This is a genomic window from Bradyrhizobium sp. USDA 4504, from assembly GCF_054063995.1.
In genome coordinates this window covers 3,007,122-3,119,491 of the sequence record NZ_JBSSGV010000001.1, presented here as the reverse complement: position 1 = coordinate 3,119,491, position 112,370 = coordinate 3,007,122, and the positions used below count along the sequence as shown (strand labels likewise).

Annotated in this window: 107 protein-coding genes, 3 pseudogenes and 1 riboswitch; of the genes and pseudogenes, 68 read left to right on the top strand and 42 right to left on the bottom strand. The window is 64.8% G+C overall.

Annotated features, from left to right (window positions below; translation table 11 throughout):
- The first annotated feature begins 34 nt into the window (after positions 1-34).
- The 3 genes from mce to mtnK all read left to right on the top strand — a co-directional run bounded on the left by mce (position 35) and on the right by mtnK (position 2,238).
- Positions 35-439 carry a methylmalonyl-CoA epimerase gene (mce, locus tag ACVMB1_RS14305; RefSeq protein WP_057016476.1) on the top strand — a complete coding sequence of 135 codons (405 nt, stop codon included), beginning with the start codon at positions 35-37 and terminating at the stop codon, positions 437-439.
- 6 nt (positions 440-445) lie between these two features.
- Complete coding sequence (locus ACVMB1_RS14300) at positions 446-721, top strand: DUF1467 family protein (protein WP_057016477.1); 276 nt, start codon at positions 446-448, stop codon at positions 719-721.
- 212 nt (positions 722-933) lie between these two features.
- Complete coding sequence (gene mtnK / locus ACVMB1_RS14295; protein ID WP_141340990.1) at positions 934-2,238, top strand: S-methyl-5-thioribose kinase; 1,305 nt, start codon at positions 934-936, stop codon at positions 2,236-2,238.
- 365 nt (positions 2,239-2,603) lie between these two features.
- Here mtnK and ACVMB1_RS14290 read toward each other — a convergent pair whose 3' ends face one another.
- The 4 genes from ACVMB1_RS14290 to ACVMB1_RS14275 all read right to left on the bottom strand — a co-directional run bounded on the left by ACVMB1_RS14290 (position 2,604) and on the right by ACVMB1_RS14275 (position 6,796).
- Positions 2,604-3,638: an ABC transporter permease gene (locus ACVMB1_RS14290; RefSeq protein WP_057016587.1), complete on the bottom strand. Its 1,035-nt coding sequence runs from the start codon at positions 3,636-3,638 to the stop codon at positions 2,604-2,606.
- Positions 3,639-3,732: 94 nt separating this feature from the next.
- Positions 3,733-5,235 (bottom strand): sugar ABC transporter ATP-binding protein, encoded by a 1,503-nt coding sequence (locus ACVMB1_RS14285; RefSeq protein ID WP_057016479.1) that lies wholly within the window; start codon positions 5,233-5,235, stop codon positions 3,733-3,735.
- Between the two features lie 9 nt (positions 5,236-5,244).
- Positions 5,245-6,282 carry a sugar ABC transporter substrate-binding protein gene (locus ACVMB1_RS14280; protein ID WP_141340989.1) on the bottom strand — a complete coding sequence of 346 codons (1,038 nt, stop codon included), beginning with the start codon at positions 6,280-6,282 and terminating at the stop codon, positions 5,245-5,247.
- A gap of 88 nt (positions 6,283-6,370) precedes the next feature.
- On the bottom strand, positions 6,371-6,796 hold the full coding sequence (locus ACVMB1_RS14275) for a globin (protein ID WP_057016481.1): 426 nt from the start codon (positions 6,794-6,796) through the stop codon (positions 6,371-6,373).
- Between the two features lie 457 nt (positions 6,797-7,253).
- Here ACVMB1_RS14275 and ACVMB1_RS14270 point away from each other — a divergent pair, with 457 nt between their 5' ends.
- The 10 genes from ACVMB1_RS14270 (at position 7,254) to ACVMB1_RS14225 (ending at position 18,060) form a co-directional block, all read left to right on the top strand.
- A complete protein-coding gene (locus tag ACVMB1_RS14270; protein ID WP_076825366.1) occupies positions 7,254-7,625 on the top strand; it encodes a DUF2946 domain-containing protein in 372 nt (123 codons plus the stop codon).
- 82 nt (positions 7,626-7,707) lie between these two features.
- The gene (locus ACVMB1_RS14265; RefSeq protein ID WP_456816218.1) at positions 7,708-10,116 is read left to right on the top strand and encodes a TonB-dependent receptor family protein; all 2,409 of its coding nucleotides are present in this window, start codon (positions 7,708-7,710) and stop codon (positions 10,114-10,116) included.
- Positions 10,117-10,127: 11 nt separating this feature from the next.
- Complete coding sequence (locus ACVMB1_RS14260; protein WP_246786910.1) at positions 10,128-11,360, top strand: sialidase family protein; 1,233 nt, start codon at positions 10,128-10,130, stop codon at positions 11,358-11,360.
- Positions 11,357-11,854 carry a TlpA family protein disulfide reductase gene (locus tag ACVMB1_RS14255; RefSeq protein ID WP_141342131.1) on the top strand — a complete coding sequence of 166 codons (498 nt, stop codon included), beginning with the start codon at positions 11,357-11,359 and terminating at the stop codon, positions 11,852-11,854. Before ACVMB1_RS14260 ends, ACVMB1_RS14255 begins: the two co-directional genes overlap by 4 nt.
- A gap of 35 nt (positions 11,855-11,889) precedes the next feature.
- Positions 11,890-12,414, top strand: coding sequence for a copper chaperone PCu(A)C (locus tag ACVMB1_RS14250; protein ID WP_057016486.1), 525 nt, complete (start codon positions 11,890-11,892; stop codon positions 12,412-12,414).
- 7 nt (positions 12,415-12,421) lie between these two features.
- A complete protein-coding gene (locus ACVMB1_RS14245; protein WP_141342133.1) occupies positions 12,422-12,949 on the top strand; it encodes a YcnI family protein in 528 nt (175 codons plus the stop codon).
- A 3-nt stretch (positions 12,950-12,952) separates the two neighbouring features.
- Positions 12,953-14,515, top strand: a complete 1,563-nt coding sequence (locus ACVMB1_RS14240; protein WP_141342135.1) for a copper resistance CopC/CopD family protein — start codon at positions 12,953-12,955, stop codon at positions 14,513-14,515.
- 164 nt (positions 14,516-14,679) lie between these two features.
- Entirely contained in the window at positions 14,680-15,999 is a 1,320-nt protein-coding gene (proS, locus tag ACVMB1_RS14235) for a proline--tRNA ligase (RefSeq protein WP_038380332.1), read from the top strand.
- 72 nt (positions 16,000-16,071) lie between these two features.
- On the top strand, positions 16,072-17,352 hold the full coding sequence (locus ACVMB1_RS14230; protein ID WP_028339647.1) for a lipoprotein-releasing ABC transporter permease subunit: 1,281 nt from the start codon (positions 16,072-16,074) through the stop codon (positions 17,350-17,352).
- A gap of 9 nt (positions 17,353-17,361) precedes the next feature.
- The gene (locus ACVMB1_RS14225; RefSeq protein ID WP_016840545.1) at positions 17,362-18,060 is read left to right on the top strand and encodes an ABC transporter ATP-binding protein; all 699 of its coding nucleotides are present in this window, start codon (positions 17,362-17,364) and stop codon (positions 18,058-18,060) included.
- Between the two features lie 111 nt (positions 18,061-18,171).
- On the opposite strand, the gene ACVMB1_RS14220 is transcribed toward ACVMB1_RS14225, so the two are convergent.
- Together ACVMB1_RS14220 and ACVMB1_RS14215 are read right to left on the bottom strand one after the other, a co-directional pair.
- Positions 18,172-18,444: a DUF3551 domain-containing protein gene (locus tag ACVMB1_RS14220; RefSeq protein WP_057016489.1), complete on the bottom strand. Its 273-nt coding sequence runs from the start codon at positions 18,442-18,444 to the stop codon at positions 18,172-18,174.
- A 115-nt stretch (positions 18,445-18,559) separates the two neighbouring features.
- Positions 18,560-18,856, bottom strand: a complete 297-nt coding sequence (locus ACVMB1_RS14215; RefSeq protein WP_245311361.1) for a DUF3551 domain-containing protein — start codon at positions 18,854-18,856, stop codon at positions 18,560-18,562.
- 291 nt (positions 18,857-19,147) lie between these two features.
- On the opposite strand from ACVMB1_RS14215, the gene ACVMB1_RS14210 reads away from it, so the two are divergent.
- The 14 genes from ACVMB1_RS14210 to fabZ all read left to right on the top strand — a co-directional run bounded on the left by ACVMB1_RS14210 (position 19,148) and on the right by fabZ (position 36,289).
- Entirely contained in the window at positions 19,148-19,882 is a 735-nt protein-coding gene (locus tag ACVMB1_RS14210; protein WP_028333998.1) for an outer membrane protein, read from the top strand.
- Positions 19,883-20,075: 193 nt separating this feature from the next.
- Positions 20,076-20,279: a GDCCVxC domain-containing (seleno)protein gene (locus tag ACVMB1_RS14205; protein WP_456815249.1), complete on the top strand. Its 204-nt coding sequence runs from the start codon at positions 20,076-20,078 to the stop codon at positions 20,277-20,279.
- Between the two features lie 477 nt (positions 20,280-20,756).
- The gene (gene dnaE, locus ACVMB1_RS14200; protein WP_057016492.1) at positions 20,757-24,281 is read left to right on the top strand and encodes a DNA polymerase III subunit alpha; all 3,525 of its coding nucleotides are present in this window, start codon (positions 20,757-20,759) and stop codon (positions 24,279-24,281) included.
- Positions 24,282-24,499: 218 nt separating this feature from the next.
- Positions 24,500-25,492, top strand: coding sequence for a 30S ribosomal protein S2 (locus tag ACVMB1_RS14195; protein ID WP_057016493.1), 993 nt, complete (start codon positions 24,500-24,502; stop codon positions 25,490-25,492).
- Between the two features lie 127 nt (positions 25,493-25,619).
- Positions 25,620-26,543: a translation elongation factor Ts gene (tsf, locus tag ACVMB1_RS14190; protein WP_456814435.1), complete on the top strand. Its 924-nt coding sequence runs from the start codon at positions 25,620-25,622 to the stop codon at positions 26,541-26,543.
- Between the two features lie 71 nt (positions 26,544-26,614).
- Entirely contained in the window at positions 26,615-27,331 is a 717-nt protein-coding gene (pyrH, locus tag ACVMB1_RS14185; RefSeq protein ID WP_028334006.1) for a UMP kinase, read from the top strand.
- A gap of 74 nt (positions 27,332-27,405) precedes the next feature.
- Positions 27,406-27,969: a ribosome recycling factor gene (gene frr, locus ACVMB1_RS14180; RefSeq protein ID WP_028334007.1), complete on the top strand. Its 564-nt coding sequence runs from the start codon at positions 27,406-27,408 to the stop codon at positions 27,967-27,969.
- Positions 27,970-27,990: 21 nt separating this feature from the next.
- Positions 27,991-28,749 carry an isoprenyl transferase gene (locus tag ACVMB1_RS14175; protein WP_057016496.1) on the top strand — a complete coding sequence of 253 codons (759 nt, stop codon included), beginning with the start codon at positions 27,991-27,993 and terminating at the stop codon, positions 28,747-28,749.
- Entirely contained in the window at positions 28,746-29,594 is an 849-nt protein-coding gene (locus ACVMB1_RS14170; protein ID WP_456814434.1) for a phosphatidate cytidylyltransferase, read from the top strand. The genes ACVMB1_RS14175 and ACVMB1_RS14170 overlap by 4 nt, the downstream gene beginning before the upstream one ends.
- Before the next feature lie 4 nt (positions 29,595-29,598).
- Positions 29,599-30,825, top strand: coding sequence for a 1-deoxy-D-xylulose-5-phosphate reductoisomerase (gene dxr / locus ACVMB1_RS14165; RefSeq protein ID WP_225159012.1), 1,227 nt, complete (start codon positions 29,599-29,601; stop codon positions 30,823-30,825).
- Positions 30,826-30,869: 44 nt separating this feature from the next.
- A complete protein-coding gene (gene rseP, locus ACVMB1_RS14160; RefSeq protein ID WP_028339659.1) occupies positions 30,870-32,021 on the top strand; it encodes an RIP metalloprotease RseP in 1,152 nt (383 codons plus the stop codon).
- 175 nt (positions 32,022-32,196) lie between these two features.
- The gene (gene bamA, locus ACVMB1_RS14155; RefSeq protein WP_057016498.1) at positions 32,197-34,737 is read left to right on the top strand and encodes an outer membrane protein assembly factor BamA; all 2,541 of its coding nucleotides are present in this window, start codon (positions 32,197-32,199) and stop codon (positions 34,735-34,737) included.
- 32 nt (positions 34,738-34,769) lie between these two features.
- Positions 34,770-35,831, top strand: a complete 1,062-nt coding sequence (gene lpxD / locus ACVMB1_RS14150) for a UDP-3-O-(3-hydroxymyristoyl)glucosamine N-acyltransferase (RefSeq protein ID WP_076825386.1) — start codon at positions 34,770-34,772, stop codon at positions 35,829-35,831.
- Entirely contained in the window at positions 35,831-36,289 is a 459-nt protein-coding gene (gene fabZ, locus ACVMB1_RS14145; RefSeq protein WP_016841580.1) for a 3-hydroxyacyl-ACP dehydratase FabZ, read from the top strand. Before lpxD ends, fabZ begins: the two co-directional genes overlap by 1 nt.
- 12 nt (positions 36,290-36,301) lie before the next feature.
- Here fabZ and ACVMB1_RS14140 read toward each other — a convergent pair whose 3' ends face one another.
- A complete protein-coding gene (locus ACVMB1_RS14140; RefSeq protein WP_141342145.1) occupies positions 36,302-36,625 on the bottom strand; it encodes a KTSC domain-containing protein in 324 nt (107 codons plus the stop codon).
- Between the two features lie 147 nt (positions 36,626-36,772).
- Between ACVMB1_RS14140 and lpxA the strand changes: the two genes are divergently transcribed.
- The 5 genes from lpxA (at position 36,773) to ACVMB1_RS14115 (ending at position 40,863) form a co-directional block, all read left to right on the top strand.
- Positions 36,773-37,567 (top strand): acyl-ACP--UDP-N-acetylglucosamine O-acyltransferase, encoded by a 795-nt coding sequence (gene lpxA / locus ACVMB1_RS14135; protein ID WP_028334015.1) that lies wholly within the window; start codon positions 36,773-36,775, stop codon positions 37,565-37,567.
- Positions 37,568-37,586: 19 nt separating this feature from the next.
- Positions 37,587-38,444 carry an LpxI family protein gene (locus tag ACVMB1_RS14130; RefSeq protein WP_456848679.1) on the top strand — a complete coding sequence of 286 codons (858 nt, stop codon included), beginning with the start codon at positions 37,587-37,589 and terminating at the stop codon, positions 38,442-38,444.
- Positions 38,444-39,622, top strand: coding sequence for a lipid-A-disaccharide synthase (lpxB, locus tag ACVMB1_RS14125; protein WP_456848677.1), 1,179 nt, complete (start codon positions 38,444-38,446; stop codon positions 39,620-39,622). Before ACVMB1_RS14130 ends, lpxB begins: the two co-directional genes overlap by 1 nt.
- 119 nt (positions 39,623-39,741) lie before the next feature.
- Positions 39,742-40,401: an SRPBCC family protein gene (locus ACVMB1_RS14120; RefSeq protein ID WP_076825392.1), complete on the top strand. Its 660-nt coding sequence runs from the start codon at positions 39,742-39,744 to the stop codon at positions 40,399-40,401.
- Between the two features lie 93 nt (positions 40,402-40,494).
- Positions 40,495-40,863 carry an ArsR/SmtB family transcription factor gene (locus tag ACVMB1_RS14115; RefSeq protein WP_246786912.1) on the top strand — a complete coding sequence of 123 codons (369 nt, stop codon included), beginning with the start codon at positions 40,495-40,497 and terminating at the stop codon, positions 40,861-40,863.
- A 34-nt stretch (positions 40,864-40,897) separates the two neighbouring features.
- On the opposite strand, the gene gltA is transcribed toward ACVMB1_RS14115, so the two are convergent.
- On the bottom strand, positions 40,898-42,199 hold the full coding sequence (gltA, locus tag ACVMB1_RS14110; RefSeq protein WP_028339667.1) for a citrate synthase: 1,302 nt from the start codon (positions 42,197-42,199) through the stop codon (positions 40,898-40,900).
- Positions 42,200-42,359: 160 nt separating this feature from the next.
- Positions 42,360-43,781, bottom strand: a complete 1,422-nt coding sequence (gene gltX / locus ACVMB1_RS14105; RefSeq protein WP_057016504.1) for a glutamate--tRNA ligase — start codon at positions 43,779-43,781, stop codon at positions 42,360-42,362.
- 189 nt (positions 43,782-43,970) lie between these two features.
- On the opposite strand from gltX, the gene ACVMB1_RS14100 reads away from it, so the two are divergent.
- The 3 genes from ACVMB1_RS14100 (at position 43,971) to ACVMB1_RS14090 (ending at position 46,723) form a co-directional block, all read left to right on the top strand.
- A complete protein-coding gene (locus ACVMB1_RS14100; protein ID WP_456814431.1) occupies positions 43,971-45,650 on the top strand; it encodes a glutamine--tRNA ligase/YqeY domain fusion protein in 1,680 nt (559 codons plus the stop codon).
- 44 nt (positions 45,651-45,694) lie between these two features.
- On the top strand, positions 45,695-46,081 hold the full coding sequence (locus tag ACVMB1_RS14095) for a YybH family protein (RefSeq protein ID WP_141342153.1): 387 nt from the start codon (positions 45,695-45,697) through the stop codon (positions 46,079-46,081).
- A gap of 279 nt (positions 46,082-46,360) precedes the next feature.
- Positions 46,361-46,723 carry an SPW repeat domain-containing protein gene (locus ACVMB1_RS14090; protein ID WP_057016506.1) on the top strand — a complete coding sequence of 121 codons (363 nt, stop codon included), beginning with the start codon at positions 46,361-46,363 and terminating at the stop codon, positions 46,721-46,723.
- 319 nt (positions 46,724-47,042) lie between these two features.
- On the opposite strand, the gene ACVMB1_RS14085 is transcribed toward ACVMB1_RS14090, so the two are convergent.
- A complete protein-coding gene (locus tag ACVMB1_RS14085) occupies positions 47,043-48,371 on the bottom strand; it encodes an MFS transporter (RefSeq protein ID WP_057016507.1) in 1,329 nt (442 codons plus the stop codon).
- 638 nt (positions 48,372-49,009) lie between these two features.
- On the opposite strand from ACVMB1_RS14085, the gene ACVMB1_RS14080 reads away from it, so the two are divergent.
- Entirely contained in the window at positions 49,010-49,657 is a 648-nt protein-coding gene (locus ACVMB1_RS14080) for a HEPN domain-containing protein (RefSeq protein WP_456814430.1), read from the top strand.
- Here the strand turns inward: ACVMB1_RS14080 and ACVMB1_RS14075 are convergent.
- Positions 49,654-49,824: a hypothetical protein gene (locus ACVMB1_RS14075; protein WP_456814429.1), complete on the bottom strand. Its 171-nt coding sequence runs from the start codon at positions 49,822-49,824 to the stop codon at positions 49,654-49,656. The genes ACVMB1_RS14080 and ACVMB1_RS14075 overlap by 4 nt on opposite strands.
- A gap of 11 nt (positions 49,825-49,835) precedes the next feature.
- On the bottom strand, positions 49,836-50,777 hold the full coding sequence (locus ACVMB1_RS14070) for an IS1595 family transposase (protein WP_456814428.1): 942 nt from the start codon (positions 50,775-50,777) through the stop codon (positions 49,836-49,838).
- Positions 50,778-50,908: 131 nt separating this feature from the next.
- Between ACVMB1_RS14070 and ACVMB1_RS14065 the strand changes: the two are divergent.
- The 4 genes and pseudogenes from ACVMB1_RS14065 to ACVMB1_RS14050 all read left to right on the top strand — a co-directional run.
- A pseudogene (locus ACVMB1_RS14065) lies at positions 50,909-51,223 on the top strand (IS1 family transposase); the annotation flags it as partial.
- A gap of 24 nt (positions 51,224-51,247) precedes the next feature.
- Complete coding sequence (locus tag ACVMB1_RS14060; RefSeq protein WP_456814427.1) at positions 51,248-51,466, top strand: hypothetical protein; 219 nt, start codon at positions 51,248-51,250, stop codon at positions 51,464-51,466.
- A gap of 185 nt (positions 51,467-51,651) precedes the next feature.
- Positions 51,652-51,924, top strand: a complete 273-nt coding sequence (locus tag ACVMB1_RS14055; RefSeq protein WP_456814426.1) for a hypothetical protein — start codon at positions 51,652-51,654, stop codon at positions 51,922-51,924.
- 389 nt (positions 51,925-52,313) lie between these two features.
- Positions 52,314-54,592, top strand: a pseudogene (locus ACVMB1_RS14050) (ComEC/Rec2 family competence protein).
- Here the strand turns inward: ACVMB1_RS14050 and ACVMB1_RS14045 are convergent.
- From ACVMB1_RS14045 to ACVMB1_RS13995, 11 genes are all read right to left on the bottom strand, one after another.
- Positions 54,589-54,816 (bottom strand): hypothetical protein, encoded by a 228-nt coding sequence (locus tag ACVMB1_RS14045; RefSeq protein WP_076825420.1) that lies wholly within the window; start codon positions 54,814-54,816, stop codon positions 54,589-54,591. The pseudogene ACVMB1_RS14050 and the gene ACVMB1_RS14045 sit on opposite strands and share 4 nt — an antisense overlap.
- Before the next feature lie 145 nt (positions 54,817-54,961).
- On the bottom strand, positions 54,962-55,390 hold the full coding sequence (locus ACVMB1_RS14040; protein ID WP_050384855.1) for a hypothetical protein: 429 nt from the start codon (positions 55,388-55,390) through the stop codon (positions 54,962-54,964).
- A 256-nt stretch (positions 55,391-55,646) separates the two neighbouring features.
- On the bottom strand, positions 55,647-56,351 hold the full coding sequence (gene lexA / locus ACVMB1_RS14035; RefSeq protein WP_016841600.1) for a transcriptional repressor LexA: 705 nt from the start codon (positions 56,349-56,351) through the stop codon (positions 55,647-55,649).
- Between the two features lie 243 nt (positions 56,352-56,594).
- Positions 56,595-57,806 (bottom strand): molybdopterin molybdotransferase MoeA, encoded by a 1,212-nt coding sequence (locus ACVMB1_RS14030; RefSeq protein WP_168855883.1) that lies wholly within the window; start codon positions 57,804-57,806, stop codon positions 56,595-56,597.
- A gap of 26 nt (positions 57,807-57,832) precedes the next feature.
- A complete protein-coding gene (locus ACVMB1_RS14025; protein ID WP_057016509.1) occupies positions 57,833-58,459 on the bottom strand; it encodes an HAD family hydrolase in 627 nt (208 codons plus the stop codon).
- A 438-nt stretch (positions 58,460-58,897) separates the two neighbouring features.
- Positions 58,898-59,053: a hypothetical protein gene (locus ACVMB1_RS14020; RefSeq protein ID WP_200844552.1), complete on the bottom strand. Its 156-nt coding sequence runs from the start codon at positions 59,051-59,053 to the stop codon at positions 58,898-58,900.
- An 87-nt stretch (positions 59,054-59,140) separates the two neighbouring features.
- Complete coding sequence (locus ACVMB1_RS14015; protein WP_456814425.1) at positions 59,141-60,412, bottom strand: serine hydroxymethyltransferase; 1,272 nt, start codon at positions 60,410-60,412, stop codon at positions 59,141-59,143.
- Positions 60,413-60,448: 36 nt separating this feature from the next.
- Positions 60,449-60,534: riboswitch (ZMP/ZTP riboswitch) on the bottom strand.
- Positions 60,535-60,823: 289 nt separating this feature from the next.
- Positions 60,824-61,270 carry a YybH family protein gene (locus tag ACVMB1_RS14010; RefSeq protein ID WP_168855880.1) on the bottom strand — a complete coding sequence of 149 codons (447 nt, stop codon included), beginning with the start codon at positions 61,268-61,270 and terminating at the stop codon, positions 60,824-60,826.
- A gap of 101 nt (positions 61,271-61,371) precedes the next feature.
- On the bottom strand, positions 61,372-62,064 hold the full coding sequence (locus tag ACVMB1_RS14005; protein WP_168855879.1) for a winged helix-turn-helix transcriptional regulator: 693 nt from the start codon (positions 62,062-62,064) through the stop codon (positions 61,372-61,374).
- 210 nt (positions 62,065-62,274) lie between these two features.
- On the bottom strand, positions 62,275-62,937 hold the full coding sequence (locus ACVMB1_RS14000; protein ID WP_253623837.1) for a response regulator: 663 nt from the start codon (positions 62,935-62,937) through the stop codon (positions 62,275-62,277).
- A complete protein-coding gene (locus ACVMB1_RS13995; RefSeq protein ID WP_168855877.1) occupies positions 62,934-64,355 on the bottom strand; it encodes a sensor histidine kinase in 1,422 nt (473 codons plus the stop codon). Before ACVMB1_RS13995 ends, ACVMB1_RS14000 begins: the two co-directional genes overlap by 4 nt.
- Positions 64,356-64,592: 237 nt before the next feature.
- Between ACVMB1_RS13995 and ACVMB1_RS13990 the strand changes: the two genes are divergently transcribed.
- The 3 genes from ACVMB1_RS13990 (at position 64,593) to ACVMB1_RS13980 (ending at position 67,137) form a co-directional block, all read left to right on the top strand.
- On the top strand, positions 64,593-65,528 hold the full coding sequence (locus ACVMB1_RS13990; protein ID WP_456814424.1) for a DUF2380 domain-containing protein: 936 nt from the start codon (positions 64,593-64,595) through the stop codon (positions 65,526-65,528).
- Between the two features lie 137 nt (positions 65,529-65,665).
- Positions 65,666-66,577, top strand: coding sequence for an amino acid ABC transporter substrate-binding protein (locus ACVMB1_RS13985; RefSeq protein WP_168855875.1), 912 nt, complete (start codon positions 65,666-65,668; stop codon positions 66,575-66,577).
- A 425-nt stretch (positions 66,578-67,002) separates the two neighbouring features.
- A complete protein-coding gene (locus tag ACVMB1_RS13980) occupies positions 67,003-67,137 on the top strand; it encodes a hypothetical protein (protein WP_016843810.1) in 135 nt (44 codons plus the stop codon).
- A gap of 110 nt (positions 67,138-67,247) precedes the next feature.
- On the opposite strand, the gene ACVMB1_RS13975 is transcribed toward ACVMB1_RS13980, so the two are convergent.
- Positions 67,248-67,652 carry a hypothetical protein gene (locus tag ACVMB1_RS13975; RefSeq protein WP_168855874.1) on the bottom strand — a complete coding sequence of 135 codons (405 nt, stop codon included), beginning with the start codon at positions 67,650-67,652 and terminating at the stop codon, positions 67,248-67,250.
- Positions 67,653-67,908: 256 nt separating this feature from the next.
- Here ACVMB1_RS13975 and ACVMB1_RS13970 point away from each other — a divergent pair, with 256 nt between their 5' ends.
- Both ACVMB1_RS13970 and ACVMB1_RS13965 read left to right on the top strand, forming a co-directional pair.
- On the top strand, positions 67,909-69,102 hold the full coding sequence (locus ACVMB1_RS13970; RefSeq protein ID WP_141343141.1) for an NADH:flavin oxidoreductase/NADH oxidase: 1,194 nt from the start codon (positions 67,909-67,911) through the stop codon (positions 69,100-69,102).
- A gap of 153 nt (positions 69,103-69,255) precedes the next feature.
- Positions 69,256-70,614 (top strand): S41 family peptidase, encoded by a 1,359-nt coding sequence (locus ACVMB1_RS13965; RefSeq protein WP_076825437.1) that lies wholly within the window; start codon positions 69,256-69,258, stop codon positions 70,612-70,614.
- 181 nt (positions 70,615-70,795) lie between these two features.
- Here ACVMB1_RS13965 and ACVMB1_RS13960 read toward each other — a convergent pair whose 3' ends face one another.
- The 5 genes and pseudogenes from ACVMB1_RS13960 to ACVMB1_RS13940 form a co-directional block, all read right to left on the bottom strand.
- Positions 70,796-73,525: a bifunctional diguanylate cyclase/phosphodiesterase gene (locus ACVMB1_RS13960; protein ID WP_456848675.1), complete on the bottom strand. Its 2,730-nt coding sequence runs from the start codon at positions 73,523-73,525 to the stop codon at positions 70,796-70,798.
- Between the two features lie 157 nt (positions 73,526-73,682).
- On the bottom strand, positions 73,683-74,210 hold the full coding sequence (moaC, locus tag ACVMB1_RS13955) for a cyclic pyranopterin monophosphate synthase MoaC (protein WP_050384518.1): 528 nt from the start codon (positions 74,208-74,210) through the stop codon (positions 73,683-73,685).
- A gap of 4 nt (positions 74,211-74,214) precedes the next feature.
- The gene (gene trpC / locus ACVMB1_RS13950) at positions 74,215-75,036 is read right to left on the bottom strand and encodes an indole-3-glycerol phosphate synthase TrpC (protein WP_141342673.1); all 822 of its coding nucleotides are present in this window, start codon (positions 75,034-75,036) and stop codon (positions 74,215-74,217) included.
- Positions 75,037-75,047: 11 nt separating this feature from the next.
- A pseudogene (gene trpD / locus ACVMB1_RS13945) lies at positions 75,048-76,062 on the bottom strand (anthranilate phosphoribosyltransferase).
- A gap of 70 nt (positions 76,063-76,132) precedes the next feature.
- A complete protein-coding gene (locus ACVMB1_RS13940; protein ID WP_200844501.1) occupies positions 76,133-78,034 on the bottom strand; it encodes a peptidylprolyl isomerase in 1,902 nt (633 codons plus the stop codon).
- A 241-nt stretch (positions 78,035-78,275) separates the two neighbouring features.
- Between ACVMB1_RS13940 and tpiA the strand changes: the two genes are divergently transcribed.
- The gene (gene tpiA / locus ACVMB1_RS13935) at positions 78,276-79,028 is read left to right on the top strand and encodes a triose-phosphate isomerase (protein ID WP_141342675.1); all 753 of its coding nucleotides are present in this window, start codon (positions 78,276-78,278) and stop codon (positions 79,026-79,028) included.
- Between the two features lie 223 nt (positions 79,029-79,251).
- Here the strand turns inward: tpiA and ACVMB1_RS13930 are convergent, their stop codons facing one another.
- Positions 79,252-79,782 (bottom strand): GNAT family N-acetyltransferase, encoded by a 531-nt coding sequence (locus ACVMB1_RS13930; protein WP_141342676.1) that lies wholly within the window; start codon positions 79,780-79,782, stop codon positions 79,252-79,254.
- Between the two features lie 3 nt (positions 79,783-79,785).
- The gene (locus ACVMB1_RS13925; protein ID WP_141342677.1) at positions 79,786-80,352 is read right to left on the bottom strand and encodes a helix-turn-helix domain-containing protein; all 567 of its coding nucleotides are present in this window, start codon (positions 80,350-80,352) and stop codon (positions 79,786-79,788) included.
- Between the two features lie 203 nt (positions 80,353-80,555).
- Here ACVMB1_RS13925 and secG point away from each other — a divergent pair, with 203 nt between their 5' ends.
- Positions 80,556-80,945 carry a preprotein translocase subunit SecG gene (gene secG / locus ACVMB1_RS13920; RefSeq protein WP_028334048.1) on the top strand — a complete coding sequence of 130 codons (390 nt, stop codon included), beginning with the start codon at positions 80,556-80,558 and terminating at the stop codon, positions 80,943-80,945.
- 167 nt (positions 80,946-81,112) lie between these two features.
- On the top strand, positions 81,113-82,744 hold the full coding sequence (locus ACVMB1_RS13915) for a CTP synthase (protein WP_141342678.1): 1,632 nt from the start codon (positions 81,113-81,115) through the stop codon (positions 82,742-82,744).
- 23 nt (positions 82,745-82,767) lie between these two features.
- Here ACVMB1_RS13915 and ACVMB1_RS13910 read toward each other — a convergent pair whose 3' ends face one another.
- The 3 genes from ACVMB1_RS13910 to ACVMB1_RS13900 form a co-directional block, all read right to left on the bottom strand.
- On the bottom strand, positions 82,768-83,430 hold the full coding sequence (locus ACVMB1_RS13910) for a class I SAM-dependent methyltransferase (protein WP_057016525.1): 663 nt from the start codon (positions 83,428-83,430) through the stop codon (positions 82,768-82,770).
- Positions 83,431-83,647: 217 nt separating this feature from the next.
- Entirely contained in the window at positions 83,648-85,027 is a 1,380-nt protein-coding gene (locus tag ACVMB1_RS13905; protein ID WP_141342679.1) for a sensor histidine kinase, read from the bottom strand.
- On the bottom strand, positions 85,024-85,698 hold the full coding sequence (locus tag ACVMB1_RS13900; protein WP_141342680.1) for a response regulator: 675 nt from the start codon (positions 85,696-85,698) through the stop codon (positions 85,024-85,026). The genes ACVMB1_RS13905 and ACVMB1_RS13900 overlap by 4 nt, the downstream gene beginning before the upstream one ends.
- 168 nt (positions 85,699-85,866) lie before the next feature.
- On the opposite strand from ACVMB1_RS13900, the gene ACVMB1_RS13895 reads away from it, so the two are divergent.
- On the top strand, positions 85,867-86,193 hold the full coding sequence (locus ACVMB1_RS13895; RefSeq protein ID WP_018271819.1) for an NIPSNAP family protein: 327 nt from the start codon (positions 85,867-85,869) through the stop codon (positions 86,191-86,193).
- 182 nt (positions 86,194-86,375) lie between these two features.
- Here ACVMB1_RS13895 and ACVMB1_RS13890 read toward each other — a convergent pair whose 3' ends face one another.
- Positions 86,376-86,711: a PAAR domain-containing protein gene (locus tag ACVMB1_RS13890; RefSeq protein ID WP_141342681.1), complete on the bottom strand. Its 336-nt coding sequence runs from the start codon at positions 86,709-86,711 to the stop codon at positions 86,376-86,378.
- A gap of 165 nt (positions 86,712-86,876) precedes the next feature.
- Between ACVMB1_RS13890 and kdsA the strand changes: the two genes are divergently transcribed.
- The 3 genes from kdsA to glsA all read left to right on the top strand — a co-directional run bounded on the left by kdsA (position 86,877) and on the right by glsA (position 90,959).
- Positions 86,877-87,734 (top strand): 3-deoxy-8-phosphooctulonate synthase, encoded by an 858-nt coding sequence (kdsA, locus tag ACVMB1_RS13885; RefSeq protein ID WP_141342682.1) that lies wholly within the window; start codon positions 86,877-86,879, stop codon positions 87,732-87,734.
- A gap of 15 nt (positions 87,735-87,749) precedes the next feature.
- Entirely contained in the window at positions 87,750-88,943 is a 1,194-nt protein-coding gene (locus tag ACVMB1_RS13880; protein WP_141342683.1) for an MFS transporter, read from the top strand.
- A gap of 165 nt (positions 88,944-89,108) precedes the next feature.
- The gene (gene glsA, locus ACVMB1_RS13875; RefSeq protein WP_200844502.1) at positions 89,109-90,959 is read left to right on the top strand and encodes a glutaminase A; all 1,851 of its coding nucleotides are present in this window, start codon (positions 89,109-89,111) and stop codon (positions 90,957-90,959) included.
- Positions 90,960-90,968: 9 nt separating this feature from the next.
- Here glsA and queF read toward each other — a convergent pair whose 3' ends face one another.
- Both queF and ACVMB1_RS13865 read right to left on the bottom strand, forming a co-directional pair.
- Positions 90,969-91,430, bottom strand: coding sequence for a preQ(1) synthase (gene queF, locus ACVMB1_RS13870; protein ID WP_141342685.1), 462 nt, complete (start codon positions 91,428-91,430; stop codon positions 90,969-90,971).
- A gap of 69 nt (positions 91,431-91,499) precedes the next feature.
- Positions 91,500-92,483, bottom strand: a complete 984-nt coding sequence (locus ACVMB1_RS13865) for a Vgb family protein (RefSeq protein ID WP_141342686.1) — start codon at positions 92,481-92,483, stop codon at positions 91,500-91,502.
- 174 nt (positions 92,484-92,657) lie between these two features.
- On the opposite strand from ACVMB1_RS13865, the gene eno reads away from it, so the two are divergent.
- The 13 genes from eno (at position 92,658) to ACVMB1_RS13800 (ending at position 104,924) form a co-directional block, all read left to right on the top strand.
- On the top strand, positions 92,658-93,941 hold the full coding sequence (gene eno, locus ACVMB1_RS13860) for a phosphopyruvate hydratase (RefSeq protein WP_076825508.1): 1,284 nt from the start codon (positions 92,658-92,660) through the stop codon (positions 93,939-93,941).
- Between the two features lie 47 nt (positions 93,942-93,988).
- A complete protein-coding gene (locus ACVMB1_RS13855; RefSeq protein WP_050384529.1) occupies positions 93,989-95,125 on the top strand; it encodes a zinc-binding dehydrogenase in 1,137 nt (378 codons plus the stop codon).
- A 169-nt stretch (positions 95,126-95,294) separates the two neighbouring features.
- Positions 95,295-95,846 carry an NADPH-dependent FMN reductase gene (locus tag ACVMB1_RS13850; RefSeq protein ID WP_141342687.1) on the top strand — a complete coding sequence of 184 codons (552 nt, stop codon included), beginning with the start codon at positions 95,295-95,297 and terminating at the stop codon, positions 95,844-95,846.
- A 139-nt stretch (positions 95,847-95,985) separates the two neighbouring features.
- Positions 95,986-96,297 (top strand): FtsB family cell division protein, encoded by a 312-nt coding sequence (locus ACVMB1_RS13845; protein ID WP_028334062.1) that lies wholly within the window; start codon positions 95,986-95,988, stop codon positions 96,295-96,297.
- A gap of 166 nt (positions 96,298-96,463) precedes the next feature.
- Positions 96,464-97,483, top strand: coding sequence for a pyruvate dehydrogenase (acetyl-transferring) E1 component subunit alpha (gene pdhA, locus ACVMB1_RS13840; protein ID WP_057016533.1), 1,020 nt, complete (start codon positions 96,464-96,466; stop codon positions 97,481-97,483).
- A gap of 45 nt (positions 97,484-97,528) precedes the next feature.
- The gene (locus ACVMB1_RS13835; protein ID WP_057016534.1) at positions 97,529-98,923 is read left to right on the top strand and encodes a pyruvate dehydrogenase complex E1 component subunit beta; all 1,395 of its coding nucleotides are present in this window, start codon (positions 97,529-97,531) and stop codon (positions 98,921-98,923) included.
- A 5-nt stretch (positions 98,924-98,928) separates the two neighbouring features.
- Entirely contained in the window at positions 98,929-99,234 is a 306-nt protein-coding gene (locus tag ACVMB1_RS13830) for a DUF5076 domain-containing protein (protein WP_018271806.1), read from the top strand.
- Positions 99,235-99,236: 2 nt separating this feature from the next.
- Positions 99,237-100,592 carry a pyruvate dehydrogenase complex dihydrolipoamide acetyltransferase gene (locus tag ACVMB1_RS13825; RefSeq protein WP_456814420.1) on the top strand — a complete coding sequence of 452 codons (1,356 nt, stop codon included), beginning with the start codon at positions 99,237-99,239 and terminating at the stop codon, positions 100,590-100,592.
- A 12-nt stretch (positions 100,593-100,604) separates the two neighbouring features.
- Positions 100,605-100,781, top strand: a complete 177-nt coding sequence (locus ACVMB1_RS13820; protein WP_168858567.1) for a hypothetical protein — start codon at positions 100,605-100,607, stop codon at positions 100,779-100,781.
- Positions 100,782-101,024 (top strand): hypothetical protein, encoded by a 243-nt coding sequence (locus ACVMB1_RS13815; protein WP_057016535.1) that lies wholly within the window; start codon positions 100,782-100,784, stop codon positions 101,022-101,024. It begins immediately after the preceding gene.
- 17 nt (positions 101,025-101,041) lie between these two features.
- Positions 101,042-102,463 (top strand): dihydrolipoyl dehydrogenase, encoded by a 1,422-nt coding sequence (gene lpdA / locus ACVMB1_RS13810; protein ID WP_076825475.1) that lies wholly within the window; start codon positions 101,042-101,044, stop codon positions 102,461-102,463.
- A gap of 171 nt (positions 102,464-102,634) precedes the next feature.
- Entirely contained in the window at positions 102,635-103,876 is a 1,242-nt protein-coding gene (locus ACVMB1_RS13805) for a threonine synthase (RefSeq protein ID WP_141340616.1), read from the top strand.
- Positions 103,877-103,955: 79 nt separating this feature from the next.
- On the top strand, positions 103,956-104,924 hold the full coding sequence (locus ACVMB1_RS13800) for a tripartite tricarboxylate transporter substrate binding protein BugD (protein WP_141340615.1): 969 nt from the start codon (positions 103,956-103,958) through the stop codon (positions 104,922-104,924).
- A 48-nt stretch (positions 104,925-104,972) separates the two neighbouring features.
- Here the strand turns inward: ACVMB1_RS13800 and ACVMB1_RS13795 are convergent, their stop codons facing one another.
- Positions 104,973-107,192, bottom strand: a complete 2,220-nt coding sequence (locus tag ACVMB1_RS13795; RefSeq protein ID WP_141340614.1) for a lytic transglycosylase domain-containing protein — start codon at positions 107,190-107,192, stop codon at positions 104,973-104,975.
- Positions 107,193-107,491: 299 nt separating this feature from the next.
- Here ACVMB1_RS13795 and ACVMB1_RS13790 point away from each other — a divergent pair, with 299 nt between their 5' ends.
- Positions 107,492-108,340 (top strand): SMP-30/gluconolactonase/LRE family protein, encoded by an 849-nt coding sequence (locus ACVMB1_RS13790; RefSeq protein WP_456848673.1) that lies wholly within the window; start codon positions 107,492-107,494, stop codon positions 108,338-108,340.
- A gap of 20 nt (positions 108,341-108,360) precedes the next feature.
- On the opposite strand, the gene ACVMB1_RS13785 is transcribed toward ACVMB1_RS13790, so the two are convergent.
- Positions 108,361-108,522, bottom strand: a complete 162-nt coding sequence (locus ACVMB1_RS13785; RefSeq protein ID WP_156436144.1) for a hypothetical protein — start codon at positions 108,520-108,522, stop codon at positions 108,361-108,363.
- Positions 108,523-108,646: 124 nt separating this feature from the next.
- Between ACVMB1_RS13785 and ACVMB1_RS13780 the strand changes: the two genes are divergently transcribed.
- The gene (locus ACVMB1_RS13780; RefSeq protein ID WP_156436145.1) at positions 108,647-108,784 is read left to right on the top strand and encodes a hypothetical protein; all 138 of its coding nucleotides are present in this window, start codon (positions 108,647-108,649) and stop codon (positions 108,782-108,784) included.
- 38 nt (positions 108,785-108,822) lie between these two features.
- Here the strand turns inward: ACVMB1_RS13780 and ACVMB1_RS13775 are convergent, their stop codons facing one another.
- From ACVMB1_RS13775 to dctP, 3 genes are read right to left on the bottom strand one after another with little or no spacing between them, the layout of a single operon-like run.
- Positions 108,823-110,181, bottom strand: coding sequence for a TRAP transporter large permease (locus ACVMB1_RS13775; protein ID WP_141340612.1), 1,359 nt, complete (start codon positions 110,179-110,181; stop codon positions 108,823-108,825).
- Positions 110,178-110,732: a TRAP transporter small permease gene (locus tag ACVMB1_RS13770; protein ID WP_200844436.1), complete on the bottom strand. Its 555-nt coding sequence runs from the start codon at positions 110,730-110,732 to the stop codon at positions 110,178-110,180. The genes ACVMB1_RS13775 and ACVMB1_RS13770 overlap by 4 nt, the downstream gene beginning before the upstream one ends.
- The gene (gene dctP / locus ACVMB1_RS13765) at positions 110,729-111,751 is read right to left on the bottom strand and encodes a TRAP transporter substrate-binding protein DctP (protein ID WP_141340611.1); all 1,023 of its coding nucleotides are present in this window, start codon (positions 111,749-111,751) and stop codon (positions 110,729-110,731) included. Before dctP ends, ACVMB1_RS13770 begins: the two co-directional genes overlap by 4 nt.
- A gap of 375 nt (positions 111,752-112,126) precedes the next feature.
- Here dctP and ACVMB1_RS13760 point away from each other — a divergent pair, with 375 nt between their 5' ends.
- Positions 112,127-112,360 (top strand): pentapeptide MXKDX repeat protein, encoded by a 234-nt coding sequence (locus ACVMB1_RS13760; protein WP_200844435.1) that lies wholly within the window; start codon positions 112,127-112,129, stop codon positions 112,358-112,360.
- Positions 112,361-112,370 lie beyond the last annotated feature (10 nt).

Genomic DNA, 112,370 nt, shown 5'->3' with positions numbered 1-112,370 from the left:
CGAAAAGATCATGCTCAACTAAAGGGAGAGAGAGATGCTGGGCCGGCTCAATCACGTCGCGATCGCGGTCAAGGACGCCAAGCAGGCCGCGAAGATCTACGGCACTGCCTTCAATGCCGAGATTTCCGATGCGGTGCCGCTGCCGGAACACGGCGTGATTACCGTGTTCGTGACGCTGCCGAACACCAAGATCGAGTTCATCGAGCCGCTGGGCGAGACCTCGCCGATCGCGAAATTCGTCGAGCGCAATGCCGACGGCGGCATCCACCATGTCTGCTACGACGTGCCCGACATCATCGCGGCCCGTGACCGCATGATCGCCGAGGGTGCGCGGGTGCTGGGCGACGGCCAGCCGAAGATCGGCGCGCATGGCAAGCCGGTGCTGTTCTTCCACCCGAAGGACTTTTCCGGCGCCCTGGTCGAGATCGAACAGGCCTGAGGCCGCATGGCTTACCAGATCTCCACCGGACTTGCGATCTACTTCGTGCTTTGGTGGCTCGTGCTGTTCCTGACGCTGCCGTTCGGCGTGCGCAGCCAGCACGAGGACAATGTCGGCGCGCCCGGCACCGACCCCGGCGCGCCGATCCTGGCGCGGATGGGCCGCAAGCTGCTGTGGACCACGCTGATTTCCGCCGTGATCTTCGCGATCGCGATGTGGGCCTATCATTCCGGCTATCTCTCGATCGAGCGGCTGTCGAAGCTGATGGGGATGCCGTTCTGATACGCAGTTTTCGTGGGATCAGAAGTAGCCCGCATGAGCGAAGCGACATGCGGGATCACTTTCCCGGGTATCGCGGAGCCTGTCATCGGGCGCGCGTTTGCGCGACCCGTTGGCTCACCCGGGCTACGAACCGATGGGGATGCTGTTTTAGAAACTGATGCCAATGGAGTGGGGATCAACCTCGCCCTGGCAATGCGGAGGAGGCGACCACGATGAACCTGCAGTCCCAGCCGGGCTCCGGGCCGAGCGCATATCGAATCCTGCGGGAAGCCGATCTGCGGGATTATCTCGCGGGGCTGCCCGCCATCGTCGCGCAGCTCGGCGGCGCGCCGGCGGACTGGTCGATCAGCGAGGTCGGCGACGGCAATCTCAATCTCGTCTTCATCGTCAAGGGCGGAAGCGGCGGCCTCGCGGTCAAGCAGGCGCTGCCGTATGTGCGCCTCGTCGGCGAGAGCTGGCCGCTGCCGCTGTCGCGGGCGCATTACGAGCACATGGCGCTGGTGCATCAGGCGCGGCTGGCGCCGATGCTCGTGCCGGCGGTGCTGCATCATGATGCGCCGCTCGCGCTCACCGCGATGGAGCTGCTCGAGCCGCACATCATCATGCGCAAGGGCCTGATCGAGGCCACGTGGTACCCGCGCTTTGTCGAGGATATCTCAACCTTCCTGGCGCAAACGCTGTTCTTCACGTCCGACCTTGCGTTGTCGGCCGCGGAGAAGAAGCAGGGCATCGCCGATTTCGCCGGCAACCACGCGCTCTGCAAGATCACAGAAGACCTGATCTTCACCGATCCCTACCGCATCGCCGAGCAGAACCGCTGGACCGCGCCGTATCTCGACGCCACGGCGGCGGCGTTCCGCGAGGACCTCGACCTGCATGTCGCGATCTCCAGGCTGAAGCTGAAATTCATGGCGAGCCCGCAGGCGCTGCTGCACGGCGATCTGCATACCGGCTCGATCATGGTTACAGACAGCGAGACCAGGGTAATCGATCCCGAGTTCGCCTTCTACGGCCCGATGGGCTTCGACATCGGCGCCGTCATCGGCAACCTCCTGATGGCCTATCTCGCCTCCGCCGGCCACGAGCGCGCGCCGGGCGAGCGCGCCTCGTTCGAGGCTTGGCTACTCGCGACCATGGAGGGCGTCTGGAGCGAGTTTTCCCGAAAGTTCCTGGCGCTGTGGCGCAGCGAGGCGAACGGCGACGGCTATCCGGTGTCGCTGTTTACCGGCGAGGCAGGTGCCGCGCGGTTGGAGGCAGAACGGCAGGCGTACATGGCGCGGCTGTTCGAGGACACCGTCGGCTTCGCCGCGGCCAAGACCATCCGGCGCATCCTTGGTCTCGCGCACAACATCGACTTCGAGTGGATCGCCGACGAGAAGCAGCGCGCGATCTGCGAGGCGCGGGCCCTCAAGCTCGCCCGCAATATGATGCTGGAGGCGCCGTCCTACACGACGATCGGCGCGGTCACCTACGCCGCCCGCGAGCTGCGCCACTGGCAGCCGGATTTTGCGAGGTAGCCGGGAAGCGTAGGATGGGTGGAGCGAAGCGGTACCCATCATTCTGACAGCGCGATAAGAGTTGATGGGTTTCGCTTCGCTCTACTCGTCCTACGCAGCGCGGCTTTCCCTGCGCCCTCTTCAACGCGAGGGCGGAACGAACAGCAAGCTCGGACAAATCATGTCGCGAGAATGCGGATGTTTGACTCACAAGCGATACACACTCGGCGTCGTCCCGGCGAAGGCCGGGACCCATAACCACCAACGATCATTGTTGAGCGACGCTGGAATGACGAGTTCCTTCAACAATACCCGCCGCGGCGTATGGGTCCCTGCTTTCGCAGGGACGACGAATGGAGAGAGCTGTGTGCTCAGCTCCTTCATCCTTAATCCGCCGCCTGTTCCCGCAGCCGCTGCGCGTACACGTTGATGATCAGCGCCGCGAGCAGGATCAACCCGCGGATCAGGATCTTCAGGAAGCTGTCGATATTGACGTGGTCGAGGCCGTTGTTGAGAACGCCGAGCACGAACAGGCCGACGATGGTGTTGCCGATGCCGCCGCGGCCGCCGAACAGGCTGGTGCCGCCGACCACCACGGCCGCGATCGAATCCAGCAGATAGGTATCGAACTCGTTCTGCTGGGCGCTGCCGAAATGGGCGACGCCGAGCATGCCGCCGATCCCCGAGCACACCGCCGAGATCACCATCACACTGCCGAGGATGAGCTTGACGTTGAGGCCGGCAAATTCCGCGGCCTCGCGGTTGCCGCCGACCATGTAGACGTAGCGGCCGAACCGTGTGTAGGTCAGCACCAGGTGGCCGCCGAGCAGCATCACCGCGGCGACGATCACAATCCAGGGGATGCCGCCGATCGAGCCGGAGCCGAGCGTCGTGATCAGGTCCGGCACCTTGTAGGCGATCTGGCCGCGCACCAGCAGCGCCGAGACGCCGGCCGCAATCTGCATCATGGCGAGCGTCATGATGAAGGAGGGGATGCCGATCATGGTCAACCCCAGCGCGTTGACGAGGCCGAGCAGCGCGCACAGCGCCAGCGCCAGCAGGATCGCGACGATGCCCGGCATCGGGACATTGGCGATGTTGACGTAGGATTCCTGCAGCGTGAAGTACGCCACCGCAATGCCGGTGACGTTGGCGATGCTGGCGATCGACAGGTCGATCTCGGCGCACAGGATCACGAAGGTGAGGCCGACGGCGATGATGCCGGTGACCGACACTTGCGTGAGGATGTTGCCGACATTGTCGATGGTGGCAAACGACGGGCTCGCGATCGCGAAGAAGGCGCTGAGGAAGATCAGCGTCAGGAACGGCGCAATGTTGCGCATCTGCGAGCGCACGAAGGGCGCCAGCCCGCGCGACCGCTGGTGATCCGCTCGCGCCGTGGCGCCGTCACTGCTTGCCATCATGTCTCTCCATCAAGCGCGATGAGGTGGTCATCGCGCTTTCTCTGTTTGTTTGAGCATCGGAAAACCGCTTCGCACTTTTCCGGATCATGCTCTAGGCCGCCTCCAGCAGCCGGTCCTTGCTGACCGCTTCGCCCGCGAATTCGCGCACCACCGCGCCGCGCTTCAGCACCAGGATCCGGTCGGCCAGCGACAGCACCGTCTCCGGCTCGGTCGACAGCACGATGATCGCCAGCCCCTTGGCGCGGAGATCGCGCACGATGTTGATCACGTCGTTCTTGGCGCCGACATCCATGCCGCGGGTCGGCTCGCACAGCACCAGGACGCGCGGCGGATAGGCTAGCCATTTCGCCAGCGCCACCTTCTGCTGATTGCCGCCGGACAGCATGCCGAGATCGAGGCCGACCACCGGCGGCCGGATCTGCAGTTGCTCGACCTGGCGCTGGGCGATCGCACGCTCGCGCACCGGCTTGAGCAGCAGCGCCGAGATCCGTTCGAGGATGCTGATCGAGATGTTCTTGTAGACCGGTTCCTGGTGGAACAGCATGGCGCGCCGGCTTTCCGGCACCAGGGCGACGCCGGCCCGTCGCGCCGCCGCGGTGCTGCGAAACGTCTTCGTGGCGCCGTCGACCGCAAGCGTTCCGCCGTCGGGTCGCAGCTTGCCGAACAGGATGCGCGACAGCTCCAGCTGCCCGCAGCCCATGAAGCCGTAGATACCGAGCACTTCGCCGGAGCGGGCCTCGAACGAGACGTCCCGCAGGCTGCGGCGCAGCGAGAGCTGATCCACCTTCAGCACCGCCGCGCCTCCGCTCGATTGCGGGAGCATCAGGTCATCGGTGTAGCTGTGTTCCAGCGCCTCGCCGCCGCGGCCGATCATGGCCTCGATCAGGGCGCCCTTGGTGGTGTCCGCGGACGCGGTCTCCGCGATCTTCCGCCCGTTGCGGAACACCGTCACCACGTCGGAGACCCGCAAAATGTCCTCGATGAAGTGCGAGATGAAGACGATGCTGGTGCCTTCGTCGCGCAGCCTGTGCAGCGTCGCAAAGAGGCGTTCGACCTCGGGCGGAGAGAGGGCGGAGGTCGGCTCGTCCAGGATGATGATGCGTGCGCCGGAAAACAGCACGCGAGCGATCTCGATCAGCTGCTGCAGGCCGATCGGCAAATCGCCGAGCCGCGTCATCGGGTTGACGTCGATGCCAAACCGGGCCAGCTGCTCGCCGGCCTCGCGCGCCATCCGCCGCCATTGCACGAAGCCGAGGCGGTTGGTCGGCTGGTTGCCGAGGAACACATTCTCAGCGACCGTGAGATCAGGCGCGACGCTGAGCTCCTGATGCACCATGCCGATGCCGGCGGCGTGCGCGTCACGGGTGGAGCGGAAGCGGGTCTCCTTGCCGTCCAGCATGAAGCGGCCGGAGAACTCCGGATGCACGCCGGCGATGATCTTCATCAGCGTACTTTTTCCGGCGCCGTTCTCGCCGACGAGACCATGGATCTCGCCGGCGTGCAGCGCGAAGTCGATCCCACGAAGGGCTTCGACGCCGCCGAAGGCCTTCGTGATCTGGTGCAATTCGAGGATCGCCGAGCGTCCCTGCGTCATGAGGCCCGCTCAGATCAGGAAATGATCCTCCATCCATTGCATGCCGGCGGCGTTGGCCTTGGTCACGACGGGACCGTCGGTCACGACATTCTTCGGAATGCCCTGGCCGCTCTTTTCGCCGCCGACCACGGCGGCGACGCCCGCGACGATCGCGCCGCCATGGATGCGGCAGGACGGATTGCGGACGGTCGCGAACATGCGGCCTTCGCTGACCGCCTGAATCGCCGGCGGCATGGCGTCGACACCGCCAATCAGGATGTTGGTGCGGTTGCGCGCCTTCATGATGTTGTAGGCGGCGAGCGCCATGTCGTCATTGTGGAAGAAGGCGGCGTCGATCTGCGAGTATTTGGTCAGATAGGTTTCCCAGAGCCGGGCGGTCTTCGAGACGTCCCAGTCGGCGGGCTGGGTATCCAGCACCTCGATGTTCGGGAACTGCTTGATGACCGAGTTGAAGCCCTTGGCGCGGCCCTGCGCGCCGGTATGGCCGAGCGCGCCCTGGGTCATGATGACCTTGCCCTTGCCGCCGATCGCGTTGCACAGCGCCTGCGTTACGGAGGCGCCCATGAACTCGTTGTCAGGTGCGAGGAACGAGTGGACGTTAATTTGATCGAGAGGAGCAATAAGCGTGTCCATGTCGATCACGGGGGTCCCGGCGTCGATCATCTTCTGCACCGGCTGGGTCAGCGTGCCGATGCCGAACGCCTGGATCGCGACGAAGTCCCATTTCTGCGACGCCATGTTGTCGATCGCGGCGCGCTGCTTGACGGCATCGAGCTGGCCGTCGAACCAGGTCACCTCGACGTTGAACAGCTTGCCCCAGAACTCGGCGGCCTGCTTGCCTTGCGCGCACCACGTCGCCTGCAGTCCGGCATTGGACAATGCCGCCTTCAGCGGCTTTTCCGAGCGTCCCGTTTCGGCGGCGAGCGCCGACGTCGTCATGCCCATTCCGCCGAACAGGCCGGCCGCAGCTCCACCTGCCGCCGCCATCTGCAGAAGGTCGCGCCGCGTCGTCGACGCCTTGTCCATCCCCTTGTCGGTCCCTGGCATTGCTTGCTCCCTCTTCGTTTTTCTGACCGTCGGCGTCAGTTGCACGCGCCGCGGATAAAGCGAGTGTGTCACAATCGGAACGGTGACGCTACGGCCTCTCGTCCACGAGATGTTTCTGCTGCAGCACGATGGCTTCGATGTCGCCGAGCAGCTTGTGCCACGCAGCATCGATCTCCGCAGACCATTGCTCGCCGAGAATGTCGCGCAGCGTATCGGCGATCACCGCGAAGAACGCGACGAACAGTTCGCGCGGCGTGCCGTAGGCGTCGTGCGAGAACACTTCCGATTCGATCAGGCGAAAATGTCCGCGGCGCTCGCCCGCGAAATCGAGGATGGCTTCGATCGTCAGCTGCAGCATCGAGCCTTTCACCGGCTCGCTGCCTTCGGTGCGAAACATCGCCTGCGTCTCGGGATGTTCGCGAAATAGGCGGCGATAGACTGACGGTGTCAGATCATCGCAAGCCGCTGCTGCGAGTTCAAAGCTGCGTTCGATCGGATTCAATGATGGAGCCATAGTGGATTGCGATCATCACATAAAAAAAGAGCAGGGCTCAAAGCCCTGCTCCAAAAATTGTGTCGACCCTATTTGCCCCAAAAATTCGATTTGATCTTGATTGATGGGGTGACGCTGCTTGTGCGCGTCGGGCTCCTCCCGAGACTTGGACCACCAGGACACACCTCGCGGCTGGCCTGAGCCCGAATTGGTAGACTATCTTTCCAGGCTTGTCATCATTTTCGGCAACGATTGTTCAATTTTCGAGCAATTTGCGAAATGATTGGGATGGCGCCACCGGCGGTTGTGACGGGAGATATAAAACACGTGGCAGGGTAAGGGGATACGACTGATTTCGGAGTTGCCGTGACGCAAGTGCCACGCTCGGTTATTTCCGTCGGCTGGAAGAAACCGGACGCATCGGCGATCTCGACTTCCGGCGCCCATGGTGGTTAGTTCCGTGGCGGATGGATTTGCGATGCGCCGGCGGCTGAAGAATTTTCTGCCCATCGTCTTGGTTGCCCTGCTGGTGCAGATTCTTGCACCGATCGGGGCCTGCTGGGCGGCGAGCCTTGCCGCGTCCGATCCGCTCGCGGCCGCCACCATCTGCCACGGCGATGCCGGCTCCGGAGCGGGGCAGGGTGACCAGACCAGTCACGACGCCCATGACGGCTGCTGCTCGGCCTGCAGCGTGCTGCAGACCGGTGCGCCGGTTGATAGCCCGCAAGTTGTGGCCCAGGCCGTCGAACGCCTGCCGAACCCGATCGCCTGGCTTGATTTCGCCTCCGAGCTCGATCGTTCGCGCGCCGGCCTCTCGGCGCAAGCCCGCGCGCCGCCGCTGTTTTCCTGACGACCTTGTCGCTGCCGGTGCGTCCCGCGCCAGCAAGTGCCCTTGAGCAAGCCGGCCGGAGCGCCGGTGTCAGGATTCATCCATGTTTCGCTATCATCCGCTGGAGGCGGCAAGCGTGCTCGCGCTGGGCGCGACGCTTTGCGCATTGCCGTCCGCTGCCGAAGCCCAGGCGCCCAGCACAGAGCTACCCTCCGTCACCGTCGAGGCGCCCCGGACGGCGGTGCGCGCCAAGCCGGCGGCGCAGAAGCCGCGCGTTCGTGCCGCGTCCGTGCGGCGGCCGCCGAAGCCGGCGACAGCGCCAGCCGTGACGGCGGCCCCAGCGGACGGCGCGAGGCCGGGGGAGACGCTTGCCGCGACCCGCGACGGTTTGAACCGGGCGCCGACAGGCCAAACGCAGACGACCATCGACCGCAGCCAGTTCGACAACCGACCGGCGTTCTCCGTCGCCGATGTGCTGCGCGACAGTCCGGGCATCTCGATCAAGCAGGGCAACGGCCCGCGTGATTTCGGCATCTCGATCCGCGGGTCGAATGCGCGGAACGGCTTCGGCATCCGCAACCTCGTCATCTTCGACGACGGTTTCCCGGTGACCCAGCCGGACGGCCTGTCGCGCAGCGACCTGATCGATCCGCATGCCTATGGCGCCATCGACGTGGTCCGCGGGCCGTCATCGGCGCTCTACGGCAATTATGCGACCGGCGGCGCGCTGAATTTCAGGACCCGGCCGGGCGGCAAGATCGACGGCGTCGAGTATGGCGTCGACGGCGGCAGCTTCGGTTACCTCAACAACTATCTCGCGGCGGGCAAGAAGGTCGGCAATTTCGAGGCCTCGCTGTTCGCGAGCGACGCGCGCGGCGACGGCTACATCGGCAACAGCTGGTTCAACACACAGACCGTTAATTTCCTCGGCACGCTGCAGGTCACGCCGGACGACCGCTTCACGGTGAAGCTGATCAACAACGACCTGACGACGCGCCTGCCGATCCGCTCCTCGCTCAACCAGTTCTACCAGAACCCGTTCCAGCAGGGCTGCACGACCGGCGCGACGGCCGCGCCGGGATGCGCCACCGTGACGTTGTTCAACAACGGATTCAACGCGGCGGCCGGGACCGACAGGGAGACCGCGGTTCAGGCCGGTCTCGGGCGCGACGACCGCCGTACCATCGTCGGCGGCCGCTGGGAGCACGACTTCGACAACCAGACCACCTGGCGCAACCAGTTCGTCTTCGACGACCGCAATATCAATCAACCGACGGGATCGACGAGCGCGATCGGCGACTTCCCGTCCTACAACTACATGAGCGACGTCGTCAGACGCGGCGATATTTTTGGGCTGGATTCGACGACCTATTTCGGCGGCTTCTACAATACGCTCACCGCGTCGAGCGACACGCGCAATGTAATGCCGGGCGGAAATGCGACGCTCGGAAGCCTGTCGAGCAATTTGTTCAGCACGACGACAAATTACGGTGTTCGCGCACGCGAGGAATTGAAGCTCACGTCTGCGCTGACGGCCGTTGCCGGCATTGGCTGGGAGGCCACCAGTCTGACGGGCCGGAACACCGCCTACAGCTACGCCGGCGCGGCCGGAACCACGACCACGGCGATCACGACGGCGGACCGGCAATTCCAGAATACCGCGCCCGAGCTCGCATTGCTGTACCGGCTGAGCAGCGAGTGGCAAGTCCGTGGACGAGTGGCAACCGGATACGGCACGCCGCAGGTCAGCAATTTGTTCGTCCTGCCGAGTGGCGCCTCGGGCAACAACACCCAGCTGCGGACGCAAAAGAATCTCGGTTACGATGTCGGTGCCGACTGGACACCGAACAACGCGCTCAAGCTCAGCGTCACGGGCTTCTACGAGTTCTTCAAGGACGAGCTCGTTTCTCAGGCCACGCCGCTTGCGGGCATCTCCTACACGTTCAACGCGCCGCGATCGGAGCATCGCGGCGTCGAGCTGGCCGCCGACTGGAAATTCCTGCCGGGCTGGCGGTTCTCGGCGGCCTACACTTATCTCGACGAGGTCTACACGGAATACGTCGAGAACATCACGAACGGCGCGGTGTTCAGCTTCAATCGCGCCGGCAACAAGATTCCCGGCATTTCGCCGAACGAGCTCACGGCGCGGTTGGGCTACGACCAGCTGTCGGGTCAGTTTCAGGGACTTGGCGGGTTCGTCGAAGTGCAGTGGAAGGACAGCTTCTACATGGACAACGCCAACCTCTTGAAGGCGCCGGGCTATGAGCTGGTCAACCTCAATCTGCACTACAAGACCGATCTCGTCTCCGATTATTTCAAGGCGCTGAACCTCTACATCGAGGTGAGGAACGTCTTCGACCGGACGTACGTGGCGTCGGCGAACAACATCTCAAATTCGGTGACCGCGGCAGGCATTCAAAATCCCGCGAGCGTACTGGCGAACTCGACCAACTCGATCTATGCCGGATCGCCGCGCGCCGTCGTGGCGGGCATGAAGATTGCGTTCAAATGAGGAGCGCATCGATGACCTATCGCAAACCGGTCGCCCTGACGCTGCTTGCATCGCTCATGCTCGCGGCCTTGCCGAGCCTTGCCGTCGCACAGATGAGCCATCAGCACGCCTCCGAAGCGGCCTGCGAAGAGACGGCCCTGCGCTGCGCGACCAAGGTCACGCCCGCCTTTGGGCGGGATGGGACATTGTGGCTGCTGTGGATGGCCGGCGGCCATATCTCCGTCGCGAGCTCAAAAGACCAGGGCAAGAGCTTTTCCACACCGGTGCAGGTCACACGGGAGCGGCTCAGTCTCGATTGGGGACCGGATGCGCGGCCGAAGCTTGCGATTGATGCCAAGGGCAACATCGCTGTGGCCTTCTCGATCTTCCGCGATCAGAATTTCAACGGTCAGGTGCTGACCACGCGATCGACCGATGGCGGGCGCAGCTTCGATGCGCCGAAGCCGATCACCACGAACAATGAGAGCCAACGGTTCGAGGCGATCGGTTTCGATCCTGCGGGGGCGATGTTTGCCGCGTGGCTCGACAAGCGCAACCGCGTGCCGGCGCAGCAGCGCGGCCAGAAATATGACGGTGCCGGATTGTTTTTCGCGTCATCGGGAGATGGCGGAGCAACCTATTCCGACGCGCGTCTCGTCGCCGACAACACCTGCGAGTGCTGCCGCCTCGCGCTGGCGTTCGATGGTGCGGGCCATCCTGTGGTCGTGTTCCGGAACATCTTTGAAGGCGGCGTGCGCGACCATGCGGTCGTGACGTTCTCCGACCTGGCTACGCCCGGCGAGATACATCGGGTGAGCCGCGACGACTGGCAGATCGCGGCCTGTCCGCATCACGGTCCGAGCCTGACCATATCGCCCGAAGGAACCTACCATGTGACGTGGTACACCAACGGCAAGGCGCGCAAGGGATTGTTCTATGCGCGCTCGCGCGACGGCGGCAAAACCTTCTCCGATCCGCTTCCGGTCGGTCAGCCGAACCGCAGCCCATCCCGGCCGCAGATTATCGCGGGGCCGCAGGGGCTTGTCATGGCCTGGAAGGAATTCGACGGGCAGAAGACGACAATCGATCTCATGACATCGCACGACGATGGAGCGACATGGTCGAAGCCAACGGTGATCGCGGATACCGCCGACAGTTCCGACCATCCGCTGCTCGTCTCGGACAGCCGGCAGACCTATCTGTCGTGGATGACGAAGGCCGACGGCTACCATTTTCAAGCGATCGAGGGCGAAGGCGAACCATGAAGCGTTATCTGCTGGCTGCGCTGGTCCTGCTCGCGACGCTGCCGTCCGCATTGGCGGCGGGAGAGGGCGCGCCAAAGCCGTTCGAACGCGGCAGCTGGCAAAAGCTGCTGCATGCGCATGCCGGTCGTCCGACCCTGGTGCATTTCTGGGGAGTGACCTGCGGACCATGCAAGGTCGAGTTGCCGGAGCTTGGCCAGTTCATGAAGGATCATCCCGGAATCGATATCGTCACGATCAGCGCGGATCTGGTTCCCAACCTTCCGGAAGCGACGCGATCGATGCTGGATCGCGCCGGCCTCGGCGCGGCCGAAAACTGGATCTTCGACGACGGCTTTGCCGAGCGGTTGAGATTTGAGATCGATCCGGCCTGGCAAGGCGATATCCCGCGAACCATGCTGATTTCCCGGGATGGAACGATCACGACGATCGAAGGGGCGGCCGAAATCGCCGATCTGAACAAATGGTCCAGCGCCCAGTCGGCAGCAACCCGATGACACTTGAATTTCAACTTGAAAGGAAATCCGTCGCCATGAAGACGCTCTCCCGCATCCTTGCCCTCGCAGCGCTGACCGCTGCACTCGCGTCGACGTCCGCGCGCGCGGAGGACGTCAAGGCCGGCGATCTCGTGATCACGCAGGCCTGGACGCGCGCAACGCCGAACGGTGCCAAGATCGGCGGCGGCTACCTGACGATCGAGAACAAGGGGACGACGCCCGACCGGCTGGTGTCAGGCACCGGCGATGTTGCCGGCAAGATCGAAGTCCACGAGATGTCGATGGACAATGGCGTGATGAAGATGCGTGCGCTCGACAAGGGCCTCACCATCGAGCCCGGCAAGACCGTGAAGCTCGCGCCGGGCGGCTATCACCTGATGATGTTCGATCTGAAGAATCCGCTGAAGCAGGGCGACAAGGTGCCGGTCACGCTCGAGTTCGAAAAGGCCGGCAAGGTCTCGGTCTCGCTGGACGTGCAGGCCGTCGGCGCGCAGGGGCCGGGCGGCGGTCATTCCGGCCATGGCGACCATTCCGGTCACATGGACATGAAGAAGATGTGAGGCAGCCATGCGATCACAGACGTTCCTCATTGCCACGGCGGCGCTGCTCGCAGCGCAGCCGGCGATCGCGCATATCACACTCGAAGGAAAGCAGGCGGCGGTCGGATCGTATTACAAGGCGGTGTTCGCCGTGCCGCATGGCTGCGCGGGCTCGGCGACAATCAAGATCCGGGTGCAGATTCCGGAGGGCGTGATCGGAGTTAAGCCGATGCCGAAGGCGGGCTGGACTCTCGATGCGGTCACCGGCAAATACGCCGCCCAATACGACTATCACGGCGCCAAGCTTTCCGAGGGCGTCAAGGAAGTCGCCTGGAGCGGTGGCAAGCTTGCGGACCAGAACTACGACGAGTTCGTGATGCAGACGTTTCTCACCGATACCTTGAAGCCCAACACCACGTTGTACTTTCCGGTCGTGCAGGAGTGCGAGCAGGGCGTCAGCCGCTGGATCGATACCCCAGCCGACGGGCAGGGCGGCGGGCACGACCATGGCAGCAAGACACCGGCTCCCGGCGTCAAGCTGCTGCCGAAGTCGTAAGCGATGCGGCTGGTCGCAAACCTCGCAGCGCTGCTCGTGGCGCTGTGTCTTGCGACCTCAGCCCATGCGCATGCCGTCCTGATCGGCGCCGAACCGGCCGACGGCAGCGTGGTGGCTGAAGCACCCAGGACGGTGGTGCTCCGCTTCAACGAAGCGGTGGCGCCGACGGCGGTCAGCCTGCTCGACGCCGCGGGCAAGCCGCGCGACGTCGCGTTCCGCGCCGTCGACCAGTCGGTGATGGTGACGCTGCCGGCGGGCCTGCCGCAGGGCACGCAGGTGGTCAGCTATCGCGTGGTGTCGCAGGATGGCCATCCGGTCGCGGGCTCGCTGCTGTTTTCGATCGGCGTCGTCACCGGCTCGGCGGCGCCGTCAAGCGACGGCGTGCTCGATGTGTTGATCTGGCTGGCGCGGCTCGGGCTCTATCTGGGCCTGTTTGCCGGCGTCGGCGGCGTGTTCTTTGCCGCCTGGATCGGGCAGGGCCCGGCCGGCGAACGGCTGATCATGTGGTCGCTGAAGATCGGCCTTGTCGGCGCGATCGCGTCGCTTGGCTTGCAGGGTGTCGACCTCTTGAACCTGCCGCTCTCGGGCATCGTGACGTGGGCGGCATGGGCCAGCGCCGCCGCTACCAGCCTGTTTCCCGCGCTGCTGCTCGCGATCGCCGCGATGCTAATCGCGGCGATCGCCTGGCGCAGCCCGTCGTTCGGTGCAGCTTTCACCCGCACCGCGATCGCAATGATCTGTGTCGGGCTGTCGTTTGCGGTCAGCGGCCACGCCGCCACCGCTTCGCCGCAATGGCTGACGCGAGCCGCGCTGTTCATCCATGGCGTGGGCGTGGCGTTCTGGATGGGCGCGCTCGCGCCGCTGGCGGTGCTTGCCTGGCAGCGCAAGGATTCGCTGCTGCGGGTGCTGCGGCATTTTTCGACGATCGCGGTGCCGGTCGTCGCGTTGATCGCCTTGTCGGGCCTGGCGCTCGCGATCGTCCAGCTCGACAGTTTTCACGCGCTGATCGACACCGGGTACGGCAACATCCTGGTTGCGAAACTGGTGCTGGTGGTGTTGTTGCTCGGGCTCGCTGCGCTGAACCGGTTGGTGTTCACGCCGGCCATCGCGCGCGAGTTTCATCGGACACGGCCGCTGCAGCGCTCGATCGCGCTCGAATTCGTGCTGATGATCGCCATTCTCGGCCTCGTTGCACTCTGGCGCTTCACGCCGCCGCCGCGCGTGCTGGCGATGTCGGCCGATGTTCCGCTCGCGGTCCACATCCACACCGATGCCGCGATGTTCCAGGTGCTGATCGCGCCGGGCAAGGCCGGGCAAAATGACTTCGTGCTGCAGCTGATGAACGGCGATGCCAGCCCGTTCACGGCCAAGGAGGCGACGCTGACGCTGAGCTTGCCCGAGCGCGGCATCGAACCGATGGAACGCGCCGCCGCGCGCGGTGCCGATGGCTATTGGCACGTGCGCAAGGTGCCGTTGCCGGTGCCGGGCCGCTGGCACATGCAGATCGACGCCTTGGTGACCGATTTCAAGAAAGTGACGCTGGAAGACGATTTCGAGGTCAGGTAAAGCCGCGGTCGGCGCGCTGGGCACTTCGATGGTACGCAATTCGTTCAAATGGCCGAAAATCGCCTGATTTGAAGGGTTTTTCTTATTTGGCGGCCTTGTGTTTTCACAGCCGATCCGGTTTCACTGCAGCTCTTCCCACGCTTTCCTGATTCCCGAGTAACGCCATGCGATTGTCGCGGTTTTTCCTGCCCATCCTGAAAGAAAACCCGAAAGAGGCGGAGATCGTCTCGCATCGGCTGATGCTGCGCGCGGGCATGATGCGGCAGGAGGCTGCCGGCATTTATGCCTGGCTGCCGCTCGGTTTCCGGGTGCTGAAGAAGATCGAGCAGATCGTTCGCGAGGAACAGGACCGCGCCGGCGCGCTCGAGCTCTTGATGCCGACGCTGCAGCTCGCCGATCTCTGGCGCGAAAGCGGCCGCTACGACGCCTATGGCCCGGAGATGCTGCGCATCCTCGATCGTCACAAGCGCGAGCTGTTGTACGGGCCGACCAACGAGGAAATGATCACGGAGATTTTCCGCTCCTACATCAAGTCCTACAAGAACCTGCCGCTCAACCTCTACCACATCCAGTGGAAATTCCGCGATGAGCAGCGTCCGCGCTTCGGCGTGATGCGCGGCCGCGAGTTCCTGATGAAGGACGCCTATTCGTTCGACCTCGACGAGGCCGGCGCGCGGCGCTCCTACAACAAGATGTTCGTGGCCTATTTGCGCACCTTTGCGCGGATGGGCCTCAAGGCGATCCCGATGCGGGCCGAGACCGGCCCGATCGGCGGCGACCTCAGCCACGAATTCATCGTGCTCGCGGAGACCGGCGAGTCCGGCGTCTACATCAACCGCGATGTGCTGGACCTGCCGGTGCCGGGCGCGGACGTCGATTATGACGGTGATCTGACGCCGATCATCAAGCAGTGGACTTCGGTCTACGCCGCGACCGAGGACGTCCACGAGGCTGCGCGCTTCGAACAGGAAGTGCCTGAGGCAAAGCGGCTGAACACGCGCGGCATCGAGGTCGGCCAGATCTTCTATTTCGGCACCAAATATTCCGAGACCATGAAGGCGATGGTGGCCGGTCCCGACGGCGTCGACGTGCCGATCCATGGCGGCTCCTACGGCGTCGGCGTGTCGCGTCTGGTCGGCGCGATCATCGAAGCGTGTCACGATGACGCCGGCATCAAATGGCCCGAGGCCGTCGCGCCGTTCCGCGCCGCGATCCTCAATCTCAAGCAGGGCGATGCCGCGGTCGATGGCGCCTGCGAGCAGCTTTATCGCGAGCTCTCGGCGAAGGGCGTCGACGTGCTCTACGACGACACCGACCAGCGTGCCGGCGCCAAGTTCGCCGCGGCCGATCTGATCGGCATCCCGTGGCAGATTCTGGTCGGACCCAAGGGGCTTGCGGACGGCAAGGTCGAAGTGAAGCGTCGCAGCGACGGCTCACGCGACAACATGAGCCCCGCCGACGTGGTCGCGAAGCTCGCGGGTTAAAGTTTATTCACGCCGCGCTGATCGGCGGGGTAATCCGGCCACATTTGGCCCGAATCATGGGATTATCGACAGATGGATGAGACCATGAGCGAGCCAGTCCGTACCCCGCCCTTTGCGCCATTCGAATGGCTGCTGTCCGGACGCTATCTGCGCGCGCGCCGCAAGGAAGGCTTCATTTCGGTCATCGCCGGCTTTTCGTTCCTCGGCATCATGCTCGGCGTCGCCACGCTGATCGTGGTGATGGCGGTCATGAACGGCTTCCGCAAGGAGTTGCTGGACAAGATCCTCGGCCTCAACGGACATATTCTGGTGCAGCCGCTGGAATCGCCGCTGACCGACTGGAAGGATGTCGCCGACCGCATCAGTCAGGTGCAGGGCATCCGCCTCGCCGCGCCGGTGGTCGACGGGCAGGGGCTCGGCTCATCGCCGTTCAACGCCGCCGGCGTCTTCATCCGCGGCATCCGCGCCGACGATCTCAACAACCTCACCTCGATCGCCAAGAACATCAAGCAAGGCTCGCTCGAGGGCTTTGATGAGGGGCAGGGCGTCGCGATCGGTCGCCGCCTCGCCGACCAGCTTTCGCTGCATGCCGGCGACATGATCACGCTGGTCTCGCCGAAGGGCGCGGTGACGCCGATGGGCACCACGCCGCGCATCAAGCCCTACAAGATCACTGCGGTGTTCGAGATCGGCATGTCGGAATATGATTCGACCTTCGTGTTCATGCCGCTGACCGAGGCGCAGGCCTATTTCAACCGCAACAACGACGTGTCCTCGATCGAGGTGTTCACCACCAATCCGGACAAGATCGAAACCTATCGCAAGCTGGTGACGGAGGCGGCCGGCCGGCCGGTGTTCCTGGTCGACTGGCGGCAGCGCAATTCGACCTTCTTCAACGCGCTTCAGGTCGAACGCAACGTGATGTTCCTGATCCTGACCATGATCGTGCTGGTCGCGGCGCTCAACATCGTCTCGGGACTGATCATGCTGGTGAAGGACAAGGGCCAGGACATCGCGATCCTGCGGACCATGGGCGCCTCGCAGGGCTCGATCATGCGGATATTCCTGATCACTGGCGCATCGATCGGCGTCGTCGGCACGCTGGTCGGTCTGCTGGTCGGCTTGCTGATCTGCTTCAACATCGAAACCATCAGGCAGTTCCTGTCGTGGCTCACCAACACGGAATTGTTCGATCCCACACTGTATTTCCTGTCGAAGCTGCCTGCTGAAATCGATTTTGGCGAGACGCTCGCCGTCGTGATCATGGCGCTGACGCTGTCCTTCCTTGCGACGCTCTACCCGTCGTGGCGCGCCGCGCGCCTCGATCCGGTCGACGCGCTCCGGTACGAATAAGGAGCGCACATGGCGGAGGGGGCGGAAGACACACCGGTCGTCTATCTTCATGACATCAAGCGGGAATACCGGCAGGGCGAAGCGACGCTGACCGTCCTGAACGGCGCCAATCTCGCGCTGTGGCCCGGTCAATCGGTGGCGCTGGTGGCGCCGTCGGGATCCGGCAAGTCGACATTGCTGCACATCGCGGGCCTGCTGGAGACCCCCGATGACGGCGAAGTCTATGTCGCGGGCACGCCGACCTCGCAGATGTCCGACGTCGACCGCACCCAGATTCGCCGTTCCGATATCGGCTTCGTCTATCAATCGCACCGGCTGCTGCCGGAGTTCTCGGCGCTCGAGAACGTCATGCTGCCGCAGATGATTCGTGGCCTCAAACGCTCCGAAACCGTGAAACGGTCGACCGAGATTCTCTCCTATCTCGGGCTCGGCGATCGCATCACCCATCGCCCAGCCGAGCTCTCGGGCGGCGAGCAGCAGCGTGTCGCGATCGCGCGCGCGGTTGCCAACGCGCCCCGGGTACTGTTCGCGGACGAGCCGACCGGCAATCTCGATCCCGGCACGGCCGACCACGTCTTCAACGCGCTGATGCAACTCGTGAAGGCGACCCGGGTCGCGATGCTGATCGCGACTCACAATCTGGATCTCGCCGCGCGAATGGATCGCCGGGTGTCGCTGTCGAACGGACAGGTTGTCGAGCTCGAATAGTGCGCCGTCGCGTGAACTGGCTAGCGGTGCGCGTGAAGAAGCCGCGCTAAGACGAGAGAATCCGCAGCCTTTTTCCGTGTCGCTTCGATCGGAACGAAATACTTCTGGCTCTCAATAAGCGGGGCGAGGCCGTCTGCCGGATGCTCTCGGCTGCCTGTCGATCGGCGGCCCGGCATAGTAGGGGTTGTTGATGCAGATCGCCGCGAGGCCGGACGCCGAAGCCTGGCACTGCGCGATCGACGTGTAGCCGCAGTCGGTATCCTCACCGCCCCATCGGTAGTTGGTTTTGCAGACCGGCGAGGTCGAATCGTATTTCTGGGCGCTGGCCGGCGCGGCTGCCAAGGCCAGGAGTGTCGGCAAGAGTGCCAGAATCAGACTGCGCATCAGAAATCTCCTCGTCGGCGCCGGCAATGCTGATGCCGAGCGCGCGCGAATAGGCACCTGTGCGCAGCGCCGGATCAACTCACATTCCCGCGCCGGGGTTGCCGGACCGAGCGTATCAGTGGATGAACAGGTCGAAGAAATTGCCCTCACGGCGGTCCCGCGGGGACACGTGAAGATACGAGCGCGGGTCGTTGTCGCCGGCATAATAGGGGTTGGCGATGCAGTTCTGCCCGATGCCCGAAGCGGTGGCCAGGCACGCCTCATACGACGGATAGGAGCAGTTGCTCAGGCCGGGATAGCGGTCGCCTTGAATGCAGAACGGGTAACGCACGCCGACGGCATGCGCGGGCACAGTCCCCAGCGTCGCGAATGCGGCCACAGACGCCGCAGCAGCAAGAATCATCGTCCGCATGTGCATTCCTTTTGCTGCGAAGATTCGACCTTGGCGACGATCCAAATCGGACAAGCCGGTTCCGGTCAACGATCTTGCGCCCAGCTGCGCACGCAGATCCGAATTGTGAAGATTGTGCGGCAATTATGTGGCAAAAACTCCAGGAAGTGCCCGTAATACAGTATTAACTTCAAATTTGAGCGAAGTCGTTTGGCCCTGCCTGTTGCCGCGAAGTTACAGCAATTCCGCCGGGGGCTGCTATGACGGTGTCTCGCGGCCTTGGGGGCCTGTAGAAAAAGTTGGAACGGGAAAATGAAAAAGATTTTGCTTGTCACCGCCAGCATGCTCGCGCTCAGCGCGACTGCTGCTTCCGCGGCTGACCTCGCGGCTCGCCCTTACACCAAGGCTCCGCCGCCCATGGTTGCCGCTGTTTATGATTGGACTGGCTTCTACATTGGTATCAACGGTGGTTGGGGCCAGAGCCACGACAACCGTTCGGTCGACGGCTTCGGCGGCGTCGGAAGCTTCGACGCCAACGGCGGCACCGTCGGTGGCCAGATCGGCTACCGCTGGCAGGCCGGCGGCTGGGTGTTCGGTCTGGAAGCTCAGGGCAACTGGGCTGACTTCTCCGGCAGCACCGGCAACCTGGTCGTCCCGGGCGGCATCGTTCGCTCGAAGACCGATGCGTTCGGCCTGTTCACCGGTCAGATCGGCTACGCCTGGAATAACGTCCTGCTGTACGCCAAGGGCGGTGCTGCGGTCACCGATCGCAACTTCCAGTTCCTCAACGCGGCCGGCAATCTGGCGTCCGAGACCGGCTTCGACACCCGTTGGAGCCCGACGGTCGGTGTTGGCCTCGAATTCGCCTTCTCGCAGGGCTGGTCGCTCGGCGTTGAGTACAACCACATCTTCGAAGACACCCATGGCGCGACCTTCGTGACCCCGGCTGGTGTTGCCGTGACCGGCTTCCACACCGGTGGCGACACCGACATGGTCCTCGGCCGTCTGAACTACAAGTTCGGTGGCCCGGTCATCGCGAAGTACTGATCGCTCGCTTAATTCAAGCGGCATCGAAAACCCCGGGCTTCGGCCCGGGGTTTTTTGTTGGCCTGGCGGCGCCGCCGATCGGCCAGGAGCAGGGGACGGGCTTTGCCGTCCGCTCCGGTATTCGGGTCGGGTTTGATTGGGCGGGGCTTTCCAACCGAACAGTCAACGCCGCATATTCGCGGGCATGACGGACCTGCAGCTGACTTCCCAACTGACGTGCCCGTCCTGCGGCCATGTCTCCATCGAGACGATGCCGACCGACGCCTGCCGGTTCTTCTATGATTGCAAGGGCTGCGGCACTCGCCTGAAACCGAAAGCAGGAGATTGCTGCGTGTTTTGCTCATACGGAACGGTCCTTTGCCCTCCCGGGCAGGCTGGGAATTGCTGCGGTAACTAGCTCCCCGGAGGCTCAAGACGAGTTCGCCATCCGGATCACTGTCGGCGGCGAGACGTCGGCCGCTCAGGAATTAACCACAGGGGTCACTTCTCGAACTGGGTCGCCGGCGTTGCTTGACTCCTAGAACAAAAAAGGAACAATGTTCTACATACGTTCCAGTTCAGGGAGAGCGGCCATGTTGAAGATTTTCGTACAGGAAGCTGCAGCGCTGGCATCGATCACGCTGTTCGTCGGGATGATCGCGGTGTGGGCCCAGCTGATCACCCAATTCTGAAAATGCGCCCGCGGGGACAGGGGCATCGCTGGCGGCATGGTCTGCCCCTGGGGAAAAGCAGGAGGACTTGCCGCCACGCCGCGTTCGGCGTGGACTTGGCAGGGGTCAGGCTCCACCATGGGATTGCGAGTCGGGTCTGACACTTTCGAGTTCCGGCCCTGGCGCTCGCTCCATCCCTGACTCAAGAGATTCCGTAAGCAGCCATGCCGAATGCCGGATTCGTTCACCTTCACGTTCATTCCGCTTATTCGCTGCTGAAGGGCTCGATCAAGATCGCCAAGCTGGGCGAACTCGCGAAGGCCGACCGCCAGCCGGCGCTGGCGCTGACCGATACCGACAACATGTTCGGCGCGCTGGAATTCTCCGACAAGATGGCCGGCTACGGCATCCAGCCGATCGTCGGCTGCGAGCTGGCGGTGGATTTCGGCGACGTCGATCCGAATACGCGGAGCATCCTTGCGACGACGGGCCCGGCGCGAATCGTGCTGCTGGCGGCGCGCGAGCGCGGCTACCGCAGCCTGATGCGGCTGAACTCGCGGGCGTTCCTGGAGACGCCGGTCAACCAGACCCCGCACATCAAGTTCGATTGGCTCACCGACGACGCCGAGGACCTGATTGCGCTGACCGGCGGCCCGGACGGGCCGATCGCGCTGGCGCTGCGGGCAGAACAGGCGGCGCTGGCGACCACCCGCTGCGAGCGCCTCGCCAGTCTGTTCGGCGATCGCCTCTACATCGAATTGCAGCGCCACGGGGCCGACAAGGAACGCCGCACCGAGGGCGGCCTGATCGATCTCGCCTACAGCAAGGGCCTGCCGCTGGTCGCGACCAACGAGCCGTATTTTGCCAGCAATGACGACTACGAATCGCATGACGCGCTGCTCTGCATCGCCGGCGGCCATCTGATTGCCGAGACCAACCGCGAGCAACTGACCCCGGATCACCGCTTCAAGACCCGCGCGGAAATGGCGGTGCTGTTCGCCGACATCCCGGAGGCGCTGGCCTCGACGGTGGAGATCGCCGAGCGCTGCTCGTTCCGGCCGAAGACCCGCAAACCGATCCTGCCGTTCTTCACGGTGGGTGCCGCCGCCAGCGCCGATGCCGCCGCCGACGAGGCCGCCGAGTTGAAGCGCCAGGCCGAGGAGGGGCTCGCGAATCGCCTGCGGGTACACGGTCTCTCGCCGGGAATGACTGAAGAGGACTACAGCAAGCGGCTTGCCTTCGAGCTCGACGTCATCACCCGCATGAAATACGCGGGCTACTTCCTGATCGTCTCCGACTTCATCAAATGGGCGAAGGCGCAGGGCATTCCGGTCGGGCCGGGCCGCGGCTCCGGCGCCGGCTCGCTGGTCGCCTGGGTGCTGACCATCACCGACCTCGATCCGATGCGGTTTGCGCTGCTGTTCGAGCGCTTCCTCAATCCCGAACGCGTCTCGATGCCGGACTTCGACATCGACTTCTGCCAGGACCGCCGCGGCGAGGTGATTCAGTACGTGCAGGAGCGCTACGGCCGCGACCAGGTGGCGCAGATCATCACCTTCGGTACGCTGCAGGCGCGCGGCGTGCTGCGCGACGTCGGGCGCGTGCTGCAGATGCCCTATGGGCAGGTGGACAAGCTGACCAAGCTGGTGCCGCAGAATCCCGCAGCGCCGGTGACGCTGGCGCAGGCGATCGAGGGCGAGCCGAAGCTGCAGGCGTTCCGCGACGAGGATCCGGTGGTCGCGCGTGCGTTCGACATCGCGCAGCGTCTCGAAGGCCTGACGCGCCATGCCTCGACGCATGCCGCCGGCATCGTGATCGGCGACCGGCCGCTGAGCGAGCTGGTGCCGCTCTACCGCGATCCGAAATCCGACATGCCGGTCACCCAGTTCAACATGAAATGGGTCGAGCCGGCGGGCCTCGTGAAATTCGACTTCCTCGGCCTGAAGACGCTGACCGTGCTGGACGTCGCGGTGAAGCTGCTCAAGCAGCGCAACGTCCATATCGATCTCGCGACGCTGCCGATCGACGATGCGCCGAGCTATCAGATGCTGGCGCGGGGCGATGTCGTCGGCGTGTTCCAGGTGGAAAGCCAGGGCATGCGGCGCGCGCTGATCGACATGCGGCCGGACCGCTTCGAGGACATCATCGCGCTGGTGGCGCTGTATCGCCCGGGCCCGATGGCGAACATCCCGACCTATTGCGCGCGCAAGCACGGCGACGAGGAATCGGAATATCTGCATCCGATCCTGGAGCCGATCCTGAAGGAGACCTTCGGCGTCATCATCTATCAGGAACAGGTGATGCAGATCGCGCAGCAGATGGCTGGCTACTCGCTCGGCCAGGCCGACCTGCTGCGCCGCGCGATGGGCAAGAAGATCCGCGCCGAGATGGACAAGCAGCGCGACATCTTCGTCGCCGGTGCGATGAAGAACGGCGTGGCGAAGGGCCAGGCCGAGACGATCTTCGAGCTGCTCGCCAAGTTCGCCGACTACGGCTTCAACAAGAGCCACGCGGCCGCCTATGCGCTGGTGTCCTACCACACCGCCTATATGAAGGCGCATTACCCGGTTGAGTTTTTGGCGGCGTCGATGACGCTCGAACTCAACAACACCGACAAGCTGTCCGAATTCCGTTCCGAGGCGCAACGGCTCGGCATCAAGGTCGAGGCGCCCAACATCAATCGCTCCGGCGCGACCTTCGAGGTCAGCGAGAACACGATCTACTACGCGCTCGCGGCGCTGAAGGGCGTCGGCATCCAGGCGGTCGAGCAGATCATCGAGGAGCGCAACAAGAAGGGGGCCTTCACCTCGCTCGCCGATTTCGCCGCGCGGGTGAGCCCGCGCGCCGTCAACAAGCGGATCATCGAGAGCCTTGCGGCGGCCGGCGCCTTCGACACGCTGGAGCCGAACCGCGCGCGCGTCTTCGCCGGCGCCGATGCGATCCTCGCCGCCTGCCAGCGCAGCCATGAGGCGGCGACCTCGGGCCAGAACGACATGTTCGGCGGCGCGGCGGACGCGCCGAGCATCATGCTGCCGCAGATCGAGCCGTGGCTGCCCGCCGACCGGCTGCGGCGCGAATATGATGCGATCGGCTTCTTCCTGTCGGGCCATCCGCTCGACGACTACGCCACCGCGCTGAAGCGGCTGCGCGTGCAGTCCTGGGCGGAATTCTCCCGCGCGGTGAAGACCGGCGCCACGGCGGGCAAGGTCGCGGCAACCGTGGTGTCGCGCATGGAGCGGCGCACCAAGACCGGCAACAAGATGGGCATCATGGGCCTGTCGGACCCGACCGGCCATTTCGAGGCGGTGCTGTTCTCGGAGGGCCTTGCGCAATACCGCGATGTGCTCGAGCCGGGCGCGGCCGTGCTGTTGCAGCTCGGCGCCGAATTGCAGGGCGAGGACGTGCGGGCGAGGGTGCTGCACGCCGAGCCGCTGGATCACGCCGCGGCCAAGACGCAGAAGGGCCTGCGCATCTTCGTCCGCGACACCAAGCCGCTGGAGTCGATCGCCCGCCGCCTCAACATGCCGGAAGCCGCGCCCGCCCCGGGCGGCGCAGCAAGGGCACCGGCCGTGAAGCCGGCCGCCGCGCCGCCACCGGCGGCGGGGGCCGATGGCGACGTCTCGCTGGTGATGATGCTGGACCTCGAAACCGAGGTGGAGATGAAGCTGCCCGGCCGCTACAAGGTCTCGCCGCAGATCGCCGGCGCGATCAAGGCGGTGGCGGGCGTGGTCGACGTGCAGACCCTGTAAACTGGGGACTCCGGACGCCAAACAGTGCCGTTTCGGCACGAATTGGGCCCGGCCGGCCGGTGTAACCGGCCGTATTTCCTTGCTTCTGGCGCAAATCGCGCTATATAGCGCGCCATCTCACACGGAAACATGGCTCTCAAGGCCGTCCGGTGGCAACCGGGCCATTCAGGCGCGTTTGCTCACACGTTTCCGGAGGAACCAACCGGAGAATTATCACTATGTCGCTACCCGATTTTTCTATGCGTCAGTTGCTTGAAGCTGGCGTTCACTTTGGCCACCAGGCCCACCGCTGGAATCCGAAGATGCAGGATTACATCTTCGGCGCCCGCAACAACATCCACATCATCGACCTCGCGCAGACCGTGCCGATGCTGCACCGTGCCCTGCAGGCGGTCAGCGATACCGTCGCCAAGGGCGGCCGCATCCTGTTCGTCGGCACCAAGCGCTCGGCCCAGGACGGCGTTGCCGACGCTGCCAAGCGTTCGGCGCAGTACTTCGTCAACTCGCGCTGGCTCGGCGGCACGCTGACCAACTGGAAGACGATCTCGGCCTCGATCAAGCGCCTGCGTCATCTCGACGACGTGCTGTCGTCGGGCGAAGCCAACTCCTACACCAAGAAGGAGCGGCTGACGCTGCAGCGCGAGCGCGACAAGCTCGACCGTTCGCTCGGCGGCATCAAGGACATGGGCGGCCTTCCCGACATGATCTTCGTGATCGACACCAACAAGGAAGACATCGCGATCCAGGAAGCCCAGCGGCTCAACATCCCGGTCGCGGCGATCGTCGACACCAATTCGGACCCGAAGGGCATCACCTATGTGGTGCCGGGCAATGACGACGCCGGCCGCGCGATCTCGCTGTATTGCGATCTCGTGGCGCGCGCCGCCATCGATGGCATCTCGCGCGCTCAGGGCGATTCCGGAATCGACATCGGTGCGTCGGCGACGCCCGTGCAGGAAGACCTTCCGGCGGCTGCGCCGTCCGGCTTCCAGGGCCTCGCCGGCCCGCGCGGCACCGCCGACAACCTCAAGAAGCTCACCGGCGTGTCCGGTGCGATCGAGAAGAAGCTCAACGACCTCGGCATCTTCCACTACTGGCAGCTCGCCGAGCTCGACCACGACACCGCGCACAAGATCGGCGAAGAAGTCGGTCTGCCGAGCCGTGCCGACGCCTGGGTCGCCCAGGCCAAGACGCTCGCCGAAGCGGAATAAAGGCTACGCGGCGTGGCCGGGTCTCGCCCGGCCGCCGCTTCTATTCCACGAACAACGATCTCCCTGTTGCAGATAGCGGCGCCATCGGGCGCCGCGGTTTCTGTACAGGCAAGAAGGACATTGAACGATGGCAACGATCACAGCAGCGATGGTCAAGGAGCTCCGCGAGTCGACTGGCGCGGGCATGATGGATTGCAAGGCGGCGCTGACCGAGAACAACGGCGACATGCAGGAAGCGCAGGATTGGCTGCGCAAGAAGGGCCTCTCCAAGGCCGCCAAGAAGGCCGGCCGCGTCGCGGCCGAGGGCCTGATCGGCGCGCTGACTTCCGGCACCAAGGGCGTGCTGGTCGAGGTCAACTCGGAGACCGACTTCGTTGCGCGCAATGAGCAGTTCCAGGGCCTGGTCAAGATGATCGCCCAGGTCGCGCTGCACAACGGCGCTGACGTCGAGAAGATCAAGGCGGCCAAGGTCGGCGACGTCACCGTCGAGACCGCGATCTCCGACGCGATCGCGACCATCGGCGAGAACATGACGCTGCGCCGCGCCGCCTCGCTCGAGGTGAGCAAGGGCGTGGTGTCGAGCTATGTCCACAACGCGGTCGTCGAGGGCGCCGGCAAGATCGGCGTGATCGTGGCGCTGGAGTCCGCCGGCAAGACCGACGAGCTCGCGGTGCTCGGCCGCCAGCTCGCCATGCACGTCGCGGCGGCGAAGCCGCTGGCGCTCGACCCGGCCGGGCTCGATCCGGAGACCGTCAAGCGCGAGAAGGACGTGCTGGCCGACAAGTACCGCCAGCAGGGCAAGCCGGAGAACGTCATCGAGAAGATCGTCGATTCCGGCCTGAAGACCTACTACAAGGAGGTCTGCCTGCTCGATCAGGCCTTCATCCACGACAGCGGCAAGTCGGTTGCCCAGGCGTTGAAGGAAGCTGAGGGTAAGGTCGGCGGGCCGATCAAAATCGCTGGCTTTGTGAACTATGCTCTCGGTGAGGGAATCGAGAAGCAGGAAAGTGACTTCGCCGCCGAAGTCGCGGCCGCCAGCGGCAAGAAGTAACCGCTGACACCAGGGCGTCCGGCGCTCTGCGCCGGAGGCCTGCCTGCGCGGGATAAGAAAGCGATCGCATCATGGCTGAGCCGATCTATCGTCGCGTAGTGATCAAGCTGTCCGGCGAATATCTGGCCGGCTCCCACGGGTTCGGTATCGATCAACCGACGGTCGATCGCATCGCCGACGACCTGATCGCAGCCCGCAAGCTCGGTATCGAGGTCGCCGTCGTGATCGGCGGCGGCAACATCGTCCGTGGCGTCGAGGTGTCCTCGCGCGGCGTCTCCCGGCCGACCGGCGACACCATGGGTATGCTTGCCACCATGATGAACTGCCTCGCGCTGGAGGCGGCGATCGAGCGCAAGGGAACCCCGGCGCGGACCTTGTCGGCATTCGTGATGCCGGAGATTTCCGAGCTGTTCACCCGTAGTGCAACGCACAAATATCTCGCCGAGGGACGCATCGTCCTGCTCGGCGGTGGAACCGGCAACCCGTTCTTCACGACCGACACCACCGCCGTGCTCCGCGCGGCCGAAATCGGCGCGCAGGCGGTGCTGAAGGCCACCAATGTCGACGGCGTCTACAGCGCCGATCCGAAGAAGGACCCCAAAGCCAAGCGCTTCGACCGCCTGACCCATTCGCAGGCGATCGAGGGCGGCTACAAGGTCATGGACGCGACCGCTTTCGCACTTGCCCGCGAGACGTCGCTGCCTATCATCGTGTTCTCTATCGCGGAGCCCGGTTCGATCGGTGCGATTCTGCGCGGTACCGGACACGGCACCGTCGTCGCCGGCTGATTGCCGCGCCTCCGGGTCCAGATTTTGGACCCGAGGGCGTCGACAGCCGGTTTCTAGTGAAAGGGAGAAACGTCATGGCCGCAGCTGGTTTTGACATCAACGACGTGAAGCGCCGCATGCAGGGCGCCACGCAATCGCTCAAGCACGAGCTCGGCGGCCTGCGCACCGGCCGTGCCGCGGCCTCTATGTTGGAGCCGGTCCAGGTCGAGGCTTACGGCTCGCATATGCCGCTCAACCAGGTTGCCACCATCAGCGTGCCCGAGCCGCGCCTGCTCTCGGTGCAGGTCTGGGACAAGACGATGGTCAAGGCCGTGGAGAAGGCAATCGTCGACTCCAACCTCGGCCTGTCGCCGGCGACCGAAGGACAGGTGCTGCGCTTGCGGATTCCCGAACTCAACGAGGAGCGCCGCAAGGAGCTCGTCAAGGTCGCGCACAAATATGCGGAAGCGGCCAAGGTCGCGGTACGCCACGTGCGCCGCGACGGCCTCGACGTGATCAAGAAGCTCGAGAAGAATCACGAGATCTCCGAGGACGATCAGGAGCGCCTGTCGAACGAGGTCCAGAAGGCGACCGACGGCGTGATCGCCGAAGTCGATCAGCTGCTTGCCGCCAAGGAAAAGGAAATCCTGACGGTCTGAAGGCGCTACGGGAACGAGCCGATGTCGAACGCCGCCGCCCCAGCAGCTGACGGACCGGATCGCTCCGGCAGTCCGTTGCATGTGGCCATCATCATGGACGGCAACGGGCGCTGGGCCGCTTCGCGCGGCCTGCCGCGCGTCGAGGGCCATCGCCGCGGCGTCGAAGCGCTGCGCCGCGTGGTGCGTGCGGCCCATGAACTCGGCATCGTCTATCTCACCATTTTTTCTTTCAGCTCGGAAAACTGGTCGCGGCCCGCGAGCGAGATCGGCGATCTGTTCGGCCTGTTGCGCCGCTTCATCCGCAACGATCTGGCGACGCTGCATCGTGACGGGGTGCGGGTGCGCGTGATCGGCGAGCGTGACGGGCTTGACGCCGACATCTGCGCGCTGCTCAACGAGGCAGAGGAGCTGACGAAGAACAACGTCAAGCTCAGCCTTGTGGTCGCCTTCAACTATGGTTCGCGGGCGGAGATCGCCGCCGCGGCGCGGCGCCTCGCGCGCGAGGTTGCCGAAGGCAAGCGCGACGCCAACTCCATCGATGCCGACACGCTCGGGCAATATCTCGATGCGCCCGACATTCCGGATCCGGATCTGATTATCCGCACCAGCGGCGAGCAGCGTCTGTCCAACTTCCTGATGTGGCAGGCCGCCTATAGCGAACTCGTGTTCGTGCCGATTCACTGGCCAGATTTCGACAAGGCGGCGCTCGAAGGCGCGATTGCGGAATACGGCAAGCGCGAGCGCCGGTTCGGCGGGCTCGCTGCGAAAACCGGATCGTGACCGAGGGCGAGGCCGCGCCGGCGGCAGCAAACGAGGAGGGGTCGCGCAATCTCGCGATGCGCGTGATTGCGGCGCTGGTGCTGGCGCCGGTTGCGATCGCGCTGGCCTATATGGGCGGCGTCGCCTGGTCGCTCCTCGTGACATTGGCGGCGGCCGGATTGTTCGCGGAATGGCTTGTTGTCACCGGACTCGGACGCGAGCTCCGTGTCGTGGTGCCCGGCGTGGTCGCGTTGCTGTTCGCCGGGCTATGCCTGATGGCCGGCCGTATCGATGCGGCCCTGATCGTGCTCGCCGCCGGTGCGGTTGTTGTGGCACTGACGTCCGGCGCGCGGCGCAACTGGGCCATTGCGGGACTGCTCTATGCGGCAGGGGCCGAGATTGCATCGGTCCTGCTGCGCCTCGACACGGCGAAGGGCTTTGCCGCGCTGATGTTCGTGTTGCTGATCGTGTGGGTCACCGATATCGGCGGCTACTTCGCGGGCCGCAGTATCGGCGGGCCGAAGCTCTGGGTGCGGGTCAGCCCGAAGAAGACATGGGCGGGCGCGGTTGGCGGCTTCGGGGCGAGCCTGCTGGTCGCTGCCGGCTTTGCCGCCCTTGAGATCGGCTCGACCGGTCCGCTCTTGATGCTCGGCGCCGTGTTGTCGGTGGTCTCGCAACTTGGCGATCTCTTCGAATCCGCGGTGAAGCGGCGGTTCGGCGTGAAGGATTCGAGTCACATCATTCCCGGTCATGGCGGCCTCCTGGACCGCCTGGACGGATTTGTTGCGGCCGTCATTGTGGCGGCGATTTTCGGCTTTCTCCGTGGTGGCGCCGATGGCGTCGGGCGCGGTCTTATGGTTTGGTGATGAGATGAGCGCAGTTCCGTTGCGTAACAACAAGGCCGCGGCGGCATCCGCCCTGCGGACCGTAACCGTCCTCGGTGCCACCGGCTCGATCGGCGACAGCACTATGGATCTGCTGCGTGGCGCGCGCGACCGCTACCGGGTCGAGGCGCTGACCGCGAACAGCAATGTCGAGGGCCTCGCCAAACTGGCCAAGGAATTCGGCGCGCGGTTCGCGGCCATTGCCGATCCGGCGAAGCTTTCGGAGCTGAAGGACGCGCTGGCCGGAACCCGGACCGAATGCGGGGCCGGGGAGAGCGCGATCATCGAAGCGGCCGCGCGGCCGGCCGATTGGGTGATGGCGGCGGTCAGCGGCGCGGCCGGGCTGAAGCCCGCACTTGCCGCGGTCGATCGTGGCGCCACCGTCGCGCTGGCCAACAAGGAATGCTTGGTCTGTGCCGGCGATATCTTCATGGAGCGGGCCAGGAAGGCCGGCGCCTGCATCCTGCCGGCGGACTCCGAGCACAATGCGCTATTCCAGGCGCTGGCTTCCGGCAACCGCGAGGAACTGACGCGGGTGATCATCACCGCGTCCGGCGGCCCGTTCCGTACCTGGGCGCCCGCCGACATCGAGCAGGCGACGCTGGAACAGGCGCTGAAGCATCCGAATTGGAGCATGGGGCAGAAGATCACGATCGATTCCGCCTCGATGATGAACAAGGGTCTCGAGGTGATCGAGGCGTCCTATCTGTTCGCTTTGACGCCCGACGAAATCGACGTGCTGGTGCACCCGCAGTCGATCATCCACGGCATGGTCGAGTTCTCCGATCGCTCGGTGGTCGCCCAACTCGGCACGCCCGATATGCGGATCCCGATCGCGCATTGCCTCGGCTGGCCCGACCGCGTCGTCGGCCCGTCCGCCAAGCTCGACCTCGCCAAGATCGGACAGCTCACCTTTGAGGCGCCGGATTTTGAGCGCTTCCCGGGGCTGCGGCTGGCCTACGAGGCGTTGCGGATGGGGCACGGCGCGACGACGGTCTACAACGCTGCGAACGAGATCGCGGTCGCCGCGTTTATCGCCGGCAAGATCAAGTTCGGCGCGATCGCCCGGCTGGTCGAGGCGACGATGAACGATTGGATCAAGTCAGGGAATCAGCCACCACTGCACTCGGCGGATGATGCGATTTCCGTTGACCATATCGCGCGAAATAAAGCTGCCGCCCTATTGCCTCAAATTGCCTTAAAGGCAACCTAGAGGGTTGGGGACGGAGCCTTTGGCTCTTGTCGAGGGAAAATCGAATGCCCGAGTATTTTATTCATAGTATCAATGCGTTGAGTCATGGGCTTCTCGGTACCATCGTTCCCTTTCTCTTCGTCCTGACCATCGTCGTCTTCTTCCATGAGCTCGGCCACTTCCTGGTCGCGCGCTGGGCCGGCGTGAAGGTGTTGACGTTCTCGCTGGGCTTCGGCCCGGAGCTCGCCGGCTTCAACGACCGGCATGGCACGCGCTGGAAGATCTCGGCGATTCCGCTCGGCGGCTACGTCAAATTCTTCGGCGACGACAGCGAGGCTTCGACGCCGTCCACCGAGACGCTCGCCGCCATGACGGCGGAAGAGCGTGAAGGCAGCTTCCATCACAAATCGGTCGGAAAGCGCACCGCCATCGTTGCGGCCGGCCCGGTGGCGAACTTCATTCTCGGCGCCCTGATTTTCGCGGGCATGGCGCTCTACTACGGCAAGCCGAGCACGATTGCCCGGGTCGACGGCCTAGTGGCCGAAAGCGTCGCCGCGAACGCCGGCTTCAAGGTCGGCGATGTCGTCGTGGATATCGACGGCAGCGCGATCCAGAGCTTCGCCGACATGCAGCGGATTGTAGCTTCGAATGCTGGTTCAGAGCTTGGATTCAAGGTGAAGCGCGATGGTGCGATTGTCGCGCTCAAGGCGACGCCGGCGCTCCGGGAGGTCAAAGACCCCTTCGGCAATGCCCACCGAATCGGCGTGCTCGGAATCGAGCACAAGGCTCAGGTCGGCGAAGCGACCAGCGCCTCGGTCGGCGTGCTGGAGGCCCTCAAGATCGGCGTCGAGCAGGTTTGGTACATCATTTCCAGCACGTTCAAGTTCCTGGGGTCGCTGTTCGTTGGAACCGGCAATCCGGCCGAGGTGAGCGGCGTCATTGGAATCGCGAAGCTGTCGGGGCAGGCCGCGAGCGCCGGGTTCCAGTTCGTGATCAACCTTTGCGCCATCCTGTCGGTCTCGATCGGCCTGCTGAACCTGTTTCCGATCCCGCTTTTGGATGGCGGACACCTGCTTTTCTACAGCGCGGAGGCGCTGCGGGGACGCCCGCTCTCGGAGCGGACGCAGGAGGTGGGTTTCCGAATCGGGCTGGGTCTGGTCCTGATGCTGATGGTGTTTGCGACGTATAACGACATCCTCAGGATCGCCGGGTCCTGAAACGGGCTTTTTTGTGGCGTTGCCAATGGGCAACGTCTTGGAACGAAAATGGAAATGTTCAGCTCTAGTAAGTTTGCCCCCTTGGCAAATTTGGTTACAAGCTGAGCGGCAGGTTGGGAATCTGTCGGGTCGTTGGGGAACGATCTGGCATCGTTAAGATAAGGGCGCATTGCGCATGATGTTTGGAATGCGAGTGAGGGGGGGGCTGTTCGCCGCCTTGGTCATGTTCGCCGCGCCGGTGGTTGCCACCTTGGCGACCGTAGCTGTGTCTGTGCCTGCGTCGGCGCAGACCGTCGATTCGATCACGGTGGAGGGGAACCGCCGTGTCGAGCTTGAAACCATCCGCTCCTACTTCCATCCCGGACCGGGCGGTCGGCTGGCCCAGGCCCAGATCGACGACGGTCTGAAGGCGCTGATCGAGACCGGCCTGTTTCAGGACGTCCATATCGACCAGCGGGGCGGGCGCCTCGTCGTGGTCGTGGTCGAGAACCCGGTGATCGGCCGCGTTGCCTTCGAGGGCAACAAGAAGATCAAGGACGAGCAGCTCACCGCTGAAGTTCAGTCCAAGCCGCGCGGCACGTTCTCGCGCCCGATGGTCCAGTCGGACGCCCTGCGCATCGCCGAAATCTACCGTCGGTCCGGCCGCTATGACGTGCGGGTCAATCCGCAGATCATCGAGCAGCCGAACAACCGCGTCGACCTGATCTTCGAGGTCAATGAAGGCGTGAAGACCGGCGTCCGGTCGATCGAGTTCATCGGCAACAGCGCCTATTCGGCGTCCCGTCTGCGCGACGTCATCAAGACCCGCGAATCGAACATCCTGAGCTTCCTCGGCGGCAACGACGTCTACGATCCCGACCGGGTCGAGGCCGATCGCGACCTGCTGCGTCGCTTCTATCTCAAGAACGGCTATGCCGACGTCCAGGTCGTGGCCGCGCTGACCGAATACGATCCCGAGAAGAAGGGCTTCCTGGTTACCTTCAAGATCGAGGAAGGCCAGCAGTACCGCGTCGCGTCGGTCAACTATACGTCGTCGATCGCAACGCTCGACCCGAACGCGCTGCGCACCTACTCGCGCGTCAATGTCGGCTCGCTCTACAACGCCGAGGCGCTGGAGAAGTCGGTCGAGGAGATGCAGATCGAGGCATCGCGCCGCGGCTACGCCTTCGCGGTGGTCCGGCCGCGCGGTGATCGCAACTTCGACAATCACACGGTGTCGATCACCTTCGCTATCGACGAAGGTCCGCGCACCTATATCGAGCGCATCAACATCCGCGGCAACAGCCGTACCCGCGACTACGTGATCCGCCGCGAGTTCGATATCTCGGAAGGCGACGCCTACAACCGTGCGCTGGTCGACCGTGCCGAGCGCCGGCTGAAGAACCTCGACTTCTTCAAGACGGTGAAGATCACCACCGAGCCGGGTTCCTCCAGCGATCGCGTCATCCTGATCGTCGATCTCGAGGAGAAATCGACCGGCGACTTCTCGGTGTCGGGCGGTTACTCGACCACGGACGGCGCGCTGGCCGAAGTCAGCGTCTCCGAGCGCAACCTGCTCGGCCGCGGCCTGTACGCGAAGGCGTCGGTGACCTACGGCCAGTATGCCCGCGGCTACTCGCTGTCGTTCGTCGAGCCCTATCTGCTCGACTACCGCGTCGCGCTCGGCCTCGACCTCTATCAGCGCCAGCAGCTGTCCAACAGCTACATCGCCTACGGCACCAAGACGCTGGGCTTCAGCCCGCGGCTCGGCTTCAGCCTGCGGGAAGATCTGTCGCTGCAGCTGCGCTACTCGATCTACCAGCAGGAAATCACCCTGCCGTCGACGCTGAACAACTGTAACAACGTGCCGACCCTGCCGGATGGAACGCCCAACCCCGCGTTCAATCCGAGCCCGGCCTATGCGAACCTGAACGGGATCAGCCTGGTGTCGACCAATGGTCTCGGCTGCTTCTTTGACGGCGAAGCCTCGCTGCCGGTCCGCAAGGAGCTGGCGGGCGGCAAGACCCTCACATCGGCACTGGGTTACACGCTCAACTACAACACGCTCGACAACAACAAGAACCCGACCGACGGTCTGATCGTCGACTTCAAGCAGGACTTCGCCGGCGTTGGCGGTGACGTCAGCTACATCAAGACCGCGATCGACGCGAAGTACTACACCCCGCTGGTCTCCGACATCGTCGGCGTGATCCACGCCCAGGGCGGCATCCTGAACAAGCTCGGGACTTCGGATCTGCGCATGCTCGATCACTTCCAGATGGGCCCGAACCTGGTCCGCGGCTTCGCGCCGAACGGTATCGGTCCGCGTGACATCAACCCGTACGGCACCATGGACGCCATCGGCGGCACCAAGTACTGGGGCGTGTCGGCGGAACTGCAGATGCCGTTCTGGTTCCTGCCGAAGGAAGTCGGGCTCAAGGGCGCGGTCTATGCCGACGCCGGCGGGCTGTACGACTACCAGGGCCCGACCTCGTGGGCGGCGACCGGCGAAGTCAACGTGCCTGGCTGTGTCAGGCCGACGAACAATCCGCCGTCTCCGGGTACGTGCCTTGGCCTGAGCTACGACGACAGCAAGGTTGTCCGCACCTCGGTCGGTGTCGGCCTGATCTGGCAGTCACCGTTCGGCCCGCTGCGCTTCGACTACGCGGTGCCGCTGACCAAGGGTGCGTTTGACCGCACGCAAGAATTCCGGTTTGGCGGCGGTACGACGTTCTAAGACCGATTGCCAACCGGACTGCGACGGATGGAATGGCGCAGCCGATCTTCTACAAGAGTCCTCCTTCGTCATCGCTGGCTGAAATAGCCGCGCTGACGAAGGCGCAACTGGTCGACCCCGAAAGGGGCGCGCTTCAGATCAGGGGGCTGGCCTCGCTCGACGAGGCCGGTCCGATGCATCTCGCCTTTTTCGACAATCTGAAATACGCCGACCAGCTTGCCGCGACCAAGGCCGGGGCGTGTCTGGTCAGCCCGCGCTTCGAGGCGCAGGTGCCGAAGGGCACGGCCGTGCTGCGGGCGGCGAAGCCGTTCCCGGTGTTCGTCGAGCTCGCCCGCGAATGGCACGCCGATGCCCTGCGGCCGCAATCCTGGTTCGACACCGAGGGGATCGCGCCGTCGGCGATCATCGATCCCACCGCGCGCCTCGAGGACGGCGTCATCGTCGATCCGCTGGTCGTGATCGGCCCGCGGGTCGAGATCGGCTCGGGCACCATCATCGGCGCCGGCGCGGTGATCGGGGCCGATGTCAAGATCGGCCGCGACTGCAATGTCGGCGCCAAGACCACCATTCAGTTCGCGCTGATCGGCAACAACGTCCTGATCCATCCCGGCTGCAATATCGGCCAGGACGGCTACGGCTTCATCTTCTTCGGGCCGGCCGGCCATGTGAAGGTGCCGCAGACCGGTCGCGTGGTGATCCAGAACAATGTCGAGGTCGGCGCCGCCTCGACCATCGACCGCGGTTCCCTGCGCGACACCGTGATCGGCGAGGGCACCAAAATCGACAATCAGGTCCAGATCGGCCACAATGTGACGATCGGCCGGCACTGCCTGCTGGCGGCCCAGATCGGGCTCGCCGGCAGCCTGACCATCGGCGACAATGTCGCGCTCGGCGCCAAGGTGGGCATCAACAACCACCTCAAGATCGGCGACGGCGCCCAGGTGACGGCGATGAGCGCGGTCAAGGACGATATCCCGGCCAACGGTCGGTGGGGCGGGCATTTCGCCAAGCCGACCAAGCAGTGGTTCAGGGAAATTATCGCAGTGGAGCGTCTGGTGCGCGACAACGAAGCCAAAGGTGAGGGGCAGGAGTGATGGAGGAGGCACCGGTCAAATTCGAGCTGGTGGATATCAACGATATCCTGAAGACGCTTCCGCATCGCTTTCCGATGTTGCTGATCGACCGGGTGATCAAGATCCGCACCGACTACAGCGGCATCGGCATCAAGAACGTCACCTTCAACGAGCCGCCGTTCCAGGGTCACTTCCCGGATCGCCCGGTCTACCCCGGCGTGATGATGATCGAGGCGATGGCCCAGACCGCCGGCGTCATCGGCATCAAGTCGGTCGAGGGCACCGAGAAGCCGCGCGCGGTGTATTTCCTCACCATCGACAAGTGCAAGTTCCGGAAGCCGGTGATGCCCGGCGACACCATCGAGTATCACATGCGCTCGCTCGGCCGGCGCAAGACGATGTGGTGGTTTCACGGCGATGCCAAGGTCAACGGTCAGGTCGTCGCCGAAGCCGATGTCGGTGCGATGCTGACGGATTAGGCCGCGCCGGTCTCACGACGTGGTGCAGGTGTAGCGGCCGTCCGCGCCCGCGATCCGCAGGACGCGATTGAGGAAGATGCCCATCGACGGTGCGTTCATCAGCGCGTCGTAGGTTTCGGCAGGGACGCCGCAATAATGCTGGTAGCTGCCTCTGACCGCCACCAGCAGCGCGCGTTGATCCGTGCTGTAGCAGACCCGCTGGACGATCGTGCTGCGGTTGATGTCGTGGCATTCGAAGCTCGAGAGATCGACCGCCGTGCTGTTGCCGAGATCGACCGTCTCCGGGCCGATTGGCGCAGAGAGCAGGCTGAGGATCAGCGCGGCGGCCCGGACCATGGTTCGGTTGCGACCTTCTCTTGCAACAGGCCGTCATCATACGTCACTGGACAGGGCGGGCAAAGTCGCGCTAACGACCGCCCCAATCGATAGGCTGGCGCCTCGATAGCACCTTGGCGCCATTAACGAATTCCGGACCGAAATTTCATGAGCATGATCGACCCGACTGCGCGGATTGCCGATGGCGCTGTGATCGGGGCCGGCACCGAGATCGGTCCGTACTGCATCGTCGGCCCCAACGTCGTGCTCGGTGAGAACTGCAAGCTGATCGCGCATGTCACGATCAGCGGGCATACCAGGATCGGCGCCGGCTGCATCATCTCGCCGTTCGCAGCGCTCGGCGGGCCGCCGCAGGATCTCAGCTATCGCGGCGAGCCGACCCGCCTCGAAGTCGGCGAAGCCTGCACGATCCGCGAGGGCGTGACGATGAATGTCGGCACGGTCAAGGGCGGCGGGCTCACGCGCGTCGGCGATCGCGGCTTCTTCATGAACAACAGCCATGTCGGCCATGACTGCATGGTCGGCAATGGCGTGATCTTCGCGACGTCGGCGACGCTCGGCGGCCACTGCGAGATCGGCGACTTCGTCTATATCGGCGGCCTGTCGGCTGTGCACCAGTTCACCCGCGTCGGCTCGCAGGTGATGATCGGCGGCGTCTGCGGCGTGCGCGGCGACATCATCCCGTTCGGCCTCGCCAACGGTCAGTACGCGGTTCTCGAAGGACTCAACATCATCGGCATGCGGCGCCGCCAGTTCACCAAGGCGCGGCTGGCGACGGTGCGCGCGTTCTATCAAAAGCTGTTCCACGGTCCCGGCATCTTCGCCGAGCGGCTCGCTTCGGTGCAGCCGCTGGCGGGCGAGGATCCGGCGATTGCGGAAATCCTGGCCTTCATCGAGGGCGGCAAGCTGCGCCCGCTCTGCCTTCCCGCCGATACCAATTGAGCAGGGGATGGCCGCCAGCATGACGTCAGCGGCTCCCTCGCTTTCCTCGCCGGTCGGCGTCATCGCCGGCGGCGGCGCCATGCCGTTCGCGGTCGCCGACTCCCTGGTTGCGCGCGGCATCACGCCAGTGCTGTTCGCGCTGCGCGGCGCCTGCGATCCGGCGCGCGCGCAGCGGTTTCGTCACCGCTGGATCTCGGTCGGCCAGCTCGGGCGGGCGACCCGGCTGTTCCGCGACGAAGGCTGCCGCGATCTGATCTTCATCGGCACCCTGGTGCGGCCCGCGCTGTCGGAGATCCGGCTCGACTGGGGCACGCTGCGCCTGCTCGGCCACGTCGTGCGCGCATTTCGCGGCGGCGACGATCATTTGCTGTCGAGCGTTGGCCGCATCCTCGAGCAGCAGGGCTTCCGCATGGTCGGGATCAAGGATGTCGCGCCCGATCTGTTGATGCCGGAGGGTGCCGTGACGCGCGCGGCGCCCGACGGCACGGCACTCGCCGACATCGCGCGCGGACGCGGCGTGCTTGACGCGCTCGGCCCGTTCGACATCGGTCAGGCGGCCGTGGTGATCGACGGTCATGTGGTAGCGGTCGAGGATATCGAGGGTACCGACGGGCTGCTCGCGCGCGTCGCGCGGCTGCGCGCCGAGGGCCGCATTCGCGCCAAGGCCGGCCGCGGCGTGCTGGTGAAGGCGCCGAAGAGCCGGCAGGATCTGCGCTTTGATCTGCCGACCATCGGCCCGCGGACGGTCGAGGGCGCGGCAGCAGCCGGTATCGCCGGCATCGCCGTGATCGCCGGCAATACGCTGGCCGCCGAGCCGCAGGCCCTGGTCGAGGCCGCCGACGCCAAGGGGCTGTTTGTCATCGGGCTGGCGGGCTGATGCAGGAGCGCAGCCCCAGCACCGCTCGCAAGATCTTCCTCATCGCGACCGAGGAATCCGGCGACCGCCTCGGCGCGGCACTGATGCAGGTGCTGCGCCAGCGGCTCGGCGATGCCGTGCAGTTTTCCGGCGTCGGCGGCCGGGCGATGACTGCTCAGGGAATCGTCCCGCTGTTTCCGATCGAAGAGCTCTCGATCATGGGCTTTGCCGCCGTCGTGAAGCAATTGCCGAGAATCCTGCGATTGATCCGGCGCACCGCCGATGCCGTGCTCGCCGACGCGCCTGACATGCTCGTCATCATCGACAGCCCCGATTTCACCCACCGCGTCGCCCGTCGTGTCCGCGCCCGCAATCCGAACATTCCGATCGTCGACTACGTGTCGCCGTCGGTCTGGGCCTGGCGGCCGGGCAGGGCGCGCGCGATGCAGGGCTATGTCGACCACGTGCTCGCGCTGCTGCCGTTCGAGCCGGAGGAATATCGCAAGCTGCAGGGACCGCCGTGCAGCTATGTCGGCCACCCCCTGACCGAGCAGCTCGCCTCGCTGCGGCCGAACGAGGACGAGCAGAAGCGGCGCGATGCGCAGCCTCCGGTGCTGTTGGTGCTGCCCGGAAGCCGGCGCAGCGAGATCAGGCATCATCTGGCGCTGTTCGGCACAGCGCTCGGCCAGCTCAACAAGCAAACGCCGTTCGAGCTCGTGCTTCCCACCATGCCGCATCTCGAGGCGATGGTGCGCGAGGGAGTCGCGTCGTGGCCGGTGGTGCCGCGGCTCGCGATCGGCGAGACCGAGAAGCGCGCCGCGTTCCGTGTCGCCCGCGCTGCGCTCGCGAAGTCGGGCACGGTGACGCTGGAGCTCGCGCTGTCAGGGATTCCCATGGTGACGGCCTATCGCGTCGGCGCCGCCGAGGCGTTCATCCTGCGCCGCGCGATCCGGGTGTCCTCGGTGATCCTCGCCAATCTCGTGATCGGCAGCGATATCATTCCCGAGTTCCTGCAGGAGGACTGCACGCCGGACAAGCTCGCGGCGGCGCTGGGCGACGTGCTTGCGGATTCGCCCGATCGTCTGCGGCAGCTCGTGGGGTTCGCGACGATGGACGGGAAGATGTCGACCGGCGACCAGCCGCCGAGCGTCCGCGCCGCCGACATCGTGCTGGCGGAAATGGGCCGCCGTTCGGCCTAGCCAATCGATCGTGTCCTCGTTCAGTTCAGTGGCGACATCCCGCCGCAAGGATCTCGCTTGCGCTGAATATTTAGACCGTCCTAATATTAGCAATAGCTAATATTAGGACGGAGCATGCCATGAAGATCGACCCGGTCGCCTATCTCGGAGCCGTCATTCGCGAAGTCGCCTTCCGGGAACGCGACGGCAAGCCGGCCCGGGCGGTGATCGCGACCCGCAGCTACGACACCGACATTGCCGATCTCTGGGATGTGCTGACCAACCCCGAACGCATTCCGCGCTGGTTCCTGCCGATCTCGGGCGACCTGAGGCTTGGCGGCCGCTATCAGTTCCAGGGCCATGCGGGCGGCGAGATCACGACGTGTGAGCCACCGCGCCGGCTTGCCGTCACGTGGGAGTCCATGGGCACGGTCAGCTGGGTTAGCGTCACGCTGGCCGAGAATGGCCCGGACGCCACGCGCCTGGAATTGGAACACCTCTCGGTGATCGAGGGCGACTTCTGGGACCGCTACGGGGCCGGTGCGGTCGGCGTCGGCTGGGATCTCGCGCTGCTAGGGCTCGCGCTCTATCTGGCCATGCCGCCCGGCGAGGAATTCGACCGCGCCGCCGCGTCCGCCTGGCCAGCCACCGGCGACGGCAAGGAATTCATCCGCCGCGCCAGCGAGGACTGGTGCAGGGCCTCGATCGCGGCGGGCACCGAGGAGGCTGCGGCGCGCAGATCGGCCGCAAACACCACGGCGGCCTATTGCGGCGAGCCGGAGCCGGGGAGCGGAGGCTAGAGCATGATCCGGAAAAGTGTGAAGCGGTTTTCCCTCGCGACAAACGCGAAGCGTTTGCGCGGAGATCATGCTCAAGCAAAGAGCTAAAGCGGGATGACGATGCAGTCTCATCGCGCTTTAGCGACCTTGCACGCCTTCGACATCCTCGGCGATCCCGTCCGCCGGCGCATCCTGGAACTGCTTGCGACCGGCGAGCACAGTTCGGGCGACGTCGTTGCGGTCGTGCAGCGCGAGTTCGGCATCACCCAGTCGGCGGTGTCGCAGCAGCTGCGGATCTTGCGCGACGCCGGTTTCGCGTCGGTGCGCGCCGAGGGCACGCGCCGCATCTATGCGGTCGAGCCGGCGCGGCTGCGCGAGGTCGACGACTGGCTCGACCGGTTCAGGGCGTTCTGGCTGCCGCGCCTTGACGCGATCGCGACCGAAGTCGCGCGGGGCAAACGAAAACGGCGCCATCAGGAATGATGGCGCCGTCCCGGATTCTCTTCAGCGATGCAGCTTACTTGCGCTTGTCGATCTGCACATAGTCGCGGCGTGCGACGCCGGTATAGAGCTGGCGCGGACGGCCGATCTTCTGCTGCGGGTCCTCGATCATCTCGCTCCACTGGCTGATCCAGCCGACGGTGCGGGCGACCGCGAACAACACGGTGAACATCGAGACCGGGAAGCCCATCGCCTTCAGCGTGATGCCCGAATAGAAGTCGACGTTCGGGTAGAGCTTGCGATCGATGAAGTAGGGATCGCTGAGCGCGATCTTCTCGAGCTCCATCGCGACCTTGAGCATCGGATCGTCGCCGTGGCCGGTCTCCTTCAGCACCGCGTGACACATCTTCTGCATGATCTTGGCGCGCGGATCGTAGTTCTTGTAGACGCGGTGGCCGAAGCCCATCAGGCGAACTTCGCTGTTCTTGTCCTTCACCTTGGCGATGAAGTCCGGAATGTTTTCGACCTTGCCGATGCCGTAGAGCATGTTGAGCGCGGCCTCGTTGGCGCCGCCATGCGCCGGGCCCCACAGGCAGGCGATGCCTGCCGCGATGCAGGCGAACGGGTTGGCGCCCGACGAGCCGGCGATGCGTACCGTCGAGGTCGAGGCGTTCTGCTCGTGGTCGGCGTGCAGGATGAAGATCTTGTCGAGCGCGTCGGCGAGCACCGGGTTGATCTTGTAGTCCTCGCAGGGCACCGCGAAGCACATGTTGAGGAAGTTCTCGGCAAACGAGAGCGAGTTCTTCGGATACACGAAGGGCTGGCCGACCGTGTACTTGTAGGCCATCGCCGCCAGCGTCGGCACCTTCGCGATCATCCGCATCGAGGCGATCATGCGCTGACGCGGATCGTTGATGTCGGTGGAGTCGTGATAGAACGCGGCGAGCGCGCCGACGGCGGCGACCATGATCGCCATCGGATGAGCGTCGCGGCGGAAGCCCTGGAAGAACCGCGCCATCTGCTCATGCACCATCGTGTGATGGATCACGCGATGGTCGAAGTCCTTCTTCTGCGCCGGGGTCGGAAGATCCCCGTACAGCAGCAGGTAGCAGGTCTCGAGGAAGTCGCCGTGCTCGGCGAGCTGCTCTATCGGATAGCCACGGTACTCGAGCACGCCGGCGTCGCCGTCGATGTAGGTGATCTTCGACTGGCAGCTGCCGGTCGAGGTGAAGCCGGGGTCGTAGGTGAACACCCCGGCCTGGCCGTAGAGCTTGGCGATGTCGATGACATCAGGCCCAACCGTGCCGCTCAGGATCGGGAAATCGTAGTTCTTGTTGCCGATGGTGAGTGTGGCTGTCTTGCTGGATTTTGCGTCCATCGTGATATCCCCGATGAATTCGTTGCGAAAACCGACCTTGCCCAGTCGCTAAATTGCGGCCCATGGCGGGGCGGAACGGCTTGTGGAGAAAGCGTCCGGGATTGGGTAGCTCATTGCCATGTGCGCTGCAAGATGGACCCTGGAGGGGGTCCATGCAGGATCACGCCGCCTGATCGGCGAGGCGGGCAAGGCACTCCTGGCGTCCCAGCACGGCCAGCACGTCGAATATGCCCGGCGACGTCGTGCGTCCCGTCAGTGCCACCCGAAGCGGCTGGGCGACGGCGCCGAGTTTCAGGTTGTTCTGCTCGGCGAAATTCCGCATCGCGGTCTCGGTGGTTTCCGCCGTCCAGTCGTTGACGGCTTCCAGCGCGGTGCGCAGGCGGCCGATCAACGCACGCGTTTCCGGCGTCAGCAGCGCCACAGCTTTCGGATCGAGCGCGAGCGGACGATCGGCGAAGATGAAATAGGCGCCCGAGATCAGCTCGATCAGCGTCTTGGCGCGCTCCTTCAGGCTCGGCATCGCCCGCAGCAATTGCGCGCGGGTGGTGTCGTTGAGCTTGGCCTTCAGCGCGGCGCCCTCGGGAACATAATCCAGCACGCTCTCGAACTGGGTCACGAGGGATTGATCGTCGCTCTGTCGGATATAGTGACCGTTGAGGTTCTCCAGCTTGGCGAAATCGAACCGTGCCGCAGAACGGCCGATGCCCGAGAGGTCGAACGCGTCGATCATCTCCTGGGTCGAGAAGATCTCCTGATCGCCATGGCTCCAGCCGAGCCGGACGAGGTAGTTGCGCAAGGCGGCCGGCAGGTAGCCGAGCGCGCGGTAGGCGTCGACGCCGAGCGCGCCATGGCGCTTCGACAGTTTCGAGCCGTCGGGACCGTGGATCAGCGGAATGTGGGACATGCTCGGCAGTTCCCACTCCAGCGCGTCGTAGATCTGCTTCTGACGCGCGGCGTTGATCAGGTGGTCGTCGCCACGGATGATGTGAGTGACGCCCATATCGTGGTCGTCGACCACGACCGCGAGCATGTAGGTCGGGGTGCCGTCGCCGCGCAGCAGGACGAGGTCGTCGAGGTTCTCGTTCTGCCAGACCACGCGGCCCTGCACCTGGTCCTCGATCACGGTTTCGCCGGTCTGCGGCGCCTTGAGGCGGATGGTCGGCTTGATGCCGTCGGGCGCCGTGGCCGGATCGCGGTCGCGCCACATGCCGTCATAGAGGCGGGTGCGGCCCTCGGCGCGCGCCTTCTCGCGCATCGCGGTGAGCTCTTCCGGCGAGGCATAGCAGTAATAGGCGCGCCCGGCGGCGAGCAGGCTCTCGGCGACCTCGCGATGGCGGGCAGCGCGGCTGAACTGGTAGATGACCTCGCCGTCCCAATCGAGCTCGAGCCACTTCAGGCCGTCCAGGATGGCGTCGATCGCCTCCTTGGTCGAGCGCTCACGGTCGGTGTCCTCGATCCGGAGCAGCATCTTGCCGCCGAGCTTCCTGGCATAGAGCCAGTTGAACAGCGCGGTGCGGGCACCTCCGATATGGAGGAAGCCGGTCGGTGAGGGGGCGAAGCGGGTAACGACGGGTTTGGTCATGATCGAGCGAGACGTATGCTGAGACGGCGGTGGTGTATATCAGGAACCGGACATAACTAAACCCCCGGCTGACCTTTTGCCCACCAAACCAGGCCTCAAACCAGACTTGAAACCAGGCTTGAAACCAGACTTGGCCGGACGGCACGAATTTGGCAGAAGGTTGAGCTGACTCCTCCAGGGAACCCTTTGATGACGACTGACACGACGGCAGAGGCAGGGCGCGACTTCATCCGCGACATCGTCCAGGCCGATCTCTCCTCCCACAAGCACAACCGGATCGTGACCCGTTTCCCGCCGGAGCCGAACGGCTACCTGCATATCGGCCACGCCAAGTCGATTGCCCTGAATTTCGGCATCGCGCAGGAGTTCGGCGGCCAGTGCAATTTGCGCTTCGACGACACCAATCCGACCAAGGAGGAGCAGGAGTACATCGACTCCATCCAGGCCGACGTCCATTGGCTCGGCTACGACTGGGGAGCCAACCTGTTCTATGCGTCGGACTATTTCGAGCGCCTGTACGATTGGGCCGAGGGCCTGATCAAGGCCGGCTATGCCTATGTCGACGATCAGTCCCAGGAGGAGATCCGCACTTCCCGCGGCACGCTGACCGAGCCCGGCAAGAACTCGCCGTTCCGCGACCGCTCGGTCGAGGAGAACCTCGACCTGTTCCGCCGCATGAAGGCCGGGGAGTTCTCGAATGGCGCCCGCGTGCTGCGCGCCAAGATCGACATGGCCGCGGGCAACATCAACCTGCGCGACCCGGTGCTCTACCGCATCTTGCACGCCCATCATCCGCGCACCGGCGACAAATGGTCGATCTATCCGAGCTACGACTACGCGCACGGCCAGTCGGACGCGATCGAGGGCATCACCCATTCGATCTGTACGCTGGAGTTCGAGGATCACCGCCCGCTCTATGAGTGGCTGCTCGACAAGCTGCCGGTGCCTTCGAAGCCGCGCCAGTACGAAATGGCACGGCTCAACCTGACCTATACGCTGCTGTCCAAGCGCGTGCTGACCCAGCTCGTCCGTGACGGCCACGTCTCGGGCTGGGACGATCCGCGCATGCCGACCATTGCCGGCTTGAAGCGGCGCGGCGTGCCGCCGGCCGCGGTGCGCGAATTCATCAAGCGCATCGGCGTCGCCAAGGCCAACAGCGTGGTCGATGTCGGGATGCTCGAATTCTGCATCCGCGAGGAGCTGAACCGCACGGCGCTGCGCCGGATGGCGGTGCTGCGGCCGCTCAAGGTGGTGATCGAGAATTATCCGGAAGGGCAGGTCGAGGAGATCGAGGCGATCAACCATCCCGACAATCCGGAAGCCGGCACCCGCAAGATCGCGTTCGGCCGCGAGCTCTATATCGAGCGCGACGACTTCATGGAGAATCCGCCGAAGAAGTTCTACCGCCTCTCGCCCGGCAACGAGGTGCGGCTGCGCTATGCCTACTTCATCAAATGCACCGGCGTGGTGAAGAACGACGCCGGCGAGATCGTCGAACTCCGCGCGACCTACGATCCCCTAACCAAGGGCGGCAACGCGCCCGACGGCCGCAAGGTCAAGGCGACGATGCACTGGTTGCCGGCGGCGCAGTCGAAGCCGGCGGAGGTCCGTATCTACAACCAGCTGTTCGCCAATCCGAGCCCGAACGCGGCCGATTTCGCCGCCGACCTCAATCCGCAGTCGCTCGAAGTGCTGAAGGATGCGCACGTCGAGCCGGCGATCGCCGAGAGTAATTCGCCCGATCCGGTGCAGTTCGAGCGGCAGGGCTATTTCGTGCGCGATGCGGATTCGACGCCGGACCGGCTGGTGTTCAACCGCACCATCGGCCTGCGCGACACCTTCGCCAAGGAAGTCGGCGGCAAGGGCTAGCCGAGAGGAAGCGCGTCCCGAGCGGACAAGCGGACGGGGGATCGATGCCTGATGAATCCGACGAGATCGTCTCCGCCATCATCGCCAGATGGTCGGCGGGTTTCAGCAGGCTCGATGCGAATGCGTTAAGCGCGCTCTATTCGAAGAGCGCGTTCTTCTTCGGCTCGAACCCGACGCTGTATCGCGGCCGCGACGGCGTCAAAGCCTACTTTGACGGTCTGCCGCGCTGGCGCGCGCCGCGCGTTCAATTCAGCGATGTCAGGGCAGAGCGGGTCAACGCCGATCTCGTCAACATGGCGGGCATCGCGTCATTCTTCCTCGACGGCGATGCGCCCTCGCTCGCCGTCAAGATCACCTGGGTGATCGCGCGCGAGGACGGCGACTGGAAGATCGTCTGCCACCACGTCTCGTCGCAGACGCCGCTGATCTAGGCTCAGCGCTGGAGCTGACGCAAAAAGTCGAGGGCCGGCGGGCCCTCGTAGTCAGGGAGAGTGCGCGGGGCCGGGCGCCTCGCGGCTGCACCCAACTCGCAGGCTATCCGGATCGCGCTGCATTGCGAGGAGGGACCAAGGTCGTAGGCTGCGGAGCGCGGCTTCCGGGCGCCCGGACGGTCGTCGGCTTGCGGATCAGCAGCGGCAACACATCGCAGGTCGGACAGATGCTTTTTTGCCCGCGCCGCACCATGTCTTCGGAAGAAGGAGGTGAGGATCATGCGCATTCAACACTGGCAGGATGCTGCCAGCCTGTTGGTAGGCGCCTGGCTGGTCGCATCGCCGTTTGCACTGGGCTTTTCCGGGGCAGCTCTCTGGATCTCCATCGCGCTCGGATTGGGCGTCGTGCTGTTCGCCCTGGAGGCATTCATCATTCCGTCCTATCTGGAGGAATGGGGCGAGATGCTGATGGGGTTGGCTCTGGTGGTGGCACCCTGGACGTTCGGCTACCAGCAGGGATCGGTCACGACGAGCAGCGTGCTCGCCGGCGTCGCGGTGATCGTGCTCGCGTGCTGGGAGCTGACGATGGATCGTGATTTCGCCACCTGGTGGCACGATCGCTGGCATCACCGAGCTGGCTGAGAGGAAGCTGACTGAGACGTTGGCCTGACCGCCAACCAAAGGCGGCCGGAGCGGGGATTTGCGTGGCGCGGGATCCCCTCTGCCGCCCGATGCAGGTTCTGCAGAGACATCTCGCCAGAGACGGCGGGTGTGGGACGATTCAGAAGCGTCGTCCCGCACTCGCTGGACGGCGGCCATGGCGCCTGCTGCAGGGTGAGAGCGCTTTCGAGCGACGTGGATAGCGGCTCGCGTAAGGAAAACGCATCGAGACAAGATTCTAGAGTCCCGTTCCGATCCCGTCGGAACGGAGCTGTAGTCGCCCGTCAGCAAGGTGACTCCGTCACGATGCGGCTTTCGCCTCGATCTGCTCCCAAATTCTGGTCTTGCGTGTCTCGGGCATGATGAAAACGGCGATCACGAAGCACACTGCGGGAACGACAATCGGGTAGATCAGCGCATAGCCGATGCTGCCGGTCGCCGCGAAGGCGGCTGATGTGATGAACGGCACCAATCCGCCGCCCCAACCATTGCCGATATGATACGGCACCGAGACCGAGGTGTACCTGATCCTGGCCGGGAAAAACTCCGCCAAGAACGCGCCGACCGGCCCGTACACCATCCCGACATAGCAGACGAGGATGAAGATGATGAAGACGGCGACCGGATAGTTGATGTGTCCCGGCTGCGTGACCATGCCGAGCCACAGATACAGCGGATAGTAGGTGATCGCGGCAAGCAGCATTCCTCCGAGGATCACGGACTTGCGGCCGATCTGATCCGACAGCCAACCAAAGAAGATCAGGCTCGGCGTTGCGATCAACAATGCGGCTCCCACGATGTAGGCCGAGGTAACCGCATCGACCTTGGAGACCTGCTGCAGGAAGTACAGTGCCCAGAATTGACCACTGTACCAGACCACGCCCTGTCCAATCAGGACGACGATAGCGATCAGGATGTACTTGATGTTGGCGCTGAGGAAGGCTTCCCGCCAGGGATTCCTGGTCATCTGTCCCTGTGCCTTGATCTCCTGGAAAATCGGCGTCTCCTGGAGCTGCAGGCGGATGTAGATGGCGATGGCCACCAGCACGAACGAGACCAGGAACGGTACGCGCCACGCCCATTCGTCAAAGGCCTGATTGCCGGCCCAGGTTCGGGTCAGAACGATCACCGCCAGCGACACCACGATCCCGAGCGTCGGCGAGGTTTGTAGCCAGCCCGTGTAGTAGCCGCGGCTGTCGTCCGGAACATGCTCGGCGACGTAGGTGATGGCGCCGCCATATTCGCCGCCCAGGCAGAGACCCTGGATCATCCGCAAGCCGAACAGAACGAATGCGGCCGTCAGGCCGATCGACTGATAAGTTGGGATCAGTCCGATCGCTCCCGTTCCCAGGCCCATTCCGCTCAGCGTAATGAGGAATGTATATTTGCGGCCGACCCGATCGCCCATCCATCCGAACAGGAAGGCCCCCAGCGGGCGGATCAGGAATCCCGCAGTGAACAGCGCGATCGTGCTCAGCAGGGCTGCGACGGGGTGGGATTGCTCAAAGAACTTGACCGAAAGAACGGCGGCCAGGCTGCCAAAAATATAAAAGTCGTACCATTCAATGATGTTTCCCACTGACGCAGCGACAATCACGCGGCGAAAATCGCTTGGTACTTGAATTGCCATGTGCTGCTCCTCTCAAATGCAAACGCTACTCCTCGCGTTTTTCAGCGATCTATCCGCTCGCGGAGTGCGCGTGGTGCACGGCGTTACAGGCGAGATTTGCGCGTTCGTCCGCAACGCCTGATCTCAGGGGAGTTGTGGCCACCTGAGAGGAGCTCCAGCGGCCTTCAAGTGCCGCGAGCCGTCACTGCCTCATCTCCGTCTCTTCGGGAGCGGAGGCATCAGGACAGTCTATTCCTAATGTGATCGGTATCTTAGTGAGACTTTCGGCTCGATCGATTTGACGCAGGCGGCAGCCGTGGCCCGGCGCGAGCTAGGCAAGGCGCAGGACGATCCAGATACCCGGGCGTTCCCGGTCCGTATTCTGCATCCGTTCCGCTAGTCGGGTGGGGGATATTGTACTTCCCGTACCCAACCGGAGGCGCTACCATGAGTAGCGCCGGGGATCGCATTTCCTCCGGTTGGGGCGCTTTATGGCAATTAGCCGAACATTTGATCGCTGGGCGGGAAATGCCATCAGCGAAACGCGTTCATTGAGGCAGCTTTCAATGAACGTCCGAAATGGAAAAGATTTAGGCGTTTGGTACGGGGCCCTAACTATAGCGGCAAGTAGGCTTGCTCAGCTTTGCCGAGAGATCGACATGGATGTGGTTGCGCGCCAATTCGACGCCTTCCACCTTCAAATGCTTGACGCAAAATATGCCGACGACCCGGCCAAGTTAGTCGATCGCGTCGATGGGCTTATCGCTGTATTGGAACGAGAGCTCATGGAGCAGTGGTTCCACAGAGTGGCCCCGATTAAGAAGCCATTTTATGGTTTGGGTCTAGGGCAGGAAGCCAAACAGGCCTTCAAATCCGCAAACGAGGATATGATCGAAGCAAACACCTGCTACGCTCTAGGACGGAACACTGCTGCGGTGTTCCACGCAATGAGATGCGTGGAAATCGGCCTGCGCGCGCTCGTTATGGAGCGTCGAGTAATCTTTAGAAAAGGTCCGGTAGCTTGGCAGCAATGGAATGAACTGATTACCGAAGCAGAGAAGGCATTCGAGCGCGACGCCAGCGCGATTACCAAGGGTCCGTTAAAGGATAGATTCTTGGAATTCTATCGAGGGTCTTTGCGTTCATTCCAGGGATTCAAAGACGAATTCAGAAATTACGTGTCCCATACTCGCGGCTCATACGATGAGCGGACGGCATTGCGCGTCATCAGTGATGTCGAGGTTTTCATGAACCGCTTGGCAACGGGAGGGTTGGAAGAGAGGGGCAAGCGCATCCGATGGCGCTAGCCTTCCTTCCTTGCCCGCGCAATCTTGTCAAACCGCTTGTCGAATTCTTCGCCGCTCTCATCAACGCCAAGCTCCCGAGCGATTTTCTTGAATCGCTCGGATTGCTCTTTGTCAGTCAGCTTAGGCTTTGCCTTTTTCTTTTTTGGCACGCCTGCTTTTGGGGCCATATGGTGCGGTCTCACTGATTAGTCGTTCGATAGGTCAGGCGCTTTCCGCGAACACCCTTGAGCGCTTTTTCCGCCCGCGCCAGATCGTCGTAACCGGTCGCGATACGGTTGCTGTAGCGGAAATCAAACTCGCTCAAATATCGGTGCAGATGCTTCTCTTTGCAATGCTGGTAGATGCCCTTCATGCCGCGCTTGAAGATGCTGTAGTAGCCCTCAACCGTGTTGGTGGTGATAAGACGGCCAGCTTCGCGGCGAACGTATTCGTCCTTGCTGTGGTTCACAGTGTCATGACTGGCAACGGCGCCAGACTTGGCGGCGTACTTGTAGGTGTACATTTCGTCGGTCATGAGTTGCGCTTCGCGGCTCAGATTTTCCTTGATGATGGGCATCAGATCGCCAGCGCGCACGCCATCAACGTGGAAGCTGCGTGCGGAACCGCCGCGCTCAACGAGGGTAAAAACGACGTTGCGGTTCGACCACGCCTGACGGCCGGTCTTGGGCTGGCCTTCGACGAAGCCAACGAAGGTCTCGTCCGCTTCCACGATCTTACCGCCGCTGCCCATTGGCGGCATCATCAGGCCGTTGACGCGCATGGCTTCGCGGATGCGATGCGAGATGAACCAAGCGGTTTTGAGGGTGCAGCCAAGGGTGCGGTGAAGCTGGTTGCTGCTGATGCCCTTCTTGCTGGAGGTCATCAGGAAGATCGCCTGCAGCCAATGGCGCATGGGGACGTGGCTGGCTTCAAAGATGGTGCCAACCTTCACGGTGAACGGCTTGCGGCACTGGTAGCACTTGTAGGTGCCAATGCGGGTGCTCTTTCCGCCCATCTTGGAAATGCGATCCGCGCCGCCGCAATGCGGGCAAACCGGCCCATTCGGCCACAGGCGCGCTTCAACGAAGGCGTAAGCGGCCTCTTCGTCGTGGAAGTGCTTGGCTGAAATGACCGATTTCATGACGATTCTCCCTTATGAACCAACTATATATCGGCTCATTGGGTACGTCAAGTAAAGCGACCTATGAAAGGTCAAAATTCGGTCGTGCGTCAGTTTGAAATTCGTTGACCGCGACCTGGTTCTCGGCTCCGCCCAGTATCAAGCACGTCTCCACGTCATTCGTGGAGCGCCAGAACCTCACCATGCGCATGTCAATGCGTCGGTTTACGCGTCTAACGAACGCCTTCTCTAAGAAGGTCGAGAACCACTACCACGCGCTGGCGCTGTACTTCGTTTGGTACAACTTCATCAAGCAGCACAAGACATTGCGCATGACGCCCGCGATGGCTGCGGGACTTGTTTCATCGCCGATGGAAATGAGCGATATTGTAACTTTAATCGACAAGCGCGAGGGCGAGCCGAAGAAGCGCGGGCCATACAAGAAGCGGGCAATTTCGGCCTCTTAAGCTTTGCAAGATGGGGAGATTTCCATGGATCGTCTGGTTATCGTTGCTGTGATCGGCTTGTTCACTTCGTCCGCCAACGCCATGACCATGGAGGAATGCCGGGCGCAGTACAAAGCGGAATTCAGCCACCCCGCAAAGAAAAAGGGGATCGGTATCGATTGGCATGGCTATCAAACCAAGCGCTGCGGTATTGACCCGAACGCTAGCGTGCCAGCGCCGAAAGACACTCCAAAGCCTCACTGATTTCAAACTGAGGCATTACCCAAAATTCGAGAGAACATCCACCTTCCACGAAAGGTTAAGTCACGGGCGCGTTACAATTCGCTCAACCTCTGCTAGCGTCATTTTCACGCAATTGATTCCGACAAGTTTGGCGACCAAGACATTGAAAAGACAAATAAAAAATATAAATAGGGCTAGGCTTGCGAATGGCCCCCAATAAGGATTTTGACCTAGTTAAGCATTTCATGTTTCACTTGGTCACAGGCGGTCTGATGTTCCTTGGAGCTGGTGCCGTATCGGCTGGGCTGGAGCTAGCCGCAGATTATCTCGACGAGTTCCGGAAACTATGGCTACTAGCGATTGTTTTTCATCTGGTAGCAATCGTGATTCTGGCCTTAGATGTAGGAAGTCTCGTGTTTTTCCTGATGATCCGCACGTACCGGTTCGTGAAAGACACATGGTCCATGAAGGACGGCTGAGATGAAGAAGAGCAGCAGCAAACGACAGATTAGACGAAACGTCTTCGCTGGTTCGCCTCACAAGGGGTCGTCGAGGATTGTCGAGGTGACGAAGGTCCATGGGAAAGCAAAGACCATGGCGAACACCAAAGCTGAAGCGCGAAGCCTTACCGGAATGGTGAAGGACGACATAGCATTGTACTTGTCTCCACTTACCGCCGTCGCCGGTGAGTTTCGCAGGCGCTTGCGCGGCGCGTAAAGAACGAGCCTTCCCACTTTCCATGCCCATCAAAGGCCGCCAAATCCGGCGGCCTTTTTCTTTTTGGCAACTGGGTACGCAAAGTATAATATCTCCAGTCGGGTGACGGGGCGATCCGCTAGCCTGCCGCCCGGCAGGGATCGCAAGCGGAATGGCGGAGCAGGGCACGACGCCGGGCGGCAAACGCGGCTACGCGGGGACGTGGCCGCCGCGCACGGCTGCGCCGGTCGGCGGCTTTCTCCCGGCGCGCGCCGGCATCTGGAAGCCTCTCGTCGAGACATTGCGGCAATGGGCGCGCGCCGAGGCCGGCGCTGGCCGCCTGTTGCCCTGGGTGCCGGTGGCGTTCGGCACCGGCATCGCGTTCTATTTCGCGGCCGAGCACGAGCCGGTGCTGTCGGTCGCGGCCACCGTCGCAATCCTGCTCTGCCTGCTGGCGCTGCTGCTGCGGCGGCGCAGCGTGTTTCCCGTCATCGCGCTGCTGGCCGCGGTGGCCGCGGGCTTTGCGACGGCGACCTGGAAGACGGCGCGCGTCGCTCACACGGTGCTGGCGCGGCCGATGTTCTCGGTGGCGCTGACCGGCTTCGTCGAGACGCGCGACATCCGCGAGAAGACCGATCGTTTCGTGCTGCGTGTGGTTTCGATGGAGAGCCCGCGCGACATGACGAAGCTCGATCGGGTCCGGCTCTCGGTGAAGAAGGGCACCGCGCCCGATGTCGGCAGCTTCGTTGAATTGAAGGCACGGCTGATGCCGCCGCTCGGGCCGCAGCGCCCGGGCTCCTATGATTTCGGCCGCGACCTGTATTTCCAGGGCATCGGCGCCTCCGGCTTCGTGATGGGCGCGGTCAAGACCAGGGAGCCGCCTGCGACCGGCGGCTTTGCGCTGCGCTACGCCGCCTTCATGCAGGGCCTGCGCGACGCCATCGACGCGCGGATTCGCACCACGCTCGACGGCGACCAGCGCGCGATCGCAACCGCCTTGCTCACCGGCCGGCGCGACGCGATCTCGACGCCGGTCAACGATGCGATGTTCATCTCGGGGCTCGGCCACGTGCTGTCGATCTCCGGCTACCACATGGCCGTGGTGGCCGGCGTCGTGTTCTTCGCGGTGCGCGCGCTGCTCGCGCTGTTTCCGGCGCTGACGGCGGCGCATCCGATCAAGAAATGGGCGGCGGCGGCCGCGCTGGTCGCCGCCGCATTCTATCTTCTGCTGTCGGGCGCCGAGGTTGCGACGCAGCGGTCGTTCTTCATGACCGCCGTGGTGCTGCTCGCCGTGATCGTCGACCGCCGCGCGATCACCTTCCGGACGCTGGCGGTGGCGGCGCTGATCGTGCTCGCGATCGCGCCGGAGGCGCTGGTGCATCCCAGTTTCCAGATGTCGTTTGCGGCAACGCTCGGGCTGGTGGCGCTAGTGCAGATCGGGCTGCCGAACCTGCTGGCGTCGCCCGACCATTCGGCGACCGCGCGCGTCGCGCTGTGGGGCGGCCGGGAGCTCACGATGCTGATACTGGCCTCGCTGGTGGCGGGGCTGGCGACGACGCCCTATGCCGCGTTCCATTTCCACCGCGTGACGCCCTACGGGCTGCTCGCCAACCTCGCGGCGATGCCGGTGGTCTCGGCGGTCGTGATGCCGGCCGGCCTGCTGGGGCTCGTCGCCATGCCGTTCGGCTTCGACGGCGTGTTCTGGGCGATCATGGGTCTTGGCATCGACTGGATGATCCTGGTGACGCAATGGGTCGCCGCACTCCCGGGCGCGGTCGGCCGCATGGCGGCGTTCGGCATCGGGCCGCTGATCGCAGCGAGCGCCGGCATCATCCTGCTCGGGCTGCTGCGCACGCCGCTGCGCTGGTCAGGTGCGGTGCTGCTGCTGGTGGCTCGGTCTGGGCGCTCAGGGTGCCGCAGCCGGACGTGCTGATCTCGGGCGACGGCCGCAATGTCGCGGTGCGTGGCGGTGATGGACGGCTGCATCTGATGCACAGCGCCAAGGATGCATTTTTGGTCAAGGAGTGGCTGGCGGCGGACGCCGACGCGCGCACCGCCACCGATGCGTCGCTCGGCGAGGGCGTCTCGTGCGATGCCGGCGGCTGCGTGACCCAGGGACCCGGCGGCACCTTCGTCGCGCTGGCGACCCGGTCGGAGGCGCTGGCGGACGACTGCGAGCGCGCAGCCCTGATCGTGACGGCGCGGCGGGCGCCGCAGGGCTGCGCGGCATCGGTGATCGATGCCGAGCGGCTGCGCCGCCACGGCGCGCTGGTGCTGCGGCGGAGCAGGGACGGCTACGTCGTCGATGCGGTCAAGCCCGGCGGGATCGACCGGCCGTGGTCGCCGGCGGTTCCCGGCGACGGCGAGAGCGAGACGACGCTACGCGCCCCCGCGCCGCGGCCTGCGGTGGATGCGACGCCGGCCGAGACCGATCTGCAGGGCGATGATTAGCCGTGGTCCGGCAAGGGCGCGCTTGGCAGCTCGAACAGGCCGAGATGGTATTCGTCGGAGTCGGGGCCGGCGTCGGGCTTCTTGACGAGAGTGAAGGAAGCCTCGGGAAATTGCTCCCAGACTTTCAGGTCGTCGGCCGTTACCGTCAGCCAACCGAACCGGAACATGTAGCGGCCCGGTTCCGTGACGCGTCCAGCCTTTTGCCATGTGACCTTATCGACCACCGCGCACGTCCTCCGTACCCGATGATGCGCCAAGGTGCCAGCCGACGCAAATCTCCTTCTGCGCCCCGGAAGCGGGAGTCCGGGGTCGCCCGAAATTGCTTAGGTCATCCGCCGCCGAACAGCTCATTCCGCGGCGACGATGCGCTCAACCCAAAAACAGCGTTGCGAATGCGGAGGGCCGCCGCTCCGCAACCTTCGGCTTCTGCTCGACCGGCGGATGCAGCGCCGGCAATTGCAGCACGCTGACGCGCTGTCCCTCGACCAGCTGGGTCACCAGCACATGGCTGCCGTCGGGGAATTCGACCGCGTCATGATGCCGATCGGGCACGTCGGGCTCGACTTCGTTGAACACGCCGACGCGATAGTTCAGCGTCTTGGTCCAGATCCAGCGGCTGTCGTAGCGAACGTTCTCGGCGAAAGCGAGCTCGGTGCCCGGCAGCATGCAGACCGCGACAGTGGGGTCATTCTCCGAAGCAAAGCCGCGGGTTGACGTGCCGCGGAACGTCGTCGTGATCAGCGTCTCTCCGACAATGGCGGGGCGCGATGCCACGGCGTGCAGACTATAGTCACACATCGGATGGCTCCTCATTTCGAGGTAGCGACCCGTGCCTCTCCTTGAGGCATTAGGGCCTCTACCAGAGTGGACGATAGCGAACGAGCGTCTGCTCGTTTCTGGGCGATTGTACGACTGGTCCGAGATCGCTCCGATCACAAACACGCGACGCTGCGCGAGAGGTATCGGAGCGCATCGGGCAGGCCGTACGCTACACTATCATGCAAGGAACGATCCGACGTGTTGCTCGTTCCCGGCCGCCGCAAGTATTTGCAATTCAGTATTTGCGATAAAGGCCGATCAGCTTGCCCTGGATGCGGACCCGGTTCGGCGGCAGGATGCGCACTTCATAGGCGGTGTTGGCCGGCTCGAGCGCGATCGATGCGCCGCGGCGGCGGAAGCGCTTCAGGGTGGCTTCCTCCTCGTCGATCAGCGCCACCACGATGTCGCCGGTATTGGCGACGTCGTTGCGCTGGATCAGCGCCATGTCGCCGTCGAGGATGCCGGCATCGACCATCGAGTCGCCGCGCACCTCGAGCGCATAGTGCTCGCCGGCACCGAGCATGTCGGGCGGCACGCTGATGGTGTGGCTGCGGGTCTGCAGCGCCTCGATCGGCGTACCGGCGGCGATCCGGCCCATCACGGGGACCGCGACCGGACGGTTGCCGTCGTCCTCGGCAATCGGCGGCGTGCTGGCGCGCCGGCCGAGGGTGCCTTCGATGACGCTGGGCGTGAAGCCGCGGCGGCCGTTGCCGCCGCCGGCCGAGAGTTCGGGCAGCTTGATGACCTCGATGGCGCGGGCGCGGTTCGGCAGGCGGCGGATGAAGCCGCGCTCCTCCAGCGCAGTGATCAGGCGGTGGATACCGGACTTCGAGCGCAGGTCGAGCGCATCCTTCATCTCGTCGAAGGAGGGCGGTACGCCCGCCTCTTTCAGACGTTCATTGATGAAACGCAGTAGTTCGTACTGTTTGCGCGTGAGCATCTCGAGTATTCCCCCGGTTGATAGCGTCGTTCGATTCCGAGACTCTTCTGGTGGGGCCTGCAGGCCGGGCCTGACCTCAGGAGCATGTGCTCAATGCACCTGCTTCCATGCAGCTTCCCGAATGTAGACACCAGTACTCGAAACAAATCATGAACGGACACTATATGTTCGATATGTGTTCCGCAACCACTTAATTTCCGGTGAACGTGTCGGGCAACGCACAATCGGCGGGGCGCGAAAACCCTATTCGGGCAGTGTCAGAATCTCGCATTCGCTGCCCTTGACGGCAGCTGCCGCAAACGGCGGACGCACGAGAAGTGCCCGTGCCGCAGCGAGATTCCCGAGCAGCGACGAGTCCTGCTGCGTCACCGGCGTTGCGATCAGCCTGCCGTCCTCGCGCGCTTCGAGCCGCGCACGCAGATAGTCCTCGCGCTGGTCGTTGGCAGCGAGGTCGCGGCCGAGCAGGGCGCTCGCGCGGCGATGACGAATCACTTTCCGGCCGCTCAGCGCCCGAATCAACGGCACCAGGAACAGGAAGGCGCAGACATAGGACGACACCGGATTGCCCGGCAGGCCGATCACCCGCATCGCGCCGAGCCGGCCATGCATCATCGGCTTGCCGGGCCGCATCGCAATCCGCCAGAACGCCATCTCGACCCCCTCGGCTTCCAGCGACCGCTTGACGAGATCGTGGTCGCCGACCGAGGCGCCGCCTGTCGTGATCAGGACATCGGCACCGGCCTCGCGCGCCCGGCGGATGCCCGCCGTGGTCGCCTCCACCGTGTCGGCGGCAACGCCGAGGTCGACGGTCTCGGCGCCTTCGGCGCGCGCCAGCGCCCGCAGCGCGTAGCCGTTGGAATAGACGATCTGGCCGGGACCGGGCTGCGAGCCCGGCATCACCAGCTCGTCGCCGGTCGCCAGCACCGCGACCTTCGGGCGGCGGCGCACCGCAAGTTCCGGATAGTTCATGGCGGCCGCCAGCGACAGCGCGCGGTCGGACAGGCGGCTGCCGCCGGCGAGCAGCACCTCGCCCTCACGGAAGTCGACCCCAGCCGGGCGGATGTGCCGCCCGACGCTGGCGGCCTCCGTGATCGTGATGTGGTCGCCGTCGACGGCGGTGTCCTCCTGGATGATCACCGCGTCGGCGCCATTGGGGATCACGCCGCCGGTGAAGATCCGCACCGCCTCGCCGGCGCCGACCGTCCGCTCGAACGGCCGGCCGGCGGCGACTTCGCCGATCACCTTGAGCCGGGCCTTTAGATCAGCCGCATCGGCGGCGCGCACCGCATAGCCGTCCATCGCCGACATCGGCTGCGGCGGCTGGGTGCGGAGCGCCGCGAGATCGTGCGCAAGCGTGCGGTGGTAGGCGGCATCGAGCGCGACCATCTCCTCCGGCAGCGGTTCGGCGCCGGCGAGGACGGCGGACAGGGCATCGGCAACCGGCATCAGGGCCACGCTCAGAGTTCCTCAATTCCTAATCTTCAAATTCCAAGTGCGGTCAAAGCCCTTGCCACGTCATCCGTCGATGTCACGTGGATAGCATAAAGGCCGCGGGCCCGCGCACCTTCGATATTGGCGGCCAGGTCGTCGAAAAACAGGATCCGCGACGCCGGCACGCCGATGGCTTTTACCACATGATCATAGGCCTCGGCGTCGGGTTTGCGGAAGCCGATGCTCGAGGACAGGAAGACGTTGCGGAAATGGCTGAGCAGGTCGGCGTGGGTGACCGAGAAATGCGCGACATGGGCCGGATTGGTGTTGGAGAAGGCGTAGAGCGGCATCCGCTTGGCGGCCGCCGCGAGCAGCGGGGCGATGCCCGGCATCTCGCCGGTGAAGATCGCGTTCCAGCCTTCGAGGAACTGGGCGTCCGTGATGTTGATGCCGAGCGTCCGGCGCAGATTCTCGAAGAAAGCCGCGTCGTCGATCCGGCCGATCTCATGATGCTTGAAACTGTCGTCGACGACAAAGCGCGTGGCGAGCTCGGCGGGCGCACACCCGGCATGCTGCGCCCAGTGCGCCATCACCTTGTCAAAGTTGATGTCGAGCACGACGCGGCCGATATCGAACAGCAGCACGTCGACGGAGTTGGGAGTGAATTGCGAGGTCATTGCATGAAACCGTGTACGAGAATTGCGGGCAGGCGGCAATGTCCTCGATTTCAGTGACCGGTGCGTGGATTGTACGTGGCGTTGCATTCATCGCGAGACTGTTCCCGCGCACACCACCGTCGTCCCGGCGAAGGCCGGGACCCATAACCACCGCATTTGATCAGGAACGGGATCGTGGCCGCAGCGTCGCGCAACAATTGAGATCTGGGGTAATGGCTCCCGGCCTTCGCCGGGACGACGGCGGGTGTCGTCGCTTGTGCGTCAAACATCCGCATTCTCGCGACATGATCTGTCCGAGCCTTGCTCTTTTCACCCTATATTTTTGCTGCGGGGCTTGGCTTGCCGCGTCGGGCAACTCAGTGGCACGCACGCACTAGCTTTCAGCGCACCATGCGACTTGATGCTTGCCGGCGGCTTGACGCCCGCCGGGCGTAGCTCTCACAGCCTGGACAGCGCCAAGCCGAGGTAACCGATCAGCGCACCGGTGCTGAGAATGATGACGACGAGCGCCTGTTCCGAGCGTGCTTGCAAGGTTTTCCGGGTCACGGCGGGGACGCTCCGTCTTTCGAGATCATGCGGTCCAACGAACAGCATCGATTTCCGTTCCGGTCCTTCCCCCGGGAACCTTCACGACCTGCCGAGTGACGCGACGGACGCGGAACAGGAACGCGGCTCGGCTGCCTATGAGGGCGGCGCGATCCCCGGAACGGGGAAGGCGCGGCACATCTCGACGCTGTTCGACCTCAGTCGCTTGACGACCGCTGCATCTCCCTTCGACCGGAGGGATTCCGCAATGAGTTCGGCGATGAGGCGCATTTCGGGCTCGCCCATGCCGCGCGTGGTCGCCGCCGGCGTCCCGAGGCGAATGCCGCTCGGCTTGAGCGGCGGACGCGGATCGTCGGGAATGATCTGCTTGTTTGCGGTGATCCCGACGGCGTCGAGGATGTTCTCGGCCGCGCCGCCGTCCACGCCGACGCTGGCCACCGTATCCACAACCATCATGTGATTATCGGTTCCGCCGGTGATCAACGTCATGCCACGTTCCATCAACGCTTCGGCCAGGACCTTCGCGTTGCGCATGACCAGTCTTGCATAGGCCTGAAAATCGGACGTCGATGCCTTCTTCAGCGTGACCGCGGTTCCGGCCACAACGTTCATGTGCGGACCTCCCTGCAATCCCGGGAACACCGACGCGTCGACCTTGCCGGCGAACTCCCGGCGACAAAGAACGATGCCGCCGCGCGGCCCGCGAAGCGTCTTGTGCGATGTCGTCGTCATCACGTCGAAACCCGCATCGAGCGGATTGCGCAAGGCGTTGCCGGCGATCAGGCCGCCGTAATGGCTGACGTCGGCCATGGTCAGTGCACCCACTTCATCGGCGATGCTCTTGAAGGACGCATAATCCAGATCGCGCGGATAAGAGCTGTAGCCGCACAGCACCAGCTTCGGGCGGACGTGCCGGGCCATGGCGCGGAGCTCATCGAAATCGATGGCGCCGCCGTTTGACGGCTGCGTCTTGTAGCGGGCGAAGTTGAAGAGCCGCCCCATGTGCGACACCGGCGCGCCATGAGTGAGATGGCCGCCGTGTGACAGGTCCATCGCCAATATCGTATCGCCGGGCTGCAGCAGGCCGAGATACACGGCCTGGTTCATTGGCGACCCGGACAGAGGCTGAACGTTGGCATGTTCGGCGCGAAACAGCGCGCAAGCGCGCTGGCGGGCAAGGTTCTCTATCTGGTCGGTAAATTCCTGGCCGCCGTAATAGCGGCGTCCCGGATAACCTTCGGAATACTTGTTGGTGAACACCGATCCCAGCAGCTCGAGCACCTCGGGGTAGGTGTAGTTCTCCGATGGAATCAGCTCGACGCCGTCTTGCTGGCGGCGCTCTTCGCCCTCGAGCGCAAGGGCAACTTCCGAATCGTTGAGATGGAGTTGATTGCGGAATGACGGCATGGTGCGGGCTCCCTAAGACGCTGGATCATCAGCTGAACGGGTTGCCCAGGCGAACGGCGTTGGAACCCTTCGCGCTTCACCGTGGTCAATTCCACGTAAGCTCGCCAGTCGCGCGAGGGGCGAATGAGCCTGCGAAGCTCATCGCGAGCAGAAGGCTATCCAATCCCCGGCGGGCTCGCAAGGGTTGGTTGCTGGCGCCGCCGCGGGCCCAGCGTTGGGCGAGATCGAACATCTGGCGACAGCCACGGCAATGGCGACCAAACCGAGGGACGTCCGGCTTACCCAATGAACCGATGTCCCGATGATCAATGCCGTCTTCGGCTGAGGGCCAATAAGGTGCATGACCATCCGTCACTTGCGGGCCGTCAGGCTTGCGGGGTGGCTGACCGTGTGGCTGTGGCACCCGCGAATCTATTCCTTGACGAAGATATGAGACTTTATCTTCCACTGCCCGTCGGGTTGGCGTTCAAGCAGTCTCACGGTGCTGCCAGAAATTGGCGCCGCCTTCTCATTTATTACTAGCGTGGCCGTGAAATGCGAGGTGGTGTAGGCGTAGTTTCCCATGGGCAACACATCGAGCAACTCAACCTTGTGATCTCTGACGCTTCTTCCCCGCCCGGCAAAGAAATTACGGATTGCCAAAGGGCCGGTGACTGGCTGCGCACCAGGCGGCATCAATCTGGCGTCAGCGGCATACAACGGTAACAGGGCATCGAAGTCTGCGTTGTTGATGGCGGCATCCCATTTGGCAGCCGCCGAGGAAAGTTCGTCGGCAGGTGGGGCTGCCCCTGCGGGACTGACGCAAGTACAAGTAAAGATCAACAACAGGGTGCATGAAGGAAGAGAAGGGCGGCTCATCTTTGCCTCCTTTAGCTGAGATGCTTAGCGCGGGAGCGCATTCGCAAACGCTATAGCCGAGGCAAGCAGAACCACTAGTCCAGAAAGTGGACTGGATATCCTCAACTGGCTGAGACTCGATCTGCGGCCGCCGGCGCCTCATCGGCATATTTGCTGCGTGGGAACCAAGTCCGCATGCTGTTCACAAGATGCCTGGGACCGTCGATCTCGATTTTGCCGAGCTCACACGCCCGTAGCAGCGGCATCTCTTCTACGAAAATCTGCACGAGCGTCAGCAGACTCGCATAGAGGCTGATATCGACCTTGAAGCCGGGGTCATCCCAGCAAAGATCGGCTTCCTCCTTCTTCACAACAAACCACCAGCGCTTTGGCCGAGCGTCCGCAATCTCGATGTACAGAACGAAGTCGCATGGAATGTGCCTTAGATCGAACGAACGGCGCATATTCCACATGAGCCGGCCCGCGTGAAGTTCGTTGGGTGTGAGCTGGCTGCGAGCCCATTTGTGGCCCCAATAGCCCATTGCATCGATAATTGGCCTGGCTTCCCTGGCTGCCTGGGTTGGATGGTACTCCCAATGCCCGTTATCGCCTGATCTGCGTGAGATTAGCCCGGCTTCTTCTAGCGTTTGCAGGCGCTTGGAGAGGAGGGTCGGCGACATCTGCGGGATGCCGCGGCGAAGCTGGTTGAAGTGGTGGGACCCCAGCAACAGTTCGCGGAGCAGGAGCGGGGTCCACCGCTCCGTGAGAATTTCCGCAGCTTTGGCTACGGGGCAAAATGATCCATAGCCTTTCATGACGAGAACTTTAGCATCACGAGGGCCACCAAGGTAGTCCAGGTTCTGAACTATGTCCCAGACGAGCCAGCATCGAGGCTGTCCTGGAGGTCTGTTACGCGATTTTCTCGAGACTCGGCCATTCGACGATGCCGGCTCGATGTTCGGTTTGCCCGGAGGCAGATGCGGCTCGATTTGCCAGTACGCGGCCTGGCTGGTGCCACCGCGGGCTCAGCGTTCGCCGAGATCGATCTGCGTGAGGATGCCTTGCCGCAGCGCGAGGCGGACCAACTCGATATCGGTGCCGACGCCGAGCTTGTCCTTGATCAGGGAATGCAGGTTCGCGACCGTCTTGGGACTGAGGTGCAGCGCCTCGGCGATCTCCTCGGTGGTGTTTTCCGCGAGCAGCATGCGCAGCACCTCGAATTCCCGCGCGGTCAGGAGGTCGGCCGCCTTGGTCTCGCCGGCAAGGTGGCTGAGCGCGAGCTCGTGGTCGATATCCGGGCTGATCGCGATCTTGCCCGACAGCGCATCCATCACGGCGTGCACCAGCGTCTCCGGCGGGCTGGTCTTGGTGACATAGCCGCTCGCGCCGGCGCGGATCGCCTGCACGGCAAAGGCCGCGCTCTGGTGCATGGTGAACACCAGGATTTTTGCGCGCCTGTCCCACTGCCGGAGGCGGCGGATGGCCTCGATGCCGCCGATGCCGGGCATCGACAGGTCCATGATGACGAGGTCGGGCCCGGTGTCCTTGTAGAGGCGGTAGGCCTCGACGCCGTCGGAGGCTTCGGCGACGACGCAGAGGCCCGGCTGCTTCTGCAGCATCGCCCGGTAGCCCTCCCGGACGACGGCGTGGTCGTCGACCAGCATGATGGTGCGCGCCGCGTGGCTCATGCCGCGCGCTCCACCGGTGCGGCCTCTCGGCTGGCCGCGACGGGAACGATGACGCGGAGCGAGGAGCCGCTGGGCTGTCCGGTCTCGAAGCTGAGCCGCCCGCCCAGCGCGGCGACCCGCTCGCGCATGCCGAGCAGGCCGAGGCCGGACCTGAGCTGGGGATCGCCTTGCGGATCGCCGGGCTGGCCGTCATCGTCGATCGCGAGCACGATCGCGCTGTCGCCGCCGCCAGGCGGCGCCTCGCGCATCTCAAGCCGCAGCATGACGCGCGTGGCGCCGGCATGCTTGGCGGCGTTGGTGAGCGCCTCCTGCACGATGCGGTAGAGATTGGCGCTGACGGAGGCGACCAGGCGCTCGAACGATCCCGATATGGTGATCTCGAACCGTGGCTGTCCGCGGCTGCGGCCGTTCCAGCCGGCGACCAGGCCCTCGAGGCTGGCCGCAAGTCCGAGTTCGTCGACATCGGGCGGGCGGAGCCGGAAGAGGGCGCCGCGCAACGTCTCCATCATGTCGGTCGCGGTCCGCGCGATGCCGTCGCATTCGGCGAGCAAAGGCGGGCAATCCGCGGCCGCGGTTTGGCGCGCCGAGGCGGCGAGCGCACGGATTGCGGCCAGCGACTGCCCGAACTCGTCATGCAGCTCACGCGCGAGGTGCCGGCGCTCCTCGTCCTGCACCAGGATCAGTTTCTGCGTCAGCGCGTTGCGGTCGGAGAGCGCGGCGGCGAGGCGCTCGGCGAGCTGGTTGAAGACATCGCCGATCGCCGACAGTTCGGCGAGATCGAACGGCGGCAGGCGCGCGGCGAGGTCGCCTGCGGCGATCCGCTCGAGCCCGTCGCGGATCTGCCGCGTCGGACGCAGCGCGCGCGCCAGCGCCGCATAGACCAAAGCGCAGAGCAACGGCAGCGCGATCATGAAAACCGCCATCAGCCGGCCGGCATCGTGCCAGGCCTCGGCGGTCGGCACCGCCGGATCGATCCAGGCCACCGCTTCGCCGACGGCAATGCCGCGCGAAACCACCTGCTGCACCGCCTCGCGTCCGGGATCGAACAGGCGGCGATAGAGCGCCGCGAAGGCCAGCGGCGGCGCGGCCGTGTCAGTCTGCGCGCCGCCGCAGAAGCGTTGGCTGATCTCGCCGCTATTGCTGCGAAAGGCGATGCACAGTCCCGGCGTCATGACCGTCGCGGCAACGCTGTCGAGATCGGGAAAGTCGGAACGCGCATTGTTCAGCCACTGGATCTTGCTCTGCTGCAGCTCCAGCGTCTTGGCGGCGACATCGGCAACGGCCGCGATCCGCCCGCGCACCGAGCGGTCGGCCTCGATCAGGAAATAGCCGGAGATGACGGCAAAGCAGAGCGTTGAGACGATAGCCACGCGCAACGTCAGCCGCAGTTTCAGATCGCTTCCGGACCAATTCCACATTGGCGTATCCTCAAGATCGAAGGCGGGCTTCGGCGCGCGATCGCGGGCAGGGTCGTCACGCACATTAAACGGCAGAACGGAGGCGCCGAGAAGCGCCGGCTTGGGCGTTCTTTGGGCGCGGACCATCGTCGTGAAATTTTCCCGGCGCCGGGCGGGAGGCACTCCGCTGCGGCGCGGCGGCCAGTTGGCCCAGGATGCGACCGACCCGCCCGCGCCAGCACCCGAAAGGCCCAGACCATGCGACAATCCCGTCTTGTCTTGCACGCCCTCGCGTTGACCGGCCTTCTGGCCGGACCTTGTCAGTTGCGCGCCGAAACGGGCACGGTGCCAGCATCTCAGCTTGGCGTCAGCATCGATGATTTCAGTTATGTCGACACCTCGGGCGAGGTCCTCGATCAGACTGCCGTGCACCAGAAGCGGCTCGACGTGTTCATGCGCGCGCTGCGCGCCGACGTCGCCGCGGAGCCGCGCTATCGCCTGGTGCCAGCAGCGGCGTCCGCAGGCGAGGCCCGGATCAAGGTGGTCGGCGGCGTGCAGAAGATGAGCACGCTGGTGCAGTGGGCCAAGGTGGCGGTCATCGATGTTGAAGGGAGCCGCGTGCTGTACGAAAAGCTCTACACGTTTCGCGGCGACAATGACGAGGCATGGGACCATGCACGGGTGTTCGTGTCGCGCGAGGTGCGCAGCGTCCTCGCGGGCGTGTTGCCGCCGACGCAGACCGCCACGGCTGCGCCGATCGGACTTGCGGTGTTCGAATTCGAGCTTGAGGACACCTCCGCGGCGCCGGCATCCGGCCTTGCCGACGCCGATGCGGCCTACCTCGCCGATGTGACCAAGGGCGTGCGTGACCGGCTTGCGCAGTCGGGCCGCTACCGCCTGGTCGACACCGGCGGCGCGACCGCCGAGCCCGTCAAGGCGCGCGCGCTGCGCGACTGCGACGGTTGCGAGGCAGCGATCGCGCAACAGCTCGGCGCCGATCAATCGCTGATCGGCGTGATCAGGCGGGTCAGCCGGACCGAATACACGATCGGCTTCCAGCTGCGCGACGCCCGCAGCGGCGCGGTCGTCTCACGCGGCGACAGCGGCCTGCGGATGGGCGCCGATTATTCCTGGACCCGTGGCGCGGTCCGCCTGGTCGGCGATCGCCTGCTCGAAGGTGGGGCGCAGCGCTAGGGATGCTTCGCGGCTGCGGCTGCAACTCTGGCAGGCGGACCATAGCAAAGTGCGATAGCTGCTAGACACACCGTCATCTGGCTCCGGGCTCATGCGTGCGCTATCACCGCCGCCTGATCACCGCACAGGAGCCGCCGATGCGTTTGCCCGCCATCCTCTTCGCACTCACGCTCGCCGCAAGCCCCGCGGCGGCCGAGGAGCTGTCGGGCACGCTGCAGAAGATCAAGGAGACGAAGAAGGTCACGCTCGGCTTTCAGGAGGCTTCCGTTCCCTTCAGCTATCTCGACGACAATCAGCGGCCGATCGGCTTTGCGCTCGACATCTGCCTGAAGATCGTCGATGCCGTGAAGAAGGAGCTCGGCGTATCCGACATCGCCGTCGACTACCTCCCGGTGACCTCGTCGAACCGCATTCCCCTGATGGTCAACGGCACGATCGATTTGCATTGCTCGGCGACCACCAACAGCGCGGACCGCCAGAAACAGGTGACCTTCACCAACACGCATTTCCTCAGCGCGACACGGTTTGCCGCCAAGAAATCCGCAGGGATCAACACGATCGACGATCTCAAGGGCAAGTCCGTCACCGCCGTTGCGGGCTCGGTGAACCTCACGCAGCTCATCAAGGTCAACACCGAACGCAAGCTCGGCATCAACGTTCTCCCGGCCAAGGACCAGGCCGAGGCGTTCCTGATGCTGGAGACCGATCGCGCCCAGGCCTACGCGCTCGACGACGTCCAGCTTGCGGTTGCGATCGCGCGATCGAAGCAGCCTTCGCTCTACATGATCAGCGAGGAGGCGTTCTCGAAGGCAGAGCCGTTCGGCATCATGCTGCGCAGGGAGGACACCCCGTTCAAGGCGCTCGCCGACCGCGCCACGGCGGAGCTCTACAAGAGCCCCGAGATCGAGGTCATGTACAGGAAGTGGCTGGAAGCGCCGACCCCGCCGAAAGGTATCAATTACAACGTCCCGATGTCGCCGGCGCTGCGCCACGCGTTCGCCCATCCGAGTTCGAGCTTCGATCCCGACGTGTACGAGGTCGGCAAGTAGCGTCACTTGCGGGTGTGCCAGCGCAAATCGATTGTGGTTCTCGGAAGCCGCTGCGCTCACCCCCGCGCCGAGCGGCAGTCCGGGTGCACCTCCAATGATTTACGGCCCCAGCGTGACGGCTGGGGCCGCAGGAGGTGGTGTGTGCCTCTGGGGCAATGAATCAGAGGACAACCACCGAACCGCACATCGATGACAATGTTCCGACAGGCTGCGGCCGGCCGTGCCATGCTGCCACTGAGAAGCTTGCAGACCGCGCCAAGACCGTACCATCATGACGTCGGCCGGCCCGAATCGAATGCGGGCCTGGTGGACGTCTCCAGCGTCGGCCTTCGGCCCCAAAGGGTGCCGGGGTCACATTTCTGCTTGCAGCTGATTTTTTTCGCTATGCCGATTGTTCTGCGGAGCCGACATTGAACCACGACGCATTGGCCAAGCTCACCGTCACCATCATTGTCCTGGTCGCGTTGCTGGTATGGCGCGTTGCCGACCAGAAGAAATCGATTGAATGCGGCGCAAATTGCCCGACCGATCTCTCCGCGAGCCGGAAGGCCGCTCAATAGATCGAAGCACCTTCGATCAACGGCGCGGGTCGAACCGGCGCCGATCAAGCCAAGCGAGCTTTGTCGGCGCCATTCCGGTTCACGGCCGCCTGGTCAGCATGGCGCGCGGCCTAGCGCTTTGCGGGTGGGCCGCTCTTGTTGCCTGGTTGTCCCTTGATGTTCGACGAATCCTGTTCCTGGACATGCAGGTTCTGCGAGTTCGAGCCGACCGTGCCTTGCTTGGCGGGCGGCCCGCTCTTGTTGCCCGGCGCGCCGGCGATTCCGGTTCCGGAACTTTGACCGCTCGGAGACGTCGTGGCGTTTGGGGAACCGGCGGCCGTGTCGGGGCGCCCCGGAGGCGTTGCGGCCGCGCCGGGCCTGTCCTGATCGCCGACATAGCCGGATTCACCGGAGTTGCGGGTCTTGGCACCCTTGTCGGCCTCGTTTTGCAGGTTCTGGGCAACCGCGTGTTGCGCCAGTATCGGGCCGGTTGCCATGGCACCGGCGATGAGCAGTGCGATTGTGCGGGTCCTCATGAGTGTCCCTCCTCTGGGTTGCCGGGGACAACACGTATCGCGATCATCATTTCCTATGCGCGCGAAAAATCGCCGCGAGGGAACAGGCATGGCGAGCGTGCCGCGGCCCGCTACAGCGCTGCCATGCCGCGATCCGTTTGAGCGGCCAATTGCGGCCGCCGGCGCGCCTCTATCGGCCATCGCGCGGTGCGTATATCGTCCGCGCCAAACACAAGATCGTCCCGCGCGCCGGGTAACGACGCATAATGAGGAAGCGATGTCCGACATGCTGCTGTTTTCGCCAATGACGATCCGCGGCGTCACGCTGAAGAACCGCATCGTGGTGCCGCCGATGCACCAATATTCCGCCGAGAAGGGCTTTCCGACCGACTGGCATCTGATGAATGCCGGCAAGTTCGCCGCCGGCGGCGCCGGTCTCGTGATCGTCGAATCGACCAAGGTCGAGCGGCGCGGCTGCGGCACGATCGGCGATCTCGGCATCTGGGACGACAAGTTCATCGCGCCGCTCAGCCGCCTCGTCGGCTTCATCAAGCAGCAGAACGCGGTCGCCGGCATCCAACTCGGCCATTCCGGCCGCAAGGCGCGCGCGAGCCGGCCCTGGGAGGGCGATCGCCCGCTCGAGCGCACCGCCGAGATCGAGGACTGGGATGCCTGGACGCCGGTGGCGCCGAGCGCGATTGCCCATAGCGAGCGCTGGCCGGTGCCGCGCGCGCTGGACACGCATGAGGTGAAGGATCTCGTCGCAGCCTGGGGGCAGGCGGCACGGCGCGCCCATGCGGCAGGGTTCGAGGTGCTGGAACTGCACGGCGCCCATGGCTATCTCGTGCACGAATTCCTCTCCGGGCGCTCCAACCAGCGCAGCGACGAATATGGCGGCTCGGAAGCCAACCGGATGCGCTTCCTGATCGAGGTCACCGAGGCGGTGCGGGCGCACTGGCCGGATCACAAGCCGCTGTTCGTGCGGCTGTCGGTCGAGGACAACGCCGGCTGGGGCCCGGAGCAGAGCGCGCGGCTCGCCAGGATCCTGAAAGCGAAGGGGGTCGACGTGATCGATTGCTCATCGGGCGGAATCAGCGAGATGGCGCCGATCCTGGGCAAGGAGATCAAATACAACTATCAGGTGCCGCTCGCGGAATATGTCCGCGCCCATGCCGATATCATGACCATGGCGGTCGGCCTGATCATCCACGGAGACCAGGCCGAACAAATCCTGCGTGATAAACAAGCAGATTTGATCGCGGTCGGCCGGGAAATCCTCAATAACCCGAACTGGCCGATGGACGCCGCGCTCAAGCTCGGCGTCGAGGGGCCGTTCCGCAATGTTCCTCCGCAGTTCGGCTACTGGCTGGGCACGCGGGCCAAGCGCGGATTCGGCACCCAGCCGTCGACCTGGCAGAACGGGTTGCGGGAGACTGGGCCAAAGGCCGACGAAAGGCTGACAGGGGGCTGACAAGAGGCCGATCCGGGCACCGTGACAGGACCGTAATGGTCCGGTGACAAGGCGGCCTTGATCCGACCAAAAAGCCGTTGTGTGGTGCCCCGCGTCGGGGTGGGGCCGAATGTTGCGAAACGTTGCCGGCCGTTAGCGAAGGGATCACGGATAATGCGCAAACATGTTGGCTTCTTGCTCGGGACGGTCGCGGGCGCGTGTCTCACCCTGCTCGTGGCCTCGCCGCAGGGCGCGCATCTGTTCGCCGTCGCCAACGCCGCCGCGCATTCCGACAACAGCAACACCTATTCGCAGCTCAATCTGTTCGGCGAGGTGTTCGAGAAGGTCAAGACCGACTACGTCGAGAAGCCCGAGGACGCCAAGCTCGTCGAGGGCGCGATCAACGGCATGATCTCCTCGCTCGATCCGCACTCCCGCTACATGAACGAGAAGGGCTGGGCGGAGATGCAGGAGACCACGCATGGCGAGTTCGGCGGGCTCGGCATCGAGGTCACCATGGAGGACGGCTTCGTCAAGGTGGTGGCGCCGATCGACGACACGCCGGCCTCGCGCGCCGGCATCATGTCGGGCGACGTGATCACCTCGATCGACGACGACCAGATCCAGGGCATGACGCTCGACCAGGCCGTCAACAAGATGAAGGGCGCGCCCAACAGCTCGATCCGGCTGAAGATCATCCGCAAGGATGCCGACAAGCCGATCGAGGTCTCGATTATGCGCGAGATCATCCGCGTCCGTCCGGTCAAGTATCACGTCGAGGGCGGCGACATCGGCTATATCAGGATCACCTCGTTCAACGAGCAGACCACCGAGGGTCTGCGCAAGGCGATCGGCGATATCCAGAAGCAGATCCCGCAGGACAAGCTCACAGGCTACGTCGTCGACCTCCGCAACAATCCCGGCGGCCTGCTCGACCAGGCGGTCTCGGTGACCTCGACCTTGATGCAGCGCGGCGAGGTGGTCTCGACCCGCGGCCGCAATCCCGAGGAAACCCAGCGCTTCACCGCGCATGGCGGCGACATGACCAAGGGCAAGCCGCTCGTCGTCTTGATCAACGGCGGTTCGGCCTCGGCCTCCGAGATCGTCGCCGGCGCGCTGCATGACCACAAGCGCGCGACCCTGATCGGCACCCGCTCGTTCGGCAAGGGCTCGGTGCAGACCATCATTCCGCTCGGCACCGGCAATGGCGCGCTGGCGCTGACCACGGCGCGCTATTTCACGCCGTCGGGCCATTCGATCCAGGCACTCGGCATCAAGCCCGACATCGAGGTGCTGCAGGACGTGCCGGACGAATTCAAGACCCGCTCGGAGATCAAGGGCGAGGCCTCGATGCGCGGCCATCTCTCCGCCGAGGGCGCCGAGCAGACCGGCTCGCAATCCTACGTCCCGCCGGACGAGAAGAACGACAAGGCGCTGGCCGCGGCGTTCAACCAGCTGCGCGGCGTCACCGTCAACGCCGATGCCAAGAACGCCGACACCAAGGCCGCGCAGAAGCGGCCGGTGCCGAACTAGAACCTGTAGCCCGGATGGCTCCATCCGGGCTGCCAAAATATCGAAAACAACCCCATGCAAAGGAGCCGGTGGCGGCTGGCGCTCGACCAGGCAATTTGACACGTCGGGCAATTACAGGGTATATTTCCAAAATTCCGAAATCGTGCGGGCGCGCCCCTCGGGCTCCGACTTCCGAGCAGCCTTACGCCGCGCCGACCGGCTTGCGTCGCCGCGCCGTGCTCGCGCCCGCGGCGGGGCCGCGGCGATGCCCGGCCAGCAGCTCGCGGATCTGGGCGGCGGGCTTTGGCGGGCTGAACAGATAGCCCTGCATTTCCGAGCAGCCGAGCTCGCGCAGCAATTGCTGCTGCTGCGCGGTCTCGACGCCTTCCGCCGTCGTCGTCATGCTGCGCTCGGCGGCGATGTTGACGACGGCCTCGACGATGCCGGCCGAGCCTTGCGGATCGGCGATGTCGGTGACGAAGCAGCGGTCGATCTTGATCTTGTCGAACGGGAATCGCTTCAGGTAGCTCAGCGACGAATAGCCGGTGCCGAAATCGTCGAGCGCGATCCTGATCCCGATGGCGCGCAGCTGGTGCAGCGCGGCCAACGCGCTCTCGTCGTCGCGGATCAGCACCGCCTCGGTGATCTCGAGCTCGAGCCGGCTCGCTGACAGCCCCGACGATGCAAGCGCCGCGATCACCTTGAGCGCCAGCGTGCCGCTGCGGAACTGCACCGGCGAGACGTTGACGGCGAGCCTGACGTGGTCGGGCCAGTTCACGGCTTCCTTGCAGGCCGTCATCAGCACCCACTCGCCGAGCTGGTTGATCAGGCCGGTCTCTTCCGCAATCGGCACGAATTCGGCCGGCGAGATCATGCCGCGCTGTGGATGACGCCAGCGCACCAGCGCCTCGCAGCCGGTGATCTCGTTGCTGCGCAGGTCGACGCAGGGCTGGTAATGCACTTCGAGCCCGCTGCCTGCGGCGATCGTCTGCCGCAACTCCATCTCGAGCTCGCGGCGGGCGCGGGCGTCGGCATCCATCGCCGGCTCGAAGAAGCGGAAGACGCGCCGGCCGGCCGACTTCGCCGCATACATCGCAAGATCGGCGTTCTTCATGATCTGGTCGAGATCGGTGCCGTCCTTCGGCGCCAGTGCGATGCCGATGCTGGCGTCGGTCGTGACCTGGTGGCCGAGGCATTGATAGGGCGCGCGGATCACCTCGTAGATGCGCGCGACGAGGTCGGCGACCTCGGCCTCGCTCCTCACCCCGGTCTGCACGATCGCGAACTCGTCGCCGCCGAGGCGAGCGACGAAATCGCCGTCGCCGATCACGCCGCTCAGCGTCCGCGCCACGGACTTGAGAAGCTCGTCGCCGACCATGTGGCCGAGCGAGTCGTTGACGCCCTTGAATTCGTCGATGTCGATATAGAGCACCGCAAGCTGGCTGTCGGGCGTGACATGCGGCAGCTCGCGCCTGATCTCCTCGTGGAACAGCGCGCGGTTCGGCAGGTCGGTGAGCGCATCGTAGTGGGCGAGATGCGTGATGCGCTCCTCGGCGCGGCGGCGCTCGGTGACGTCCTCATGGGTCGCAAGCCAGCCGCCGTCGGCCAGCGGCTCGTTGACGACCTGGATCGAGCGCCCGTCGGGCGTCGTGATCACCATGGTGTTGCGGATGCCGACGTCGCGCAGCACGAGATTGACGTAGCGCTCGACGTCGCCCTGGAACGAGCCGGTCCGGTGACGATGCACGATGACGTCGCGGAAGCTGCAGCCGGGCTTGATGATGTCGGCCGACAACCCGTACATCTCGATATAGCGCCTGTTGCAGATCACCAGGCACTGCGCGGCGTCGAACAGCAACAGGCCCTGCGTCATGTTGTTGACGGCGGTGTCGAGCCGCAGCTTCTCCAGCGTCAGGCGCTGCTGCTGGGCGCGATGCTGCTGCACCAGCTTGCGCACCACCAGCGTCAGCAGGATCGAGATCGCCAGCACCGAGATGCTGGTCACCGCGATCAGGATGCCGATCTGCTCGCGCCAGTTGGCGAGCGCCGCCTCGGTGGTGCTCGTCGCGACGACGACGATCGGGAATTTGGTCAGTGCCCGCGACGACACCAGGCGGTCCTTGCCGTCGACCGGGCTGGCGAGCCGCGTCGTGCTCTGCGGCAGCTCGAAAACCTGCTGCTGATTGACCGGACCGTTGCGGAAATTCCTCCCGATCAGCTCTTCGACATGGGGATAGCGTGCCAGCAGCGTGCCGTCGCGATGATGCATCGAGATCGCGGCGCCGTCGCCGAGCGCCACGGTGGAGAAGAACTTCTCGAAGGCCGCCGGCTCGATGCCGCGGCCGACCACGCCGAGGAATTCGCCATGCGGACCGGTGACCTTGCGGACGATGACGGTGGTCCAGTTTCCGGTGATGCGGCTCACCACCGGCGCGACTTGCATGTCGGGCGAATAGGGGCTCGACTTGAAGATCTGGAAGTAGGGGCGGTCGGCAATGCTGGCCTGCGGCAGCGGCCAGGCGCCCGAGCTGTTGATCAGAACGCCGTCGGCGTCGAACACGTTGAGGCTGCCGACATTGGACAGCGCGTCCATCTTGGATTTGAGCATCGCATGGATGTCGGCGGCCGACATCCGGCGCCTGTAGTTCTCCGGCGTCGCGATTGCATTGTCGCGCATGAACGTGATCAGGTCGCGCTGGACGACTTCGAGATCGTCGAGCTGCTGGTCGAAATGCCGCGCCAGCAGCAGTACGGTGTTCTCGAGCTCACGCTCGCTGTTGTGCAGGGCGCGATCGCGGAAATTCTCCGCCATCAGCGTAGCGCCGATCGCGATCGCGGCCATCAGCACGGCGCCGCCAAGGATCAGCCAGCGGATCGGACCGCTGCCGATCACCGATTTGATGTTGAACGTGGCGCTGCCGTTTGGAGTCATTTGCCGCAATCGCTTCCAGGTGTTTCACCCGGAAGTAGGTCTCGTGCACCCCCGGCCCGCGAAAGTCGTATCCAATCGAAATGGAGCGCGGGTTAGCGAGATTGGTTAATGAAACCTTGCGGGCATTGGCGACAGGCCGTCGCGTGCGTACCGGCGATCACGCGCCGGCGCGATAGTGCCCCGATTTGCCGCCGATCTTCTCGACGAGGTGGATGCCCTCGATGCGGATGCCGCGGTCGACCGCCTTGACCATGTCGTAGATCGTCAGGCATGCGACCGAGACTGCGGTCAGCGCCTCCATCTCGACGCCGGTCGGCCCCGTCACCTTGACGCTGGCGCGGACGATGCAGCCGGGCAGCTTGCGGTCGGGTGTGATGTCGATCGTGACCTTGGTCAGCGCCAGCGGATGGCAGAGCGGGATCAATTCCGAGGTCCGCTTCGCCGCCATGATGCCGGCGATCCGCGCCGTCGCCAGCACGTCGCCCTTCTTGGCCTGGCCGGTTTCGATCAGCGCCAGCGTCGCCTTGCTCATCACGACGCGGCCTTCGGCGACCGCGGTCCGCTCGGTCGCGGGCTTGGCCGAGACGTCGACCATCCGAGCCTCGCCCTTGGCGTCGATATGGGTGAGGGCGGTGCCGGAGCCGGAAGGCTCGGCCTTGGTCTTGCCCTTGCTGTTCCGCGCCATTGCGTCAGCGCGTTGCGGTGGCGCGCGGGGCGGCCTGCCGCGTCAGCAAGGCGCGGGTCGCCGCGGTGACGTCCTGCTGGCGCATCAGGCTTTCACCGACCAGGAAGGTCGACATCCCGACCCGTTCGAGCCGGGCGAGATCGCCAGGCGTGAAGATGCCGCTCTCGCCGACCATCAGGCGGTCGGGCGGGATCAGCGGTGCCAGCGCCTCGCTGGTCGCGAGCGTGGTCTCGAAGGTGCGCAGATTGCGGTTGTTGACGCCGATCATCGGCGAGCGAAGTTTCAAGGCACGGTCAAGCTCGGCGCGGTCGTGAATCTCGACCAGTACGTCCATGCCGTAGCCGAGCGCGGCGTCCTCGATCTCCCTGGCCGCCGCGTCGTCGAGCGCGGCCATGATGATCAGGATGCAGTCGGCGCCATGGGCGCGCGCCTCCGCCACCTGGTAGGTGTCGAACATGAAATCCTTGCGCAGCACCGGCAGGCTGGTCGCCGCGCGGGCCGCAACCATGAAGTCGAGATGGCCCTGGAACGAGGGCGCGTCGGTCAGCACCGACAGGCACGCCGCGCCGCCGGCCTCGTAGGCCTTTGCGAGCACGGGCGGATCGAAGTCGGCCCGGATCAAGCCCTTCGAGGGCGAGGCCTTCTTCACTTCCGCGATCAGCGCGCAGTCGCCGCGCGCATGCTTGTCCTTGAGGGCGCGGACGAAGCCGCGCGGGGCCGAGGCCGATCTGGCCTGCGCCTCGACCTCGGCGAGCGGATGGGCGCGCTTCGCGGCTGATATCTCCTCGCGCTTGTAAGCCTCGATCTTGGTCAGGATATCGGACATGTTTCGCGCTCTCAGCCGTTCGAAACCGCGACCAGATGCTTCAGCCGCGCGGCGGCAGCGCCGCTGTCGAGCGACTGGGCACCGATCGCGACGCCTTCCTTGAGGTCCTTGGCGCGGCCGGCCACGATCAGCGCGGCGGCGGCGTTGAGCAGGGCGACGTCGCGATAGGCGCTCGGCTTGCCCTGCAGCACGCTGGAGAGCGCGATCGCGTTGGCATCGGCGTCACCGCCCTTCAGCGCCTCGCCGCCGACGCGGCCAAGGCCGGCATCCTCGGGCGTGACCTCTGATGTCGTGATCTCGCCGTTCTCGAGCGTCGCAACGAAGGTCGGGCCGGTGAGGGTGATCTCGTCGAGGCCATCGGAGCCGTGCACGACCCAGACCTTGTCGGAGCCGAGGTTCTTCAGCACCTGCGCCAGCGGCTGCACCCATTGCCGCGAGAACACGCCGACCATCTGCGCGCTTGACGCCGGCGGGATTCGATAGCGGGCCGAGCAGGTTGAAGATGGTGCGGGTGGCGAGTTCGACCCGGGTCGGACCGACATTCTTCATCGCCGGATGATGCGCGGGCGCGAACATGAAGCCGATGCCGGCTTCCTTGACGCAGCGCCCGACCTGTTCGGGCGTCAAATCGAGCTTGACGCCGAGCGAGGCCAGCACGTCGGCGGCGCCCGAGCGCGACGACAATGCGCGGTTGCCGTGCTTCGCCACGGGCACGCCAGCGCCGGCCACGATGAAGGCCGCGCAGGTCGAGACGTTGACCGAGCCGGAGCCGTCGCCGCCGGTGCCGACGATGTCGACGGCCTCCGCCGGCGCCGTGACCGGCAGCATCTTGCCGCGCATCGCCGTGACGGCGCCGGTGATCTCCTCGACGGTCTCGCCGCGCACCCGCAGTGCCATCAATAGCCCGCCCATCTGCGAGGGCGTGGCTTCGCCCGACATCATGCTGTCGAAGGCGGACGCCGCCTCTTCACGCGTCAGCGTAGCGCCGGTGGCGACTTTTCCGATGATCGATTTCAGGTCGTCCATTCGCTGGCTCAGGGTCTGTTGTTGGAGCTTGATCGCCGCGCAGCGCGTCGTCGCGCTGTCCCGATCATGCTCAATTATTTGCGCCTGTCACCTGTGCGAAGGCTGCCTGGTTGATGGTCACACCGATATCGGACTCGATCTTCGTGACATATTGCGCGACCTGCTCGTCGCTCAGCGACCGCCGCAGCGCCTCGGTGAGCTGCTTGGCCGCGTCGGACGCGAAGTCGACCGGCGGCACCGTCACGTTGGTGACGCGGAAGACCACCCACTGGCTGCCGCCGGCGACGGAGGTCTGTCCATCGCCGTCCTTGGCGGTCCGGAATGCCGCCGCAATCACGCCGGCCGGCACGGCAGGCAGCGAGGCCTCGCGGTTGAAATTCGCCGCGGTTTCGACCTTGACGCCGGCAGCGGCGCCTTCGTCGGCGAGCTTGGCGCCGCTGTCGAGCTTCTGGACGATCTCGGTCGCCTTGGCGCGCAGCTTGGTGGAGATCTGGTCTTCGCGCCACTTGGCCTCGACCTGATCGCGAACCTCGTCGAGGCTGCGCTCGCGCGACGGCGTGATGCCGAGCACGTCGTACCAGACATAGCCGCCGTTGAACTGGATCGGGTCGTTGTCGACGCCAACGTCGCTGTTGAAGGCCTGCGACACCACGTCGAGGCCGCGCGGGATGTTGGTCGCGACCTGGCCGTTCGGCAGCCGTCCGGAGCGATCGACCGCGTCGATGGTGACGGGCGTCAGCTTCAGCTTCTGCGCGGCTTCGACGACGCTGGCGCCGCCGCCGCGCTCGTCTTCCATCTTGTCGCGCAGGTCGGCGACCTTGGTGCGGGCGCGCTCGGAGGCGATCTCGTTCTTCACCTGCTGGGCGAGGCTCTCATAGCTCGGGGTCACGCCGGGCTCGACCTTGCCGACCTTGACCAGCGCGACGCCGAAGCGGCCCTGCACCGGCTGGCTGACTTCGCCGGCGGCCAGGGAGAAGGCGGCATCGGCGACGGCCGGATCGAGGATCGCCGACTTCGCGACCAGGCCGAGATCGACGTCGGCCAGATTGAGGTTGCGCTCCTTGGCGATGTCGTCGAACGACGTGCCCGACGCGATCCGCCCGCGCGCGGCCTGCGCCTCGCCAGCGTCCGGAAACACGATCTGCGAGACCTCGCGCTTCTCCGGCGTGCTGAGCCGGTCCTTGCGCTCCTCGAAGATCTTCCTGGCGTCCTCGTCCGACACCGTTTCCCACTTGCCGATTTCCTCGGGCGTGATGGCGACGAAGGAGATCTTGCGGTATTCGGGCGCGCGGAACTGGGCCTTGTGGTCCTCGAAATAGGCGGCGAGCGCCTCGGGCGAGGGCGGATCGATGGTTCCGGCCTGCGCGGCGCCGAGCGTGATGTAGTCGATCGAACGCTGCTCGTTCTGGAACCGGGTCAGCGCCTCGACCAGCGATTTCGACGGCTCGATCCCGGACGAGATGGTGCCGGCGATCTGGCGCCTGAGGCCAACGCGGCGCTGCTCGGCGATGTAGCGACCTTCGGTATAGCCATAGTTGCGGATCACGGCCTGGAAACGCTGCGGGTCGAACTGGTTGTTGAGGCCCTTGAAGTTTGGATCGTTGTAGATCGCGCGCAGCACCTCCGCATCGGACACATTGAGGCCCATGCGGCGTGCTTCCTCGTCCATCGCGGCTTCCGCAAGCGTCTGCTGCAGCACCTGGCGGTCGATGCCGAAGGCGCGCGCCTGGTCCGGCGTCAGCGGGCGGCCGAACTGACGGCCAAGCTGCTGCAGGCGGTCGGTATAGATCTGGCGGAACTGCTCGGCCGAAATCTCGGTCCCGCCCACCTTGGCGAAGGTCGACTGGCCAAACCCCTTGAAAATGTCGGCAATGCCCCAAATTCCGAAACTGACGATCAAAACGCCCATCACCACGGCCATAATCGTCTTGCCGAGCCAGTTTGATGAGGCTTTCCGCATTCCTCGAAGCATGGGTCCAACTTGTTTTACAGGAGGGGAACCGGGTCGTGCCCAATGGGGAGCCGAAAGTCGAGGCTTTTGTCCCGCAGCAGGGCGTCACCGGGTTGAAAACCCATCATAAAGTGGCCGAAGCGCCCCCGCAACCTTGGCCGCGCGGGCGGAAGCGTCGCACGGTGTGCGCGAAGCCGAGCTCTGGAAGTCGCCGCCCGGCTCTGGTAGCGCAGGGACACGCTTGAATGATGGGAAATCCGACATGACCGACGCCATCCGGCCGCTGATCGCCGGCAACTGGAAAATGAACGGCCTGAAATCCTCTTTTGCCGAGTTCGACGCGATGCTGGCGGGCGCCGGCGATGTCGCCGGGAAGGCTGATCTCCTGGTCTGTCCGCCCGCGACATTGGTCGGGGCGTTCGCTGACAAGGCGCGCGGCTCGAAGGTCGCGGTCGGCGCCCAGGATTGCCATCCCAAGGCATCGGGCGCCCACACCGGCGATCTCTCGGCGGAGATGTTCAGGGATCTCGGCGCGGTCGCGATCATCGTCGGCCATTCCGAGCGGCGCGCCGACCACGGCGAGACCGACGCCTTGATTCGGCAGAAGGCGGAGGCCGTGTGGCGCGCCGGGCTGACCGCGATCGTCTGCATCGGCGAGACGCGCGAGCAGCGCGACGCCGGCAAGACGCTCGATGTCTGCGGCACCCAGCTTGCGGGCTCGCTGCCCGACGGCTCGACCGCGGCCAACCTGGTGGTGGCCTATGAGCCGGTCTGGGCGATCGGCACCGGCCTGACCCCGACCGCCAAGGATGTCGAGGAAGTTCATAGGTTTATCCGAGGTCAGCTCACCGATCGCTTCAAGGGCGAGGGAAACAGGATCAGGATCCTCTACGGCGGCTCGGTCAAGCCGTCGAACGCGGTCGAGCTGATGGCCGTCGCCAATGTCAACGGCGCACTGGTCGGCGGCGCCAGCCTCAAGGCGTCGGACTTTTTGGCGATCGCTGCGGGGTGTTAGGGCTGCCCCTTTCGCACCGAGCTCTCACACCGTCATCCTGAGGAGGCCGCAACGCGGCCGTCTCGAAGGATCGACGGCCCAGCTGGTGGCCGTCGACCCTTCGAGACGCGCGGAGCCTGTCATCGGGCCGCGCTTTGCGCGGACCCGTTGGCGCTCCTCAGGGTGACGGGATTGGCAGTGTTGCGCAGACAGTTGCCATCGGCATCTCTGCTTGGCTACGGATTCAGGTTGCCGCCGCCCCGATCTGCTTCCAGTAGATCATCGTCCCGGTGAGACCGCCATGCGGCTTCAGCGCGTAGTCGGGGATGATGCCCGTGAGCTGAAATCCCAGTCTTTCATAGAGTGGCGCAGCGCCATCCTCTGCGGCGGTGTCGAGCACCAGCAGCGTGCGGCCGTGCGCGATCGCAAGCTGCTCGGCCGTGCGCATCAATTCCGTCGCGACGCCGCGATGGCGATGGGCGACGCGCGTCATCATTTTTGCAATTTCCGCCCGATGCGGCTGGTTCGGCGGCAGCTTGAGCAGCAGCGTCACGGTGCCGATCAGATCATTGTCGGTGAATGCGCCGAGCACGATGCGCTCGCCGCGCGCGGCGGCGCCGAGCGAGTCCTGCCAGAATGCATCGGCGTCGTCCGGCGACAACGGATGCATGAAGCTCACCGAGCCGCCGCCGGCGACGGTCTCGACCAGCAGCTCGCTGAGCGCGCTGCGAATCCCGGGCGCATCCTCGAGCGGCTTGATGGCAAACTGCGGCATGCATCAGCTCCGGGCCAGGGCGACCACATAGGTGCAGGAAGCGTTGGTCTCGTTGGCGAATGTCGTCTCTGCCGGCGGGCCGAATCCGAGGCAATCGCCGGCGGCGAGCACGTGGCGTGCGCCGCCTTCGGTGATGATGAGGCTGCCGCTGAGCACCCAGACCAGTTGGCGGATATGCGCGTAGGAGGAGGCGGGCAGGGTCACGGTCTGCTTCGGCGGCAGCTCGACCCGCACCAGCTCGACCGGATGGTCGGGACGGCTGAACACCTGGCGGCGCAGATAGCCGGTTTCCGGATCACGCCAGGCCGGTTGCGCGGCGGCGCGCGACAGCCGTTCGCCCTGGCCTTCGGCGCGCAACATCAGGCCGGCCAAAGTGAGATCGAACGCTGAGGCGAGGCGCACCAGCACGACCGCGGTGGGGCTGACCTCGGCGCGCTCGATCTTGCTGATCGTCGCCTTCGAGACTCCGGCGCGCTTGGCAAGGTCGGCCAGCGACCAGCCCCGGCCATCGCGCTCGAGCCTGATCCGCTGCGCCAGGCGTTGGCTCAGATCGTCTACCAAAGTATCCATTTGTCTACTATAGTAGAAATTGCCGGTTCCCGGCAAGGCCCGGCCGGGCCGCCATCGGCGCCGCTTGTGATCGTCGACAGTGCGACTATCTCGGGGGTGACAATGCCCGGTGCAATCGTGTAACAGGGCGCGACTTCACGAAAACCGTAGAGCCGATAGCGCCGTTTGTCTGGCCGCTTGGCGGCTTGTGACGAAGGCTTGCGATGCAGACTGTCGTTATCATTGTCCACCTCATGATTGTCGCCGTCATGATCGGCGCCGTGCTGTTGCAGAAATCCGAAGGCGGTGGCCTTGGCATGGGTGGCGGCGCCGGCTTCATGTCGAGCCGCGGCACCGCCAATTTGCTGACGCGGACTACGGCGATCCTCGCGGTGGGCTTCTTCATCACCAGCCTGTTCCTGTCCTGGTACGCAGGCTACGACCGCAAGCCGAGCTCGATCGTCGGCACCGGCGCGCCGGCGCAGACGCAGCCGGCCGGCGGCACGCCGATGAACGCGCCGACCTCGGGCGGCATCCTCGATTCGCTGAAGAAGGCCGACGAGCAGCAGGGGCAGCAGGCCCCGAGCGGCCCGCAGGCGCCACGGTCGCAATAAAGCGGGGTGGCCATGCAGGATGCCCCGCTGGCATCCTGCATCAGAAACCCCCATCAATACTCTGAAATCGCTTCCAGTTCGATGCAACCCACAGCCCGGCGAATTGTTTGCCGGGAACAGCCGATTCGTTTTGCGAATCGCCGGAGTCGGATTAAAGGTAAAGTCCCATGGCGCGGTACATATTCATCACCGGCGGCGTGGTCTCCTCGCTCGGCAAGGGTCTAGCTTCAGCGGCGCTCGGCGCTCTGCTGCAGGCCAGGGGCTACAAAGTCCGCCTTCGCAAGCTCGATCCCTATCTCAACCTCGATCCCGGAACGATGTCGCCGTATCAGCACGGCGAAGTGTTCGTGACCGACGACGGCGCCGAGACCGATCTCGATCTCGGCCATTACGAGCGCTTCACCGGTCGTCCGGCCACCAAGGCCGACAACATCACGACCGGGCGAATCTACCAGGACATCATCACCAAGGAGCGCCGCGGCGTTTATCTCGGCGCCACCATCCAGGTGGTTCCGCACGTCACCAATGCGATCAAGGAATTCGTGCTGTCGGGTAACGACGAGTTCGATTTCGTGCTGGTCGAGATCGGCGGTACCGTCGGCGACATCGAGGGCCTGCCGTTCTTCGAGGCGATCCGCCAGCTCAAGAACGAGCTGCCGCGCGATCACGCCGTCTACATTCACCTGACGCTTCTGCCGTACATTCCAAGTGCCGGCGAACTCAAGACAAAGCCGACGCAGCACTCGGTGAAGGAGCTGCGCTCGATCGGCATCCAGCCGGACATCCTGCTGTGCCGCACCGACCGCGAGATTCCCAAGGAGGAGCGGCGCAAGCTCGGCCTGTTCTGCAACGTGCGCGAGAGCGCCGTGATCGAGGCGCGCGACGTCGACAACATCTACGCCGTGCCGGAGGCCTATCACGCCGCCGGCCTCGACGACGAGGTGCTGGCCGCGTTCGGCATCACCGCGAAGATTCCGCCGGCGCTGCAGAGCTGGCACGTCATCAACGAGCGCGTCCGCAATCCGGAAGGTGCGGTGACGATCGCCATCGTCGGCAAATACACCGGCATGAAGGACGCCTACAAATCGCTGATCGAGGCGCTGTCGCACGGTGGCATCGCCAACAAGGTGAAGGTCAATCTCGATTGGATCGAGAGCGAGGTGTTCGAGAACGAGGACCCGGCGCCGTTCCTCGAGCACGTCAACGGCATCCTGGTGCCCGGCGGCTTCGGCCAGCGCGGCGCCGAGGGCAAGATCCGCGCGGCGCAGTTCGCGCGCGAGCGTGACGTGCCGTATTTCGGCATCTGCTTCGGCATGCAGATGGCGGTGATCGAGGCGGCGCGCAATCTGGTCGGCATCGAGGACGCCAACTCGACCGAGTTCGGCCCGACCAAGGAGCCGCTGGTCGGCCTGATGACGGAATGGCTGCGCGGCAACGAGCTCGAGAAGCGCTCGCAGAGCGGCGATCTCGGCGGCACGATGCGGCTAGGGGCCTATCCCGCGGCGCTGAACCGCGGCAGCCGCGTCTCGCAGGTCTATGGCGGCGCGACCGAGATATCCGAGCGGCACCGCCATCGCTACGAGGTCAACACCGCCTACAAGGACCGCCTCGAGCAGCACGGCCTGCGCTTCTCCGGCATGTCGCCCGACGGCGTACTGCCGGAGATCGTGGAGTACGAGGACCATCCCTGGTTCATCGGCGTCCAGTTCCATCCCGAGCTGAAATCGCGGCCCTTTGAACCGCATCCCCTCTTCGCGTCGTTCATCGAGGCGGCAGCCAAGCAGAGCCGGCTGGTTTAACTGAGCGGCCGTCAGCTGCGCCGCTACACGGCGCAGTCCTCGCTGGTCCGGCGTTCTTTCTTGATCGGTGAAACGTTTGCACCAGCCGCCGGCGTGCCGTCGCGCGTCATCAGCTTGTATTGCGGGCGTCGCGTCAGCCGGTAGACCGCGGCCGGCGGCACGTTGAGGATGGCGCGATCGACCAGCGTGGCGCGCAGGCCGAGCCGGTCGAGGATCGGCCGCGGCACCGGACAGCGCATGCCGTAGGTGAATTGATAGAACGCGCCGCCGGGACGCAGATAGCTGAACGCGCCGCCGACGATCGAGATGACCTTGCGCGGCGACATGTTGAGCAGCGGCAGTCCGCTGACGACGGCGCCGACCGGCGCGCCATCGTAGAGCCGCTCCGAGGCGAGGCGCGCCGCGTCCATCCACAGCACGCGCGCGCCGGGAAAGCGCAGCTGCAACAGCCGCATGAAATCCGAGCCGTATTCGATCAGCGTAAGATCCTGCTGGCGCACGCCGCGCTTCAACAGCTGATAGGTGAACGCGCCCGTGCCCGGACCGAGCTCGAGCACCGGGCCGGTGTCGGCGCTGATGTCGCGCGTGATCAGTTCGGCGAGCGCGGCGCCCGACGGCGCGATGGCGCCGACGCGGCCGGGGGCCGCCATCCACGCCGTGAAGAAAGACAGCAGATCATGTGACATTGGGATTCCCAGCAAAGTGTCGCGGCGCTTCGACTCAGATGCGAAGCGTGACGCCTTGTTTGCGGGAGCTGCATTGCGACAACATTGCGCGAGAGCCCCGTTCCGATTGAATCGGAACGGGGCTCTCGACCCTAGTTTTGTCGCGTTTCCTTCACGCGAACCGGTGCCCATCCCGCATCGAGTGCGGGACAGGCTTCGCTCGAAAACGCTTTGGCAGTCACGACGCGAACGGCGCCGGCGGTAAGGTGAGGCGAAAGCACGCGCCGCCCTTCGGACCGTCGAGCACGGAGACGTGACCGCCGTGCAGCCTTGCGATCTCGCGCACCATGTTGAGGCCGAGGCCGGCGCCGCGATCGAGCGGCGCGAGCCGATAGAACGGATCGAATATCCGGGTGCGCTGGTCCTGGGGAATGCCGTCGCCTTCATCCGATACGTCGATGGTCGCGGCGCTGCCGACATGGATGGTGATGGTGCCGCGGCGGCCGCCATGCTGGATGGCGTTCTGCACCAGATTGGTGAGCGCGCGCTCCAGCGCGGCGCGATCGCCCAAGATCTCGACGCGATCGGTTGCGGTATCGAGCGACAGCTCGTAGCCGGCCGCGATCGCGAGCGGCGCGAGGTCGGCCGCGACATTGCGGGCGACCGCGACGAGATCAACGCGGACGAACGGATTGCGGCACTGGTCGAAGCGCTGGATGTCGAGCAGTTGCTCGGCCAATGTCGCAAGCCGCGCCGAATCCTCGAGCAGGCGGGTTTTCTCCGGGCCTGGCGGCAGCGACTCCAGCCGCGTGTTGAGGATCGCGATCGGCGTGCGCAATTCATGCGCCGCGTCGGCGACGAAGCGCTGGTGTCGGGAATAGCCGTCGTCGAGCCGCTTCAGCGCATCGTTGATGGCGGTCACCAGCGGCGCCACCTCGAGCGGCAGATGGTCCGCCGACAGCCGGCTGCCGCGCTGGCGGAAATCGATCCGGCGCGCTTCGTCGGCGGTGGTATCGAGACCGGCGAAGGCGCGCTTCACCACCATCGGCGTCGCGATGAAGGTGGCGCATGCCATCAGGAAAAGGCCGGGCAGGGCAATGGCGAGGAATGCCAGCGTCGTGGCGAGCGCGGTCTTGACGCTCGACATTGGCCCTTGCGTCGCTGTGAGCACCTGCACGGGGCCGGCGTCGGAATTGACGCGCTTCAGCCGCGCCGGCGGCTTGCGCGGATCATCCTCGAACATCTGCCAGCCGAGCCGCGCCTGGCTGATCTGGTCGAGCGCGTCGCCGATCCTGGCGAATTCCGGCGGCACCGCGCCTTCCGTCAGCGAACGGCCTTGCCGGTCGCGCACCAGGAACCAGAGGTCCGGCGTGTCGTCACGAAGCTTTTGCAGTTCGGCCGTCGGGCGCAAAATCAACTCGCCCTTGCCGTCGCGTGCGACCGCGCCCTGCACGATGGAAATCACATGATCCTCATCGCGCGGAACGATCAGGAAGCCGGTGGCACACAACGCGCTGATTAGGCAAACGATCAGCATGGCAAGCAGCAGCGCCTGGAGCGTCACCAGCCGCCAGCTCAGTTGCGAGCGCAGGCAATAGTGCTCGGCCTGTTCGCTCATGACGTTTGCTTCAAGAGATAGCCGACGCCGCGGATGCTGTGGATCTCGACGCCGGCGTTGGCGTCCGCGAGTTTGCGGCGCAACCGCGAGACGTGCGCATCGAGCGCGTTGGACTGGATCTCGTCCTCGAAATTGTAGACGGCTTCCTCCAGCGTCGCGCGCAGCACGGTGCGGCCCATGCGGCGCAGCAGCGTCTCCAGCACCAGCAGCTCGCGCCGCGGCAGCTCGAGCGGACGGCCGTCGACACTGGCCTCGCGATGGCCGCAATCGAACGCCACGCGGCCGGCCCTGATGATCTCGAGCTGCAGGCCGGCGGGGCGGCGCAGCACGGCGCGCAGCCGCGCCATCAGCTCCTCGACCGCGAACGGCTTGGCCAGATAGTCGTCGGCGCCGCTGTCGAGGCCAGTGATGCGGTCGGTGAGATCGCCGCGCGCGGTCAGCACGATGATCGGCACGCCGTCGGCCTTGGCGCGCAGCTTCGGGATCAGCGTGAGGCCGTCGCCGTCCGGAAGCTGGCGGTCGAGCAGGACCGCGCCATGCACGTCGGCACAGATCGCTTCCTCGGCCTCGGCAAGGTTCGGCACGTGGTCGACCACCATGTCGTAGCCCTTCAGCGCCTGCGACAGCGCCGCCGCCATTTCGGCCTCGTCCTCAACCAGCAGTATCCGCATGTCCTTGTGGTCCAACTCCTGAAGGCAGGTTTTAGGGCAAGTAACATTGCAACAACATTGCGGAAATGGCCGCCCGTCGCGAGCAGGGGTGCCATGTTGTCACCCCCTCAAGACAGTCCGGAAGGCGCTGGCTATAACCGCCCGCACACCAATCTGGGAGGACTGCCAATGATCTACGAGACCCGCGTCTATCGCTGCCTGCCGGGACGGCTGCCGGCGCTGCTCAAGCGCTTCGAGACCATCACGCTGAAGCTCTGGGACAAGCATGGCATCAGGCAGGCCGGCTTCTTCACGACGCTGGTCGGGGAATCCAACCAGGAGCTGACCTATCTGCTGGCCTGGGAATCGCTCGCCGAGCGCGAGAAGAAGTGGACCGCGTTCCAGACCGATCCGGAGTGGATCACCGCGCGCGCCAAGACCGAGGAGGACGGCCAGATCGTCCTCAACATCGTCAACCAGCTTCTGGTGCCGACGGCGTTTTCGTCGGTCAAGTGACGCCCGCTGCGGCCATGTTCCCGTCATTGCAAGCGAAGCAATCCATTGGCACCACATATGCGGAGCGATGGATTGCTGCGTCGCTTCAGCGCAAAATTGCTTCGCAATTTTGTCGCGAGCTCCTCGCAATGACGGGGAGGCATCTTTTCTCGGTCCCTTGGGGAGGGAAAGTTGCAGCGACGCTATTGCGGGCAGCCCGAGGTCTGATCGCCCTGGGTCACCATCGGCTTGCCGTTGATGAAGACGCCGTGGCTGCCGGAGGTCGTCTTGCCGCCGCAATGCGTGCGATCGCCCATGACCACCGCCGGCTTGCCGTTGATCAGGACGTTGGGCACGCCCTCGACAAGCGCGCCGCCATTGCTGGTGGTGTCGCCGTTGCGCGCCGCCGGCTTGCCATTGACGGTCACGCCGGTGGCGCCGCTGGTGACGACTCCGGGCTGGCTGCTGGTCTGGCCGTAGGCGAGGCCCGACATTGCCGACAGGGCGGCGACGGCTCCGATCATCAGCGGGATGCGCATGGCTTCCTCATGGGAATCTGTTCCGCGCCAGTTTATAGGCGCTGTTTGGGCGGGATTGTGTTAGCACGGCGCACCCACGGCGTCAGCGCAACCCCCTCATCGTGCGGGATGGCTTGATCCGTCCCGCGCGGGACTGCATGGTCGCCGGCAAAAGGATGCAGCATTTTGACCAATCAGGTTTCCGCGCAAGCCGCCGCGCCGATCGTTGCCGTCGGATCGGCCAAGTTCGGCAATGCCTTGCCGATTTCGATCATCGCCGGTCCGTGCCAGCTCGAGAGCCGCGCGCATGCGCTTGAGGTGGCGTCCGCGCTGAAGGAGATCGCGGTCCGGCTCAAGGTCGGTCTGGTGTACAAGACCTCGTTCGACAAGGCGAACCGCACCAGCGCGACCGCGGCGCGCGGCATCGGATTGGCGCAGGCGCTGCCTATCCTCGCCGAGATCCGGTCTTCGCTCGGGCTGCCGGTGCTGACCGACGTGCATGAGGCGACCCAGTGCGCCGACGTGGCGCAGGCGGTCGACGTGCTGCAGATTCCGGCCTTCCTGTGCCGGCAGACCGATCTGTTGCTGGCTGCGGCCGCGACCGGCAAGGTCGTCAATGTCAAGAAGGGCCAGTTCCTGGCACCGTGGGACATGGCCAATGTGGTCAGCAAGATCACCGGCGCCGGCAACCCCAACGTGCTGGTCACCGAGCGCGGTGCATCGTTCGGCTACAACACGCTGGTCTCGGACATGCGCGCGCTGCCGATCTTGTCGCGCACCACCGGCGCGCCCGTCATCTTCGACGCCACCCATTCGGTGCAGCAGCCGGGCGGCAAGGGTACGTCGTCGGGCGGCGAGCGTGAATTCGTGCCGGTGCTGGCGCGGGCCGCGGTCGCGGTCGGCGTCGCCGGCGTGTTCATCGAGACCCATCCCGATCCGGATCACGCTCCGTCGGACGGCCCCAACATGGTGCCGCTCCGCGACTTCGAGTCCCTCGTCAAGCGGCTGATGCAGTTCGACGCGCTGGCGAAGACGGCGGCCTGACCGGCGGACAACGACATGACCGCAACCAGCGGCATGCCGCCGGCCCTCAACGTGATCACGCTGGCGACCTTCGCGGCGAGCCTGTCGGTGCGCGCGCTCGATCCGGTGCTGCCGCATGTCGCCGAGGATTTCGGCGTCAGCATCGCGACCGCGGCGAGCTTTGCCGCGGTGTTCGCCTTCACCTTTGCCGCGGTCCAGCCGGCGATCGGCGCCGCCGCCGATTTGTTCGGCAAGGCGCGGCTGATGACGATCTGCCTCGGACTGCTCGGCGTTGCCAACATCCTCGGCGCGCTCTCGACCTCGTTTCCGATGCTGTTCGTGACCCGCATCCTCGCCGGCATCGGCTCGGGCGGCGTGTTTCCGGTGGCGCTGTCGCTGACCAGCGATCTGGTCGGCCCGGACAAGCGGCAGCTTGCGATCGGGCGAACGCTGGCGGGCTCGATGACCGGCAATCTGCTCGGTGCGACGGCATCCGGCCTGATCGGCGACTTCCTCGGCTGGCGCGGCGTGCTCGCGGTGCTCGGCGGCCTCGTTATTATCGTCGCGCTGGCGGTTGCAGCCGGCTTCCGCGGCGCCGCGCTGAACCGTCCGCCGCGCACCAGCCTGAAGGCGCTGCGCCACGGCTACCGCACCATCTTCACCAATCCGAACGCCCGCATCTGCTACTCGGCGGTCTTCATCGAAGGCTGCTGCGTGCTCGGGCTGTTTCCCTTCATCGCCTCGTTCCTGTTCGAGCTCGGCGAGACCTCGCTGTCGATCGCCGGCATCGTGATCGCGGGATTTGCGATCGGCGGATTGCTCTACACGCTGACGGTATCGCGCCTGCTGCCGTGGATCGGGGTGAGGGGGATGATGATCGTTGGCGCGACGCTGGTTGCGATTCAACTGGTCGGCGTCGCGTTCGGGCCGCACTGGAAGCTGCAGATGGCGGGCCTCCTGGTGATGGGCCTCGGCTTCTACATGATCCACGGCTGCCTGCAGGTGTTCGCCAGCGAGCTGTCGGTCGAGGCGCGCGCCACCGCGCTGTCGCTGCACTCGTTCTTCTTTTTCATGGGCCAGACCGTCGGCCCGATCGCTTACGGCTTCGGCCTGCAACACGTCGGCAAGACCGCGACGTTGGTGTCAGCTGCCGCCGTGATGGTCGTGCTCGGCTTTATCTGCGCGCGGTTTCTGCGGCAGACCAGGCCCGCCGATGCGCAGACAACCTAGGCGTCCACGGGCCCACCGGCGGTGGCAGACACAACATGCAGGGAAGCGGGGTGCAGCGTCAGGATGACGCATTCGCAGCAGCGTTCGGACGACCGCGCATGGCATGAGGATTGCTTATTTCTCGCCATTTGAGGTGAGAGCGTGGACGTCCAGACTGGCTGGCCTATTCGAGGGAATGCGGACGTCAGGACAACGGGATATGGCACCGAGCCTCCACTTCAGCGTTTTCTGGCCTCCTGCCACCAAGAATTCAAATCGGACAATTCCGGCGCGCTCGCCGACTACATTCCGGAGCTGAAACGGGCCAACCCGGCGCATTTTGGCATCAGCCTCGTCACCATCGATGGCCATGTCTACGAAGTCGGCGACAGCGCCGCTCCTTTCACCATCCAGTCCGTTTCGAAGGCGTTCGTGTTTGCGCTGGCCCTCGATCTCGTCGGCGAAGCGCGCGTCGCGTCGGCGATCGGCGTCGAGCCGAGCGGTGAGGCATTCAACTCGATCCGGCTGACCAACGACAACAAGCCGTTCAATCCGATGGTCAACGCCGGCGCGATTGCCTGCTCCGGGCTGATCCACGAGGTCGATGGCCGCGCCGCATTCGAGCGCATCCGGGACAAGCTCGGCCAGTTTGCCGGCCGCGAACTCGACGTCGACGACGCGGTCCATGCGTCGGAGACGGCGACCGGCAACCGCAATCGCGCGATCGCCTGGCTGCTGCGCAACTACCTCGTGCTACAGGACGGCGTCGATGCCGTGCTCGATATCTATTTCCGGCAATGCGCAATTCTCGTCACCGCGCGCGACCTCGCGGTGATGGCCGCAACGCTCGCCAATCGCGGCGTCAATCCGGTCACCGGCGTCCAGGTGGTGACGCCGCATGTCGTCGCGCGCACGCTGTCGGTGATGACGAGCTCGGGCATGTACGACTATGCCGGCGAGTGGATCTATCGCGTCGGAATGCCCGCCAAGAGTGGGGTCGGCGGCGGCATCGTCGCAGCGCTCCCGTCGCAATTGGGGCTCGGCACCTTTTCGCCGCTGCTCGATGGGCACTTCAACAGCGTGCGAGGCCTGAAGGTTTGCGAGGCGCTGTCGGCGCGATTTGATCTGCATATGCTCAACCGCAGCGGCGACGTCCGCACCTGCATCATCGCCGACTACGACATCTTCGGCATCACCTCCCGCCGCAGCCGCCAGCCGCACGAACAGCAGATCCTCGATGACCGCCACAGCGACACCCGCGTCATCGAGCTGGTGGGGGCGCTCAACTTCGCGTCGATCGACTACGTCACTCGCCGGCTGTCCAACGAGCCGCCCGGCGCGCCGCTGCTGATCCTAGATTTCCACCGCGTGCCCGACATCACGGCAGCCGGCGCCCAACTGCTGGCTGAGAAAATCGCCACGCTCGGAAATTCCGGTGTCACCACGATCATCTCCGGTGTCGAGACGACGTCGCCGGTCTGGGCCACGATCCGCGCGCAGATCGAAGAGCCGAAGCGGTTGCGGCATTTTCCGCTGCTCGACGACGCCGTTGAATGGGCCGAGGATCAACTGATCTACCGCTATGGCGGCTTCACCGAGACCAAGGAGACCGCCCATCTCGGCGAGCAGGCGCTGTTGGCCGATCTCGCGCCCGAGGAGATCGCTGCGCTCGCCGAACTCTCGACGCCGCGCCGCTACGACGCCGGCCAGCGCATCGTCGTGGCCGGCGAGCCGGCCAATTCGTTGTTCTTCCTGCAAAGCGGGATGGTGAGCGTGAAGCTGCCGAGCGGCGTGCGGCTTGCCTCGCTCGGGCCGGGCATGGAGTTCGGCGAGATGGCGATCATCGAGAGCCACCGCAGCGCCGACGTCTGGGCGGACACCCCGGTCAAATGCCTCGAGCTACCGATCGACAGCTTTGCCGACTATCGTCAGCTCCACCCGCAGATTTCGATGAAGATCATGCGCAATCTTTCCGCACTGCTGGCGCGCCGCCTGATCCTCGCCAATGCCAAGGTCGATCTGCTGAGCGCCTATTGAGACGCCGGATCACCCGCGCCCGCGATAGGGCGCGACGCCCTGATCGGGAACCCAGACGCCCTTCGGCAGCCGGCCGGTCTGGAAGAACACGTCGATCGGGATGCCGCCGCGCGGATACCAGTAACCGCCGATCCGCAGCCATTTCGGCTTGATTTCCCCGACGATACGCTTCCCGATCATGACGGTGCAATCCTCGTGGAAGGCGCCGTGATTGCGGAAGCTTGCCGCATAGAGTTTCAGCGACTTAGATTCCAGGAGCCACCGGCCCGGCACAAAGTCGAGCACCAGATGGGCGAAGTCCGGCTGGCCGGTGATCGGGCAGACCGAGGTGAATTCCGGGATAGCGAAGCGCACCAGATAATCCGTGCCGGCCTGCGGATTGGGGACGCGGTCGAGCACCGCCTTGTCCGGGCTATCCGGCCACGCGACGGCACGGCCGAGTTGCAGGGTTTTCTTCGCCATGGGCCTCATCCTTGTGGGAGCGGCCGAAATGAACGGAAGCGGGCGGTTCGTCAACCGTCCGCGTGCGGGGGCAGGGTGCTACGCGGGCGCGGCAGTCTGGATCAGGACCAAGCGGTCTTGGCCGGATTCACAGCCCCAGACCTCGCCGGGCCGGCCATCGAGTTGCCGGACATTCGCGCCGGCGCGGTCGCTCGGAAAGGCGTTGAAGGTCGCGCCCACCGGATCGAAGCGCATGATCGCGTTGGCCGAGAAATCGGTGAGCCAGACCTTGTCCTTGTCGTCGACATAGACGGCATAGGTCCGTGGATTGCTGCCGGGCAGCTTCCAGGCCCTCCACGTCCCGTCGGCGGGATCGTGCACCGACACGTTGCCGCTGTTCCATTCGCTGACCCAGATCCGCCCCCGCGAATCCGACCACACCCGTCGCGCGCCCTGTTTCGGCGTCGGCGGTTGGACCACGCTGGCGTTGCCGGTCGCAGGGTCAATCCGTGCGATATAGCTGCCGGCAAGCGAGGCGTACCAGATGTCGCCGTTTGGGGTCACGGTGATGCCGTAGGGGCCGACGCCGCGCGGTGCCTCGAACACCTTCATCTCACCGGATTTCGGATCGAGCCGGCCGTAGAAGCCGGACTGGCCGGTGAACCAGTAGACGCCGCGCTTGTCGAACACGCCGGTATTGAGATTGGCGTCAGCGGCTTTCTCAGGCAGGCGGAACAGCGTCACCTTGTGGTCGCCGGGGTCGACGCGGGCGATCGCATTCTGCCCGCCCTCGGTTACCCATGGCGCGCCGTCGGGGCCGATCATGACGCCGTGCGGGGCCGCACCCTTGCCGAGGCTGACCAGCTTGAACGCACTGTCGCGCGGATTGAGCCGGCCCAGCGCACCGCTGCGCTGGCCCGTGAACCAGACGGTGCCATCGGGCGCCGGCGTGACATCGTGCAGGCCGGTCCCGGCGTCGACGTTGAAATATTTCACCCGGAACGGCGTCTGGGCATCCTGCGCCTGCGCTCTCGTGGTCAAAATCGCGGCAGTGGTTGAGGCGAGAAACTGGCGACGGTTCATTGCGTTATCCCGGCTTCGTGAAACAATGGGCCAGCACGCGAAGGTAATCCTCGACAGCATAAACCCACCACATTGCACCGTCAGACGGGCCGGGCGGGCGGGCCGTTCACATTTGCTTGCGCGCCGTGTATGACGCGGCGCATCAGCCAACCCCATATCGAGAAAGAGCACGTCATGACTGACATCGTCGACATCATCGGCCGCGAAATCCTTGATAGCCGCGGCAACCCCACGGTCGAGGTCGATGTGGTGCTGGAGGATGGGTCAATCGGTCGCGCGGCGGTGCCGTCGGGCGCCTCCACCGGCGCGCATGAGGCGGTGGAACTGCGCGACGGCAACAAGGCGCGCTATCTCGGCAAGGGCGTCGAGAAGGCGGTCGCCGCCATCAACGGTGAGATCTTCGAGGCGCTCAGCGACCAGGCGGTCGAGGAGCAGGTCGCGATCGACCAGATCATGATCGAGCTCGACGGGACGCCGAACAAGAGCCGGCTCGGGGCCAACGCCATCCTCGGCGTCTCGCTGGCCTGCGCCAAGGCCGCCGCCGAATCCTTCGACATGCCGCTGTATCGTTATGTTGGCGGCACCTCGGCGCGGACGCTGCCGGTGCCGATGATGAACATCATCAATGGCGGCGTGCATGCCGACAACCCGATCGACTTCCAGGAATTCATGATCCTGCCGGTCGGCGCCACGTCGTTCGCCGAGGCGCTACGTTGCGGTTCGGAAATTTTCCACACGCTGCGCGGCGAACTGAAGAAGGCCGGCCACAACACCAATGTCGGCGACGAGGGCGGCTTCGCGCCGAACCTGCCGTCGGCCGACGCCGCGCTCGAGTTCGTGATGAATGCGATCGGCAAGGCCGGCTACAAGGCGGGCGACGACGTCGTGCTCGGCCTCGACTGCGCCTCGACCGAATTCTTCAAGGAAGGCTCCTACGTCTATGGCGGCGAGAACAAGACCCGCTCGCGCTCCGAGCAGGTGAAGTATCTCGCCGATCTCGTCAGCCGCTATCCGATCGTCACCATCGAGGACGGTATGTCGGAGGACGACATGGACGGCTGGAAGGAACTGACGGATGCGATCGGCAAGAAGTGCCAGCTGGTCGGCGACGATCTGTTCGTCACCAACGTCACCCGGCTTGCCGACGGCATCAAGAACGGCCGCGCCAATTCGATCCTGGTCAAGGTCAACCAGATCGGCACGCTGACCGAGACGCTTGCGGCGATCGAGATGGCCTACAAGGCCGGCTACACCGCCGTGATGTCGCACCGCTCCGGCGAGACCGAGGATTCCACGATCGCCGATCTTGCGGTCGCCACCAATTGCGGGCAGATCAAGACCGGCTCGCTGGCGCGCTCCGACCGTACCGCCAAGTACAACCAGCTGCTGCGCATCGAGCAGCAGCTCGGCACCCAAGCGAAATACGCGGGCAGGGCGGCCTTGAAGGCGCTGGCGTAGCGCCCCAGCTTGAACGGGATCCAACAAAACTCAAAAGGGAGATCGGGATGAGCGACGGCAAGAGCGGTCTGCAGCTGCGTTCGCTGCTCAAGAAGAATGGCGAGCTCGAGATATCGCTGGTCAATGTCCCGACCCCCGAGCCCGGCCCCGACGAGGTCGTGGTCCGGGTCGAGGCGACCCCGATCAATCCGTCCGATCTCGGTCTGTTGATCGGCCCGGCCGACATGTCGGCCGCCAAGGTCTCCGGCAGCAAGGAATTGCCAGTGGTGACCGCGCGCGTGCCGGAAGCTGCGTTGCCGGGCCTCGCGGCACGACTCGACGAGTCCATGCCGGTCGGCAATGAAGGCGCCGGCGTCGTGATCAGGACCGGTTCATCGGATGCGGCGAAAGCGCTGATGGGCCGGACGGTCGCGATGATCGGTGGCGCGATGTATGCGCAATACCGGACGTTGCGCGTCAACGAATGCCTGCCGCTGCCCGACGGCACCACGCCGGCGGAAGGCGCGTCCTGCTTCGTCAATCCGCTGACCGCGCTCGGCATGACCGAGACGATGCGGCGCGAGGGGCACAAGGCGCTGGTGCACACCGCGGCAGCGTCCAATCTCGGCCAGATGCTCAACAAGATCTGTCTCAAGGACGGCATCGGCCTCGTCAACATCGTGCGCAACAAGGAGCAGGCCGACATCCTGCACAAGATCGGCGCCAAACATGTCGTCGATTCCTCCGCGCCCGATTTCATGGACAAGCTCACCGGCGCGCTGGTCGAAACCGGCGCCACCATCGCCTTCGATGCGATCGGCGGCGGCAAGCTCGCGGGCCAGATCCTGGTCGCGATGGAGACCGCGATCAACAAGACCGCCAAGGCCTACAGCCGCTACGGCTCGAATGTGCACAAGCAGGTCTATGTCTATGGCAGCCTCGACACCCGCTCGATCGAATTGCCGCGCGGCTTCGGCATGGCCTGGGGCGTCGGCGGCTGGCTGCTGTTCCCATTCCTGATGAAGATCGGTCCGGAGGCCGGCAACAAGCTGCGCCAGCGCGTGGTGGCCGAACTGAAGACGACTTTCGCCAGTCACTACACCAAGGTGGTCTCGTTGCAGGAGACCCTGCAACTCGACAACATCGCCGTCTACAACAAGCGCGCGACCGGCGAGAAATTCCTGATCAACCCGAACAAGGGCTGAGGATCGAAACGCAGGGGCCGTCCCGATGGGGGCGGCCTTTTGCTTTGCATAGACTAATTCCGCGAAACGCTGCGTTTCCGGAATTGGACGATCCATGCACTTGCATCTTTCTTGGTGCGCCGGTAGGTGAGGGGCACCAGTTTCACGCGCAATCCGAGGGGAATTTGCTATGGCCTATAACATCGTCACCATCGTCGGCAGCATCCGCAAACAGAGCTTCTCGCTCAAGATCGCCAATGCGCTGGCCAAGCTTGCACCGGCGTCGCTGAAGCTCGATGTGACGACGCTTCAGGAAATTTCCTTCTTCAACCAGGACCTCGAGGCCGCGCCGCCGGCGGACTGGCTTGCCTTCCGCGAGAAGCTGCAGAAGTCGAACGGCGTGCTGTTCGTGACCCCCGAATACAACCGCTCGATCCCGGGCGTGCTGAAGAACGCCATCGACGTCGCCTCGCGGCCCTACGGCAAGAGCTCGTTCATCGGCAAGCCGATCGGCATCATCGGCAATTCGCCCGGACCGCTCGGCGGCGTCAGCGCGGTGAAGCACCTGCAGAACATCCTGCCGGGCATTTCCGGCCCGATCCTCGGTCAGCCGGAAGCCTATCTCAACGGCGTCGGCGATGCCTTCGACGACAACGGCGAACTGACCAAGGACTCGCTCAAGGGCGTGCTGCAGCAGTATCTCGACGTCTTCGCGGCCTTTATCGAAAAGCAGAACCGCTGAGCAAGAGCCCCGTTCCGATTGAATCGGAAGGGGCTCTGAACATGTTTTGACGCGTTTTCCTCACGCGAACCGGTATCCACTTCGCTCGAAAACGCTCTGGTTCAGCGTTCGTTAACCCCATGGCCGCATGCTCGCGGCCATGGTTTCCCGCACACGCCTCAAATCGATTCTGACCGGGCTCGCCCTCTATACGCTGGCGGCGCTGATGGTCGGCTATTTCGGCGTCAACGCCTACACCGGCAAATACGGCTTGAACGCGCGGCAAGAGCTCGATCAGGAGATCATCGCCCTGACCTCCGAGCTGGCGCGGCTGAAGAAGGAGAGGGCCGAGGGCGAGCAGCGGGTGTCGCTGCTGCGGTCGGACCGGGTCGATCCCGACATGCTGGACGAGCGTGCGCGCTTCCAGCTCGACTACGCCAATCCGCGTGATCTCGTTCGGATCAACAAGTAACTGACGACGCGTTCTCAAATTTCAAAATCATTCGCGCGCTATCACAAAAATGTCGCGCTGCGCTGCAGTGCGGCATAGCAAAATTCCATCGGGCGAACGCAATCCTTCCAAGGCGATTTGAGTTGGGTTAGAGAGGGTTCTCCGACTTCTCTCACCCGGAATTGCCATGGCCGCACCCAAGAAAAGCGTCGCAAAAGAATCAGGGCAGGAGAAGGCCGGCTCTCCCCCCGAATTCACCAAGGAGCAGGAGCTCAAGGCACTGCGGGACATGCTCCTGATCCGGCGCTTCGAGGAGAAGGCCGGTCAACTCTACGGCATGGGTGCGATCGGCGGTTTCTGCCATCTCTATATCGGCCAGGAAGCGGTCGTGGTCGGCATGCAGATGGCGCTGAAGCCGGGCGACGAGGTCATAACCGGTTACCGGGACCACGGCCACATGCTGGCCTGCGACATGGAAGCCAAGGGCGTGATGGCCGAATTGACCGGACGCCGCGGCGGCTATTCCCGCGGCAAGGGCGGCTCCATGCACATGTTCAGCAAGGAAAAGCACTTTTATGGCGGTCACGGAATCGTGGGCGCGCAGGTCTCGCTCGGCACCGGCCTTGCGTTCGCCAACCGCTATCGCGGCAACGATAACGTCAGCGTGACCTATTTCGGCGACGGCGCGGCCAACCAGGGCCAGGTCTACGAGAGCTTCAACATGGCGGAGCTGTGGAAGCTGCCGGTGATCTACGTGATCGAAAACAATCGCTATGCGATGGGCACCTCGGTGTCGCGCGCATCGGCCCAGCAGGATTTCTCCAAGCGCGGCGCCTCCTTCAACATTCCGGGCAAGCAGGTCGACGGCATGGACGTGCGCGCCGTCAAGGCCGCCGCCGATGAGGCCGTGGCCTGGTGCCGCGGCGGCAACGGTCCGATGATTCTCGAGATGCAGACCTACCGCTACCGCGGCCACTCGATGTCCGATCCGGCCAAGTACCGCACGCGCGAGGAGGTCGAGAAGGTGCGTCACGACCAGGACCCGATCGAGCAGGTGCGCAACCGCTTGCTGGCCTCGGGCGCCAGCGAGCAGGACCTGAAGGCGATCGACGCCCAGGTGCGCGAGATCGTCAACGAGGCCGCAGACTTCGCGCAGCACGATCCGGAGCCGGATCCGGCCGAGCTCTACACCGACATCTACCGCTGACCCCACCCGCGCAGACGAATTTCAAGACCGATTTCGGGAGCCGATATGCCCATTCAAGTGCTGATGCCTGCGCTGTCGCCCACCATGGAGAAGGGCAACCTCGCCAAATGGCTGAAAAAGGAAGGCGAGACCATCAAGTCCGGTGACGTCATCGCCGAGATCGAGACTGACAAGGCGACGATGGAGGTCGAGGCAACCGACGAGGGCACGCTCGGCAAGATCCTGATTCCGGAAGGCACCGCGGACGTTGCGGTGAACACGCCGATCGCCACCATTCTCGTCGACGGCGAAAGCGCCGCCGACCTCGCCAAGGCGCCGGCGGCTCCAGCGCCGCAGCCGAAGGCCGCCGAAGCCGCGCCTGCCGAAGCCAAGGCGGAAACGCCGCAGCCCGCGGCGAAGGCACCGGCCGCGCCCGCGACCGAGCCGCTGCCAGATCCGGAAATCCCTGCGGGGACCGAGATGGTCACGCAGACCATTCGCGAGGCGCTGCGCGATGCGATGGCCGAGGAGATGCGCCGCGACGGCGATGTCTTCATCATGGGCGAGGAGGTCGCGGAATATCAGGGCGCCTACAAGGTGACGCAGGGCCTGTTGCAGGAATTCGGCGCCCGCCGCGTGATCGACACGCCGATCACCGAGCACGGCTTTGCCGGCGTCGGCGTCGGCGCGGCGATGGCGGGCTTGAAGCCGATCGTCGAGTTCATGACCTTCAACTTCGCCATGCAGGCGATCGACCAGATCATCAACTCCGCCGCCAAGACGCTCTATATGTCCGGCGGCCAGATGGGATGCTCGATCGTGTTCCGCGGCCCGAACGGCGCCGCCGCGCGCGTCGCCGCGCAGCACAGCCAGGACTACGCGGCATGGTACTCGCAGATCCCGGGCCTCAAGGTGATCGCGCCGTATTCGGCCGCCGATTACAAGGGCCTGCTCAAGGCCGCGATCCGCGATCCCAATCCGGTGATCTTCCTCGAGAACGAGGTGCTGTACGGCCACACCGGCGAGGTGCCGAAGCTGGCTGATTTCGTGGTGCCGATCGGCAAGGCGCGGATTGCCCGCGCCGGCAAGGACGTCACCATCGTCTCCTGGGCGATGGGCATGTCCTATGCGCTGAAGGCTGCCGACGAACTCGCCAAGGAAGGTATCGAGGCCGAGGTCGTCGATCTCCGCACCATCCGTCCGATGGATACCGAGACCATCATCAACTCGGTGAAGAAGACCGGCCGCGCGGTGACGGTCGAGGAGGGCTGGCAGCAGAGCGGCGTCGGCTCCGAGGTCGCCGCGCGCATCATGGAGCACGCCTTCGACTATCTCGACGCGCCGGTGGCGCGCGTCTCCGGCAAGGACGTGCCGATGCCCTATGCCGCCAACCTCGAAAAGCTCGCTCTGCCCTCCGTCGCCGAGGTGGTCGCCGCCGCCAAGGCCGTATCCTACCGGTAACGCCGATGGCCGGTCCCAAGGAGCAGCCGCTGCCGCCTGACGTGATGGGCCGCGACGACGCCATCGAGGTGCTGCGCGCCTTCGTCGTCGATGGCGGCCTGTCGATCGCGTTTCAGCGCGCTTTCGAGGAGCCGGACATGTGGGGGCTCATGCTGGTCGACATCGCCCGCCATGCCGCGCGCGCCTATGCGCGCGAAAGCGAATACACCGAGGACGAGGCGCTCGCGCGCATCGTCGAGATGTTCGAAGCCGAAATCGCCCGGCCGACCGACATGGGCCAAACCAAACCGCGGTCGCAACAAGGTCACTGACAATGCCGATCAATATTCTCATGCCCGCGCTGTCGCCGACGATGGAAAAGGGCAACCTCGCCAAGTGGCTCAAGAAAGAGGGCGACAAGGTCAAGTCCGGCGACGTGATCGCGGAGATCGAGACCGACAAGGCGACGATGGAAGTCGAGGCGGTCGATGAAGGCACGATCGCCAGGATCCTGGTGCCGGAGGGCACGCAGGACGTGCCGGTCAACGACGTCATCGCGGTCATGGCCGGCGACGGCGAGGATGTGAAGGCGGCGGCCAGCGCCGGAGCGGGCGCCGCACCTGTCGCGAAACCCGCCGAGGCGCCGAAGCCCGCCGCCCAGGCCGCGCCGGCGGCGGCTCCCGCACCGGCGGCGGCGCCTGCGCCGAAGCCGGCCGCAGCGCCCGCCGCGGCGCCTCAGGCCGCCGCGCAGGCCAACGGCCACGCCCGCGTGTTCTCGTCGCCGCTGGCGCGCCGGCTGGCAAAGGAAGCCGGCATCGATCTCGCCCGCATCACCGGCACCGGCCCGCATGGCCGGGTCATCGCGCGCGACGTCGACGAGGCCAAGTCCGGCAAGGGCCTGAAGGCGCCGGCGGCTGCGCCCGCCGCGGGACCGGGCATCGCGCCGTCTATGTCGGACAAGCAGATCCTCGCGCTGTTCGAGCCGGGCTCCTACGAGGTGGTGCCGCATGACGGCATGCGCCGCACCATCGCGCAGCGTCTCACCGCCTCGGTGCAGAACGTCCCGCACTTCTACCTCACCATCGACTGCGACATCGGCAAGCTGCTCGCCGCGCGCGAGGAGATCAACGCCGCAGCGCCGAAGGACAAGGAGAAGAAGCCGCTCTACAAGATCTCGGTCAACGACTTCGTCATCAAGGCGATGGCGGTCGCGCTGCAGAAGATTCCGAACTGCAACGTCAGCTGGACCGAAGGCGGCATGCTCAAGCACAAGCATTCCGACGTCGGCGTCGCGGTGGCGATGCCGGGCGGCCTGATCACGCCGATCATCCGCAAGGCCGAGACCAAGACACTCTCGACCATCTCCAACGAGATGAAGGATTTCGCCGCCCGCGCCCGCGCCCGCAAGCTGAAGCCGGAGGAATATCAGGGCGGCACCACCGCGGTCTCCAACCTCGGCATGTACGGCATCAACCACTTCACCGCCGTGATCAACCCGCCGCATGCCTCGATCCTCGCGGTTGGCACCTCGGAGGAACGTCCGGTGGTGCGCGGCGGCAAGATCGAGATCGCGCACATGATGAGCGTGACGTTGTCGTGCGATCACCGTGCGATCGACGGCGCGCTCGGCGCCGAGCTGATCGGTGCCTTCAAGCAGCTGATCGAAAACCCTGTGATGATGATGGTGTGACGGGCATCCGCCATGTACGCGATCGTCGGTCCGTACGTCCTGCTCGCCGCTATCGCCGTCGCGTTGCTCGTCGCGGTCAACCGCGACCTGATATCGACGATCCAGTTCAGGATCATGATGATCGGCGCCGCGGTGCTGGCGCTGGCGTGGTCCGTGTTCCTCGGTGCGGTATGGCGGGAGTACGGATGAATGGCCAGCATGGCTCGCACGCGCTGGCCCTGGATCTCGCTGTTGCTGTCGGCCGCACTGGTGCTCAATCCGGTCGGATTGGATTTTCTACACTCCGCGTTCTTCGCCGGCGAGCAGCTGGCGCGGAACATCGCCCAGCCGATCGTGCTGACGGCCCTGGCCATCATGGCCCTGGTGATCGGACTCGAATGGCTGGTCAGGTCATTGATCGCAAGAAGCCGCGCCCGCGGCGTCACACGTTGAGTTGAACGGGAGCCGCCATGGCCGACACATCCTTTGACGTCATCATCATCGGCTCCGGCCCCGGCGGCTACGTGACCGCGATCCGTGCCGCGCAGCTCGGTTTCAAGACCGCGATCGTCGAGAAATCCTATCTCGGCGGCATCTGCCTGAACTGGGGCTGCATTCCGACCAAAGCGCTGCTGCGCTCCGCCGAGATCTATCACTACATGCAGCACGCCAAGGATTACGGGTTGTCGGCCGACAATGTCTCGTTCGATCCGAAGGCGGTGGTGCAGCGCTCGCGCGGCGTCTCGAAGCGCCTCAATGACGGCGTCGGCTTCCTGATGAAGAAGAACAAGGTCACGGTGATCTGGGGCGAGGCCACGATCGACGCGCCCGGCAAGATCACGGTGAAGAAGTCGGCGGTCGAGGCGCCGAAGGGCGCCAGCGGCGAGGGCAGCTATCAGGCCAAGCACATCATCGTGGCGACCGGCGCGCGGCCGCGCGTGCTGCCCGGGCTCGAGCCCGACAAGAAGCTGATCTGGACCTATTTCGAGGCGATGGTGCCGGAGCGGATGCCGAAGTCGCTGCTGGTGGTCGGCTCGGGCGCGATCGGCATCGAGTTCGCCTCGTTCTTCCACACCATGGGCGCCGACGTCACCGTGGTCGAGGTGCTGCCGCAGATTCTCCCGGTCGAGGATGCGGAAATCGCAGGGCTCGCCCGCAAGCGGTTTGAGAAGATGGGGATCAAGATACTCACCTCGACCAAGGTGACAAAGCTCGAGAAGAAGGCCGACAGCGTGGTTGCGACCATCGACGACGGCAAGGAGAAGCCGCAAGCGGTGGAGTTCGAGCGCGTGATTTCGGCGGTCGGCGTGGTCGGCAATATCGAGAATCTCGGGCTGGAGAAGCTTGGCGTCAAAACCGATCGCGGCTGCATCGTGATCGACGGCCTCGGCAAGACCAACGTTCCCGGCATCTATGCGATCGGCGACGTGGCGGGACCGCCGATGCTCGCGCACAAGGCCGAGCATGAGGGCGTGATCTGCATCGAGGCGATCAAGGGCCTGCATCCGCATCCGATGGACAAGCTGATGATCCCGGGCTGCACCTACTGCAACCCGCAGGTCGCCTCCGTCGGCCTCACCGAGGCCAAGGCCAAGGAAGACGGCCGCGAGATCCGGGTCGGCCGCTTCCCGTTCGTCGGCAACGGCAAGGCGATCGCGCTCGGCGAGGACCAGGGCCTCGTCAAGGTGATCTTCGACAAGAAGACCGGCCAGCTGCTCGGCGCCCACATGATCGGCGCCGAGGTCACCGAGCTGATCCAGGGCTACGTCGTGGCGATGAATCTGGAGACCACGGAAGAGGAACTGATGCACACCGTGTTCCCGCATCCGACCTTGTCGGAAATGATGAAGGAAGCGGTGCTCGACGCCTATGGGCGCGTGCTGAATATTTGAGGCTGCGAACGGCGGCCACGGTCCCGTCATCCTGAGGAGCGCGTCTCGAAGGATGCACGGCCCGGAGCGAGCAGCGGGGCTCGTCGCCCTTCGAGACGGCCGCTGCGCGGCCTCCTCAGGGTGACGGGTCCGACAAAACGAATTCGCAAAGAAAAAGAAAGAGCGCATCTCGTGAAAGACAACGACAACCTCACCATCGAACGCCCGACTTTCGTCACCCATCTCGAATGCGCGATGGAGGGCGATCATTATCCCGCCGACCAGGTGCACAACCTCTCCAAGGCCGGCAAGCCGCTGCTGGTGCGCTATGACCTTGCCGGGGTGAAGAAGGCGCTGACGAAGGACGCCCTGGCGCAGCGTCCCGCCGATTTGTGGCGCTACCGCGAGCTGCTGCCGGTGCGCAAATGCAAGGATATCGTCAGCCTCGGCGAGGTCACGACGCCGCTGATCCGGCTGCCGCGGCTCGGCGCCAAGCTTGGCGGCGGCGAGATCATTGTGAAAGATGAAGGCCGGCTGCCGACCGGCTCGTTCAAGGCACGCGGCCTGGTGATGGCGGTGTCGATGGGCAAGGCGCTCGGCATCAAGCACATGGCGATGCCGACCAACGGCAATGCCGGCGCGGCGCTGGCGGCCTATGCGACCTCCTGCGGCATCAAGACCACGATCTTCTGCCCGGCCGATACGCCGGAGGTGAATGTCAGCGAGATCGAGCTGCAGGGCGCCACCGTCTATCGCGTCAACGGCTATATCGATGACTGCGGCAAGATCGTCGGCGAGGGCAAGGCGAAGGTCGGCTGGTTCGATACCTCGACCCTGAAGGAGCCGTACCGGATCGAGGGCAAGAAGACGATGGGGCTTGAACTTGCCGAGCAGCTCGGCTGGGACGTGCCCGACGTGATCTTCTACCCGACCGGCGGCGGCACCGGCCTGATCGGCATGTGGAAGGCGTTCGACGAGCTCGAGAAGATCGGCTTCATCGGACGCAAGCGCCCGCGCATGGTCGCGGTGCAGGCCTCCGGCTGCGCGCCGATGGTGCGGGCCTATGAGGCCGGCACCGAGCACGCCGCGCGCTGGGAGGACGCCCACACCATCGCCTCGGGCATCCGCGTGCCCCAGGCGATCGGCGACTTCCTCATCCTGCGCGCGGTGCGCGAGAGCAAGGGCTTTGCGATCGCCGTCGATGACGACAAGATCAGCGCCGCCCTCAATGAGGTCGCGCGCGAGGAGGGGCTGTTGCTGTGCCCCGAGGGCGCCGCGACCTACGCCGCCTACAAGGAGAGCCTCGCCGACGGCCGTGTCAGCAAGACCGACCGCGTGATGCTGTTCAACTGCGCCAGCGGCCTGAAATACCCGCTGCCGCCGATCACCCGCACGCTCGACCGGCACAAGCCGATCGACTTCTCGCAGTTCTGACGCCTCATCCGAAGGGCCATCTTGTCGAGAGGTGGCCCTTCAAAAATAATTGGAAACAAGAAAATTGAGGGAGAGCGTGATGCGGAAGCTGGTTCTGGCCGTGTTGGCGATGTTGGCGTTAACGGGGAACGTTTCCGCGGAAACCTATCCGACGCACCCGATCACCATCGTGGTGCCGTTTGCCGCCGGCGGTCCTTCGGATGCGATGGCACGCATCCTCGGCGAGCGCATGAAGCAGTCGCTCGGTGAGGTGCTGCTGATCGAGAACGTGACTGGAGCGGGCGGCTCGATCGGCGTTGGCCGCGCGGTGCGCTCGGCGCCCGACGGCTATACCATCTCGTTCGGTCATCTCGGCACCCATGTCGCCAACGGCGCGATCTACAAGCTCGGCTACGACCTCGTCACCGATCTCGAGCCGGTGGTGCTGCTGCCGAGCAACCCGATGATCATCGTCAGCAAGAACGCCGTGCCGGCGAAATCGCTGAAGGAATTGCTGGAGTGGCTGAAGTCGCGGCCGGCGCCGCCGACCGCGGGCACCGCCGGCGCCGGCAGCGGCAGCCATATCGCCGGGCTCTATTTCGAGAACGTTTCCGGCATCAAGCTGCAATATGTACCGTATCGCGGCACCGGCCCGGCGCTGAACGACCTCGTCGCCGGTCAGATCGACATCATCGTCGACCAGACCTCGAACTCGATCAACCAGGTCCGCGCCGGCAATATCCGCGCCTATGCGGTCACCGATTCCAAGCGGGTCGCGAATGCCCCCGACGTCGCGACGGTCGACGAGGCCGGCCTGCCGGGCTTCCACATGACGCTGTGGTCCGGCCTCTGGGTGCCGAAGGGTACCCCGAAGGAGATCGTGGCCAAGCTCAACGCCGCTGCGGTCCAGGCGATGGCCGATCCGGCCGTGCAGAAGCAGCTCGAGAATTTGGGTTTGCAGATGCCGCCGAAGGATCAGCTCACGCCGGATGCGCTCGGTGCCTGGCAGAAGGCGGAAATCGCCAAATGGTGGCCGATGATCAAGGCCGCCAACGTGAAGGTGGATTGAAACTTGTCATCCCGGCCGCGCGCAATTGCGCGCTAGGCCGGGACGACGTTATTGCGACGGCATTGCCTCAGCCGGCGCCGCGTTGCTCTCCTGCGTTACGACGCGTTCGCCGTTCTTGGCCACTGCCGTGTCGGCATCCTCGAACCGCGCCTGGTAGACCGCGAAATTCTCCATCACGCGCTGCACGTAGTTGCGCGTCTCGGAGATCGGGATCCGCTCCACCCAGTCGACCGGATCGACCTTGGGATCGCGCGGGTCGCCATAGGCCTTGACCCAGTCGCGGACGCGGCCGCGACCGGCGTTGTAGCCGGCAAAGGTCATGATGTGGCAGTTGCGATATTCCGACAGCAACGCGCTGAGCTCGGCTGCGCCCATCTGGGTGTTGTAGACGGGATCGGACACCATCCGGCTCCAGTCATAGCTGACGCCGAAGCGCTTGGCGGTGTCACGGCCGGCTTCCGGCGTCACCTGCATCAGGCCGACGGCGTTGGCCGCCGACTTGTCGCGCTGGTCGAACGCGCTTTCGGTACGCGCGATCGAGTAGGTCATGCTGCGCCCGATATCGGGCGCGATCGGCGTGTGCTTGGGAATGCCGATCACCGGGAAGGCGTAATGGTCGAAGGCAAAGCCGCGCGCGAGCGCGATCTTGCCGATCTGCAGCATGGCGCGGGCATCGTTGCGGCGGCCGGTCAGCTCGCCGAGCGCTTCGAGCATCCCGACATCGGTGCTTTCCTCGGCGAGGTCGGCGGCGAAATAGAGCACGACGTCGGGCTCGCCGATCGCATAGAGCATATCGGCGGCGCGGACCCGCTCGTCGGTCGCCATGCTGCCGGCGCTGGCAGCCGGCGAGGGCGCGCGCAGCTCGACGCCACCATCACGGCCGAGCTTGGCCAGCGCGAGCTGACCGTAATAGGCCGTCGGGTAGCGCGCGGCGGCCTGGTAGTCGGCCCGCATCGCCGCGGAATTTCCGAGTGCCTCGGCGGCGCGGCCGCGCCAATAGGCGGCGCGCGCCAGCACGGTCGGGTTGGTCTGGCCCTCGTCGATATGCGCGAAGTGCGCCGCGGCGGTCTTGGCGTCGTTGAGATAACGCAGCGCGATCCAGCCGCGCATGAAGTGCATGTCGGAGCGGTAATAAGGATTGTCCGGCGCCGCCGCGGGCCGGATCACGTCATAGGCCGCCTGGTACTCGCCCTGGTCGAGCAGCTTGCGGGAGAGGATGCGGCGCTCGCGCCACCACTGGTCGGTGTCCTGCTGCGCCATCGTCTCGGGCTCAGCCGCGATCGTCACGCGCGCGGCTTCGTCGACCTTGTTCTTCGCAAGCAGCCACTGAATTCGGCACAGCGTGTAACCGAGATCGCGGCGGGCATCGGCCGGCACATCGTTGAGCGTGTCCTCTGCCTTGCTGGATTGTCCGCGGACCGCGCTGCAGGCTTTCACGATCGCCAGATCGTTGCTGCCGAGCCGCTGCGCCGCGCGCCTCGCGCCGGCGAGATCCTTGGCGCCGATCAGCTTGTCCATGCGCGCGCGATGGTCGTCGCGCGTCAGCAGGTCCTTGAACGCATCATAGGCGTCGCTCTCGGAGCGATCGGACAGCTCCTCCGAGCGCCAGGCGTCGCGCACCAGCCGGGTGGCGCCGTCGCGGTCGCCTTCGGCCAGCAGCGTGCGGGCGAGCGCGAACTTGCCCTTGGCGCTGATCGGCTGATCGAGGGTGAAGCCGTGCACCGTGGCCGGATCGCTGCGCTCCTGCCAGATCCGCGCTTCGGCGCGCTTGCGCAACAGCGTGACGCTAGGCCAATCCGGATTGGCCGTCACGAATGCCGCATAACGGCTGAACGGCGCGCTCGATTCCGAGTGGCGCAGCAGATACCACTCGACGAGTTTTCGCCCGACCGGGTCGGTGATCCTGGCCTGGATATCGGTCGCGTCGCTGGTCTTGCCTCTGCGCGCGGCGAGGATCGCGTCCCTGATCGTGGCGAGATCGCCCAACAATTGCGGCTCGGCGGGTTTCTCCGGCTCGGGCGCCTTCTCAGCGGATTTGGAAGGATCGGATTTGGCCTTCGCGGATTTACGTTTGTCGGCGCCGTGTCTGGCGTGCCGCCGCTTGCCGGAGGCACTCTCGCGCGCGGCCTTGCCGCCATGCGCCTTCTTGTCCCCGTGGCCGCTTTTGGCCTGGTGCTGGTGATGCGGCTTGGCGGTCGCCTGGACCGGAAGCAGCGCGAGCGCGGCGGCGGTGGCGAAGCACGCCAGCGGACGTAGGCAACGGTTCATTCCCTGGTCCCCCCTGAGAAACCATGAGGCACAACAGAACGCGTCATACGGCGGCACAACCGCCGCAGATTATCACTACCCTCGATTCTCGAGTCTTAATGCAGCTGCAACTCAACAGGGAAAACGCGGCAAAATATGGAATATGGCGTGTGGAACCCGCGGGAACCGGGGTTTTCACGGACGAAAATGGCGGGCAGCACCGTGCTTTGACCGGTTCCGCGTGAGTTGTATCGTCGTAGCGAGCGCACGTGGGGGCTGCCGATGTCACTGCCACATCACTTTTCTCGAGCCGGTGCGTCATGACGGCTCGCCTCAGAACGATCCTCGACGGCGGCCGCTATTTCGAAGGCCCGCGATGGCATCGCGGGCGGCTCTGGTTCGTCGATTGCATGGCGCGGGCGCTTCTGAGCATCAGCTCGTCGGGCGAGTTGCAGGAGCATGCTGCGCTGACCGACGACACGCCGTGTGGTCTCGGCGTCCTGCCTGATGGCGACATCGTCGTGCTGACGATGTTCAGGAAGCGGCTGCTGCGGTTTTCCGATGGAGCGCTGTCGCTCTATGCCGATCTCTCCGAGGTCGCGACCGGCACGATCGACGACATGATCATCGACGGGCAGGGACGCGCCTATGTCGGCGATCTCGGCTTCAACCTGCCGCCGCCGGAGCGCCGCGGTGCGGTCGGCCGGATCATCCTCGTGACGGCCGATGGCAGTGCGCGCGTCGTTGCTGAAGGCTTGCGGTTTCCCAACGGCATTGCCGTCTCCTCCGACCATCGCCGACTCGTCGTTGCCGAAATGGATGGCGCCGGTCTCGCCGAATACGACATCACGCCGGACGGCGGCCTGAGCCTGCGCGGGCGGTTCGGCAGCATCAACGATCCCGACGGCATCTGCCTCGATGCCGACGGGGCGACCTGGGTCGCGTCCTTCACGGAAGATGCTTTTGTCCGGATCGATCGCACCGGTGTGGAGCGTAAGCGCATCACGGTGTCCGGCCGCCGCGCGCTTGCCTGCGCGCTCGGAGGCGCGGACCGCAGGACGCTGTTCAGCCTGAGCGCGGAGACGTCCTACGAGGAGTTACGCAAGGGCAGGTCCGCGTCGCGGATCGATGTGGTCGAGGTCGACTCGCCGGGTGATGGCTATCCGTGAGCCCTGGCCGCAGGCAAGTCTCACCTCTTCTTTTTCTTCTCTTTCTTCTTCAGGATATCGGCCTGGCTCCTGAAAGCACGGGCGAGGGAGCGCATCTGGTTGGCGACAAGTGCGTCGGCCGTCGTCAACGCAACCCGCTCCGCGGTCTGCGCCTGCCTGCGAATTGCCTTGGCCATTTTCATGAAGGAACCAATCGCGCCGCGTCGCTCTGGTTCCTGCACGCGCGACGGCGGCTTGAAGCCATCTCGCGGCCTTGAGTGTTGTTCTTGTTTCGTTCATATTGGCGCGCTCCGGGGGAGTGCTGCCATGGACGCCGAGCGAGACCGCGAAATCATCAGGCTGTGGAACGAGCTCCGCCGGCTGCAGCGCGAGGGACGTCCGACGGCGGTGCTGGTCCGCCGGATCGAGAGGGCGCTCGCGGAACGAGAGCAGGAGGCTGCCTGAAACTACGGTCTGCCGCGTCCTCGCTGCGCGCAAGCGGTCTAGCGCCCGCCGTCCGGCCCCATGATCAGATTCGGCAGCCAGGTCGATATCTCCGGAAAGAAGCAGAGCAACAGCACTGCGAACATCATCAGCAGCACGAATGGCAGCGTGCCCCAGATCACCTCGCTCAAGGGGATGTCGGGCGCGACGTTGCGGATGACGAAGATGTTGAGGCCGACCGGCGGATGGATCAGGCCCATCTCCATCACGATCGTCATGACGACGCCGAACCAGATGATATCGAACTCGGCCGCCCGCAGTGGCGGCAGGATGATCGGCGCGGTCATCAGGATGATCGAGACCGGCGGCAGGAAGAAGCCGAGCACGATCACCATCACGAGGATCGCAAACAACAGCTCCCAGCGCGGCAGGTGCATGGCGACGATCGCTTCCGCGGCCGACTGCGAGATGTGCAGGTAGCTCATCACGTAGGAGTAGAGCAATGACATGCCGATGATCAGCATCAGCATGGTGGACTCGCGGATGGTCGATTTCAGGATCGGCGACAGGTCGCTGGGCGTCCACACGCTGTAGATCACGGCGATCAGCCCGAGCGCCAGGAGGCCGCCGAGGCCGGCGGTTTCCGATGGCGTGGCGTAGCCGCCATAGAGCGCGATCATCACGCCGGTCAGCAGCAGCACGAACGGGATCACGCGCGGCAGCGCGCTGAAGCGCTCGGCCATGGTGAATTCGTCATGCTGCAGGATCGCCGCGTCCTTGCCGGTCGCGTCATAGACGGCGCGGGCCATGGCGTATTCCTTGCGGAAGCGGAACACCGCGTAGAAACCGAACAGCGTCACCAGCAGCAGGCCGGGGCCGATGCCGGCGAGAAACAGCCGTCCCAGCGATTTCTCGGCTGCGACGGCGAACAGGATCATCGTGATCGAGGGCGGCAGCAGGATGCCGAGCGTGCCGCCGGCGGCGATGATGCCCGCGGCAAAGCCGCCGGAATAGCCGCGCTTGCGCATCTCCGGGATGCCGGCCGAACCGATCGCCGAGCAGGTCGCCGGCGAGGAGCCGGCCATCGCCGCGAACAGGGCGCAGGCGAATACGTTGGCGACGCCGAGGCCGCCGGGCACACGGTGCAGCCAGGCGTGCAGCGCCGAATAGAGGTCCTGGCCGGCTCGCGATTTGCCGATCGCCGCGCCCTTCAGGATGAACAGCGGGATCGACAGCAGCGTGATCGAGGCCATCTCCTCGTAGACGTTCTGCGTCACCGTATCGAGCGAGGCCGCCGGCATGAAGATCGCCATGAACACGACCGCGACGGCACCGAGCGCGAACGCGATCGGCATACCGGAGAACATCGCAAACAGGGTGGCAAGTCCGTAGGAGATACCAATACCAAACACGGTCATCGGCGCGCGCCACCCGTCAGCGGAATGATGATTTGCAGGAGTATCTGCACGCAGAGCAGCGTCATGCCCAGCGCCATCAGCACGTAGGGGATGGCGAGCGGCGGCGACCACATCGAGTTGGACACCTGGCCGTCGACATAGGCTTCATGCGCCAGGGTCCAGGACTTCCAGGCGAAGAAGGCGCAGAACGCGAAGCTCGCGACATCGACCAGCCACAGCCGGATGGCGTTGGCGCGCGCCGAGAGCAGCCCGACGAATGCCTCGATGCTGACATGGCCGCGCTGGCTCTGCACATAGGCGGATGTCATGAAGGTGGCGCCGACCAGGAGGAACACGGCCGCCTCGTCCTGCCAGTAGTTCGGGCTGTGGAACAGGGCGCGGCCGAGCACGCTGTAGCTCAGGATCACGCAGGCCGCGACCAGGGCGAGCGCGGCGAACACCACGATGATGTTGTTGCAGATGGACAGCGCGCGCCCAAGCAAGGCCACGGGCGTGTTGCCCGCGGCGATGCTTGCGGTTTCGGCCTGATCCGCGACCGGACCATGGATCATGCGGCGACGTCGCTAGCGAGCTTCAGCAGGTTGGCGGCGGTGGCGGTCTTGGCGCCATAGTCCTTCCACGCGGTATCGCGCGCGATGTCGCGCCACTTGCCGACAATGGTTGCATCGAGCGCGCTGACCTTGGCGCCGGCCTTCTCATAGACCTTGGCGACTTCGGTATCGTCGTCCTGCGCCCCCTTTCGGCCAAACGCCTCGAGCTCGGTGCCGACGGCAAGGATGATGTCCTGCTGGTTTTTCGGCAGCTTGTCGAAGATTGCCTTCGACATCATCAACGGCTCCAGCATGAACCAGTAGGAGGCGCCGGCGCCGGAGGTCAGCGATTTCGCGACCTCCTCGAGGCGGAACGAGATCAGGCTGGTGGAGGAGGTGATGCCGGCGTCGCAGGCGCCGGTCTGCATCGCGGCGTAGAGCTCGTTCGACGGCACCGACAGCACGGCGGCGCCAGCGGTCTGCAGCACCATGTCCATCTCGCGCGAGCCGCCGCGCACCTTGAGGCCCTTGGCATCTTCAGGCGCCACGATCGCCTTGGAGCGGCTGGCGACGCCGCCGGCCTGCCAGACCCAGGAGATCAGCAGAATGCCCTTGTCGGCGAGGAAGTCGCTCAAGGCCTTGCCGACCGGCTCCTTCTTCCAGCGCAGGCCCTGGTCGTAGGTGGTGACGAGGCCCGGCATCAGGCCGATATTGGTCTCCGGCAATTCGCCGCCGGCATAGGGCATCGGATACAGGCTGAGGTCGAGCGCGCCCTTGCGCATCGCCGAGAACTGCGCGTTGGTCTTGATCAGCGACGAGTTCGGGTAGACCTCGGCGGTCAAATCGCCGCCCGAGCGCTTGGCGACCTCGGCCGCGAACATCCTGCACAGCCGGTCGCGGAAGTCGCCCTTGTCGATGGTGCCGCCGGGGAACTGGTGCGAGATCTTCAGCGTGGTCGCGGCATGCGCGGTCCCGATGCCCATCCGCAGGACGGCGGGTGCGGCGAGGGCGGAAGCGAGGACGTGGCGGCGTGTAAACATTGTTCTCCCCTGAGAGCTTCTTGAGTGGCTGTTAGGCCGGCGCGGAGCTTTAGCTTAGCCGGTCGTCGCGTGAATATTCTCTAGTCTGATAGTTCGAGGCGCCCTGATAGTGCGAGCCGATACGGGGCTGCAAGTCCTGACGTTCAAGTCCTGACATTCAAGTCCTGACGTTCAAGCCTTGCCGTTGTTGCGGTGCACACTGATGCGCGGTGACGCCGCGTCGTCACGCAACCGTCGCGCGACCAGCCGCCGGGCGACCGCAGCCGTGCTGCTTCAAGAATTCGTTATTGGAGGTAACGACGGCCGGCGCAAGTGCGTCGAGTAGAGAGCGGCAAGTCGTCGCGCTCACATTCGACCACACAAGGGATCATCACCATGACCACCAAGACCCGCCTCGGCCTTTCCGCCGCGCTGCTCTCGTTCAGCCTGGCGCTGGCGCCCGCCGCCTTCGCTCAGGACAAGATGGGCAAGGATGACGCGATGAAAAAGGAAGACTCGATGTCCAAGGATGCCATGAAGAAGGACGGTGGCATGACGAAGAAGGACGACGCCATGAAGAAGGACGGCGGCGCGATGATGAAGAAAGACGACGGCATGAAGAAGAACTGACTGCCGTCAT

Coding starts and splice junctions, on each gene's coding strand:
- mce (WP_057016476.1), top strand. CDS start 35: ATGCTGGGCCGGCTCAATCACGTCGCGATCGCGGTCAAGGACGCCAAG.
- ACVMB1_RS14300 (WP_057016477.1), top strand. CDS start 446: ATGGCTTACCAGATCTCCACCGGACTTGCGATCTACTTCGTGCTTTGG.
- mtnK (WP_141340990.1), top strand. CDS start 934: ATGAACCTGCAGTCCCAGCCGGGCTCCGGGCCGAGCGCATATCGAATC.
- ACVMB1_RS14290 (WP_057016587.1), bottom strand. CDS start 3,638: ATGGCAAGCAGTGACGGCGCCACGGCGCGAGCGGATCACCAGCGGTCG.
- ACVMB1_RS14285 (WP_057016479.1), bottom strand. CDS start 5,235: ATGACGCAGGGACGCTCGGCGATCCTCGAATTGCACCAGATCACGAAG.
- ACVMB1_RS14280 (WP_141340989.1), bottom strand. CDS start 6,282: ATGCCAGGGACCGACAAGGGGATGGACAAGGCGTCGACGACGCGGCGC.
- ACVMB1_RS14275 (WP_057016481.1), bottom strand. CDS start 6,796: ATGGCTCCATCATTGAATCCGATCGAACGCAGCTTTGAACTCGCAGCA.
- ACVMB1_RS14270 (WP_076825366.1), top strand. CDS start 7,254: ATGCGCCGGCGGCTGAAGAATTTTCTGCCCATCGTCTTGGTTGCCCTG.
- ACVMB1_RS14265 (WP_456816218.1), top strand. CDS start 7,708: ATGTTTCGCTATCATCCGCTGGAGGCGGCAAGCGTGCTCGCGCTGGGC.
- ACVMB1_RS14260 (WP_246786910.1), top strand. CDS start 10,128: ATGACCTATCGCAAACCGGTCGCCCTGACGCTGCTTGCATCGCTCATG.
- ACVMB1_RS14255 (WP_141342131.1), top strand. CDS start 11,357: ATGAAGCGTTATCTGCTGGCTGCGCTGGTCCTGCTCGCGACGCTGCCG.
- ACVMB1_RS14250 (WP_057016486.1), top strand. CDS start 11,890: ATGAAGACGCTCTCCCGCATCCTTGCCCTCGCAGCGCTGACCGCTGCA.
- ACVMB1_RS14245 (WP_141342133.1), top strand. CDS start 12,422: ATGCGATCACAGACGTTCCTCATTGCCACGGCGGCGCTGCTCGCAGCG.
- ACVMB1_RS14240 (WP_141342135.1), top strand. CDS start 12,953: ATGCGGCTGGTCGCAAACCTCGCAGCGCTGCTCGTGGCGCTGTGTCTT.
- proS (WP_038380332.1), top strand. CDS start 14,680: ATGCGATTGTCGCGGTTTTTCCTGCCCATCCTGAAAGAAAACCCGAAA.
- ACVMB1_RS14230 (WP_028339647.1), top strand. CDS start 16,072: ATGGATGAGACCATGAGCGAGCCAGTCCGTACCCCGCCCTTTGCGCCA.
- ACVMB1_RS14225 (WP_016840545.1), top strand. CDS start 17,362: ATGGCGGAGGGGGCGGAAGACACACCGGTCGTCTATCTTCATGACATC.
- ACVMB1_RS14220 (WP_057016489.1), bottom strand. CDS start 18,444: ATGCGCAGTCTGATTCTGGCACTCTTGCCGACACTCCTGGCCTTGGCA.
- ACVMB1_RS14215 (WP_245311361.1), bottom strand. CDS start 18,856: ATGCGGACGATGATTCTTGCTGCTGCGGCGTCTGTGGCCGCATTCGCG.
- ACVMB1_RS14210 (WP_028333998.1), top strand. CDS start 19,148: ATGAAAAAGATTTTGCTTGTCACCGCCAGCATGCTCGCGCTCAGCGCG.
- dnaE (WP_057016492.1), top strand. CDS start 20,757: ATGCCGAATGCCGGATTCGTTCACCTTCACGTTCATTCCGCTTATTCG.
- ACVMB1_RS14195 (WP_057016493.1), top strand. CDS start 24,500: ATGTCGCTACCCGATTTTTCTATGCGTCAGTTGCTTGAAGCTGGCGTT.
- tsf (WP_456814435.1), top strand. CDS start 25,620: ATGGCAACGATCACAGCAGCGATGGTCAAGGAGCTCCGCGAGTCGACT.
- pyrH (WP_028334006.1), top strand. CDS start 26,615: ATGGCTGAGCCGATCTATCGTCGCGTAGTGATCAAGCTGTCCGGCGAA.
- frr (WP_028334007.1), top strand. CDS start 27,406: ATGGCCGCAGCTGGTTTTGACATCAACGACGTGAAGCGCCGCATGCAG.
- ACVMB1_RS14175 (WP_057016496.1), top strand. CDS start 27,991: ATGTCGAACGCCGCCGCCCCAGCAGCTGACGGACCGGATCGCTCCGGC.
- dxr (WP_225159012.1), top strand. CDS start 29,599: ATGAGCGCAGTTCCGTTGCGTAACAACAAGGCCGCGGCGGCATCCGCC.
- rseP (WP_028339659.1), top strand. CDS start 30,870: ATGCCCGAGTATTTTATTCATAGTATCAATGCGTTGAGTCATGGGCTT.
- bamA (WP_057016498.1), top strand. CDS start 32,197: ATGATGTTTGGAATGCGAGTGAGGGGGGGGCTGTTCGCCGCCTTGGTC.
- lpxD (WP_076825386.1), top strand. CDS start 34,770: ATGGCGCAGCCGATCTTCTACAAGAGTCCTCCTTCGTCATCGCTGGCT.
- fabZ (WP_016841580.1), top strand. CDS start 35,831: ATGGAGGAGGCACCGGTCAAATTCGAGCTGGTGGATATCAACGATATC.
- ACVMB1_RS14140 (WP_141342145.1), bottom strand. CDS start 36,625: ATGGTCCGGGCCGCCGCGCTGATCCTCAGCCTGCTCTCTGCGCCAATC.
- lpxA (WP_028334015.1), top strand. CDS start 36,773: ATGAGCATGATCGACCCGACTGCGCGGATTGCCGATGGCGCTGTGATC.
- ACVMB1_RS14130 (WP_456848679.1), top strand. CDS start 37,587: ATGACGTCAGCGGCTCCCTCGCTTTCCTCGCCGGTCGGCGTCATCGCC.
- lpxB (WP_456848677.1), top strand. CDS start 38,444: ATGCAGGAGCGCAGCCCCAGCACCGCTCGCAAGATCTTCCTCATCGCG.
- ACVMB1_RS14120 (WP_076825392.1), top strand. CDS start 39,742: ATGAAGATCGACCCGGTCGCCTATCTCGGAGCCGTCATTCGCGAAGTC.
- ACVMB1_RS14115 (WP_246786912.1), top strand. CDS start 40,495: ATGACGATGCAGTCTCATCGCGCTTTAGCGACCTTGCACGCCTTCGAC.
- gltA (WP_028339667.1), bottom strand. CDS start 42,199: ATGGACGCAAAATCCAGCAAGACAGCCACACTCACCATCGGCAACAAG.
- gltX (WP_057016504.1), bottom strand. CDS start 43,781: ATGACCAAACCCGTCGTTACCCGCTTCGCCCCCTCACCGACCGGCTTC.
- ACVMB1_RS14100 (WP_456814431.1), top strand. CDS start 43,971: ATGACGACTGACACGACGGCAGAGGCAGGGCGCGACTTCATCCGCGAC.
- ACVMB1_RS14095 (WP_141342153.1), top strand. CDS start 45,695: ATGCCTGATGAATCCGACGAGATCGTCTCCGCCATCATCGCCAGATGG.
- ACVMB1_RS14090 (WP_057016506.1), top strand. CDS start 46,361: ATGCGCATTCAACACTGGCAGGATGCTGCCAGCCTGTTGGTAGGCGCC.
- ACVMB1_RS14085 (WP_057016507.1), bottom strand. CDS start 48,371: ATGGCAATTCAAGTACCAAGCGATTTTCGCCGCGTGATTGTCGCTGCG.
- ACVMB1_RS14080 (WP_456814430.1), top strand. CDS start 49,010: ATGGATGTGGTTGCGCGCCAATTCGACGCCTTCCACCTTCAAATGCTT.
- ACVMB1_RS14075 (WP_456814429.1), bottom strand. CDS start 49,824: ATGGCCCCAAAAGCAGGCGTGCCAAAAAAGAAAAAGGCAAAGCCTAAG.
- ACVMB1_RS14070 (WP_456814428.1), bottom strand. CDS start 50,777: ATGAAATCGGTCATTTCAGCCAAGCACTTCCACGACGAAGAGGCCGCT.
- ACVMB1_RS14060 (WP_456814427.1), top strand. CDS start 51,248: ATGGATCGTCTGGTTATCGTTGCTGTGATCGGCTTGTTCACTTCGTCC.
- ACVMB1_RS14055 (WP_456814426.1), top strand. CDS start 51,652: ATGGCCCCCAATAAGGATTTTGACCTAGTTAAGCATTTCATGTTTCAC.
- ACVMB1_RS14040 (WP_050384855.1), bottom strand. CDS start 55,390: ATGTGTGACTATAGTCTGCACGCCGTGGCATCGCGCCCCGCCATTGTC.
- lexA (WP_016841600.1), bottom strand. CDS start 56,351: ATGCTCACGCGCAAACAGTACGAACTACTGCGTTTCATCAATGAACGT.
- ACVMB1_RS14025 (WP_057016509.1), bottom strand. CDS start 58,459: ATGACCTCGCAATTCACTCCCAACTCCGTCGACGTGCTGCTGTTCGAT.
- ACVMB1_RS14020 (WP_200844552.1), bottom strand. CDS start 59,053: ATGCTGTTCGTTGGACCGCATGATCTCGAAAGACGGAGCGTCCCCGCC.
- ACVMB1_RS14015 (WP_456814425.1), bottom strand. CDS start 60,412: ATGCCGTCATTCCGCAATCAACTCCATCTCAACGATTCGGAAGTTGCC.
- ACVMB1_RS14010 (WP_168855880.1), bottom strand. CDS start 61,270: ATGAGCCGCCCTTCTCTTCCTTCATGCACCCTGTTGTTGATCTTTACT.
- ACVMB1_RS14005 (WP_168855879.1), bottom strand. CDS start 62,064: ATGAAAGGCTATGGATCATTTTGCCCCGTAGCCAAAGCTGCGGAAATT.
- ACVMB1_RS14000 (WP_253623837.1), bottom strand. CDS start 62,937: ATGAGCCACGCGGCGCGCACCATCATGCTGGTCGACGACCACGCCGTC.
- ACVMB1_RS13995 (WP_168855877.1), bottom strand. CDS start 64,355: ATGTGGAATTGGTCCGGAAGCGATCTGAAACTGCGGCTGACGTTGCGC.
- ACVMB1_RS13990 (WP_456814424.1), top strand. CDS start 64,593: ATGCGACAATCCCGTCTTGTCTTGCACGCCCTCGCGTTGACCGGCCTT.
- ACVMB1_RS13985 (WP_168855875.1), top strand. CDS start 65,666: ATGCGTTTGCCCGCCATCCTCTTCGCACTCACGCTCGCCGCAAGCCCC.
- ACVMB1_RS13975 (WP_168855874.1), bottom strand. CDS start 67,652: ATGAGGACCCGCACAATCGCACTGCTCATCGCCGGTGCCATGGCAACC.
- ACVMB1_RS13970 (WP_141343141.1), top strand. CDS start 67,909: ATGTCCGACATGCTGCTGTTTTCGCCAATGACGATCCGCGGCGTCACG.
- ACVMB1_RS13965 (WP_076825437.1), top strand. CDS start 69,256: ATGCGCAAACATGTTGGCTTCTTGCTCGGGACGGTCGCGGGCGCGTGT.
- ACVMB1_RS13960 (WP_456848675.1), bottom strand. CDS start 73,525: ATGACTCCAAACGGCAGCGCCACGTTCAACATCAAATCGGTGATCGGC.
- moaC (WP_050384518.1), bottom strand. CDS start 74,210: ATGGCGCGGAACAGCAAGGGCAAGACCAAGGCCGAGCCTTCCGGCTCC.
- trpC (WP_141342673.1), bottom strand. CDS start 75,036: ATGTCCGATATCCTGACCAAGATCGAGGCTTACAAGCGCGAGGAGATA.
- ACVMB1_RS13940 (WP_200844501.1), bottom strand. CDS start 78,034: ATGCTTCGAGGAATGCGGAAAGCCTCATCAAACTGGCTCGGCAAGACG.
- tpiA (WP_141342675.1), top strand. CDS start 78,276: ATGACCGACGCCATCCGGCCGCTGATCGCCGGCAACTGGAAAATGAAC.
- ACVMB1_RS13930 (WP_141342676.1), bottom strand. CDS start 79,782: ATGCCGCAGTTTGCCATCAAGCCGCTCGAGGATGCGCCCGGGATTCGC.
- ACVMB1_RS13925 (WP_141342677.1), bottom strand. CDS start 80,352: ATGGATACTTTGGTAGACGATCTGAGCCAACGCCTGGCGCAGCGGATC.
- secG (WP_028334048.1), top strand. CDS start 80,556: ATGCAGACTGTCGTTATCATTGTCCACCTCATGATTGTCGCCGTCATG.
- ACVMB1_RS13915 (WP_141342678.1), top strand. CDS start 81,113: ATGGCGCGGTACATATTCATCACCGGCGGCGTGGTCTCCTCGCTCGGC.
- ACVMB1_RS13910 (WP_057016525.1), bottom strand. CDS start 83,430: ATGTCACATGATCTGCTGTCTTTCTTCACGGCGTGGATGGCGGCCCCC.
- ACVMB1_RS13905 (WP_141342679.1), bottom strand. CDS start 85,027: ATGAGCGAACAGGCCGAGCACTATTGCCTGCGCTCGCAACTGAGCTGG.
- ACVMB1_RS13900 (WP_141342680.1), bottom strand. CDS start 85,698: ATGCGGATACTGCTGGTTGAGGACGAGGCCGAAATGGCGGCGGCGCTG.
- ACVMB1_RS13895 (WP_018271819.1), top strand. CDS start 85,867: ATGATCTACGAGACCCGCGTCTATCGCTGCCTGCCGGGACGGCTGCCG.
- ACVMB1_RS13890 (WP_141342681.1), bottom strand. CDS start 86,711: ATGCGCATCCCGCTGATGATCGGAGCCGTCGCCGCCCTGTCGGCAATG.
- ACVMB1_RS13880 (WP_141342683.1), top strand. CDS start 87,750: ATGACCGCAACCAGCGGCATGCCGCCGGCCCTCAACGTGATCACGCTG.
- queF (WP_141342685.1), bottom strand. CDS start 91,430: ATGAGGCCCATGGCGAAGAAAACCCTGCAACTCGGCCGTGCCGTCGCG.
- ACVMB1_RS13865 (WP_141342686.1), bottom strand. CDS start 92,483: ATGAACCGTCGCCAGTTTCTCGCCTCAACCACTGCCGCGATTTTGACC.
- eno (WP_076825508.1), top strand. CDS start 92,658: ATGACTGACATCGTCGACATCATCGGCCGCGAAATCCTTGATAGCCGC.
- ACVMB1_RS13855 (WP_050384529.1), top strand. CDS start 93,989: ATGAGCGACGGCAAGAGCGGTCTGCAGCTGCGTTCGCTGCTCAAGAAG.
- ACVMB1_RS13850 (WP_141342687.1), top strand. CDS start 95,295: ATGGCCTATAACATCGTCACCATCGTCGGCAGCATCCGCAAACAGAGC.
- ACVMB1_RS13845 (WP_028334062.1), top strand. CDS start 95,986: ATGGTTTCCCGCACACGCCTCAAATCGATTCTGACCGGGCTCGCCCTC.
- pdhA (WP_057016533.1), top strand. CDS start 96,464: ATGGCCGCACCCAAGAAAAGCGTCGCAAAAGAATCAGGGCAGGAGAAG.
- ACVMB1_RS13835 (WP_057016534.1), top strand. CDS start 97,529: ATGCCCATTCAAGTGCTGATGCCTGCGCTGTCGCCCACCATGGAGAAG.
- ACVMB1_RS13830 (WP_018271806.1), top strand. CDS start 98,929: ATGGCCGGTCCCAAGGAGCAGCCGCTGCCGCCTGACGTGATGGGCCGC.
- ACVMB1_RS13825 (WP_456814420.1), top strand. CDS start 99,237: ATGCCGATCAATATTCTCATGCCCGCGCTGTCGCCGACGATGGAAAAG.
- ACVMB1_RS13820 (WP_168858567.1), top strand. CDS start 100,605: ATGTACGCGATCGTCGGTCCGTACGTCCTGCTCGCCGCTATCGCCGTC.
- ACVMB1_RS13815 (WP_057016535.1), top strand. CDS start 100,782: ATGGCCAGCATGGCTCGCACGCGCTGGCCCTGGATCTCGCTGTTGCTG.
- lpdA (WP_076825475.1), top strand. CDS start 101,042: ATGGCCGACACATCCTTTGACGTCATCATCATCGGCTCCGGCCCCGGC.
- ACVMB1_RS13800 (WP_141340615.1), top strand. CDS start 103,956: ATGCGGAAGCTGGTTCTGGCCGTGTTGGCGATGTTGGCGTTAACGGGG.
- ACVMB1_RS13795 (WP_141340614.1), bottom strand. CDS start 107,192: ATGAACCGTTGCCTACGTCCGCTGGCGTGCTTCGCCACCGCCGCCGCG.
- ACVMB1_RS13790 (WP_456848673.1), top strand. CDS start 107,492: ATGACGGCTCGCCTCAGAACGATCCTCGACGGCGGCCGCTATTTCGAA.
- ACVMB1_RS13785 (WP_156436144.1), bottom strand. CDS start 108,522: ATGAAAATGGCCAAGGCAATTCGCAGGCAGGCGCAGACCGCGGAGCGG.
- ACVMB1_RS13780 (WP_156436145.1), top strand. CDS start 108,647: ATGGACGCCGAGCGAGACCGCGAAATCATCAGGCTGTGGAACGAGCTC.
- ACVMB1_RS13775 (WP_141340612.1), bottom strand. CDS start 110,181: ATGACCGTGTTTGGTATTGGTATCTCCTACGGACTTGCCACCCTGTTT.
- ACVMB1_RS13770 (WP_200844436.1), bottom strand. CDS start 110,732: ATGATCCATGGTCCGGTCGCGGATCAGGCCGAAACCGCAAGCATCGCC.
- dctP (WP_141340611.1), bottom strand. CDS start 111,751: ATGTTTACACGCCGCCACGTCCTCGCTTCCGCCCTCGCCGCACCCGCC.
- ACVMB1_RS13760 (WP_200844435.1), top strand. CDS start 112,127: ATGACCACCAAGACCCGCCTCGGCCTTTCCGCCGCGCTGCTCTCGTTC.